This is a genomic window from Microbulbifer sp. HZ11 (assembly GCF_000708675.1).
In the GTDB taxonomy this organism is placed as follows: domain Bacteria; phylum Pseudomonadota; class Gammaproteobacteria; order Pseudomonadales; family Cellvibrionaceae; genus Microbulbifer.
In genome coordinates this window covers 979,259-1,094,601 of record NZ_JELR01000002.1, presented here as the reverse complement: position 1 = coordinate 1,094,601, position 115,343 = coordinate 979,259, and the positions used below count along the sequence as shown (strand labels likewise).

The window sequence follows — 115,343 nt, the reverse complement described above, 5'->3', positions numbered from 1 at the left end:
GGCGGCGCCGGCGCTGGCGGCTGGCTGTACGGTGGTGATCAAGCCGGCGTCGGAAACGCCACTGTCTGCGCTGGCCCTGTGTGCACTGGCGGAGGAGGCCGGGTTGCCGGCGGGCACCCTGAATGTGGTGGTTGGCACCGACTCTGCGGCTATTGGCAAGGTGCTGACCCAGGACCCGAGGGTAGCGAAGTTTACTTTCACCGGTTCTACCCCGGTGGGCAAGCTGCTGATGGCCCAGTGTGCGAGCACCATCAAGAAGATGTCCATGGAGCTGGGCGGCAATGCGCCGTTTATCGTGTTTGACGATGCGGATATCGATGTGGCGGTGACCGCCTGTATGGCGACGAAGATGCGCAATGCGGGCCAGACCTGTGTGTCTACCAATCGAATTTATGTACACGAGTCGGTGCACGATGAGTTTGTGGATAAGTTGCGTGGGCAGATGGAGAAGCTGCAGGTGGGCCACGGCCTGGATGCGGGTACGACGTTCGGGCCGCTGATTTTCCGCCGGGCGGTGGATCGGGTGCATGGTCTTGTTGAAGAAGCGGTGGCGAATGGGGCGCGCCTTTTGTTGGGCGGGGATTTTCTGCCAAACGGGGAGAACTATTATGCGCCTACGTTGTTGACGGAGGTGCACGATGAGATGCGAATTGCGCGCGAGGAGATTTTTGGGCCGCTGGCGGTGGTGCAGAAATTCCGTGATGAGGATGATGTGATTCAGCGCGCCAATGATACGCCGTTCGGGTTGGCGGCCTATGTGATGAGTGAAAACATTCACCGGGCGAACCGGGTGGTGGAGGCGCTGGAGTACGGGATGGTGGCCTGCAACGCGGGTGTTTTCTCGACCACGGTGGCGCCGTTTGGTGGCTGCAAGGAATCCGGTATTGGCCGCGAGGGTGGTGTCGAGGGTATGGCCGAATTCTACGAGACCAAGTACTGCTGCTACGGAGTGTGAACTCCGTTGTAGATATTGAAACTTTTAACTTGTTGTAGTGGCGGCAAAGCACCGGGTATCTGTTTTCAGAACCAAACTAGGCGTCCCCCTGTGAACCCATCCATGGGCGTTGCGGCGCAAACTTCCTGTTTGCGACGCTCCTGAAAACCTGTACCCGGCACTTTGCCTTCGCGTCGATATTTTTACTACGTTAGAGACACGTAAAAATTTTAATCGGAGAACATCATGTCCGAACTGAATACCAACGCATTCTGGATGCCGTTTACTCCCAACCGCACCTTCAAGGCGGCGCCGCGTATTGTGGAGCGCGCTGAGGGGATTTACCTGTTTGAGAAGTCTGGTCGCAAGATCATCGACGCCACTGCGGGCCTGTGGTGCTCCAATGCGGGTCACTGCCGCAGTGAGATTGCCGACGCGATTCATCAGCAGGCGATGAAGCTGGATTACAGCTCTATTTTCAATTTCGGCCACGAGCTGAGTTTTGAGTATGCGGAGCGCCTGGTGCAGTACACGCCGGAGCCGCTGAACCATGTGTTCTTCGGCAACTCCGGTTCCGAGGCGGTGGAGTCGGCGTTGAAGATTGCGCTACAGTATCAGCGCGCACGGGGCAAGGGTTCACGCACGATGTTTATCGGCCGTGAAAAGGGTTACCACGGGGTGAACTTTGGTGGCATTTCTGTGGGTGGTATTGCGCCGAACTATCAGAGCTTTGGTCAGCCGGTGAAGGCGAACCATATGCGCCACACGCTGGATATTGAACGCAATGCGTTCAGCAAGGGCCTGCCCGAGCACGGTGTGGAGCTGGCGGAGGATCTGGAGCGTCTGGTGGCATTCCACGGCGCGGACCAGATTGCGGCGGTGATTGTGGAGCCGTTCTCCGGTGCCGGTGGTGTGGTGTTGCCGCCGAAGGGGTATCTGCAGCGCTTGCGCGAGATCTGTGACAAGCACGATCTGCTACTGATTTTTGATGAGGTGATTTCCGGCTGGGGCCGTACCGGTTCTCCGTTTGCCTCGGAAGAGTTCGGCGTGACCCCGGATATGCTCACGTCCGCAAAGGGTATCACCAACGCCGCGGTACCACTGGGTGCGGTGTTTGTGAGTGACAAGATTTACAACACGGTGATGGATGCGGCGGCGGAAGGCATGGTGGAGCTGTTCCACGGCTACACCTATTCCGCGCACCCGGTGGCCTGTGCGGCGGGCATGGCGACACTGGATATTTACGAGCGCGAGGGCCTGTTGACCCGCGCGGGTGGCGATATCGGCAAGCACTGGGAAAATGCCCTGCACAGTCTGGCGGACCTGGAGAATGTAATCGATGTGCGCAACTACGGTCTTGTGGGCGCCATCGAGTTGCGCGCGCCGGATAACCTGAAAGGGAAGTTTGGGGCCAAGGCGTCGGCACTGGCCTGGGAGGCGGGTGTGATGGCGCGAGGAATTGGCGATGCGCTGTGCATGTCTCCGCCGCTGATTATCGAGGCCCATGAGATCGACGATATTGTCGGAAAACTGCGCGAAGTGATTTCCGGCCTGGCATAGCGCCCCCTTTCCCAAAAACTACCGATACGGGCGTGAACCATTAGCGCGGCTCTTCCGAGGAGCGCTAGTGGTTCACGCCCGTTTTTTGTCTGTGCGCTGCGCGCGCTCCAGGTGACCGGTACCCAGGTGACTATGGCGTTCTTCGCTACTTGATGGGGGTTATTCACCAGCGAAACTACACTGAATAAGTAGTCGGCCGAGCGGCAGGAATGGCGAAGCCGCTAGGTTTGTGCTCTCTGCCGCGATCGCCGGTCACCCAGGGAGAGCGGCGCCTCCGGCTACTATGCGTGCGCGATCTTCCGCCGCCAGCCTTTCACGGTGGCGGGAGGTCGCGTGCTGCTGTTTCAGGTCGCATCGGTTGTTTCAGAAAGCGGCGAGACGCGGTAGTTGCTCGCCGTTTTCGTTGGTTTGCGCGAGGTTGTTGCTGGTGAATGTCTTCACATCGATTGGTTCTGCCCAAATCACTGCCACGCGGCGTTCCCGCTCGCTGGCGCTGTTCCCGCTCCCTGTCGCGAGTCTGTTTGCGCTGAGTCTGCTTGTACTGAGTTTATTTGCGCCGGAGGACGCGCAGGCGCAGAGCGGGGGGCAGGTACCCCCCGCAGGTCAATCCAGTGGCGAGTCTGCCGAAGAGTATGCGCGGGACCCGAATCGCCAGAAGCAGCTGCCCGCGGATGCCGTCCGGCTCACCCTGAGCGGAAACATCTATTTCTATCAGGGTGGTTATTTTTACCGCCAGGAAGATGACGGCTACCTGCGGGTGGAGCCACCACTGGGTGCAGAACTGACCTTCCTGCCGTATGGCAGTCAGGGGTTCGAAATTGATGGCCGCCAGTTTTTTCTGAGTGGTACAGGGACCTTTTACCGGTATGAACCGCGCCGTCGCAGTTATGTGGTGACCACGCCTCCCTATGAGTGGAGAAGGTACTATAACGGTGATCTGGTCGGCGCTTATGAAGACCGCCTCTATGGCTATCCCGACGCCGACCTCGAAGACCTGCGCGACCGCTCTGGTATTCCGCGCGCCTATCCGCCGCGCACTGCCCGTCCCGATGGGCTCGGTGATGAAGGTATCCCCCTGTCTGAAGTGGAAGGTTACCGCGACCCGCGTCGCAGTGATTCCCGCCCTTACGCCAATGTGCGCCCGCCCTACGATGCCAATGGCGAGCGCTACGACAACCGCGCTCTGGCGGAGTCCCTGTGTCGCCAGGATGCCACCAGTGCCGCGCGCCGTGGCAGCAGCCTCGACAGCCAGCGACTGCGTATTTACCAGCGGGAATATCGAGACTGTATTCAGCGCTACGATCGTCAGCGCTAGCCGGCGCCAGTCCCGCGGCGCGGCTCATCTACACTGAAACAGATACGCGGTATACGGTGTCCTGCCGTGTGCCCGCGGTTGTGGTCTCAAGCGGTACAGGGAAGTTCCGGCATGGTCGCCAGTGACGCCCATAGCAAACAATCTTCACTGGCAGGATTCTGGCGGCTGCCGCTGCTGTGTCTGTGCTTTCTCGCGTTGCTGATTCCCCCGCCGGCCAGCGCCCAGCTCCCCTCCACCAAACCCAAAGAGTTCTCACCGGTTGTTCCCGACTTCAATGCGCTCGCCGCCGACTGGTGGACCCAGTGGCCGGAGGCGACACAGGAACAGAAGCAGCAGTGGTTAACGGATGTAGAAGGTGCCTGGAAGGAGTGGAGCAATAACCTGCCGGAAGAAGCGAAGCTGGATGAAAGGGTCAAACAGGTAAACCAGCGCTTTGCCGGTATCCGCAAAACCTGGGAAAAAAGTGAAAACCTGAAAACCGTGCAGATACTGCCGGATGTGCAGTTTCCCGCGGAGCCGACGGTGTTGCAGTGGGCGGAGTCGGATGCGGCGGTCGCGCGTGGCCAGCAGCGCTATCTCGGGTTGCAGCTGGAAAAAAATCAACTGGATGACGGCGTAGCGCTGTCTCTCAGTCGGCTGCGGGAGCGGGTGGTGGCGCTGCGGGATATTAACCGCAACGACCCCAAGTATCTGAGTGCCACCCTGAATGTATTCCTTGCCCAGATTACCCATCTCCAGGTTCTCGAAGAACAGCGACTGCTGAAGGAGCAGTTGGCAGCCTGGAATGAAGAGCTCACTTTCGCCCGCACCGAGCTGGAGCGCATGCTCAAGCAACTACAGTACAGTAGCGCAGTGGCGGAAAAACTGGCAGCCGCGCGCACAGAGGAGAAAACCAATCTACAGGAGCTGGCAAGAGAGCGCAGCGATTCCCAACACCTGATCTTTGAAAGCTCCGATGCCGCGGTGACCCTGGAGCAGCAGATCAAGATGCTGGTATTCAGTGTGGATGCACTGGAAAACCGTCTGCAGATTCGCAAGCAGGAGCTACTGCAGGCGATCAACAGTGTGCTGGCACCGGACGGTGAGGACGAGAAACTGTCCATCGACAAGGACCTGGTGGAGAATGCGGAGAAGGCGCAGGCCAACCTTTCGCGACAGCTCAATGTGCGCCAGCGCCAGATCGTCGCCTGGGTGGGTGAAGACGCCGAGGGTATGCAGAAATGGTGGCGCCAGTTCGAAAAAATCGACAGCGCGCTGGGGCGCACCAATGACCTGATTGATGATGTAAAACGTTACGAGAGCGCACAGCTGTATGTGTATCAACGCCAGCAGGGCTGGTGGAAAACGCTTGGCGAACGCTTCGTGCATCAACTGAAGGAAATACGCACGGGCTGGCGCAATCTCGCCAACTACAAGTTGTTCGCGATCAGTGAGCAGGCGATTACCCTGAAAGACATCGCGCAGATGGCCCTGGTGATCATCGGGGCCTGGGCCTGCTCGCGCCTGCTCAATATCATCTTGCGGCGTATGGTGCATAAGAGTCGTACCACCGAACAGTCTGCCTACACCCTGTGGCGGATTCTCAATTACTGCATCGTCCTGATCACCTTTATCATCATCCTCACCATGGTGGGGCTGGATACCTCGAAGCTCACGTTGATTGCCGGTGCCCTGTCGGTGGGCATCGGTTTCGGGATGCAGGCGATTTTCTCCAATTTTATCTCCGGAATTATCCTGCTGTTCGAGCAGCCGTTAAGAGTGGGTGACCTGGTGGAGCTGGAGTCCGGCGTGTTCGGGCGTATCCGCGATATCAATGTGCGCTCCACTCGCATCACCACCCGCGATAATGTGGATATTCTTGTTCCCAATTCCGAGTTCGTCACCGGTCGGGTAACTAACCACACGCTGGAAGATCCGGTGCGTCGAATACACGTGATATTCGGCGTCGCTTACGGCACTGATCCAGAGCTGGTACGGGAGGCCGCCATGGCGGCGGCGGAGCGGGTACCGGTGACCTTTACCAACTGGCAGCGTAAAACCGAGGTATGGCTCACCGGTTTCGGTGACAGCGCGCTGGACTTCAAGCTGGTGGTCTGGGTCAACAGCAATGCGGTTTCTTCCCTTGGCGACTTGACGGCGCTGTACAACATCGAGCTGCTGCGCGAGTTCAAAGATCGGGGCATCGAGATTCCCTTTCCGCAACGGGACCTGCATGTTCGCAGTTGGGGAGAGGGGGTGCCGTTGGTTCCGCCCGACGGAGGAGATGGGTTGTCGGAGGTGTCTGCACACACGCAGAAACCGATTGAGCGGCGAGGTTCCGCGGGATCTGAGGACTGGCCGGATATCTCTGACGATGGCCCGAACGACGGGGGTGATGACGGAGGCTCCCCGTCCGGTCATTGATTCCGCATGTGCCAGCGGCGTGAAATGCCGCATTGTGTCCAGTCGGGCAGAATCCGGGGCTGACCTTAGTTACCAGCCCCTGTATTCTGGTGCCTTCTGATAACAATGGCCCACTGCCCAACCCACACAGGCCCGCCCTTGCTGATTATCCCCATCCAGAACAAACCCGACTGGCGCCGGCCACCACTGGTGTGTTTTGCGCTGATCCTCGTCAATCTATTGGTGTTCGTGCTGTATCAGAGCGGCGACGAAGACCGCTGGCGGGTGGCGGAAGAGTTCTACTTCTCCAGCGAGCTGCCGGTGCTGGACGAGGGGCGCTTCTATGAATTTGTCGATTCGGAAAAACCCGAATGGCGTACCCAGGCGCAGGGTGCCGGCGAAGAGTTTATTTACCAGCAACTGCTGTGGAGCCGGGAGTTCCACAACTGGCTAGTGATCCGGCTTGAACAGGAGGGCGCACAAGAGTGGCTGGCACAGCGGCAGGAATTTGCCGCGCGGCGCGACAGCCTGTCCAGTTTTGCCTTTGGGTTGATACCCGCGGAGCCGACTCTCAAGGGGCTGATTGGCCACATGTTCCTGCACGGGGGCTGGGACCACCTGCTGGGGAATATGGTATTCCTGCTGTTGTTTGGCCTGTCGGTGGAGCTGGCGTTGGGTGCCGCCTGGTTTATCGGTCTCTATCTGCTGGGCGGCCTTGCCGCTGCCGGACTGCATATGGGGGTGGAAGCGGGCAGCATGATGCCGATGATCGGTGCCTCCGGCGCTGTCTCTGCGGTAATGGGGATGTTTGTGGCGGTCTATGGTATTCGCCGCCTGCGCTTCTTTTATACCCTCGGCTTTGCCTTTGGCGAATTTACCGCACCGGCGCTCATGGTATTGCCCCTCTGGTTGGGCAAGGAAGTGTTCGGGTATTTCTTCGGCAGTGAGAATATCGCCTATTGGGCACATTTCGGCGGTCTACTGGCGGGCTTCGCCTGCACCATGGCCCTGATCCGCGTGCGCCCCAGTCGCGAGATACATGTGGAAGAAGATCTGCCGCCGACACCAGAGCAGCTGGCGCTGGCGCGCATTGAATCCCTGCACAACAGCGGCAAACTACTGGAGGCGGGTCAGGCCGCCGCCAGCGCGGTGCGTCAGCACCCGCAGTCCCTGGCACTTATCCACAAATCCATTGAATTGACCGCGCTGGCGCCGGAGAGTGAAGCTCATCACCGCGCCTGGCTGGCGTTGTTTGCCCTGGCGAAAAATCCGGAGCAGGCATTTGCCCCTGTGGCGGAAGGGTTACAGCGCTACCTCGCCGATACCCGTGAGCCCCGTGCATTGAACTCTGGGGTTTGCCTGGTGCTGGCTCAGCGCGCAGCGGGGGATAAACAGTGGGAACTGGTGGAAGTACTGCTGCAGCGCCTGCAGCAAAAGCAGCAGCGCCACCCGCTGATGGCGCGCCTGGCCAATGGCCTGGTGGAGCATTACCGCCGTTGCGGCGATGAAGAGCGGGCGCGCAAGGCGCTGGATTTTGCGCGTACCTTACAGCCGGCGACGGTTTAGAGCTCTACCCTTTGATGCGAAGGCGCCGATGCCGGGTAAAGCCTCGCGAGACCTTCAAAAACAGGATGTTTTTGCAGAGCCCCCATGGATGGGTTCACGGCGTGTCTCGCGAGGCTTTACCCGGTAGCGGTGCCGCCACGAAGCCTCTTTTATGCTGGCTGCGCGCTCTCCGCGGCGAGAATCGCCTCCAGCTGTTTCACTTCCCCAAGCACCGCACTTTTTGGAAACTTGCCGCGCACAAACGCCAACAGCTTGCGGCTGTTGTCCGTGCGGTTGAATCCATCCATGTAGATCTTTGCCAGCAGCAGGTATGCGCTATCCAAGCGGGTGTAGTGGGGGTCTTCTTTGTGCAGGTTGTTAACCAGCGCCAGTGCCGGTTTGAAGTGACGCTGGCGGTAGAGTGCCTCGGCGATCTGGTGGCGCAACAGAGATTTATCAATGGCAGGAGCACCCTGGGATTGCAGCGTAGCCATATACAACTCGGCGGCCTTGTGGGGCTGGTTCAGGGTAACGAACCGCTCCAGCAGATGTGGCCCCAGCTCTCGCAATGCTTTCTTGTCATCGGTGGCCAGTAGCAGGCGATAGTAGCGTTCGTTCAGGGCAATATCATTGGGCTGCTGACGCAAAACCGTGACCAGAGTTTTGCGCGCTTCTTCATATCGCCCTTCGCGCAGGAAGATATTTGCATCTGCAAGTCCCTTGCGCCGGTCAAACTCCCGCTCCTCGAGATAGTCCTGGTCGTCCACCTGGGAGGTGACGCCCAGCTTCTTCTGCCGGGTGAGACAGATATACCCCATCATGGCACTGGTGACGATCGAGAAATAGCTGGTAGCAAATGCCAGCAGGGGCAGCAACATCCATACGGGCAGTGTGCCGGCAACAATTGGCAGCAGGAATCCTGGTGCGGCAGAGACCGCACTGGTAGAGAGCCATAGCAGCCAGTAGGGCCAGCCGATAATCAGGGTAAAGTGCAGCAGCTTGAGGGGATTTACCGCCGCCCGCAGACTGTGTTGCAGGGCCAGCACGATCATTGCCGCGGGGCCGAGCAGCGACAGCGCGATGGAGTACGCCTGTGTGGCGCCTGCACCGAAGGTGTTCATAACCAGTGCGCCTCCACCACCGGCAACCAGGATCATGCCGATTACCCGCGCAAACACTGCTGCACTACGCCCGTCCTGAGCGTCGCCGAATGTGGGGGCTTGCAAGTCGCCACTGGCCAGTTTTTCGATCACCAGCAGGTTGTAGCGGATCACCACCGCCAGCATGGCCACCAATACCAGTACAGAAAGCCAGCCAAGTCCACTGATGGCCAGCGCTGCCACGGCGCAAATAGCGGAAACCGTCAGCGGTCCGGAGGTGATGGCATAGCGGAAGTAGAAGGGCGCCATCTGCCAAAAGGGTTTGGCCTTGTTACTCGCGCCGACATTTTCCAGTCGGTTATTACACAGAACGCATTTGGGGGTGGACTGATAGTAGTTATCCACAGACCCGGGAATGCAGTCGCCGCAGTATTCCTTGCTGCAGCCCATGCAGTGCCAGACGGCATCGGCACTGGAGTGGTAGTGGCAGGCATCGGCCATAAGTCACATCCTTGTTGTTATTTTTTGCCTGTGAAGTTTATCGGCACTTTCCATGGCGGCGCAAACCGCCCTTGCAAGGCTGCTAGAATGACCCAATACAGTGTCACAGACACAGGCAGCCTTTAGGCTGCCCATCATTCTATTTCTCGAAATCAAGCAAGGTGTGAAGATGACAACGGCGATGCAGGTAAAGCTGGAAACAACTGCGGCGGCAGAGCACTGGGGGAAAAATGCACTGCTGAGCTTTGCGGAATCCGAAGCGCGTATTCATGCCACGGATGCAACCGGCGGTCTTCTGGTGGCAGTACAGCGCGCTGCGCGCCGTCTGGATGGTATGGGCATTACCGACATCACTCTTGCCGGTGACAGCTGGGACCTGGAGAGTCGCTGGGCATTCTGGGCGGGTTACTACAACCCTAACCGCAAGAGCACCCTGGATTGGGGGCTGGCAGAGGGCGAGGAGCGCAAGGAGTTGGACGCGCGCAAAGCGGCCGGCTTGTGGGTGCGTGAAATCACAAACGGATCTCCGGAAAATATCTTCCCCCGGGCACTGGCCGAAAGCGCTGCGGATATGTTGCAGAAACTTGCCCCGGACGCGGTGAGCTACCGCATCGTCGACGGTGACGCGCTGCTGGATGAAGGCTTTATGGGCATCTACAACGTGGGCCGTGGCAGTGTGCGTGGCGGCGCCATGCTGCAGCTTGACTACAACCCGACCGGCAATAGCGATGCAGAAGTGGATATCTGTCTGGTGGGCAAGGGCATTACCTTTGATTCCGGTGGCTACAGTATTAAGCCGTCCGCCGGTATGGCACACATGAAATCTGATATGGGCGGCGCTGCCATGGTGAGCGGCGGCCTGGCGCTGGCTATCGCCCGTGGATTACAAAAGCGCGTCAAGCTGTACCTGTGTTGTGCGGAGAACCTGATCTCCGGAACCGCTTTCAAACTGGGTGATGTGATCACCTACAGAAATGGTGTGACCGCGGAAATTCTGAATACCGATGCGGAAGGGCGCTTGGTGCTGGCGGACGGTCTGCTGGAAGCCAGTGACCAGAACCCGAAGTATATTCTCGACGCAGCAACCCTGACTGGTGCCGCGAAAATGGCAGTAGGGCGGGACTACAACTCGGTACTGAGCCTGGAAGATACCATGGCGGACAAGGTGCTGAGTGCAGCAAAAGCAGAAAATGAAAAAGCCTGGCGCCTGCCCCTGGAAAAATTTCATCTGGAGCAGATCCCTTCGGGGTTTGCAGAAATTGCCAACGTCGGGATGGATGGTACCCCGGGCGCATCCACTGCTGCTGCATTTCTCGCGAAATTCGTGCGTGATGAAGGGCGCGGCTGGGTGCATATGGATCTTTCCGGCTCCTACCTTCCCGGCGCCAACGATCAGTGGGCGCAAGGTGCCAAGGGGCACGGTTTCCGCACTATTGCCCGTTTCCTGCAGGACAGCTAACGCTGCCTGATTTTTTTACGGTTAAAGCCACCACGTTCAAGGAGTCCGCCGCATGGAAGAGTATCAGGTCATGATCCAGTCGCGAGAGTGGCTGGTTGGCTGGGGAACGCTGTCTCTGATTAATGCGGGGCTTGCCCAGGGAAAAAATCGCAGTGGGCTTTTCTGGTGGATAATCAGTTTGCTGTTCGGTCCACTGGCTACGTTGATTATTGTACTGCTGAGTAAAGCACCCGAACGTTCCTGACCCGCAATGGTGCCCGCAGGCATCCATTGCCGTCGCCACGGTGCATGGAAACCGAATAAAAATTCGATAGGTCGTTTTTACCGGTCATTCGTTCAATACCGTAAAAACCTGATAAAAAAGGCACGAGACTCGTGCCTTTTTTATTTCTACGACCAGGGGTTGATGCAAAATTGGCAGACTTAATGCAACAATTTAGTCGGACCTGGTTCTCACTGAAGGGAGATAATCTAAATCGCTTGCTGATTTCGGGATAATTTTTATTATTATCCTGTTGTCTCATCGTGTATTTAGCAAGCATGTGGGGACGTAAATAATAACAATCAATATACATGGAGGTATAAATGCGCGTACTGCTACTGTGCAGTGCTTTCAATGGTTTGAGTCAGCGCGTGCACCGCGAACTGTCTCGATCCGGGTGTGAACTGTTGGTGCAACTAGCTACCAGTGACACCGAGATGGAAGCAGCGGTCGAGCGCTTTCGCCCGAATTTGATCATCTGTCCGTTTTTAAAACATAAAATTCCCGATGCGATATGGCAGCAGCTGCCCTGTCTGGTGGTGCATCCCGGCATCGAAGGCGATCGCGGGCCTTCGTCGCTGGACTGGGCCATCCACCAGGAGCAGCCCCGCTGGGGTGTCACCCTGTTGCAGGCCAATGACACCATGGATGCCGGGGATATCTGGGGTACACAAAACTTTCCACTGCGTCCCGGCGCCTCTAAATCCAGCCTTTATCGCCGCGAAGTTACCACCACCGCTGTGGCATTGGTAAAGCAGGCGATCCAGTCTTTTATGGAAAATGATTTCGTGCCGCGCCCGCTGGATGAAGCCCGTGCGCCCGGTTGTCTGTTACCTACCATGACGCAGAAGGACCGCGCCATTGACTGGCAGCAGGACACCACCGCGGTAGTGCTGAAAAAACTGCGCGCCGCGGATAGCCTGCCCGGTATTCGGGAAGAAATCGGCGGGGTCACCGTTAACCTGTTCGGCGGCGTGGCCGCGCAGGAATTTACCGGCACACCGGGGGCGTATCTGGTCAGTGCCGGTGGCCGCATCTGTCGGGCAACGGTAGATGGTGCGGTGTGGCTTTCTCACGCCAAAGTCGCCGGTAGCTTCAAACTACCGGCGGCAGACGTGATTCCGCCATTGCTGGATTACCCGGTGGATGCGCTTCCGGAGGCACCGCCTGCGGTGCAGGATATCTGGGTCGAGTACACCGATAATGTGGCCTATCTATTCTGGTCCTTCCACGGCGGTGCCATGTCCACCGGGCAGTGCAAAGCATTGCTGACTCAATACCGCGAGCTGGCGGCTTCCGATGTGAAGGTGATTGTGCTTATGGGCGGGGATGAGTTCTGGAGCAATGGTATCCATCTCAATACCATTGAAGCGGCGGATGACCCGGCCGAGGAGTCCTGGGAAAACATTAACGCCATCGATGATTTTGTTGCAGAGGTGATCCATACCCAGGGCAAGATCACGGTTTCCGCGGTGCGCTCCAATGCCGGTGCTGGCGGGGCCATGATGGCGCTGGCGTCAGACCTGGTCATCGTGCGCGATGGGGTTGTGATCAACCCCCATTATCAGACCATGGGCCTATACGGTTCCGAGTACTGGACCTACCTGTTGCCGCGCCGGGTTGGTGGCGAGATGGCGAAGCGCTACACCACATCCTGTATGCCGGTGCTTGCCTCGGAGGCGCTGGAGGACGGTTATGCAGACCTGCTGTTTTCGGAAGATCCGCTGGCCTTTAACCGTAAGTTGCGAGATTACTGCACTGCTCTGGCCGCACCGGAAAGCGTCAGCCTGTTGTTGACGGAGAAACGGGAGCGTCGCGCCGAGGATGAGCGGATCAAGCCCCTGGCAGCCTATCGTCGTGAGGAGCTGGAGATTATGCGGCGCACTTTCTTTGATCCGCAGGCAGAATATCACCGCGCACGTAAAGCCTTTGTCTACAAGCAATGTCCCAAGTGCACGCCTGCCTATCTGCAGTCGGCGCTGGTGGATTTTCCACGGGAGCTGGAAACGGCCTGATTACTGCCGTTTGCCCATCGATGGCCACAAAAAAAACCGGCATCTGATGCCGGTTTTTTTGTGGCGGACTGGATGGCATCACACCACCGCGCCGATATGCCAGGGTGCAAATTCATTGTCGCCGTAGTCCAGCCTTTCACTGGCACTCTGCTCGCCGGAAGCGATTGCCAGAATATGTTGAAATATCATCTCGCCGCACTCGGCGACGGTGAACCGTTTATCCAGTATACCGCCGCAGTCGATATCCATATCTTCACGCATACGCTCAAACAGGTTCGAATTGCTCGCCAGTTTGATACTCGGCACCGGTTTGCCACCAAATGCCGAGCCGCGCCCGGTGGTGAAGCACACGATGTTCGCCCCACTCGCCACCTGCCCGGTGACGGATACCGGGTCGAACCCCGGGCTGTCCATAAACACCAGCCCTTTTTCGCGCACCTGCTCACCATACAGGTAAACGTCCTGTAGTGCGGTAGTGCCGCCTTTTGCCTGTGCGCCCAGTGATTTTTCGGCAATAGTCGTCAGGCCGCCCGCTTTATTGCCCGGGGATGGGTTATTGTTCAGTTCCACACCATTGATTGCGGTGTAATGCTCCCACCATTTAATCCGCTCCACCAGTTTTTGCGCGACGTGCGGAGAGCAGGCACGGCGAGTGAGCAAATGTTCCGCCCCATAAATCTCCGGGGTTTCTGAATAGATCACGGTGCCCCCCTGACGCACCAGAATATCTGCAGCAGCGCCGAGGCCGGCGTTGGCGGTAATTCCTGAGTAGGCATCACTGCCGCCACACTGAACCGCCAGGGTCAGTTCGGATGCCGGGATGACCTCGCGCTCGCAAGCATTGGCAGCCGGCAGCATTTCAGTCAGGCGCTCGATGCCAGACTCGATCGCCGCGCGAGTACCCCCCTGTTGCTGGATCGTCATCACCTGGAAGTTGTCGCCTTCCTGAAGACCGGTTTCCCGCATCAGGCTACCGATCTGCATGGCCTCGCAACCCAAGCCAACCAGTAGAACGCCGGCAAAATTCGGGTGTGCGATATAGCCGTGGAGGGTGCGCAATAAGGTCTGGTAGCCTTCGCCGGAAGTGGACATGCCGCAGCCACTGTCGTGGCCCAGAGCAACAATACCGTCCACATTGGGGAAATCACGCAGCTTGCTACTATCGCGAAAATGCGCGGCGATTGCCCGGGACACCGTCACCGAACAATTTACCGTGGAAACCACGGCGAGATAATTGCGGGTGCCGGCTTTGCCTGTGGGGCGCCGGTATCCCATAAATGTGGCGCGCAGCTCTGGCGCGACGTATTCCGTCGGCACATAGTCCCGGCAGAAGTCGTGCTCCACCTGATGGTCGCCCGCCTGCATATTGAATTCGTGCACATGGGTGCCGGGAGCAATGTCCTCCCGCGCAAAGCCGATAACTTGGCCGTACTTGATTACGGGCTGGCCCGCTGCAATCGGGCGCACGCAGACCTTGTGCATGGCGGGTACATCGGTCACCAGCGGCATCATACTGCCGTGCCAGTTGACCAGCGTGCCGGCGGGCAGAGGCGCCTTGCTGACGGCGACGTTATCGTCGGTATGTATATGAATGAGATCCATCTTGTCCTGACTCCGCTGAAAAGGACTTGCGGTCAGTTGTCGTTATGATTGGTTGCAATCTAACACTATATTGGTAAGGCCGCAATCGGAAGGGTAGACCAATTTGGTAAGACTGTGCTGGCTATTTCTGTATTGTGGTGGTTAAACCCCATCTGCTAGAATCCGTGCAATATTTCCGCAACTTATATATATGCACCGATTCGTTCGAAAGCCTTCGGTTCAAGGGGCTTGCGACCTGGTAAGGCGGGGCTGTTGGCGGGTCCGGATGGGTCAGGCAGGTTTGTCTGAATTCGGCTCAAACGGGATTACCATTTACGAGTAGCGGCTGGAGAGCGGCCGGTGGCACGCGACCGGAGAGCCACGGGCTGCGCCGGCGTTGCCCCGAGTTTTGTGCGCCCGGAACGCGAATCCAACAAGAACAGATGCAGCCAATAGTGCAGGAGAGAAGTTAGATGCAGGGTGCCAGACTTTATCAACAGGTGGCCGAAAAACTGGCCGCTGCCATTGCCGCCGGTGATTACCCGGCCGGTACCCGTCTGCCCGCGGAGCGCAAGCTGGCGGAGCGTTTTGAGGTCAGTCGCCCCACCGTCCGCGAGGCCATTATCGCCCTTGAGTTGGCGGGCTGCGTGGAGGTCAAAGGTGGATCCGGTGTGTATGTGACTGACACGGAAGCCAGTGCATTTTCTGCCGGAGAGAGCGATATCGGTGCGTTCGAGATCCTGCAGGCGCGGATGATGTTCGAAGGTGAGGCCGCGGGCTTGGCCGCACGCGAGATGACCGATGAGGAAGTGCAGCAGCTGGAGTCCATCCTGGAAGAAATGGTCGCGGAGAATGCGACTGAATCCAGTGCTGAAGTAGCGGATGAGAAGTTTCACCTGCACATTGCGCAGTGCACCCACAATGACGCTGTGGTTTCCGTGTGTGAGCATCTGTGGAAGTTGCGCAACAGTTCATCGGTTTCCGCCCGCATCCTGGAGAAAGTGCGTCAGGCTGGCTCCAAACCTCGTATTGAGGAGCACCGTCGAATTCTGGAAGCGATCAAGAGTCGCGACCCGGACGGCGCGCGCAATGCCATGCGCGATCACCTCCAGCGGGTTGTTCAGCAGTTGCTCGACGCCACCGAAGCTGAGGCACTGGAGCAGGCGCGCCGTGAAATGAGCGCGGCGCGACAGCGCTTTGCACTGCCTTAACGCTCTTCTCTCTCCGAAAAAGCCGGCTCAGTGCCGGCTTTTTTTTGCCTGAAGAATTGTCTTTGGCCCGGTTGCCCTGGGGTTCCCGCTGCTGAATACACGCGCATAGTGAACGCTGGCGTAACCAGCTGGTTGTTGCCCCGGAAAAATTGGTATGACAATATTGGGGCGATTTTCACACTGGTCTTGCCATTTTTGTGAGGCCCGACAGTGATGAACCCCGATTCTACATCTGCAAAACAATAACGCCCGGGAGGTATTTATGACCGGACTCAATCGTCGAGTCTTTCTGCAATCACTGGCCGCCGCCGCGGCGCTACCCGCCATACCCGGGCTTTTGCCTCAGGCGGTTGCCATGAGCCGGCCACCGCGAGCGGAGTATTCCGGTCCCTGGGCCCCAGTGCCGAAAATCCTGTCAGACATCAAATTGCCGGCAATCCCCGCGCGGGATTTCAATCTGCGGGAACTCGGTGCCAAGGGGGAGGGCGAGGATGCCAGCGAAATCTTTGCTGCCGCGGTGGAGGCGAGTCGTAAGGCGGGTGGTGGACGCATTGTGGTACCCGCGGGCAAATACCGCACCGGCCCCATCCACCTGGTTTCCAATACCGAACTGCACCTGCAGGAAGGGGCGGAAATCCATTTCATTCCCGAGCCCGAGCGCTATCTGCCTGCAGTAAAAACCCGCTGGGAGGGTATGGAGATGATGGGGTATTCCCCGCTGATCTACGCCCACAAGTGCCAAAACATTGCCCTGACCGGCAAGGGGCTGATCGACGGCGGTGCCGACTGCAACACCTGGTGGCCTTGGAAGGGCGAGAACACCAAGTGCGACAACAGCACCAACGAAGGCGATACCCAGCACGGTCCGCGGGATGCACTGATGAGAGATGTTGAGGCTGGCGTACCGGTGGCCGAGCGCATGTATGCCGAAGGTTCCTTCCTGCGTCCGCCTCTGGTGCAGTTCTACGAGTGCGACAGTGTGCTGATCGAGGGCGTCACCCTGGAGAACTCGCCTTTCTGGGTGATTCATCCGGTACTCTGCAACGGCCTTACCGTGCGCGGTGTAACCACGAGAAGCCATGGCCCCAACTCCGACGGCTGCGATCCGGAGTCCTGTCGCAATGTGCTGATCGAGGACTGTCTGTTTGATAACGGCGACGACTGTATCGCGATCAAGTCGGGTCGCAATGCGGATGGCCGTCGGGTCAATGTGCCGACCGAGAACGTGGTGGTGCGGAACTGTCAGATGCGCGATGGGCACGGCGGCCTGGTGCTGGGCAGCGAGATCTCCGGCGGTGTGCGCAATGTCTTCCTGGAGGACTGTGTGATGAGCAGCCCGCACCTGGAGCGCGGCCTGCGTATCAAGACCAACTCGGTGCGTGGCGGCGAGATCCATGACATCTACGTGCGCAACCTGACCATCGGAGAGGTCAAGGACGTTATCGTTATCAACTTCTATTACGAAGAGGGTGATAAAGGCGCCTTCGATCCCGCTGTCTACAACATTCAGGTGGAAAACCTGGTGTGCAAGGAAGCCAAGCGCGCCTTCCAGATTCGAGGCTTTAAGCGGGCGCCGATCCGCGATCTGCAAATTTCCAACAGCCGCATTGATCACGCCGATTCTCTTGGTGTGATCGAAGAGGTAACTGGCCTGACCGTGAACAATGTGGCGATTAATGGTCAGCCATTCCAGCCCGGCTAATTTGTCCCTCTGGCCCGTCCAGATCTTCCCTTATTAAGTCGTCCAGCGCGGCCCCTTCCGCGCTGGATCTGTCGAATATGGCGCGCTATTCTTCGTGTCGATTAAATATCGAGCGGAAACAAACATAAATTGGTCTGCCAAAAGTTGATAGTTGGTAATCCGTGTGAGACTATCGACCTGCATTGATAATAAGCGGTATTACCAAAAAAGGTTTTACCAAAATAACGACGATAAGCGGAGATGAGAGTCATGAAGACCTTCGAGCTGAAACCACTCACTCTTGCGATGGCCATGATCGCGGTACCGGCCTTTGCACAGGAAGCAAATACCTCTGGCGATGCAGCCCTGGAAGAGATCACGGTAACCGGTAGTTACCGTGCCAGCCTCGCGAAAGCCCTCGACCAGAAACGCGATGCCGTAGGCAGCAAAGACACCATTTTGGCGGAGGACATCGCCGATTTCCCTGACCTCAACCTGGCGGAATCCCTGCAACGTATTCCCGGCGTAGCCATTACCCGCGACGCGGGTGAAGGCCGTAACATCGCCGTTCGTGGTCTGGGTTCCCAGTTCACTCGTGTGCGCATCAACGGCTTGGAAGCGATTTCCACTACCGGCGGTGCCGATTCCTCCGGCGGCGCGAACCGCGATCGTACCTTTGACTTCAACACCTTTGCTTCCGAGCTGTTCTCCAATCTGACCGTTCACAAAACCATGGCGGCTGATCTCGACGAGGGTTCCCTGGGTGCAACCGTTGACCTGGGTACCGGCCGACCGCTGGACATGGCTGATGAATTTACTTTCGCGGCCAATATGCAGTACGGCTATAACAGCCAGTCACAGGAAGCGAATCCGCGTACCTCCTTCCTGGTAGGCGGCAAGAACGAAGCCGAGACGTTCGGCTGGATGGCTTCTTACTCCTATTCCGATCGCAATATTCTGGAGGAAGGTTTCTCCACAGTGCGCTGGACTGCCAGTGAAGAAATTGCCAATTGCTCTGCCTGTGCGGATGACAGTGAGCTGGCAGCACTGAACGAAGGTTTCTTCCCACGTATTCCGCGCTACGGCAAGTTTACCCACGAGCAGGAGCGCCAGGGCTTTACCGGTACTCTGCAGTTCCGTCCCACCGAAAGCACCGAAATTCTGGTTGATTATCTGACCTCTCGGTTCGACGCTACTCGTGAAGAAGAGTTTGTATCTGTTAGCTTGAAGGATGGCGGCAACTACCCGGAATACGATGTGACGGATTACACCATGGACAGTAATGGAACCATTACTTCCATGACGGTAGATAATTACGATCTACGTGTTGAGCATCGTTTCGATGAGTTGGAAACCAAATTCGACCAAGTATCAATCCGTGCATCTCACGAGTTTACCGATCGTCTGCGCGGTGATGTCCTTTGGGGTACATCCGAGTCCAACTACAGCAACCCGATGCAGACCACTGCCATCGTTGATGCAATCAATGTGCAGAACAGTTTTACCTACAACGCCACCACCTCCGGCGGTAGCATTGATTTTGCGGACTTTGATACTTCCGACCCGTCCAATTTTGACTTCGTTGAATTGCGTCATCGTCCAAACACTGTGGATAACAGCTTTGACACCGCGGCGTTCAATCTGGAGTTTGATCTGAACGACACCATGACGGTGAAAGGTGGCGTGTCTCAGAAAAGCTTTGAGTTCGATGTGGCTGAAATGCGCTCTGGTCCGAAGTTCAGCGGTATTTCCGCAACTGAACTCGCGGGTAGCACAACCAGTATGAAGGGTATCAGCTGGTTCTCCCCCGATGTGCATTCCACCCTGGCCACTTATGCTGACGAAGTTGCGACCGGTATGGCACCACGTGCGCAAGATATCCGCAACGTGAAAGAAGATAGCCTTGGCTACTTTGTGCAGCTGGATTGGAGCTCTGAAGTTGCGGGTCTGCCGCTGCGCGGAAATGTGGGTGTGCGTCAGGTAACTACTGAAGTGGAATCCGCAGGTCTCGCCGACATTGGTGGCAACCTGGTTGGCGTCACTGCCGAAAACGAGTATGACGATACCCTGCCATCTCTGAATCTGGCGCTGGACGTTCATGAAGACATGGTCGTGCGCTTCTCCGTGGCCGACGTCATGGCGCGACCGTCTCTGGGTACCCTGACTCCGGGCGGTAAGATTGACCAGTTTAACGGCAGCATCAGCTACGGTAACCCGAAACTGGATCCGTTCCGTGCCCGCGCTTATGACGTGTCTTACGAGTGGTACTTCTCTGATGAGGCGGTATTCGCAGCAGCCTATTTCTATAAGGATATCGATTCCTTCATTACCCGTCAGACCGACTCCGGTATTTCCTGGGCTGAAACTGGCCTGGACGCGTCTGCGCTTGCCGATGAAGGTAGTTATGACGAAACCAGTATCTGGGATGTTTCTCGTAACGTAAACGGTGAAGGTGGTGAGCTGAGCGGTATCGAGCTGCAGTATCAGCAAATGTTCTTCGACAACTACGGCCTTATCCTGAATTACACCTATGTAGATTCCGAGATGAATTACGGCACCAAAGAAGACCCGATGTACGACGTGTTGACCGGTATGTCCAAAAATACCTACAACGCCACTGTTTATTACGAAAACGAAGATTGGAGCGCACGTGTTTCCTACGCCAAGCGTAGCGACTACCTGACTCAATCTCCGGCGGCTGTGCGTAACGGTAACGACACCGAGTACACCGAAGGTACTGGCAACATCGACTTCGTAGCCAGCTACGACGTGAATGACAACTGGAAGCTGAGCTTCGAAGGTATCAACCTGACCAACGAAGCCAACCGTCAGATGATCGACAGCTCCGGTCGTATCGTGGTTGACCACACTACCGGTCGTCAGTACTACGTAGGTGCTCAGTACAAGTTCTAATCCGAACTTTTAATTAAAAAGTAACGATTAAGAGCTCGATGCAGTACTGAATAGAGCGGCCGGGTGCAGGGATTCTGCCGGTGGAAATACCGGTGTTTAGAATTCGAAGTCGCACCCGGCCGTTTTTCGATTTACCGCCGTTCTTTTTTCGAATGGCAAACAACAGAATAAAACCCGAATTTGTGGAGATGTCTGTGAAACTGTTTGATCCGTCCCAAAGCAAGCGGGGTCTGAATGCCCTTGCGTTCGCGCTCACCGCGGCGACCCTGACTGCCTGTGGCGAAAAGGCCGCGCAGTTCCCGGAAGAGGCTGCGGCTCCGGCTGCAGAAAAGCCCAGCGCTATCGCCAATCTGGAACTTTCCAACCCGTCAGATTTCCCGCGCCTGGACGAAGCGGTTTATCTCAGCTTCTACGAACTCGGACTTGAAGCCGGTTTTACCTCTCCGATTGCGGTGTGGAATCAGGCTGAACGGATTCCCGTGCAGACCATCGACAAAGATGCCGATGGCAGCAAAGACGGCATCCTCTTCACTGTAGATGTTGCCGTCGATGAAACTCTGAAACTGCGTATCGCCGAAGCCGATGCGCCGGCAGAAGGCGAGAAACGCACCCAGGCCGAAATTTCCCACAAGGTGGGTGGAGAGTGGGTTGAGCGTGAATATAAAGGCGGCAGCTTCCAGAACGTAAGCTCCCTCGATGTGCCTGAAGAGCACACCGACCATTCCTACTTTATCCGCTACGAAGGTCCCGGTATTGAATCCGACCTGGTGGGTTACCGCGTGTACCTCGACTGGCGCAATGGCTTTGATATTTTCGGCAAGAAAGTGCGGACCCCGGTACTGCAGGGCGTAGGCCAGGACGGTTTTGACTCCTACCATGAACCGGCCGACTGGGGCATGGACGTGCTGAAAGTGGGCAGCTCCGTGGGCGTCGGCGGCTACGGCTACTGGGACGGCGAAAAAGTGATTCGCGTGAGTGACGTACAGGACTGGCAAGTAGACATCGCCGAAAACGGCGAGCTCTACTCCTCGTTTAAAGTGCAGTACAAAGGCTGGAAACCCACCGCCGACCAGCAGACAGACCTGACCGCCGTACTGTCCATGCACGCCGGCAGTCGTCTGGTGGAAGTGAATGCAAAAACCAGTGAAGAACTGGACAACCTTGTGGCGGGTATCGTAAACCACGAAGGGACCGAATTGATTTTAGGTGATACCGATATTACCGGCCACGCCTACACCTATATCGGAACCTACGGCCCCCAGAGCCTCGACGGCGCCAACCTCGGTATGGCAGTGATCGCCAAGAACAAGTTGATCAAGGAAACCACCACCGACGCGCACAACCAGGTGGCGATTCTGAAACCGGCAGGCAATGAGGTGCAGTACTACTTCCTCGCCGCCTGGGCCAACGAAGCAGAAAGCAGGCACGGCCCCATCACCACCAAGGCCGAGTTTGAAACTTACCTGAAGCAGGAAGCGGAAAAACTCACCATGCCGCTGCGTCAGCGCCTGACCACTGCGGCGAGCGTTGCCGAAACCGACAAGCCCCTGACCGCCGAAGTGGCCCTGGAATGGAGCAAAAAGCTGGCGGACTCCGAACTTGAGCGCAAAACCCTGGACTACCGCTTCGGTGGCTTCGACCACATCCGCAAGCGCCCGTCCTACTTCGAGTACACCACCGGTATGGTGATGCAGGCCTATGATGAGTTGAACCAGGTCGCGCCGGAAGCCCGCTACGCGGACGCCGTGGAAACCGTGATGGGTTCCTTCGTCAACGAAGATGGCAGCATCAACGGCTACGTACAGGAAAAATACAATATCGACAGCATCCGCGCCGGCACCATGCTGCTGCGCATGTACGAGCGCAACCAGAATCCTGCCTACAAAAAAGCCGTCGATACCCTGTTTGAGCAACTGGAGCACCACCCACGCACCAGCGCCGGTGCCTTCTGGCACAAGAAAATCTACCCGCATCAGGTTTGGCTGGATGGCGTCTACATGGGCATTCCGTTCCTGGCCCAGTATGAGCAGCTGATGCACGAAGAGCCCAACGTGGAAGAGGTGCTGGCTGAGTTCAAACTGGTTAACGAAATCCTGAAAGACCCGGAAACCGGTCTGTTCTATCACGCGTGGGATGAAAAGCGTCAGCAGGTATGGGCTGATAAGGAAACCGGACTTTCAGGCTACCACTGGGCTCGGGGTATGGGCTGGCTGGCCATGGCGCTGGTGGACGTGCTGGACTTTATCCCTGAGGAGAACACCGAAGAGCGCCAGTACCTGCTGAATATGATTGCTGAGATTGCACCGGTGATCGAAAAATACCAGGACGAGGAAACCGGTACCTGGTGGCAGATCATCGACATGCCGGGCAAGCGTGGGAACTACCTGGAATCCACCGCCAGCACCATGTTCACCTACTTCTACGCCAAGGCGCTGAACCAGGGTTACTTGCCGAAAGACAAGTACCTGGCCACGGCGAAAAAAGCCTACCAGGGGCTGCTGGATGAGTTTGTACAGGTACACGCCGACGGCACCATCAGCATCACCGATATGTGCCAGGTGGCGGGCCTCGGTTTTGGTCGCGACGGCAGCTACGAATACTACATGAGCGAGCCGATTTACGACGACGACCCCAAAGGCACCGCGCCGTTTATCACCTCCGGCGTCGAGATGTACAAGCTGCTGAAGTCAGATTCTTAAGTCTTAAAAGTTACTATTTGAAACCAAACGTTGTTAAAAAGAGTTCCGGGAAAGTTTCATGACCACCGTATTTGATGAGCGCTACGCCAGTCACCCCAGTGACTATGTGAACTACGATACCGACCGCCTGCGTAAAGAGTTTCTGGTACCGAAACTTTTCGAGGCGGATACCGTGCGCCTTACCTACACCCATGTAGATCGCATGATCGTTGGCGGCATCATGCCGGTGGAGAAAACCGTACAACTGGAAACCGTCGAGGAGCTGCGCTCCGAGTATTTCCTCGAGCGCCGCGAGATCGGATTCATCAATATTGGTGGCGCCGGCACTGTGGAAGTCGATGGCACGGTACACGAGATCGGTCACAAGGAAGCTCTCTACGTGGGGCGTGGTTCCGTCGAAGTGAAACTGAATAGTGCGGACAAATCCAATCCGGCCAAGTTCTACCTGAACTCCGCGCCGGCACACCGTGCCTATCCAACGGTAAAAATAAGCAAAGCCGACGCGAACGTCATGGAGCGGGGCGCCAGTGAAACCTGCAACCAGCGGGTGATCAACCAGCTGCTGGTACACGGTGTCATCGAGACCTGCCAATTGCAGATGGGTATGACCGAGCTGGCGCCGGGCAGTGTCTGGAATACCATGCCGGCCCATACCCACAGTCGGCGCATGGAAGCCTACATGTATTTCAATGTTCCGGAAGGTCAGGCGGTATGTCATTTCATGGGCCCGCCCCAGCAGACCCGTACCATCTGGATGCACAACGAGCAGGCGGTGATCTCTCCCACCTGGTCACTGCACTCCGGCGTAGGTACCGCCAATTACACCTTTATCTGGGGTATGGCGGGTGAAAACCTGGATTACGACGATATGGATTTTGTGCAGCCCCACGAGTTGCGTTGATCCTTTTCCCACTTGGATCCCGGATCAAGTCCTGGATGACGAAGAATTATTTTCGGCGTCATACCGGCGAAGGCCGGTATCCAGAAGTCCGTAGGGTAGATAAGCGCAGCGCATCTACCAAAAGAATTGGAGTTAAAGAATGTCCAAGTCACTGTTTGACTTAACCGGAAAACTCGCCCTGGTAACCGGCGCTACCCACGGCCTCGGCATGGCCATGGCGGAAGGCCTCGGCAACGCCGGTGCCAAGCTGGTGATCACCGGTCACTCCTCCCAGGAGAAACTCGATGGCGCCGTCGCGCAACTGCGTGAAAAAGGCTACGACGCCCACGGCTACCTGTTCAACGTCACCAACGAAGACGAAGTGAACGAAATGGTGCCAGTGATCGAACAGGAGCAGGGCCCGATTCATGTGCTGGTCAACAACGCCGGTATTATCCGCCGCGTACCGCTGTTGGAAATGGAACTGTCCGAATGGAACAAGGTTCTGGAAACCAACCTGACCGGTGTGATGGTGATGAGCCGCCCGGTGGTGCGCCGTATGATCGAGCGCGGCGCGGGCAAGATCATCAATATTTGCTCCATGATGAGTGAACTGGGTCGCGATAGCGTTTCCGCTTACGCAGCCTCCAAGGGCGGCCTGAAAATGCTGACCCAGAATATGGCCACCGAGTGGGCACGCCACAATATCCAGGTGAACGGTATTGGCCCCGGCTACTTCGCCACCAGCCAGACCGCTCCGATCCGTGTCGACGGCCACCCGTTTAACGATTTTATTATCGGCCGTACCCCGGCCGGCCGCTGGGGCAACCCGGAAGACCTGCAGGGTGCGGCGGTGTTCCTGTCCAGTGACGCGAGCAATTTCGTCAACGGTCAGGTGGTTTACGTGGATGGGGGTATTCTGGCAACAATAGGTAAACCGTCGAACGAGTGATGGTTTTTTATTTCGGATGGCATAAAAAATCCCGCAGCCCAGGCTGCGGGATTAAAGGCGACAAACTTTTTGATTCCTGAAGGAAAGGCCGGCATGGCTTTAGTCGAATCGAAAACCGCCACCGGCAGATAGATCACAAAAACTTACAGTCTTACAGGCTCGCGAACGCTTCTTCCACACAGGCCAGTGTGCCCTGTGCATCCAGTTTGTTCAGCCAATTCACCACTGCCTCCTGCAGGGTTGCACTCTGTTTCAGATCGTCACCGAACACCGGGGTAAATGCGAGGAAGTTCGCGGCCAGTGCTTCATTTCCTTGCGGCTTGTACTGATCGCAGATTGCTTTCAGTTCCGCCGCCAGCGGGTCGGAAACCTCAATGGCATTGCCTTTCTCGTCCACCGCGGATACGTAACGGATCCAGTTGGCCAGCGCAAAGCTCAGCACCTCGATGGGGCCGTTGTTCGCCAGTTGGTGGCGCAGGGTGCCGAGCCAGCGCTGCGGAATCTTCTGCGAACCGTCCATGGCGATCTGCCAGGTGCGGTGACGAAGGGCGCGGTTCTCGAAGCGCTCGATCAGTTGTGCCTGGTAAGCGGCAATATCAAACTCGGCGGGTACGCCGATAGAGGTAGTGGCTTCGGACTGCATAAAGTGCAGCACCAGCTTGTTGAAGGCCGGCACCGCCATCACATCCGCTACCGTCTCGCAGCCCGCCAGATAGCCGCTGTAGGCCAGCAGGGAGTGACTGCCATTCAGCAGACGCAGCTTGATCAGCTCGTAGACTTCCACATCGTCCACAAAGGTCGCGCCGGCCTTGTCCCACGCCGGGCGGCCGCGCAGGAAATTGTCTTCCACCACCCACTGCGCAAAAGGCTCCGCCATCACCGCCGCCTCGTCGCGACAGCCGATCAGCGCTTCCAGCTCTGCGCGATCCACGTCGGTCGTGGCCGGCACGATGCGGTCCACCATGGTGGAGGGGGTGGTGGTGTTTTCCGCAATCCACACCGCCAGTTCGCTGTCGACTTTCTCCGCGAACTGTCCCAGCACATTGCCCAGCAGCTTGCCGTTGGACGGCAGGTTGTCGCAGGTCAGCACGGTAAAGCCCGGCAGACCGCGCTCCTTGCGCAGGGCTAGGGCACCGACGATGTAACCCAGCGCAGACTTGGGAGCCTGCGGGTTGGCCAGATCGTGAATCACGTCCGGGTGCTGCGGGTTCAGGTCGCCGCTCGCCGGATCGTGGCAGTAGCCTTTCTCGGTGATGGTCAGGGAAACGATGCGCACGCTTTTCTGGGCCAGTAATTCCATCAGTTGCTGCGGGCTTTCCGGGCCCACCAGCACATCGCTCACCGCGCCTACGATCTGCACCTTGGTGCCCGCGTTGGATTTTTCCACCACGGAATAAAGGCCGTTCTGCGGCACCAGCTGATCGCGTACACCGGCAGAGCGCAGGCTCGCGCCCACAATGCCCCAGTCCTTTTCACCGGCGGTAATGCGGTTTTCCGTAAACCACGCCTGGTGCGCGCGGTGGAAAGCACCGATGCCCAGGTGCACGATGCCGGTAGTGACTTCGTTGCGGTCGTAAGCCGGCTTGATCACCTCGGCGGGGAGGTTTTCCAGAATATTGTTGTTGAGTCTTTCTTGGCTCATTTCTTTCTACCTATCAAAGCTTGTACGCTTTCTTCGCCAGGTTGTAGGCGAGGTCTGCAGCCAGTTCGAAGGCTTCGTCTTCCTGCAGGCGGTGGTCGCTGACCAGTTGCGCCAGCCATACACAATCCATGCGGCGCGCCACATCGTGACGGGCAGGGATGGACAGGAACGCGCGGGTGTCATCGTTAAAGCCCACGGTATTGTAGAAACCGGCAGTCTCGGTCACCTGCTCGCGGAAGCGTCGCATACCTTCAGGGCTATCGTGGAACCACCAGCTCGGGCCCAGTTTCAGCGCCGGGTAGTGGCCCGCCAGCGGTGCCAGTTCGCGGCTGTAGCTGGTCTCGTCCAGGGTGAACAGAATAATGCTCAGCTCCGGCTCGTTGCCCACCGCTTCCAGCAGCGGCTGCAGCGCGTGCACGTAATCGGTCTGGGAAGGAATATCGCAGCCCTTGTCGCGACCGAAGCGCTCGAACACCACCTTGTTGTGGTTGCGGAAAGAGCCCGGGTGGATCTGCATGACCAGACCGTCCTCGATGCTCATGCGCGCCATCTCGGTCAGCATTTGGCCACGGAACAGTTCGGCATCCTCTGCGCTACAGTTACCCGCACTCACCTCTCTACAAACGCGCAGGAACAGCGCCTCGGCTTCCGCCGCAGACAGGTTCGCGGTGGTCGCGGTGGGGTGACCGTGGTCGGTGGAGGTCGCGCCCATCTGCTTGAAAAACTCGCGACGGTTGCGCAGTGCCGCCAAGTAACCGGACCAGGTGGAAGTGTCTTCACCGGTGATCTCGGCCAGCTGCGCCAGGTTATCGGTAAAGCCCTCGAAGTCCGGATCCAGCACCGGGTCCGGGCGGAAGGCGGTGATCACACGGCCTTTCCAGCTGCTGTCCAGAATCTTCCGGTGGTGACGCAGATCGTCCAGCGGGGATTCGGTGGTCGCAATCACTTCGATATTGAAACGCTCGAACAGCGCGCGCGGCAGGAACTCCGGCTTTTTCAGTTCGCTGTCGATACGCTCGTAGTACAGCTCGGCAGTCTCACTGTTCAGCTGAACGTCCAGCCCGAACACATCGTGGAAAACCGTATCCAGCCAGGTGCGCGATGGAGTGCCTCGGAACAGGTGGTAGTTGTCCGCCAGCAGTTGCCAGATCTTGCGTGGATCCTGTTCGACTGGGGTGCCGTCCTGGGTGCGGATGCCCAGGCTCTCCAGGGGGATGCCCTGGGAATAGAGCATGCGGAACACATAGTGATCCGGACGGATCAGCAGGTCCGCCGGGTTGCCGAAGGGCTGGTTCTCGGCGAACCAGGACGGATCGGTGTGACCGTGCGGGCTGATGATCGGCAGGTCTTTCACGCTCTGGTAAAGATTGCGCGCGATATCCCGGCTTACTTGGTCGGCCGGAAACAGACGGTCGGGGTGCAGAATCAGAGGGCGTGTCATGTGGATGCTTCCAGATTTCGGGTTTGCCATTGGGAACCGGCGGCTCGCACTTCGCGCATTGATGGCGGTCGTCGGAGGCCGAATCCATTTATTGTTGTGTGGTTGTACCAGCGCCGGGAATTCATTTGGGCCAGATAGGAACCTAAATAGAGCCACAAAAAGAAAAGAGCCCGGCTCACCGCCCAGCAAGGGGCTGCGGCGGGAGCGGGCGGCATGCGCAAAATAAAGGCCAAGGGGTCCAAACCAGCCCCCTCATGCCCGGTGCGCCAGGCGATGGAGAAAACCTCGATGCTCACTAGATCTCGATATTGCGAGTCTGGGCTGAGCAGCGATTGCTGCCATACTGGCAAAATTGGCTTTACCAGTCAATATGTTTGGTAAGGCATTGCAGTTGCAGACTGCCTGAGTATGGGAGCGACTTGCGCGTTACACGTTTACATTCTGTACTGAACACCGAAGAAGTAGCGGGTTCCGCTAAACTCCACGCGGCTGTAGCCACCTTCGGCAACGCGGTACTCGGTATAGGGTTCATTGGTGAGGTTGATGGCCTGGAGTTTCAGCTGCAGGTTCTCGTTCAGACGGTAAGACAGTGACAGGTCGAGCGAGCTGGTATCGTCCACAAACCGGTTTGTCTGACCGAAATCACTGCCGAAGGGTTTCAGGTAGTCTGAGCGGTACTTGTACGACAGTCGGCTGGCGATACCGTAGTTTTCCCAGAAGACTTCTGCGTTGTAGCTTTTTTTGGAGAAGCCCGGCAGATTCGCCGCAGCGATGGTGACGTCTTCGGTGATGTCTGAGCCGTTTTCGAAATAATCGAAGTCGGTGTCGGCAATGTTCAGGCCGGCCATCACACCCAGGCCGTCGAGGGGCTCGGGCAGATTGCTGAACGCGTGTTGCGCGGTGAGCTCCACGCCGGTAATGGTGGAGGACTCATCGCTGTTCTGGATCAGCCCGTCGATATTCATCGCCAGCATCTCGCCGTTGATGTCGAAGGACTCCTGAACTTCCTCAGCGTCGGCGACTTCCAGTCCGGCCTTGAAGGTCTTGTGATAGTACGCTGCGGATACCATGGACTCGTCCGCGGGATACCAGGCCAGAGAAATGTCGAAATTGCGTGACTCGATCGCTTCCAGATTGGGGTTGCCTAGTGCGGTAACCGATCCGCTTTCAATGGCGGACTCGACACTGTCAAACTCTTCTTCGCCATCCCCCAGGTCCAGATCGCGACCGGCACCCATCCACCACATGTCTGGCCGTGAAATCGCACTGTAGGCGGCAGCGCGCAGCTGCAGGGTTTCACTCAGCCCGAGGTTGACGTTTACGCTGGGCAGAATGTTCAGATAGCGATTGGTGTAGACCTCACGGGTCAGAGAGTCCGGAATTTCGGTAATTAAAATACTATCGTCAGAAAGGTCACCCGGTGTGCCGGCATCGTTGTTGTTAACCGCATAACTCTGGCGGTATCCGACCGATTCAATCTCTGTCTGTACCGCGCGCAGGCCGACATTACCGGACAGGTACAGGTTGCCAAGTTCGGTGTAGTAATTGAGTTTCACGAAGGCGGACTGCACCTGTTCGGTCAGGTTGACGTCCCCGGCACTGGGCGCCTCCGGTGACAGTGCCCAATCCTCATCGCCCATCATCAGGTCGAACGCGCACAGCGTATCGTAGGTGGCCCACTCGCCGAAGCTGCTGCCGGCATCACTGCCAAAATTCTGCTGGGGGTAATCGGTGGCGCACTCCTGGGCAATGGTGGAGATATCGGCATTCGCCGTATCGGTGAATTCAGTGCGGTCTTCACCGTAGTTGTTGTGGTCGTGGGAAGACAGACGCACCCCGGCCTCGACGGACTGAATCACATCACCTTCCAGCTCGAATACGCCGCTGAATGCCACCGCGGCGATCTCGTCCTTGAGTTCCATCTCACCATAGCGCGCGCGCTGGTTCGCGCTGTAAAAGCCGTAGTCGTTGAGTGTATCGGCCGTTAGCGCGGTTTCCACGGGATTGTCCGGGTCCTGATAAATATCCACGCTGGCCCAGCTGTCACCGCCGGTGCCACGGGTATCGAAGTCGTACCAGACGCGGTCGGAGCGGAAGCGGGTCTGCCAGGTTTCCTGATAGCGTGTAGTACCGGAGTAGGAGAGGTCCGCATTCAGTGTCAGGCGGTCACTGGCGGCCCACTCGAAATTGAGACCACCGCCGGCATAGTCCTCGTCGCGCTCGCGGAACTCGCCGTAGGTGCTGACCCGCGATTCGCCGGTATAAGACGTGAGCGCATGGGCATCGTTGGTGGTCCAGTTGCTGATGCGACGTCTGCCGTCATCAAAGTAGAGGTCGTGGCGGTCTTCGTAATAGAAACGATTGGACCACTGCGCATCGGCGGTGATGTTCCAGTCGTCATTCGGTTGCCACTGAAGCGTCGTCATGACCGCATCGCGTGTCTCTTCGGACTCCATCTGCCGGAAATAAAACGCGTTGGGAATGAAGTAATAGTCGCCATCCGCCGCGGCGCCACCGTTTGCCGCCGCATTGTCGTCACTCCAGGAGCAGTTGCTGCCACCGTCGACAGATTGGTCCGAGTTGCAGTTTCTTAGGGTGGAGCTGGTGTTGAAACTCTCTTCCGGGGTGGAAGAGTCGTGCCCGGCGTAACCGATGGCAAAACCTACGGTACCAATATCGGTGTCGAACACATCGGTATAGGAGATGGAGTTGCGGTAGCCCAGGCCGTTGTCACCGTTGAGCTTGGCATCGTAATCGTTGTAGTTGCCTTTTACTTCCGCCTGGAAGCGGCGTTTTCCGTAGTCAATCGGGCGAATACTCTGCAGGTCGATCAGCCCGGCGACGCCGCCTTCCAGCAGGTCGGCGGACTGGGATTTGTACACCATGGCGCCGTTGACCAGTTCCGAGGGGAACTGGGAGAAGGCGACTGAGCGGTTGCCACTGCCGGAAGAAATTTCACGGCCGTTATAGGTGGAGTAGCCAAGAAATGGTCCCAGGCCGCGCACGGAAATCTCACTGGCGTTGCCTTTGAAGCGGTCACCGGTCACACCCACGATACGCTCCAGGGTTTCCGCTACGGAGAGGTCGGGGAGGCTACCCATTTCTGCCGCGGAAATGACATCGACGATGGTCTCGGCATCTCGTTTGATATCAATGGAGTTGCGCAGTGTGTCGCGGATACTTCCGGTTACTACGATTTCCTCTAGCGCGCTCTGTTCGCTGTTTTCCTGTGCTTGTGCGGCGGAGGTCTGCAAGGCGACGGATGCGATGGTCAGTGCCAGCAGGCTCTTGGAAAACCCCGGGCGCGACTTGGGCTGTGTAGGCTGATTGCTCATCTTTGCTCCTGATTCTTATTTTCTCTCTCGACGCTTGATCCACGCTCTCACACTCCGGAGGTGCCGCTCTTGGGTGGTGGCGTGATATCTGGTGTCAGTATGAAGCAGATGAGGCTGATGGTAAAGTGGTATGACCATCATGCCGGTTGGTTTTATGCCGGTGCCGCGCAGGGCCTGATCGGAGGTTCCCTAGTTATCGTGCACGGTTTGTTGCACCCACTTCCTCAGATCCAGCGTCCAGTCTTTGTCGACCACCTTGCGGTCCAGTCCAAAGGTGTGGCCGCCGCGTTCCAGTTGAACGGTTGTGACTGGCACCCCGTGTTTCTCTATCTGAGATGCGTACAGCAAACTGTTCTGATACGGGACCGATGTGTCATCGGTCGCGTAAACAAGAAAGGTGGGCGGCGTTCTGGAAGTGACCTGATGCTCCAGGGAAAATAAATGCATCAGATCCTTGTCGCTGGCGCGATCGCCCAGAAGTCTGTGGTAGGAACCCTCGTGCCGGTACGGATCGGTAAACGTGATAACGGGAACCCGCAGTATCGAAAACGAATGCGCAAGTTCCTCTGGCAGTATGCCCGGGGCGAGTATTTCACCAGAAAGGTTGCTCAGGCTGGCAGCAAGGTGGCCACCGGCCGATGCACCCATCACGCCGATTTTTTCGCGGTCGATTTGCCACGAGGAAGCGTTCCTGTGCAGTGTCGCCAGCGCCTGCTGGGCGTCCAGTAGCGGGACTTTATGCTGATGCTCGACTATGCGTGTGTCGGGCAGGCGATATTTCAGTACCGCTACGGTTGTAAATCCCATACTGAAAAATAGATTTGCCCACTCTTTTCCGCGGTCCCGGCCGATTGAGACATTCGCATAGCCACCCCCGGGAATGTAGAGTAACGCTGGCCCGGGTTTGCGCACGTCACTTTTTCTGAATAGAAAAATACTGGGAACAGATATTTGACGGAATCGTTTCTGCTCCTCATCCAGGGTTTCGTCCAGTGTGATCACCGGCTTGTTGAGGGGGGCGGAATCCGGCCAGATCTCTATTTCGTCTACCGCGTAATTTTCACAATGCGCACGGACGCCGCCGAGGGTGACGAACAGCAGGAAGAGCAGTCGAGTGATGATCATCTTGTTGCCTATTTGACAGGTAACAGCCGTGGGTCGCGGTCTGGTGAGGGAGCTTGCGAGAGCGTCTGCCAGGCTCGCTGGAACAGGGGCTCATCGTAGTGGCGCTGGGCGGTGTACAGGGTGTTTCTGGCCACCTGGAGATCCAGCCCGTAAAGCTCTTTGTGGGGCCAGCTGTCGGGGTCCAGTACGGTTTCCGCGATCAGCGCATAGCCTTGTTTCAGGGCGTGCCCATCGACGCTGTAATTCCATACATCAACCCCCGCAATGTCGCCGAAGCGCCCCAACAGGTTGTAGGCTTCCAGATTGAAGTTGGCATAGTGCCAGGGGCGGGTGCGCTCAAACTCCGCGTGCTGGTTACCGTGGCGATCAAACTGGCTGCCGATACGCCGCATCTGGGTAATGCGCAGGCGCCGTTTGGCGGTGGCCATATCCCCGGTGAAGAGGGCAAAGGCCACCACCTGGGCATCAAACCAGGTGCCGTGGTTGTTGTGCCAGTTGTCTTCTTCAAAGCCGTTGTCACTGGTTTGCAGCCAGTGATTGAATTGCGCAAACCACTGGCGCAACTGATCCTGCTCTTCGGCGCGCAGTTGTGGGCCCAACAGGTGGATCGCATCGAGCAGGGGGATTAAAAAGCGCGCTTCGATAATCCCGATACCGCGCCCGTCGTTGCGGCCCGGGATAGCCTGGGCGTGCTGGAAGTTCGGGTTCATACGCGTGTCGGGATCGAGAAACCAGCTGTGCAGTTGCGCGCGGGCTTTTTCCGCGTAGCTGGTATCGCCGGTGAAGTGGTAGGCCAGTGCCAGTGTGCTGACATCCCGGCTCAATTTAACCAGGCGCAGGTTGTCGCCGGCCAGCTGATTGATCTGTGGATTGCGTTTGCCGTCGCGGCGGATATAGGGCAATCCGTTTTCGGTATTCGGGTTTGGCCACCAGTAGGGCCCCAGGCTGTAGTAGTCGTGGGGATCGCCGCTGGCAGGCACCGCCTCTTTGTGGGTGACGGAATACAGCGGGCTGGAAAGCGCTTGCCGTGCGCGCTCCTGCAGACCTGCCAGGGTTTCTGGCTCCTGTTTTACCGCATTCAGTGCCTCCCGGTCATACACAAGCAGCGATTCTGTAGCTGCAGAGGCGCAGACCTGAAGCGTGCTAGCGAGGAGGGCGAGCATTGCTGCTACCCGGGGCAATAAACGAAGCATGATGGATTACCGTAGTGCGTGTACATTGGGAAAAACGTTCGGGAAAAAAAGGGACCCTGATGGGTCCCTTTTGCATCCTGTGAACACAGTGCTGTTTACTTCTAGTGAATGACTTAGAAGAAGTTGTACTTCGCCTGCAGCACAAAGATGCGACCGTCGAAGTGCGTGGCGCGAGGCTGGAATTCCGTATCCTGGTATTCCTCGTACAGAGCTTCGGTGAGGTTGTAGCCCTTGAAGGACAGGGTGAAGTTGTCGGTTACGTTGTAGTAGGCCGACAGATCCAGACGGCCGGCAGCCTTCACGTTTTTATTTCCTTCACCGTTAAAGGTGCCAACACTTTCCAGCTCGTATTCACTGCGGTAGTTGTACGCGAGGCGCACACCGAAGGGGCCATCTTCCCAGTAGCCGATCACGTTGTAGGTGTCATCGGAAATACCGGGGATACGCGCTTCCAGCGGGGAATCCTGCGAGGTACTGGAATAGTTCACGATGCCGCCGAAGCCGCTCCAGGGATAGGGCAGGAAGCTCAGGTTCTGCTGTACGGAAACTTCGTAGCCGCGTACTTCGATCTGCTCATCCACGTTCTGGATCTTGGTGATGCTGACCTGATCGCCCGCCATGATGTAGTCGGCATCGATCACATCGTAAGCGTCCACGCCGTTGGTGATGCAGTTGTCACCGGCAACGGACAGGCTGCCCACATTCACGTTGTACTCAGACAGCAGGCCCGCGTCACAGCTGGCCACTGCGGTGAAGAAGTTGTCGATGTCTTTTTGGAAAGCGGCGATGGTGATGGCGCTGCCCTCGCGGTTGTACCACTCCAGGGAGATGTCGTAGGAGCGTGCGGAGAATGGCTCCACGTCGGCACCGGGCAGGTTGATGCTGACTTCACCGGGACGCGAGGAAATGGTGGTGGCGGGCGTGGCTGCGCGCACGTTGGGGCGGGAAATGGATTCACCGTAGCCGAGTCGCAGCATCAGGTCTTCACGCAGGTCCACCGCCAGGTTCACGCTCGGCAGCAGGAAATCGTAGTCACTATCCACCGCGCGCTGTTCCGGATTATTGATATCGGTAGCGCCGAAGGCGTAGTAGGGCGAAGACGCGGTCTGCTCGGAGCTGACGTAGCGCACACCCACATTACCGGATACCGGCAGGTCGGCAACCATAAACTCCAGGTCGGTCATCAGGTACAGAGCGGAAGTGTCCAGCTCGACATCGTAGATCAGGCCGGCGCTCTGCTGGCCGCCGCGGGCGATCAGACCTGTGGTCGGTACACGCACCGGAATTTCGCCGGTGACCGGGTCCGGTGCCACATCGCCGATGGAGGCCGCGGCCAGTGCGTTGAGGGCGTCCACATCCAGTGCAAACCAGCCGCCGCCAGCGCCGGCAAAGCCCGGGGCGTCGCCACCGAAGAAGCTGCCCTGGTCAACATAGGCCGGGTTGCCGATGGCCGCGTTGTTCAGAATACCGTTCAGGTCCACACCGGTGGGCGAGCTGCGCAGGCGGTCGGAGTCCTGGGTCTGATTGGAGAAGCGGTAACCGAAGGAAACCGCAGAAACCACCGGCAGTTCCAGCGCGCGCTTGGCATTGATCTCGAAGGAGTTGGCTTCGGTTTCCAGGGTTTCGTAGGTACCGGTAATCAGTGCCTGGATTTTGGGGTTGTCGACCAGGGTAGTGACACCGGAACTGCTCAGAGTGTCTTTTACCAGCCACTCCCCGTCGAGGTTGACGTTTTCCAGCCCGCTGAACTCGGTCACGAAGTTGCCAATATCGCCCTCGCCGGTGTACAGGCGGCCGGAGATACCGCTGGAACCCGCCTGGAAAATCGGTGTGTAGAAGAGTTCGTTCCAGTTGTTTTCGGCTGATGACAGGGACACAAGTCCGTCCACGGTCCAATCATCGTTGGCCCACTCCGCGTCCATCAGCACCGCCTGGGATTGCTCGTAGGTATCCCAGATACGCGAGGTGTTGCGGTAGTCCACTTGGTCAAACAGGATGTCGGAGACCACAAAAATCGGGTTGCCGTTGTCGTCCACCTTACCGGTGTTCCGCGGTGCACTGTTGGGGGTGATGATGGTGCCGCCGCTGCGGGTGCGCAGATCCAGTTCCTGCTGGCCGTTCTCATTCATATCGCGCTCGGTGTAGAGCACGTTCAGGCCGAGTTTGAGGTTGTCGTTGGCCTGGAATTCGATACCGCCAGAGAAGGAGGTACGGGAGCCTTCGTTTAGCTCGGAGCCCTGGCGCAGTTCGCCGGGCATTTTTACCACGGCGTTGTCCGGCAGGTTGTTGTCCGCGGCCCAGGTAGCGTAGTCCTCGCCATCGGCACCGACAAAATTGCCATTGCTGGGAATATTATCGTAGCGGTTGATCTTCACGGTATCGCGGCGGAAGGTCTGCTCGGATGTGGCCAGGGTGGCGGTTACCGCGAGGCGGTCGGTGATCAGGTGTTTGGAGCCGGACAGAACCATCTCGGTATCCAGTGCGTCCGCCAGCTGCTCGCTGCGGCCAGCCACAGATAGACTCAGTTTGCCGTCGTCTTTATCCAAAGCGCGCGGCAGTACCAGATCCACGGTACCGGCGATGCCGCCTTCCTGCATGGCCGCGGTCTGGGTCTTGATCACGTTGGTGCCGTTGAATACCGCCGGATCAAAAGCGCCGAACGGGTTGGGTGCGCCGAACGCCTTGGTGCTGCGCGCCGGGCTGGCAAAGGTCTGGCCGTTGGCGGTGGTCTGTACAAAACCGGAGGGCATACCGCGCAGGTTAATACTGGATTCGCGGCGCTCGCCTTCGCGGTTGAGCTGTACACCGGCGACGGCCTGCAGGGCTTCGCCCATATCCAGTGCCGGCAGGGTGCCGATATCGTCGGCGGAGATGCCGTCCACAATGGTGGAGGCGTTGCGCTTCACGTCCAGTGCGTTGTCCAGGTTGCGCTGGAACTGTGCGGTTACCACGACTTCTTCCAGGGTGTCACCTTCCTGCGCCAGGGCCGGTGCCGCGGCCAGGGCAATAACGGTGCTCAATAGGGTTTTGGTGAACGTGGGACGAATTCGATTGCTTGTCATGATCAGGCCCTCAGAGGTCTGTTTGTTATTTTCATATGTTGTCTGACGGTGCCGCTGTCAGAACCTACCATCGCTAAATCTTGGACAGGTTGTGTCATGGTCAAGCAAAAATGACAGATCGTCAAGTGGCCTTACCATCTATCCATTCGATGTTTGAGGTGACTGAATGCTCATTGTGACGAAATTTCCGCCAAAATGGCAGTTAACAGGGGTCGCTGGGGGACAACGAGGCTTGTGGGGGCGGTAGTGGAGGGCCTGGAGAGTGAGATTGAGGAGAGATGGCCGGTGGCTGACCGGTATCGGTCAAGGCCCCCGCACAGTGTGACTGCGCGGGGGCCTTGAGGGGGGCGCCTCTCGCTGGGGTGGGATTGGATGATCAGCGGTCTTCCGCCGCGGGAAGCTCGACATAGGCGCCCTTGGTGTTCTGGGTGCGGAATTCCACGATCGCCGGTCGATTTCCAGGTTTGAACCGTATGGTGGCAAGGCCATTGGCCATTTCGATGATGGATGAGCCGACGTAGGTGCCCTGGTTTTCCACCAGTTCCCCGCCGCCATTGAGTACCGAGAAATAGGCGCGCTCGCTGAAATCGATTGCGCGTCTGCCCTGTTTGTCCTGGGCTTCTGCGGTAACCAGGTAGTCGCCGCTGGCGTCGCGTGTTGCGCTAAGTACAACTTTCTCCGTCTTGCCCGGCTCTCCTATGTGGTATGTGAGACCGTATTCGTCCTCGGCGACCTTGTTGCCGGTGGTATTTGTGCCCACGGCGCGCAGCGTGTTTTCTCCTTCCATGAAGGGTACCTGCCATACCAGGCCATGGGCGGGAAACTGCCCTGGCTTGCGCTTTTTCCTGCCCAGGCTTTTTCCGTTCAGGAAGAGCTCGGCGGAATCGGTATTGCAGTACACCTTGACTGGCCGCCCGCTCTCCGGCCCAAAGCGCACGGTCCAGGTGTGGGATTCAATCCAGCAAAAAGGTGTATCGGCCCAGTAGCTCGCGAAAACGTAGTAGGCATCCTTGGGGTTGCCGGCGCGGTCTACCAGCCCCTTCTGGTTGATATAGGGCACGGGATTCTCCGGGCGCAGCGGGGTACCGAAATCCTTGAAAGCCCACTGTGCATTGCCGGCGAAATTTTCGGTGCCTTCGCTCACCGACAGGTGCCAGTCGAACAGGTCCACCATGTAGTTTTCGTTCCAGTCGCTGTCCTTGGCCACGCTTTTTACTACCGCCTGATTCATGGCTTCGGTGACGGATACCTGGGCATCGGGGATACCGTTTTTATCGATGGGCGTTTCCGTATGCCTGCCGCGGTGGCTGGAGCCACCGTATTCCATATGCAGGAAGGCGGGGTATTTACCCATCGCGTCTTCCAGCGCTGCTCCATACTGGCCGTAGGCACCGCCATACCATCCCGCCCAGATGGAGGGGGAGAAGGCATCCACCACTTCCGCACCCGGATAGTACTTGCGGATGGTGGTCATGCGCTGCGGATCCAGTTCCTTGGCGACCTTGTTCAAGTGCTTGAGATAGGGCAGCACTACCGCATCGTCGCCACCACCGGGGAAGTCCTCTTCCCAGTAAATCTCGTTGCCCAGGGACCAGAAGGCGATGCTCGGATGATTGAAGTTCTGCTCGATCTGCTGCCGCAGCAGCCGCTCGGTATTCTCTTTCCACATCTCGCCGCCCATACCGCCGCGACACCAGGGTAGTTCATCCCACAGGATCAGCCCGAGTTCGTCTGCAGCGCGGTAGATTTCCGGGTCCTGGGGGTAGTGCGCGAGGCGCACAAAATTGGCCCCCATCTGTTTGATCTGTTGCATATCCGCACGGTGCTGGTCATTGCTCATGGCGGCACCGATTCCTGCGTGCTCTTCATGGCGGTGGGTGCCGCGAATCAGCACCCGCTCCCCGTTGACGAAGAAGCCCTGGTTCGGGCGCATCTCAAACCAGCGGTAGCCGAAACGCTCGCGATGCTGGTGCAGGGTTTTACCGTTGGCGTTCTGCAGCTCGGTAACCAATGTGTACAGCGCCGGTGAACCCGAGGACCAGAGTTGCGGTCGTTGCAACAGTGGCAGCTCGGCCTCCGCCTGCTCGCCGTCAATCTCGGTTTCGCTGCTGCTTACGGGTTTTCCCGCAGGGTCCAACAGTGTCAACTGCAGGCGCGCTGCCTTGTCGTTGGTGCTGGCTGCGGACGATTTTTCCAGGGTGATCCGCACCTTTGTCTGCGCCGATTCATGACTGACATTGGGGGTGGTGATCGCTACAGACTGAATGTGTTCTGCAGGTAACTGCTGCAGCCATACATCGCGGGTCAGGCCGCCGTGAATAAAAAAGTCGGCCTTTTGTGAAGGAATCAGGTTGCGATCGTATTCATTGGATACGCGCACCTGCACCAGGTTGTCGGCATCGGGCTGCAGGTGTTCGGTAAGCTCGACGGTAAAGCCCAGGTAGCCGCCAATATGTTCGCCGATCATGCGCCCATTCAGGTAAACCCGCGCCTTCTGATTGGCGCCCTCAAAGTAGAGCTTGTGGCGTGTGCCGTTGGGCAGATTATCCGCGATACGAAATCGCTTGCTATACCAGCCCGCACCGCGTCGGTAACCGGGCTGTGCATCCACGGTATCGGTGGCGTTCCAGGTGTGAGGCAGTGTCACGTCCATTGCACCCGCCGCATTGAGCGGCGGTGGCGATAGCCGTTCGTCCTGCAGGTATTCCCAGTCGCTATTGAACAACTGCTGTTCCTGTAGCGCTGAAGCCCAGGCTGTGGAAAACAACAGGTAAAAAAAAGCACCGCAAAAAAACAGTGCGGTGCCTGAGGGTGAGGATGATTCCTCTACGCGTTGCATGGTTGGCTCCGTAAATTTTTATCGAAATAGTTTCTCGGATTTGCCTAAATCAATTTTCTAAAAGTATTGCGAATGCCGAGAAAATGTAGCGAGCGGGTGTCTGGTGGTGACCGCCTGCGCACAGACCGCGGAGCGTACACTAGTACGTGAGCAGCGACCGGGCTGGCGCACCAGCACAGTCGGGCGTCGTCAGACGTACGCGCAGTAATTTTCCCGGTATTCGCTAGCGGGCCATCCAGCCGCCGTCTACTAAGAGAATATGGCCATTCATATAGTTGGCGGCGGGAGAGGCCAAGAACACCGCGGCACCGGCCAGATCTTCCGGATTACCCCAGCGCCCCGCGGGAATACGCGCGCTGATCGCCGCATTGCGCTCGGCGTCCGCGCGCAGGTTGGCGGTGTTGTCGGTGGCGAAATAGCCCGGTGCAATGGCATTGACCTGAATATTGTTTACCGCCCACTCGTTGGCCAGTGCCTTGGTGAGCTGGGATACCGCGCCTTTACTGGCAGCGTAGGCGGGCACAGTAATACCGCCGGAGAAGCTGAGCAGCGAGGCAATATTGATAATCTTGCCGGAACCCTGCTTCAGCATCATCGCGCCGGCGGCGCGGCACATTCTGAATACGCCGTTGATGTTGGTGTCCATCACCGCGTTCCAGTCGTCATCGGAATAATCCACCGCGGGTGCGCGGCGGATTGTGCCCGCGTTGTTCACCAGAATGTCCAGGCGGCCAAAGCGGGATTCCACTTCGCGGAACAGCGCGTCGATTTGTGCCGGCTGAGACTGGTCGCAACCCAGTGCGATGGTGTCGATGCCTTCGGTGCTCAGTTCCTGTTGCGCATTCTCGGCGCTGGCGGGTGTAGAACCCACCACCACTACCCGTGCTCCGGCGCGGCCAAGGGCCATGGCCATCGCTTTGCCGAGGCCGCGGCTGGCACCGGTCACCATGGCGACTTTGCCCTCAAGGCCAAACTGCTGCTGCAGATAATCGCTCATTGTGCATCTCCCTTGTGTCCGTCCAGCTGAATCACTTCAGAGGCGGCCAGCAACAATGCGCCGGTGCCGTACAGTTGGGTATCTTCCGCGGTGGCGGAGCCCGGTGCAAAGGCGACCTGCTGAACCCAGCCCAGCTTGCCGTTCGGCTGTACGCTGTCAACCAGCGATGCCCAGCCTTTGTGTACCGCGTCTACGTATTTTTCTTCTTTCAGCAGGCCGCTGTTGACACCCCAGGCCAGCGCATACACCAGCAGGCCGGTGCCGCTGGATTCCGGTGGCGACTGCTCTTCAATTTCCAGCAGTGATGACGGCCAGCTGCCGTCTTTCTGTTGCAGGTCTACCAGGCGCTCACTCATTTCCACAAACAGGGTTTCATAGCGCTCTTTTTCTGCAAAGTGATCCGGTAGTGCCTTGAGCGTGCGCGCGATGCCGGCGAGTACCCAGCCGTTACCGCGGCCCCAGTAAATCAGGCGGCCCTTGCTGTCTTTGCGCTCAAAATAGCGGCTGTCGCGCAGGTAGAGTTTTTCGTCTTTGTTGTACAGGTAATCGGTGGTGACCCAGAATTCCTTGTCCATAAAGTCCAGGTATTTCTGCGAGCCGGTAATACGGGCCAGCTCGGCCCATACCGGCGGTGCCATAAAGATGGCGTCGGCCCAGCACCAGCGGATGGTGCAGGCAGGGTCGTCGAAATTGCGGTGGGCAAGGTCCTGATGAAACTTGTCATCGTCATCAAAATAGAGGCTGGTATCTGGTTGGTCTGCCAGCACCTTGTCGAACTGCTGTTTCAGATGGGCGATTTTCTCCTCGCCACCCATGCGCTTGTACAGATCCAGGTACACCGCGCCCATCGCATGGTCATCGGCGTGGTGTACGCGCGGACCGAGCCTCCACAAGTTCACCTCAGAATTATTGATCACCGCCTGCTCATAGGGGAGCTGCTTGCTGACCTTGGCCCATTCCAGCAGGCCAATCTGCCAGGTGGCGTACATCCAGCCCTGGGGAAGTCCACTGGCGCGGCCTTCCGGTCGCATCATGTTGCTGCGCAGGTCGTACTGGCTGAGCTGCCAGTCTGCCACGCGGTTGGCGGCGGCGGTAATGTCCGCCTGGGTGAGCGCGGGAGAGAGTTTGTCGGCGTAGGCCGGAACCTCGGCAGTCGGAGCCTGCCAGGCGATTGGTTCCGGCCAGTACTCTGCCTGGGCGGCACCGCTGGCGCTGGCGAAAGCGTTGGCTGAAGTGTGGATGCTGGTGCAGAGACTGCCGATCAGCAGTCCCAGCCCGAGTTGCAGGCTTCGGTTCAGGGTCATGATGCCACCTTTATTACTGTTATCCGTTGTACTGGTTGCGTCAACCAATTGGCACGATCGTATCAAATGCCAGGGTTCACTGTGGGCACGCATAGGCGGGTCGCTATTCCCCCGCCGCCACATTCATTTATTTGGTCATGTGGTAATACCAGTTGCAGTAGTGTATGTTGGCCTTACCATAAAGTCTAGGTGGGGAAACAATAATGTTGGATTTCACGCACAAAGCGGCGCTGGCCGCCACCATCACCCTAATTGCCGCCAGTGGCTGTGCCGATCATCGTGGTGGAGACGCCGCCGCAAAGTCCGAAACCGACCAGGTGGCGATGGCTGCGCCGAACCCCGAATCTGGTGACCCGGCGCCCGTGGAGCAATCCGCTGTGCGCGGCGCCTACGCAGAACTGGCGGTACGTCGCGGTGGCGTAGCGGGAGAGGACGGCAGGCTGCAGGGCGGTGAATACGTGCCTGTGGATTATATGCAGCTGCCGGATGACCACCAGATCGGCAACCGTCTGTTCAAGTATGAAGGCCCAGGCTGGGAATCGGAACAGGTGGCCTACCGGCTGTATTTCGATGAGCGCGCGGCCATCGATATTTTCGGCAAGACGCAGCCGCAACTGGTGCTGCCGCAAGTGGGCCAGGACGGCACCGACTATCACGCACTGGCCGACTGGGGTATGGACGTCCTGAAAGTCGGCCCGTCCCTCGGTCTTGGCGGTGTCGGTGTCTGGCACCAGGGCAAACTTGACGGTGTGCGGGATTTCGCTGGTGCATCCGTAAAAATATTTAACGAAACGGAAGTTTCCGGTGTGCGCGTGCGCTACGCCGGTTGGCAGTCCGCGGGGACCGAGCGCGACCTCGAGATGACACTGCGAATCGAGCCAGGCTCGCGGCTGACTCAGGTGCACGCCCGGGCCGACGCACCTGCGGAAACCTGGGCCACCGGCATCGTGCGCCACGGCCTGGAACCACTGCTTTCGGAACCGGGTAGTGGCGAGTGGGGCTATCTCGCCACCTGGGGCAAGCAGAGCCTGGCCGACGACAATCTCGGCATGGCGATTTTCTTCCGCAACGAAGATCTGCAGCAGATTACCGACGATGAATACAACCACCTGGTACTGCTAAACGGCGGCAGCGAAGCGCGCTATCAATTCGCGGCAGTGTGGCGGGATGACGATGTGCAGAACCGCGCGCAGTTTGTGGAGTACTTGAAGACGACCGCACAGGCGCTGGAAAGTGATCGTGCGGCAAGTGTCGAGAAAGAATAACCGTCGCCAAAAATGACGCTGCATCGCAATGGCCGGGCCTAGGTATTGCTTCTTCCTGGAGAGAGCAATACCGGGCAGGCTCTTGGTCAGACCTCAACAAAAGACCATTTTTCAAGGAGTTTTTCCATGCGCTGCATCCACTGCAGACATCGAAGCAAGTCCCGACTAAAACGGGGGTTGCTGCCCCTCTTTACCTTGGCAGGTCTGCTGTCTCCGGCGGTTTATGCGGATATTGAATTTGAAAGTCAATATAGGGTGGCTGATAACGGGCTCTACTTTAATGGGAAGAAAGTCGGTTACGAAACGCCGGACAACGGCAATAGCGAGGTATACGACTACAAATTTGGTCCGCGCATTTCCGCCCACGGAGATGCAATAAAAGTTTTCGACCAGTTCATCTTTACCACCTGGTACAAGGGTGGCAAGGATGCGCGCAACCTGATGCTGTCCCGCTACAACACCCAGACCGAAACGGTGAAAACCATTGAGTTTCCCCATCGGCATACCGGGCTACGGGGGGACTGGTGGATCGGGGAGTCACACAATACGGCGGCGATTGGCATCAGCCCCAAGGATGGCAAACTGCACATCCTTTACGACATGCACTCCTATTCGAGTAGTCAATTTCCTGATGACTATTTTCGTTATGCCTTCACAACTGTAGATGCCGCAACCGTTCCTGATGACGAGTTTACGCTCGATTTATTTGTGCAAGACCAGCCGGGTGACTACGGCCATGTGAGCCTGAATGGTGTGGCCGACCCCGCCCAGTTTCAGGACCTCACCTACCCGACTTTCTTTCTGAATGAGAACAATGACCTGATGTTCTTTATGCGCACAGGTGGAAACGACAACGGTGGCTACGTATTTACGAAATATGATGCAGCAACAGAGACCTGGGATAGCTTCACCCAGTTCAACCATCTGAATCAGGCCGCGAAAAGCCCGGACCTCGACCACAATTGGGGACTGTATGGCGATATGAAGTTTGTGAATGGAAAGCTGCGAACGGCGTTCCAGACACGAAGCGGTAACAAGAATGACAAGTTTCTGTATCAGAACGGCATCTTCTACGCCTATTCTGATGACCAGAACGGAAAAAATCAGTGGAAAACCCACCGGGGGGAAGAATTCGCGATCCCCCTGGTGGATCCGCAGCCATTAAAAGTCTATGAACCCGGTGATCTGGTTGAGGCGACCGGAAAAGACGAAGTGTATATCGTCAGCGGTTTTGATTTTACCGTAACGGATCGTGGTGATGTGCATATCATCAGCAAAGTCAAAGATCAGGTCGTCAATAAAACCGTCTATCTGCACTCCTATAAGCCCTCTGGAAGCAGTGAATTTATTCACTCTACGGAGTTTGCCGGTGCTGACAAGCTGTACACCTCCGGCGACAAGGTTTACATCATCGGACTGAAAAGTGGTCGCCCTTGGGTTCAGGCCACCGACGGCGGCACCAATGATTTTCAGACGGTATATGAAACCGGTAGTGGCTCGGCCTTTGGCCACGGAGTTCCGCATATTTATAACGGGAAACTCTACTACTACCTTCAGGAAAAGGGCGATAGCACCAGCCTGCCGTTGCACGTACAGGTGATCGATCTCGACTTGCCACAGGCGGACAGTGGACCGGAAGGGTTCACCTTCGCGGCCAGGGAGGGGGAAACCGTTACCGTTACGGGGGTGCAGGATGTCGCCTATGGTGCAAAAGGCAGCTTCTTCTATCTGTATAACCAGACGGCCGATGTACAGTGCGCGTCCGACGTTTTTGGTGATCCGCAGCCAGGGGCTGCCAAGAACTGCTACGTAAGGGCCTCCGGCGACGCCGCAGAAACTGATTCGGATGACGAATACTGTGCGGTGGCAGATCACACCTTTTCTGCCGCGCAGGAAAAGTTTGCCGATGCCTGTGCAGATTTTGCTTTCGAACGATGTGAAGCTATCACCGTAGATTCGATACAGTGGGTGATCTGCAGCAGCGTCACGAATACGCTGGATGTCCTGCAGGTGGTCAATGGAAGTCAGAAAACCCGGGTCGAAGCCGAAGACTACTCCAGAGCCAGCGATGCCTCCCCGGTTAACAAAGGTGGAGAGTATCGTTCCGGTGTTGTGGATATAGAAGCTACCACCGACAGCGACGGAGATTTTCATGTGGGCTGGATTTCCAGTGAGGATCTTCTGCACTACGACATTCTTATTACCCAGGCGGGCCCTTACCATATGCAGATGCGTGCAGCGATTCCGCTGGACGAGATCACCCTGGATGTTCGAGTCGACGATCAGCTGGTGGTAACCGAACAGGCGCTTGCGAGTACTGGAAGCGAAGGCAGCTTTACGACATTCGATATCGAACTGGGTCACCTCGAAACTGGCTCGCAGGTCCTCACTTTGCAGTTTAGCAATGATTTGAACCTGAACTGGTTCTCCCTCGAATATCAGGAAACGACCGACGCCGGGGACTCTGGAGATTCCGGAGATTCCGGAGATTCCGGAGATTCCGGAGATTCCGGGGATTCCGGGGATTCCGGGGGACCGGACGAGACAATTGATAATTCCGATGCTTCAAGTAATCAGAATGCCGGGGGAGCGGGTAGTAAGGGTGGCGCGATCGAGCCGCAATTTCTCATTCTGTTGGCCATGATCCTCTTTGTATATCGCCGTTCCCAGTGGCGGTACAGGTCTAACCCCCTGTGAAATTATTCGCTTTTTGTGAAAAGCACGAAAGCGTCAAGATAAATATCCACGTGTTAAGGAGTCACAATGCAATTTCTACATAGTGCGGACAGTGTGCGCTATCAGCGCATGACCAATGCAGAGTTACGCGAATCTTTTTGCATGGAGTCGCTGTTTGAGCGTGGCGCTCTGAATCTCACTTATACGGATGTGGACCGCGCCGTAGTGGGCGCGGCAGTACCTACCGTGCAGCAGCCACTTTCACTGCCCACTCACAAAGAGCTCGCCAGTGCGTATTTTTGCGAGCGACGCGAGTTGGGTGTAGTGAATATCGGCGGTACCGGTGTTGTCGTGGTGGACGGCAAAGAATACCCGATGGAAAAATTCGACAGCCTGTATGTGGCGCGCGGAAGCCAAACAGTAACCTTCACCAGCGCAGACGACAGTGCGCCGGCGGAATTCTATCTGGTTAGCTACCCGGCGCACCGCGCAACGGAAACCGTGCATATCCCGCTGGACAAAGCCAACCGTGTAGAGCTCGGCAGTATCGATGGCAGTAACGAGCGGGTGATCTGTCAATCTATCTGCCCCGGTGTGGTGGACAGTTGTCAGCTGGTGATGGGTATTACCCGGCTGGCCAGTGGCAGTGTGTGGAATACCAAGCCACCGCACACTCACCGTCGCCGCACCGAGGTGTATCTGTATTTTGATTTCCCCCAGGACGAGCGGGTATTCCATTTTATGGGGCAGCCCCATGAAACCCGCTCACTGCCGCTCGCGCCAAAGACCGCGATTGCCTCTCCGCACTGGTCCATCCACAGTGGTGCCGGCAGCTGCAATTACAGTTTTGTATGGGCTATGGGTGGCGAAAACCAGCAGTTCGACGATATGGATCACCTCAAACTTGGTGACCTCGGCTAGCAGATATCTTCCTCTCTCCGCCAACATTGCAGCCCCACCTCGAGTGGGGCTTTTTTTAGGGCAAAAAAAGCGGCGCCGGGCGCCGCTCCTCTGACAGCAGGCCGGATCAGTAGGCCCGTGTTTTTACATATACACAGCCGTTGCTCGGCTGGAACTTCAGAACAGTTCCGCTGAAGCCATTCGAAGATGCGTAGTTGCTGTTGACTGACAGTGAACCGCTGCCGTTGACAGAGGTAATACTGCCGCGGAAATTACAGCTGCCATTGGCATCGCTGTCCCAGACCTGCAGGCTCTCCCCGGCGAGATCGCGATCGAAACGTACACAGCTGCCACTACTGCTCAGGGTGATTTCTTCGCGGCTGTCCCACGGCAGGTCGATATAGCTGCTGCAGCTGCCGCTGCCACCACTGGAGCTGGAACTTCCCCCGGACGAGCTGCCGGAGCTACTGCTGCCGCCAGAGCTACTACTGGAAGAGCTGGAACTGCTCGACGAACTACTGGATGAGCTGCTCGATGAACTGGATCCACCGCTGGAACTACCACCGGTATACACCCCCGATAACGGCATCTGGGCGTGCACATCTTCCGCGTAGCTCTGGTTCCAGGTAGTCACCGGCGTGCCGCTCACATTCAGATGCATGAACTGGCTACCATCCCAGGCAAACGCATAGCTGACTCCCGGCGTGTCAAACAGACCCCAGGGTGCAATAGGTGCGCCGGCGCTGGTCGCCTTGGAGAAGTTGTTATTCAGGAATACATTGTTCGGCCCAGTGGGGCCCGACCAGTTACTGGCGTGATCTCCGGAGCCATACCAGATGGGTTGCCAGGTGCCGGAGTCGGGTGCGCCGTTGCTCCAGTTTCGGTGCTCGAAGGGTACCGCCACGGTATTGTTGCGGATCAGATTGTTGCGCTCCCAGCCACCGTGCAGGTTGATATCGCTGTCGAGGGTATTGTTCTCGACGATATTGCCGGTGGCAGACCACTGCAGGGTGAGATGGCGCAAACGCGACAGAGTGTTGCCCTGAATCAGGCTGTTATAGAGTTTGGAACCGCGGAAGTAGCCATTGCCACCGGCGCCCTTGTTCCAGGAGCCGTGGAAATAGTTGTCCTTGAACGTCATATGGCGGGCGAATTCGGTCACCAGTGGATGCGAACCCATCATTTCCATGCGCACATTCTCCACCCAACCGTCGGCCGCCCATTTGAAAACGATGCCGTGGATGGCATCTTCCGGGCACAAGTTCACATACTTGAGGCCGACACCTGCGGGGTTTGAAGCGGAGTAATCGTCGCCGTTATAGCCCGCGCAGTTGGTACCGGTGGTGGACATCTCCAGATAAAAGTCGCGGAAGCCCACGTCTTTAACCGCCGTCACCGGCATCACACGGCTCTTGTAGCCGCTGCTATTGTTGATGGGAATATCAAATTCCAGCGGAGCATCCAGAGTGACGGTATCGTTACTGGTATTGCGCGCGGTGACGGTGAAAATCTGCGTGCGCATATGCCCGGTTTTCAGGTGCGACTTTGAGCGCTTGCTGCTCGGTACCTGACCCAGGTCCAGGAACGCGGTATCGGTGGCGGCCCCCACATAGATCAGGTCGCCCACGGAAAATTTGCTCGCACCGTTGTTTTCCAGGTGCAGTACCGTATCGCCGAGAGAGGCGGTCTGGTCGAACTCGATACTGTGCTTCCAGTGGAAATTGATACTGCCTTCGTAGTTCTGCTCACCGGAATGCTTGATGCGGGTTTCCACGCGGAAGGCACCAAAACCCGGCCAGTACTTTTTGTCGAAATCCGGCGCCCCGCTGGAATCGGCCCCGTAGGGTTGCCAGCTGCGCACGGTGATCTTGGTACCGGTAGAGGGGTTGTTGCCCGCGCCGAGAATCACCACGCCGGAGCGGTCCACATGCACTTCATCATCCAGGTGAATCTCCCCGGCAGGCAACTGAATGGCCACGCGGTTGGATGGCGAATTGCCCAGGGGAATCATGCTGTCGATGATGTTCTGCAGCGCCGCGGCATCGTCCATGCCGTCGTTGGCAATAACACCGTAGTCGGCGGCATTGATGGTCTGGCTGAAGCTGGTAGGGAGGGGCTGGCCGCCCTTGTAGCCGGGCCCTGCCAGTGAGGGCGCGCTCAGTGTGGCGCTCAGTGCTGTGGTTGCGGTGACTATCATGGGGAGTAAGGACTTGCCATTTATCCTTCTCATTAATCGCTGTTGTTTATTCATTATTATCTCCGGAAAAAATTCCAGGTTTGGGTGGCTGGTACACGCGTTTAATACGCGGCATCAGAGTGTTTGGTGGGCCGGCAACCAAATAACCACCGCGGCGTACCGACCCCCGCTGGCGCGAACACAACCCCATCGGCCAGCAAGGAAAATGTAAGCAGCTTTATCTGGCCTTACAATCATGCCACTAGACTTTTTAACGGAAACGCAATAAATCACTCATAATTGGCGTGAAATCACCCGCTTCAGGGGCGCGGGGTGATCAAAAGGTGATCAATTGACCTTGGTGTTATGTAAAACCGGCGCTTTGCCGATACTGACTCTTGTTATTTGCGGTAAAACTGAGTTTAATTGGTCCGGTGGTCTTACCAGTTGTGTGTGTCATCACGCTGGGTCTGTCGCTAGAGCTGAAGCTCGCGCAGGCAAGGCCGCTGAAGTCGAACGAACAGGAATAGTCCGATGCAAGAGACATGGCGCTGGTTTGGACCAGACGACGGAATCACCCTGCGGCATATTGCCCAGGCGGGAGCAACGGGAATCGTAAGTGCATTGCACGAGATTCCAGCGGGCGAATTGTGGCCGGAAGAAGCGATCCAGCAGCGCAAGGCGATGATCGAGGCGGAAGGTCTCAGCTGGTCCGTCATCGAAAGCATCCCGGTCCACAATGATATCAAGGCGCGCACCGGCGACTTCGAGCGAATGATCGAAAACTACCGCCAGTCCGTCATCAATGCCGGCAAAGCCGGGGTAACCACCGTCTGCTACAACTTTATGCCGGTGGTGGACTGGACCCGCACTAACCTGAACTACACCCTGCCCAACGGCAGCCAGGCCCTGCGTTTTGAGATGGCAGACTTTGCCGCCTACGACATTCATGTATTAAAGCGCCCGGGTGCAGAGGGGGACTACCCACCGGAGGTTCTGGCTCGTGCACAGACCTACCTGCAAACGAAAACCAGCGATGAATTGGCACAGCTGGAGCGCAACATTATCGCCGGCTTGCCAGGCGGTGAAGGCTCGCACGACCGCGATAGTATCCGACGCTCCATCGAGCTGTTTAACGCACTGGGTACCGATCGCTATCGGGAAAACCTGTTCCTCTTTTTGCAGGAGATCATTCCCGTAGCAGAATCGGCGGGTGTGAAAATGTGTATTCACCCGGACGATCCGCCCTTTTCCCTGTTCGGCCTGCCGCGAGTGGTGTCGACGGCGGAAGATGCGCGGGCTTTGCTGGCGGCCTACCCTAGCCCATCCAATGGATTGACCATGTGTGCGGGTTCCTTTGGCGCGCGTGCGGATAACGACCTGGTTTCCATGACTCGGGAATTTGCCGAGCGCATTTACTTCGTGCATTTGCGCAATGTTATTCGGGAAGCGGATGGTTCTTTTTATGAGTCTGATCATCTCGCCGGTGACAATGACATGGTCGGGTTGATTCGTGCACTGCTGGAAGAAGAGGCGCGTCGCCGCAACTCAGGTGCGGGGTGCGATATTCCGATGCGGCCGGATCATGGCCACCTGATGGCCGACGAGTTACAGGAAGGATCGTCGAAACCTGGATACTCGTATATGGGCCGTCTCAAAGGGTTGGCGGAGCTGCGCGGTGTAATCCACACACTGAATGCCATTGGTTAGGGGGCGTAATGCCTGTCTTGTCGAAGCAAGCGTCCTTACCCGCTAAGCTGTACCTGCAGTTTCTCAAGTCGGTCTCTGAGAAACGGAATACCCTTGGCAGCGGTGTCGCCATGCCCGGTTACAATCCTGCCGATCACGGGTGTGGGATTGTGCATATAGGAATTGGCAATTTTCATCGCGCCCACCAGGCCGTATACGTGGATGACCTGCTGCGCAAGTGCGGTGGTAACTGGCGCATCACTGCGGTAAGCCTGCGCAATCCGGATGTGCGCGACCGCATGAAGTCCCAGAACTGTCTCTACACCCTGTGCGAGCGCGCTTCGGCTGCAGAAAGTTTACGAGTAGTGGGTTCGGTGGCAAAGGTGCTGGTGGCACCGGAGAGTCCCGCTGCGGTGATTGACGCCCTGGCTTCAGAGTCGACTCATGTGGTGACGGTGACAGTAACCGAGAAAGGGTATTGCCTGAAGCCTGGCGGTCGCGAGCTGAATCTTTCACACCCGGATATTGAGCACGATGTGCTGCACCCGCAGTCACCGAAAACCATGGTGGGATTTCTGCTGGCAGCCTGCCGGCTGCGGCACGAACGCGGCCTCGCGGGGTTCAACCTGCTGAGCTGCGACAACCTGCCAGACAATGGCGCCCTGTTGCGCGACTCTCTGCTGGCAGCGGCGCGGATACAGGACAGCGGCCTCGCCACCTGGATGGCCCGCGAAATTGGCTTTTGCAGCACCATGGTGGACTGCATGGTCCCCGCCACCAGCGATGGTATTGCCGAGAGTATTCAGAATGCCGCAGGCTACCGGGACACCGGCTGCCTGCTGAGTGAGAATTTTCGTCAGTGGGTGATTGAAGATAACTTTATTGCGCCGACGCCAGACTGGCGCTCGGTGGGTGTCAGCGTGGTGCGCGATGTCGCCCCCTACGAGCGGATGAAGCTGGGGCTGCTAAATGGCAGTCACTCGGCGCTGGCATTTCTCGGGGCGCTCAGTGGCTATTCCTATATTTACGAAGCCGCTGCCGACACACAAATCAGAAAGTTTGTGCAGGTGATGATGCAGCGGGAGCTGCGGCCTACCTTGCAGCCGTTGCCCGATGTTGACCTGGATGAGTACTGCGCAACGCTGCTTAACCGATTTTCCAACCCGTCCGTTCCCTATACCTGCCGTCAGGTCGCCTCCGACAGTAGTCAAAAATTACCCCAGCGTATTTTGGCGCCGATCGCGGAGCGGTTCGAGCGCGGTGAACCAAGCTCGTTTTTGATCAGCATTGTTGCGGCGTGGGTCGCCTATATTTTCCAGAGTACATCTTCCTCTCAGGGCTTCCCGCTTCAGGATCCCGCGGCCCAGCCATTGGTAGAAATGCTGAAAAGGCAAGAATCCCAGAGCAGTTTTCCTACGCGAGATCATGTCGTCGCTCTGCTGACCCATTCCGGCATAGTGCCGGTGGGGTTGCTACAGCGTGAAGACTTCGTGGTGAAATTGTGGGATCAGCTGGCAAGGATGATTGAAAGCGGTGTGCAGCCGATGCTGGCCGAGTCCCTGCCTGACATTCCCTAGCGCGCCCGCCGGTGGCGAAAGCGCGCTGCCGAATGTGTTTTCTTTTTACTGATATTGGATCAGGAGCGGGCCGATCAGGCAGGCTCCTGCTCAAAATAGGTCGCCGCGGCTGCGGTGGCATTGTCGATATGATTGCGCATGGCCGCGCGCGCCTTTTCCGGGTTACGCTGTTCCAGTGCCAGAATAATCTTGCGGTGATCTTCGATTGATGGATGAACACCCTCTGCACGCAGTCGCTCCATAAAGCCGGTACTGAGTTCCGACTGGTTGCGCAACTCCCACAGCCAGTTGACGATACCGATGATCGCGGTGTTCTGGGAAGCCTCGGCAATAATGCTGTGGAATTTCCAGTCCGCTTTCTCGGATGCGTCCGCGCGGGTCTCCTCCTCTTCCATTTCCTTGACCGCCTGCTTCAGTTCACGGATTTGTTCGCTGCTGATGCGGGCCGCGGCCAGTGCGCAGGCTTCCGACTCAATAATGAAACGGGTTTCCAGAATCTCGAACGGGCCCACGCCTTTATCGCCAATTTCCGGTTGTGACTGCTGATACTGTTTCTGTGTGGCGTAGATGCCGGAGCCGGTGCGGATTTCAATGACGCCGGAAATTTCCAGGGCAATCATTGCTTCGCGGATAGTGGGGCGACTGACCCCTAGCTTGTCCGCCAGTACCCGCTCCGAGGGCAGGCGTTCTCCGGGTTTGATCGAACCGCTGGTGATCAGTCCCGAAAGTTGCTCGGCAACTTTTAAATAGAGTCGTTCGGCTTTTACGGCTTGCAGTTCCACGATTATCGCGCCTCGATATTTGTATCAATTCTAAATTGGCCGGCATCGCGGCCTGTGGGCAGTCTGTGTGGTGGTTGGTGTGTGATGCCGTTGCAACTTGTCTGACCACCAGTCCCACTATCCTGGCGATTCTAGCGAATTCCTGTCAGCCATAGAAGTTATTCCACGTGTTTGTTTGCTGACGTATTGCAATCCAGTGAAAAACCTGAATAATCTGGTAAGGTGGCATTACCAGTTGGCGAGGCGTGAATACGGCGTTTCGTCTGCGGTGCTGCGGTTGCCTTGCGCATTAAAATTGGTTATACCTGTGCGCTGTTTTGGTAAGGCCTTGTTGCGCAGCTAGCGCGAACAGGGGCCGCCGAGAATAAATACAATTTAGGTGGACGAGAGGTGGACGCCGTGAAACTGGCAGCACTGGGAGAAGTTATGGTGGAACTGGCGCCGCAGGCGTCGGTTCAGGAGCAGTCCGGTGGCAGCAAGCCGCTGCTGGCGCAGTCGTATGCCGGTGATACCTACAACACCGCGGTGTATATCGCCCGCGGTGGAGTCAGTGTCAGCTACGTGACCCTCTTGGGAGATGACCCCTACAGTGAGGAAGTGCTCACCAGGTTGGCCGGCGAGTCCATTGACACCAGTGCTATCGCACGCCTGCCGGGCCGCTGCCCTGGCCTCTACATGATTCAGAACACCCCGGATGGCGAGCGCTACTTCACCTATTGGCGCGGCCAGGCACCTGCGCGGGAGCTGTTTGCGGATCCCGACCGCCGTGAGGCCCTGAAAGCCCATCTGCGCACCATGGACTGCCTGTATCTGTCCGGTATCACGCTCGCGATTATGAGTGCCGAGGCTCGCGCAGAGCTGTTGGCCTTTCTCGAGGAGTACCGCGCTGCGGGCGGCCGCCTGGCCTTCGACAGTAACTATCGTCCGCGCCTGTGGGATTCGGCCGCGGCGGCGAGACAAGTCGTCAGCGAGTTCCTGCAGCACACCGATATGGCCCTGTTGACCTTTGAGGACGAGCAGGCCCTGTGGGGCGACAAGCGTGCCGGTCAGTGCGTGAAACGCAACTGTGGCTTTGGCGTATCCGAGCTGGTGATCAAGCGCGGTGCGGAACCGGTTCTGCTGCAGTACGAAGGCGAGCTGACCGCCATTGACGTGCCCCCGGTCAGCAGCGTGGTGGACACCACCGGTGCCGGTGACTCTTTCAACGCCGGTTACCTGGCGGCGCGCCTGCAGGGCGCAAGTCCCGAGGCCTCCACTGCCGCGGGCAACCGCTGTGCGGCACGGGTGATTGGCCACCGGGGTGCAATCATTCCGACAGCGGAATATACGGACGAGTCGCAAATTCAGGATTGCATACCGAGTCCACAAGTTGCTACGATGGTATGACCAATCTGGTCTGCCGGATGGGTGTTTATTCCCCATTGGGTGACAAACCAGAAAACCTGTGCTCGATAAAAAATAAATAACAGGTCACAACGATGATAATGAGAAGATTCTGGCGGCAGCTGCGCGCTGCGGCCCTGGCTGGCGGCACATTATTCCTGGCCAGTTGCGGCTTTCAGGAAGACCAGGTGGCCCTCAAACTGGCCCACACCCTGGACCAGCAGCACTCCGTACACCGCGCCATGGTGTTTATGGACGAGCGCCTGCGGGCGCTGTCCGGCGATACCATGCGGATCGACATCTATTCCGGCGGCCAGCTGGGCAGCGAGCGCGAGCTGATCGAGCTGCTGCAGATCGGCAGCCTGGCCATGACCAAGGTCTCCGCCAGCCCCATGGAGGGCTTCGTGCCGGAGATGAAGGTCTTCAACCTTCCCTACGTATTCCGCGATTCCGAACATTTCTGGAGTGTGCTGCAGAGCCCCATCGGCAAAGATCTGCTGGTGGCCTGTGAGCGCGCGCGCCTGCGCGGCCTGGGTTACCTGGATGCGGGCAGCCGCTCCTTCTACATGAACGATATCGCCGTGCAGTCCCCGAAAGACCTGAACGGCCAGAAGATCCGCGTTCAGAACAGCCAGACCGCGATCAAGATGGTCAACACCCTGGGCGGTGCCGCTACCCCGGTGAGCTGGGGCGAGCTGTACACCGCGCTGCAGCAGGGCGTGGTCAACGGTGCCGAGAACAACCCGCCGAGCTTCTACCTCTCCAAACACTACGAAGTGTCCAAGTACTACACCCTGGACGAGCACACCTACGTGCCCGACCTGCTGCTGATCAGCACCGAGGTGTGGAATAAGCTGGAGCCGCAGCAGCAGGAATGGCTGAACAAGGCGGTCGATGAAGCCGTGGCCTACCAGCGCAAACTGTGGCAGGAATCCACCGAGGAATCCCTGGCTGCAGTGAAGGCCGCCGGTGTGGAAGTGATCTACCCGGACAAGCAGCCCTTCATCGACGCGGTGAAGCCGCTGCACGATAGCTACAAAGGCACCGACGTTGGCGATCTGCTGGATCAGATAAAAGCCGTTAATTAATTCCTGAAAAAAAGCCCACTAAAAAAATAAAAGTGGAAGGCAAAGATGATGCAGAAAATTGAAAAGGCCCTGGGCTTTGTGCTCGGTACGCTGCTGGCACTGATGGTGCTGGACGTGACCTGGCAGATCCTCACCCGCTTCCTGCCCATGCAGCCAAGCTCCTATACCGAAGAGGTGGCGCGCTACCTGCTGGTGTGGATTGGTCTGCTGGGTGGCGCCTACGCCTATCGTAAAAAATCCCACCTGGGTATCGACCTGCTGAGCAATGCGTTGCACGGTGCCAAGCGCCGCGCGCTGCAGATTTTTGTGGTGTTGGTGTGCTTTGCCTTCGCCGCGCTGGCGATGGTTTACGGCGGTGCCAAGCTGATGCTGCTCACCTTCGAGCTGGAGCAGACCTCCGCGGCGCTGAACCTGCCCATGGGTTACGTGTACAGCGTGCTGCCTTTGTCCGGCCTGCTGATCTGTCTCTTCTCCATCGATCATCTGACCGAGCTGGTCACTGCAAAAGAAGAGTTGCCCTGCGAGTTTGATTCCGAAGTGCATTCTTATATGGAAGGTACAGATGGCACCGACGACGCAAACGCTTCTGTAGCCGATGCAGAAACCAAACAAAAACAAAAGCAGCCCGAAGCTGCCGTCGAAGCTTAAGCGAGGAGAGTCATCGTGGAAGTCGCAGTTCTGGTATTGCTGGTCAGTTTTCTGATCCTTCTCGCGCTTAATGTTCCCATTTCCATCAGTATTGGCGCGGCCACTGTGCTCACCATGCTGTGCACCATCGATTTTGATCCGGCCATGATTACCATGGCCCAGCGTATGGCCAGCGGCATCGACAGTTTCGCGCTGCTCGCCATTCCGTTCTTTATTTTCTCCGGTATGTTGATGGGCAGCGGCGGTATCGCCCGGCGCATTATCGACTTCGCCAAGGTATTGGTGGGTATGCTGCCCGGCGGCCTAGCGTTCGTGAACATCATCAGCTGCACCCTGTTCGGTTCCATCTCCGGTTCTGCGGTGGCGGCCACTTCGGCCATCGGCGGTTTTATGATTCCGTCCATGACCAAGGCGGGTTACGACAAGAACTTCAATACAGCGGTGACCGTGGCTTCGTCCACCACCGGCCTGTTGATTCCGCCGAGTAATATTCTCATCGTCTTTTCCCTGGCCTCCGGTGGTGTGTCCATCGCCGCGCTGTTTATCGCCGGTTACCTGCCGGGTCTGTTACTGGCACTTGGCCTGATGATGGTGTGCGGGCTGTGGGCGAAAGCCAAAGGCTACCCGGTGGGTGAAAAACCTACCCTGAAAGAAGCGGTACAGAAAACCGTGGATGCGGTGCCCAGCCTGTTCCTGATCTTTATCGTGATCGGCGGCATTATCAGCGGCTTCTTCACTGCGACTGAGGCCAGTGCCATCGCGGTGCTTTACTCCCTGCTGCTGTCCTGTGTGGTGTACAAGGAAGTGAAGCTGGACCAGCTGCCCGCGTTGCTGACCAAGTCCGTTGAGACCACCGCGATTGTGATGTTCCTGATCGCTGCGTCTTCGGCCATGTCCTGGATCATGTCTTACCAGAATATTCCGCAGACCATCAGCCAGGCGCTGATCACCCTGAGTGACAACCCGCTGCTGATCCTGCTGACCATCAACCTGATTCTTCTCGCTGTGGGTGCCTTTATGGATATGACCCCGGCGGTACTGATCTTTACCCCCATCTTCCTGCCGGTAGTGATGGAACTGGGTATGTCCCCGCTGCAGTTCGGTATCGTGATGATCCTGAACCTGTGTATCGGCCTGTGCACCCCGCCGGTGGGCAGTGTGCTGTTTGTCGGGGCAAGTATTAGCAAAACATCGATCACAGCGTTGATACGCCCGCTGTTGCCCATGTACCTGATGATGTTCCTGGTACTGGCGCTGGTTACTCTGGTGCCGGCAATCAGCGAGTTCCTGCCGCGGGCGCTGGGATTGATCGAGTAACTTCAGTGGTGAGGTTCTCCTCACCTGTTACTCAATTTAAGTAGGCGGCATTTTGTTTCATTGATTTCCTCGCATCATCATCAGGATGGCATTGCCGGGCTTTTTAGCCCGGCTTTTTTTTGCCTGCCGGTACCCTGTGGCCTCGCCGACGACTTGCGATAGTGCACATTTTCGCGAATTGGTCTAACAGGTTTCTGGGTGGGCTTTACAGTATTAAATACTGTGGTAACCTCGGTGTTGATATTTGGTATTGCCAATTAATAAGAATATAGAGCTTTGGCTAAACAAGCCGATTTGGCCAAATATCGGGCGGCCCCCGCAGTTTCTGCCGCCCACAGCGATGATGATTGGTCCATCCCTCCCTGCTCGCAGTATCCCCGGGGCTCACTCTGTGACCGATCGTCTTGATCAACAGTAAAAATAACAATGGAAGGTCACATGCAAATCAAGCTGAAGAGAGCAGCAATGTTGAGTACATTGCTGGGCACCTTTGCGGCCGCGGATGTCTCCGCTCAGGCCACGGGGTATGCCACATTAAATGGCGGCACTACTGGCGGTGCCGGTGGCAATATAGTGTATGCCACTACCGGTACCCAGATTCACGAGGCCCTGTGTAACCGGGCATCCGACGACACCCCCGTCATCATTCACGTCGAAGGCACCATCAATCACGGCAACACCAGCAAGGTGTCCGGCGATAGCTGTAACACCGCCGACGACAAGATTGAAATCAAGGACGTCAGTAATATCTCCATCATCGGTGTTGGCAACGGCGCGCTGTTCGATGAGCTGGGAATTCACCTGCGCAACGCATCCAACATCATTCTGCAGAACCTCCATGTGCGGAATGTGAAAAAATCCGGTTCTCCCACCTCCAACGGTGGTGATGCCATTGGTATGGAAAGTGGCGTTTACAATGTTTGGGCGGATCACCTGACCCTCGAGGCGCAGGGTGGCGAGAGTGATGGTTACGATGCTCTGTTCGATATGAAAGCGGACACAAAATACGTGACCCTTTCTTACAGTATTCTGCGGAATTCTGGTCGCGGTGGTCTCGTTGGTTCCAGCGATGGCGATACCAATAATGGCCCGGTTACCTTCCACCACAATCTCTACCAGAACATTGATTCCCGTACCCCGTTGTTACGCGGCGCAACTGCGCATGCCTATAACAATCACTATGTGGGCATCAATAAATCCGGTATGAACCCTCGTATCGGCGGCAAAATAAAAGCAGAAAATAATTACTTCGAGGACTCGAAGGATCCGCTCGGTACTTTCTACACCAATGATATGGGTTACTGGGAAGTCAGTGGCAACATCTGGTCCAATATTACCTGGACGGAAGACGGCGATGACAACCACCCGGCCGGCCCGAATCCGACGTCCACCACCTCCATCAACATTCCATACAGTTATCAACTATGTAATGGCAACCTGGTGCCGCAAGTGGTTGCCTCTACTGCGGGCGCGAACAAAGGGAACCAGGTAGCGGACAGCAGCTGTTCGGTCAGCTCCTCCAGTTCCAGCAGCTCCAGCTCTTCCGGTGGCAGCGGCTCCGGCTCCAGTTCTGGTGGTAGCTCGTCATCATCTAGCAGTAGTTCCTCTTCGTCTGGCGGCAGCGGGTCCAGCTCCGGTGGCGGAGATCTGGGGCCAAACCTCGCATTCTCGGGCGACGCCGACGGGTCCAGTAAAGGCGGTGGCAGCAGCTACGGTAACGCCGTGGACGGCGATCTGGGCAGCTACTGGCAACCGAGCTCCACAAGTGGCGAGCGAATCTCGGTGAAAAACTTCGGCGGTGATTTCAATACGGTCGTGATCCGCGAAATCGGTAGCAATGTGCAGCGTTGGCGTCTGGTAAATAACGATACCGGTGCTGAGCTTGCGTCCGGAAATGGCATTGGTTCCGCGCTGCAGGTTTATGTTGGCGATGTCAGCATGGATAAAGTCAACTTAATGATTGATAGTGCCAGCAGTGCACCGCAGATTGCCGAGTTTGAAGTCTATAACGCGAGCGGCAGCGGCTCGTCCTCTGGTGGCGGCAGCTCGTCTTCCTCCTCTTCTTCATCAAGCTCTTCCGGGGGCGGCGGTATACCATCTACGTTAGTTCTGCAGGAATCTGAAGCGGGCTATTGTGCTGTGGACGGCGCGGTGGAATCCGAACACAGCGGCTATACCGGTAGCGGCTATGCCAACACCGACAACGAAAGCGGAATGGGTGTCGACTGGTCCGTGGTGGTGCCGGCAGCGGGTAACTACACCCTGCAGTGGCGTTACGCCAATGGCAGTAGTGACCGCCCGGGATCTGTGCTGGTGAATAACGGTGCGCAGACTAACGTCAGTCTGCCAGGCACCGGTGCCTGGGGTAACTACGCTGACAGCGGTTCCGTGACCGTGTGGCTGAATGCGGGCTACAACGAAATCCGCCTGCAAGCGACCGGTAGCAGTGGCCTCGCGAATATCGACAGCCTTTCCATTTCTGGTGCCGCCCCGAGTGCAGGCGACTGTAATGGTGGCGGCAGCTCCTCATCCGGTGGTGGCGGCTCCAGCAGTTCTTCTTCAAGCTCTTCTTCCGGTGGTAGCGGTTCCGGCTCTTCCGGCGGTAGCAGTTCCTCGTCTAGTAGCTCCAGTAGCAGCTCAGGCAGTGGTTCTGGTTCCGGATCCGGCGGGTCGTCCTCCGGTGGCATCAGCAACGCGTGCTATACGCTAGCGACCGACCCGAACGTAAACTGGCGCGATTCTTCCGTGCTGGATACCGATCAGAAGATTGTGCAGTGTCTGTATGAAACCCTTGGTCGTCCGGTGGGTTACGGTGAAAACGCGATGGGTGGTTACGATCCCAACGGCAACAGCAAGCTGACGGTAATCACCAAGAACAGCAGTGTTCCGGTTGAGCAGCAGATTCTCGACGCCATCACCGGCGACGAGCACAACTGGATCGTGTTCGACAAATTTGATTTTGCCAACGAAACCGAAATCTCCATGCATCGCAATTTCTGTGGCGACTCTTCCGTGCAGTCTGCGATCAACGGCAGCGAAGCCCAGTGTCGCGATTTCCGCAGCTGGTGTTCCAGCAATGGTCTATCCGGTGATTCCTGTCTGTCGGAGTTTTTCAACAACCGTCTGGACGACAAGGATCTGCCCATCCGCAATGCGAAGATCGGCTCCAATAAAACACTCGACGGACGTTTCAGTAACGGTTACTTCCGCTTCAACGGTTTTGCCATCGGTTCCGACAGCAGCGGTCAGCCGGTGGAAACCGAGCAGAGCGTGATCCTGACTCACCTGGATTTCCGCGGTGCCGGTCACGTTGAGGACCACGGCCTCGACCCGGACATGATCCGCAATACCGGTGCGTCCCACGACATCTGGATTCACAAGAACACCTTCGACACCACCGGTGACGCGGCGTTTGATGTGAAAGTGGGTGCCTACGACATCACCATTTCCTTCAACAAGCTGATCAACGTGAAGCGCGCTTCTCTGCACGGTTCCAGTGACTCTCGGACCATCAACGAGCAGATCACCACCACCATGCATCACAACGCGTTTATCACCACCGACGATCACTACAACAGCCTGGGTAACACCCTGCGTCGTATCCCGCTGATCCGTCGCGGCACCTCACACATGTTTGATAACTTCTTTATGAACTATCGCAAGGACATCCTGAGTGTGCGTGTGGGTGCGACGGTGCTGTGGGAAGACAACACCTTCATGATGAATCGCGACTTCCAGGAAAAGGATGACGTGGTACAGGCGTTGAATGAGCGCGGCGAGCAGCTGGCCCGCGATGTGGACGGTGGAAACTTCCGCAGCGAAGGCAGCAAGGTGTGGTTCTCCGATGCCGCGTGTAACCTGGATTCGTCTCTGGTGTACACCATCAGTGACAGCTCCGGTTCCGTATCGGATCTTTCGCAGAACTACTCACAGGCCTCTCGCAATGTGATCGCTGCACAAGGTCGCCCGGCGGGCCAGGCGCAGGCGGATTACATTATTGCCACCGCAGGTAAAGACGGACATATCCCGTTCAACTCTCCGCTGGCCAATGATCAGAATTATGTGATCGGTCTCGGTGGTGCAAGTTGCCAGTAAGGGCGCCGATGTAACTCCATCACACAGAACCAAAACCCATCCGCTCTTCAGGGCGGGTGGGTTTTTCTGTTTAGCGGTACAGAGAAAGTCAGCTTCAATCAACTAAAGAATGGCGAAATGGCTACCTTTTTGGACAAGCCAATTCTCAGGTTCCAGGTCGCCATTGCGTCTATTAACCACCCAATTTGCGGTAGGTGTGAAAACTCCTGTACCCGTTAACCCGTCAGATTTGCTCAAAAAACATTCGCTATTGCGCCAAATTCTTCCGGTCAGGCAGATGTGTCAATAACTGCAGCGCTTAGTTGGTACAAATGGTTGTATATGCCTAACCAATCTGGTTTCATTGTCTAACCAATAAGTATCTGGCTGGGTCTGGGTGGCTACCGCGCACAACAATTCTAACGGCGCGGCATCCGACTGAAGTATCCGGACTCATAAGAATAACGACGACAATGAGAGAGAAGGGGTGAGCATGAAACCTTTACCTTGGGCAAAGTCCGCACTCGCGCTGTGCATTATGGGGACACTGACCGCCTGTGGCGGCGGTGGTAGCAGTTCTGCAGGGGAGGGCGATATCGCCGACCTGCCTGAACCACCACCGGTGGTGGTTGTACCGCCGGAAGAGAGCGGAATCAGCAACACGCCGCTTCCGCTTGTGGAAAACTTTGGTGAATACACCGGGTTTGATCAGAGCGACACCATCGATTTCTTCAGTCCCAACTACAAGGCGCTGGCCACTGCTGATAGCAGTGAATACGAAGATGCGCGTCCCGCTCTCTACTATCCCACCTGCTGTTTCTTCGACCAGGACGATCCCAGCATGGAGATCACGGTCGATAGCAAAGAACGCCTGGGGATCGTCAGCGATGCTGGCGATGCCTCCCTGCTGATCAGCAACGCGCGTTTCAGTATTGGCCAGACTCTGTCTGATATGGCTGCAGATGGGAAAGATCCCAAGAAAGACTCCACTCCTGGTTCCGACGGCGGCTCAGGCTGGGGTGAACTGGACCTTTCCGAGCCCTACCGCATTTCTTTCTGTGTGGCATCTGCCAGCGGATCGGGCTCCAAAACCCAGATCTACGTAGATAACAACACCAGTTCCGAGGCTGACTCCATTCACGGTGGTGGCTCACTGGGCTCGCGTATTTTCGATGTAGAGACCGGCTCTCTTGTTCCTGGCGAGCGTGTGGTGATCAATATTCCTGGAGAAACTTACCTGCAGGCCGGTGGCGATGTTGTCGATATCAAGGACGCTGTGATCGGTACCCAGAATTCTTTCCTGCAGCTGCGTGTATCCAGTGGCGGTACCGCAATTATCGATGACCTTCTGATCGAGAAGCAGAGCGAAGATGGCCAGGCTGACCTGCCAGCCTGTACCGTATTTGAGCCCGCCGTGGCTCCAGATGCGCCGAAAGCGCCGACCACCTTTGCCACCGACGCCCAAATGGCGGTGAGCTGGGGCTCTGTGCTGGGAGCGGCAAGTTATGATCTCGCCTATGGCACTACTGACGATGTGTCTGCTGCGGAAGTAATGTCTGGCCTGACCGAGACCTCGACCACTCTGACCGAGCTGGAAAACGGTACCACCTACTACGTGTGGGTACGCGGTGTAAACAACGTTGGCCCGAGCGAATGGAGTGCCTCTGCGACCGGAACTCCGGAAGCTCCGGTTGGCGACAACTGTACTCCGACCACCTCTGTTGATCCTTCCGCAACCAACGCCATTATCTGGAGTGTTTACGACGGTTGTACTCACCCGGGTGACCTTGGAGCAGTTGTAATCAACGGCAGCGAGCAGACCAATTTCTCCTTCGCGGATGAAGAATTGAAATGGTTCGAAGTGAGCCCACAGGGGATCATGGAGCTGGATACCCTCGATGGCGACAGCGAAACCAAGCCAGTGGGTGACCTGGATGGCATCGTCGCCGATGGCGCCTATCCGAAGCACTTTACCTGGATTGCGCGCATCGATAATGCCAAGGCCGAAAGTCAGGGTGCGCGCGGTTTCGAAATCGAAACGCACATTGACGACCGTCGCATGAAGGCAATTCTGCGTCCGGACTCCGGAAAACTTCAGATCGAGAAATTCCTCCCCGATGAAGAAACCGCAGAGGTGAGTGATCTGGATTTCACCGATGGCTACCACACCTACCAGATCAACTTCACCGTGAATGATCCGGCAGCGGGCGCTGACAACATCAATGCCGTTGTTTATCGCGATGGTGTCGAAGTGGGTAACTTCACTGGCCCGGGTCGCTCTGGCGGCTCTGCAAGCCTGTTCCGTATTGGTGAAGGATCCGGTAGTGCCTTCCATGCCAACCTTGACTGGCTGGTTTGGAGTGACAATGGGGCGGCGGCAGTCGCGGCGGATCAGCTGGTCGGCGAACTGCCTGGCGGAATCGGTGAGCTGGATGTGTACGCCGGTGCCGATGCTTCCGCTGCATTCGAAGAAAACTTCAACGGTGTAGGTCTGGTTGAAGACTCCGATACCGAGGATACCAACTTCTTCGACGCGGCCTATCGTGCCCAGTCTGGCGACGCCAGCAAGCCGATGTTCAATGTAACCAGTGGCGGTTCTCGGATCACTGTTGCCGGCGGCACCCTCGCGCTGCACAACGCACGCTTCTCCATTGGTGATGCCCTGCACGGTACCGATACTGCGGAAACTGATACCGCAGGCCGTGGCGACCTGGACTTGAGCAAACCTTACGTAATCAGCTTCGACGTGGTGGAAAACCCCAACGTGTCACTGGATAGCGGTAAGTGCCAGGTGTATGTGGACAACAACACCTCCAGCTCTGGCAAGTCCGTGCATGGTGGTGACTCTAAAGTGTTTGAAGCATACGCCGCCGTGATGGCCGATGGCGACCAGCCTGAAGGCACTGTCACCATTGCCAGCGATCCGGATGCGCATATCGGTACAGCCAATTCCTTCCTGCAAATTCGCTGCGACAGCGGCACGGAAGACAAGGCTGTTGTCATCGATAACTTCAAGGTGAGCTACCAGTAATCCAACAGGGGAACTCGCGGGCCGCAGGTTTGATGCGGCCCGCGATAAAAAACATCGAACGGTCTGAGCGTAAAAACCAGCAGGCCGCATAAAACCGATGGGAGAGTCAAAATGACTTATAAAAAACAGATTCTCGCCGTGGCCATCGCCATGGCAGCTTCCACCAGCCTGATGGCTCAAGAAGCAAATCAGCAAGTGGAAGAAAGCAAGGCAGAAGTTCCTTCAGATTTTTCAATTGAAGAAGTCTATGTCGAAGGTGTTAAGAGCGCTGAGCTCAATGCCCGTCAGGCGGAGCGCAATAAAGACGTATTTAGTTCCGTCATTACCCAGGACGATTCCGGTAATTTCGCCGACCAGAATGTGGCGGAATCCTTGCAACGTCTGCCGGGTATTACCCTGCAGAGCTCCGAGGGTGAAGGTAAATTTATCAACCTGCGTGGTCTCGGCCCGGGCTTCGTATCCGTACAGATGAACGGTTCTGAAATGGCCAATAGCGGCGGTGGTGCCGCGGATAGTGAGAGCCGCGGCTTTTCCCTTGATGCCTTGCCCGCAGATGTACTGCAGTCCATCGAAGTGCTCAAGTCCCTCACTCCGGATATGGATCTGAACTCTATCGGTGGTAGTGTAAACGTCACCACGATTTCAGCCTTGGACCGTGGCGAAGACACCATTAAGCTGCGCGCTCAGGGTGCCTTCCAGGAGCAGAGCGGAGAGTCCTCCCCCAAGCTGACCCTGCAGGGCACTAATATATTTGCCGACGAAACCATTGGTTTCAGCTACTCCCTGTCCTACGAGAACCGCGTGACGGAAGGCTACGAATCGCGGGCACACGATACCAGCCTGCCGCGTTACATCACTTTGGATGGCGCTGATAGCCCGATGCTGATTCCGTTCGAATTACAGAATCGCCAGGAAAATGCCGAGCGCGAGCGTATCGCTGGTATATTCGATCTCGAGTACCGTCCAAACGATAACAGTAAGTACTACGCGCGCTTCAGTAATACCGTCTACACCGACGAAGATACCGCACTGCGCGAGTACTACCGTTGGGGTCAGGCGAGCGATGACGAAGTTGTTTATCTCGACCCGGATAACAATGTGTTTGGTACCGGTGGTATGGATCTGCAGCAACAGTTCTTTATTCAGGAATCCGAGAGCGATACCAAGGTATTCTCCCTCGGAGGCGAAAACCTGTTTGGGGATAACTGGACCGTGGACTATGAGTTGTCCCATTCCAACGCCACTCAGGATTCTCCCGATGGCCGCCGCGTACAGTTCCGCGCGCGTAAACTCAGTGCCCTCGGCACTACCGGCGAAGATTACCTGAACGGCCAGATCGTCCACCCGGATCAGTTGAGTGATCTCGCCGGTGGTGTGGAAGTGCCAGACGTAGGTGGTTTTGGTCCGTCCGGTTACCAGTATGGTGAAACTGTGCAGCCCTATATGCTGTACGACAACCTGTTTATGGAGGACAGCTTCCGCGAGGACACCATCGATCAGGCCATGGCCAACCTGCGTAAAGATTTTGATATGGGCCCGGTGAACTACATCAAGACCGGTTTCCGTATCAAAAACCGCGAACGCAACCGCGATAAAAACCGCGTAAGTATTGTGCCCAACGACAAGCGTGTGGCTGGTTGTGCCGGCGATGAAGTCTGCCTTGAAAACGCTGGTGCGCGTCTCGGTGACTTCGAAACCTTTATGTCGGATAACCCCCTGTTCGACCACGAGTTCATTACCGAAGCGGAAGCGGAGCGTCTGATCGCCGCCACTCGCCAGATTGCGGACAGTTACGACCCGGAGCAGCGCGAGCTGGAAAGCACCCGCAACGACTACGAGATCACTGAAGATACCGCAGCGGCCTACATCATGGGTGAGTTCCAGGTGACGGAAACTGGGGCGCTGATTGCCGGTGTGCGTTACGAAAAAACCGATTTCAACTCCACCGGTTACCTCTCTATCCGCAACGACCGCGAAGAGAGTGCCGATCAGCTGGAATCTTTCGATATCGCTGTACCGCTGGATGATACCTCCAACTCCTACGACGGCTTCTTCCCCAGCCTGCACTATCGTGACGAGCTACGTGAAGACCTGCTGCTGCGCGCTTCTATCTGGACCTCGTTCACTCGTCCGTCCTTCGATGAAGCACGTGCATACGCACAGGTTCGTGACCGCGTAATTTTCTGTAACTACGATGCGGCGGCCAACCTGGGTGACGACAACTGTTCCGACCGCCCGGCGGATCTGCAGGGTGAAATCGCCGATGCCGAATTCACCGATGCGTACAAATCCCAGAACATGACAATGTCTGCGGACAACGTACTGGAAATCGGTAACCCGAAGCTGGATGCGATGACCGCGACTAACTTCGACGTGTCATTGGGCTGGTACGCCAGTGAAAACCTGTTTATTCAGGGCGCAGCGTTCTACAAGCAGATTGATGACTTTATCGTTGAAGTTGCCGGTGCCAACCTGAACCTGGCAGACCTGCCGTACACCCTGCCGGTGGATCAGGTCACTATGTTTAACATCCCATCCGACCTGCAACTGACCAATGCCCAGACTTACTTGAATGGTGACAGAGCAGAGGTTTACGGCCTGGAAGTGACCTACAACCAGTACTTTGTTGAAGGTCTGCTGGCAAACTTCTTCATCCAGTCCAACTTCACTCTGCTGCACTCCGAGGCAGACGTGGGTGACTCCGTGCGTGCAGAAAGCATCCGCATGCCGGAGCAGGCGGACGTGACCGTCAACACCACGCTGGGTTGGGAGAACAACGACTTCTCCGTGCGTTTCATCACCAACTACCGCAGCGAAATCCTCAAGCGCATCGGTTCCTGTACCGCTGACGATATTGCTGCGGACGCGGCTCTGGGCTATTCCCAGAACTGCGCGGCCTGGTCTGATGTTTATCAGGATGCCGGTATTACCTACGACATCAAGGCGACCTACAACGTCAATGACAACGTAAAACTGTACCTCGACGCGGTGAATATCACCGATGAGAGCAACATTCAGTATTTTGAGGGCAACGAATATTCCAACGGAAACATGATGTTCCTGAGCGAGACGTATGGCCCCACTTACCAGCTGGGTGTAAACGTACAGTTCTAAAGATCCTCTCAATCAATTTGCCATTATTGCCCCGCTTACGGGGCTTTTTTTGCCGTGGGTACTGGGATTACCACTACCCGCTGGTTTTAAAGGTGAATCCATGCCAATGAAAATTTTCTTCCCTGCCGCGGCGATGGCCCTATCGCTTATGTTGAGCGCCTGCGGTGGCGGCAGCAGTGGTTCCGATGCGGATCCACCGGTGTTCAATTCCTCCAGTAGCTCGTCATCGAGCTCCGGTTCTTCTTCCAGTTCTTCTGGTGGCAACGCATCCAGTGGCTCCTCCTCTGGCGGCGAAGCACCGATGCTGCCGCAATCCGGCAACCCGATTTACGGTGAGTTGGACAATTACAAATCCTGGTTGGGGAGCAGTCTTTCAGCGGACGAGGCTCGGGCAGAGCATATTCTCACCTGGCAGATGGACCACGGCGGCTTTTACAAAAATGATGCGTCTACCTACGATGCACCCTGGAATGGCAGTAGCCCACGCTCTGGCTGGACCGGCGCCGGTGGTATTGAGTTGGGCACCATCGATAACGATGCCACGGTAACCGAGTTGATGTTCCTCGCTGATGTCTATCAGCGTAGTGGCGACAGTCAGTATCGCGATGGAGCGCGCAAGGCGCTGGAATTTCTGTTGACCATGCAGTACGAGAGCGGTGGCTGGCCGCAGGTATACCCCGCGCGTACCGGCACCACCTATTCCAACCACGTAACCTTCAACGACGGGGCTATGGCACGAGTTCTCATCCTGCTCGACCACGCTGTTCGTGAGGAAGCGCCACTGAACGGCGATCTGTTTACTGACGAGCAGCGTGTGCGTATGGAGGCGGCAATTGCAAAAGGAGTGGAGTTTATTCTGAGGGCGCAGATCGCCCAGGCGGATGCAAAAACCGTATGGTGTGCCCAGCACGACCCGGTGACCTTTGAGCCCCGCGGTGCGCGGGATTACGAACTGCCCTCCAAGAGCGGCAAGGAATCCATGCTGGTGACGGCCTTCCTGATGTCGCAGCCGCAGACCGAACAAGTGGAAGCCGCCGTGCGCGCCGCACTGGCCTGGTACCGCAGCCCGGTGGTACAGGTTGCGGATACCGCTTATGTCAAACGCCCCAGCGGTAGCGACGATGATAACTACAACCCTATTCAGAGTAGAAGCGGCAGCACCATGTGGTACCGGTTTTACGACCTGGGTCAGGATGTGGGTTTCTTCGCTGATCGCTCGGGTATCAAGCAATACGACATTATGGCGATCGACGCGGAGCGTCGGTACGGTTACGAGTGGGGTGGTAACTACGGTAGCGAACTGATCCGCTATGCCGACACAGTCGGCTATTTCTGAAACGGCAGTGGGGAATTTTCTGGGTACAGCAAACTACCTGACGGCTTCTACTCTTATCCTGTTTCTGGCAGTGGCGACACCGTGATGAGGGCGTTAAGGTATGGCAGTACCGATTGGTCATTCTAATCAGGACTATGGATCTGGTTGTATTTTAAAAATAGGAATCGTTCTCAATAATAGGCATATTGGTTGTTCTGGTTAAAAATTAATCAGCCTGAGTTGAGGATGGTTCCTATGAAAAAGACCTGTAGCTTCGCGATCGTGCATATGCTTGTTGCCTTCACCGTTGGTTTTGTACTTACTGGTGACTTCTGGGTCGGCAGTGCGCTGGCGCTGGTGGAACCTGCCTGTAATACCGTGGCCTACTATTTCCATGAGAAGTGGTGGAATCGCGGCGACCGCCGTGATGAGCAGCAGGTGCCGGTGACAGTCTGACTCCGAGACTCGCCTGCAACGGTCAATCACCGGTTTGAGCAGGAGCATGGATGGAACTCTTCAAGGACGTCGACTGGCTACTGGTACTGGACCACATCATCTATATGGCGGTGGCCTACCTGCTGGCTTTACCCATTGGCTGGGACAGGGAAAAGCATGAGCGCACCGCGGGCCTGCGAACTTTCCCTTTGGTGGCCGTCGCGGCTTGCGGTTACACCCTGGTGGGTTTTGATGTTTTGACCTCCACCGATGCCGAAGGCCGCGTAATTGAGGGGCTAATTACCGGCATGGGATTTATCGGCGGGGGTGCGATTCTTAAAAGTGTCTCCGATGGTGGGAAAGTCGGGCGGGTGCAAGGGACGGCCACGGCAGCGAGCCTGTGGGCCACCGGTGCTATCGGGCTTGCCGTGGCGACCGACCGTCTGGAGGTGGCGATTGTGATCAGCCTGCTCACTTTCTTTACCCTGCGGGTGATGCACTCCGCCAAGTCCCATTTGGATGGCATGGGAAAGGACGACGAAGGGTAGGTCGAGACCGAAATTTTAATTTGTTACGCGGATCCGGCGGGCCCACTGATCCAATGCCTGCACCAGGTTGCCAATAAACTTCCGCGTGTCCCCATCTGTCAGTGCGCCATTCTCATCAAATTTCTTGTGGGCAAAGCTGATCATCACTTCTGGTCTATTTACAAAGTGCGCATCCAGATAAATCAGGATTCGGCGCAGGTCATACTGTGCCCGCGCGCCGCCCAAGGCGCTCATGCTCGCACTCATCACCGCCACTGGTTTGTCGGCAAACGGCTGTGGGTCCACCCGCGACAGCCAGTCGATGGCGTTTTTCAGTACGCCGGACACCGAGTAATTGTATTCGGGGGTGGAAAAAAGAATGGCATCCGCTTCCAGTACCTGCTGCTGCAGAGTCTCTACGGCCTCCGGCACACCCAGGTCGCGTAGATCCTGATCGTAAAGGGGGATACCAGCGAGGTTGGCAAAGGTGAACTCGGCCCTTTCGCCGGCAATTTCGGCGGCGGTTTCCAGTGCGGCACTGTTGAACGAGCTTTTACGCAGGCTGCCGGAAATGGCGAGGATCTTCAGAGGGATTGCGGCCATGGCTGCTCCTTTCGGTCAGAGGGTGACCTTCAAGATAGCAGCCCATTCGGAGAGTCGCGGTGGCGATGTTGCCCCGGATCAGTTGTTGCCAAGCACAAAACTATGCTCCAGCTCTTTCGGGTACCGAAGGCTGAGGTTATCGATGCTTTTGCCGATCTTGGCCGGAGAGCTCTGCCGCGCAACTTCAGCCTTGTGCTGGGTAGTCAGCATGGCGGATTTACGGGAACTCTGGGGTTTTACCGGCAAGTGCGTATTCATGGTGGCGACCTCAATCTGCGTTATACGCTGCGTCTCTTCCCTGCTGCGTGATACAGGCCCCGGGCAGGGCCGGGGCGGGATAGTTACCATTTAACTGTAGTGTAAAACGCAGTAAATCCACCGTACTTAGTGCACTTTTCGCGATATTCCCAATCAGCATGGGACGCAGTGCCGGTTTTCTGTGTGAGAGCGCTCCGTTGGCGTGTCTCAAGTGTCTTTCATCTGGTCTGACCCTGGTCGGGGTCGATTTCCAGATTGGTTATGGGCGCTTTCCCCGTTCAGAGTCGTCCATAGCTATTTGCAATCAGGGTTAGAGATTTGTTTGCTTTGTGCTATACGTGGTCCTGGCGCTATTCTTCTCCCGTTCTCATTAAACAGTCCGGGAGAAATAGTATGAACGTCTTCTTAACCGCTTCCGTCGTGGAGTGCGAGTGCAATTACAGCGACAACTATTACGGTGATCAGGTATGTGTTTTGAAAAAGTCTTGACCTCCGTTGTCACCAGCGTCCTGCTCAGGGCGCTGGAAGTGCATGAACGGGAGGCTGAAGCCTGAGCCGGGAGCGTGCCCCCGGTGTCATCAAACCGTTACAAAACGTTCGCGAAAAATTCGCTTCGGATTGTCATTCTCTGGTCTACGCAACCTGCAAGAATGGCGAAAATGAACTTCTTAAATCCCTTCATAAAGAAATACACCTTTCGGCGCACTTTTTGTGGCGGTCTGATAGCGCTGCTGGCCGGCTGCAGTGATAACCACAGCGGTGCCACCTCGCCATTTTCCGAGGTGGACGGTGAAACAGTGCAGGTGGATCTGCGCCTGATGGAAACCACCGATATCCATGCCCATGTGATGGGGTACAACTACTACCGCGACGCCGAGGATCCCAAGGTGGGGTTGGTGCGCACGGCCAGCCTGATCCGCCGCGCCCGCGCAGAACTGGAATATCCACAGAACAGCGCGTTGGTGGACAACGGCGACCTGATTCAGGGCAGCCCCATGGGCGACTGGCGTCAGTCGGATGGCATCACCGAAGGCGAGGTGCACCCGGTTTTTAAAGTCATGAATGCCCTGCAGTACGACGTGGCCAATTACGGCAACCACGAGTTCAACTACGGATTGGAATTTCTCGCGGAAAGCGTCAACGATGCAAACTTCCCCTATATCAGCGCCAATATCTTTGTTGACGATGGAGATACGGACGACGGAAATGATCGCCTGTATTTCGAGCCCTACCGGCTGATCGAGAAAACCCTGCGGGACCGCAATGGCAAAGCGCGCCAGATCACCATCGGCTTTATTGGTTTTGTTCCGCCGCAGATTATGCAGTGGGATAAAAGCAAGCTGGAAGGGCGGGTGAAGACTCGGGATATCCGCGCCATGGCTGAACGCTTCGTGCCGGAAATGCGCGCGCAGGGTGCTGACATCGTGGTGGCTATTCCCCACTCCGGCATCAGCACCCGAGTGTATGACGCGCGCAATCTCGAGGCGAACAGCAGCTGGCACCTGGCGGAGGTGCCGGGGATTGATGCCATCCTGTTTGGCCACAGCCATCTGCTGTTCCCCTCGCAGCAGTTTGCCGGGGTACCCGGGGTTGATATTGAAGCGGGTACCATCAAAGGCGTGCCGGCAGTCATGCCCGGTTACTGGGGGAGTCACCTGGGGGTGGTTGATCTGGTGCTGGATTACGATATTGCTGCGGATACCTGGATGGTAGCGGGAAGTGCTGTATCCACACCCGCAATCTTTGTCGAAGGCGCGCCAGCGGTTGAGCCCGACGGAGATCTGCAGACATTGGTGTCACAGGATCACCGCGCCACCATCGACTACATGAACCAACCCATTGGTGAATCCACCGACGATATTTTCAGTTTTCTGGCCCTGGTCAAGGACGACCCGACAATTCAGATCGTGAATGACGCACAGCGCTGGTATGTGGAACAGCTGATTCGTGGCGACGTGAACCTGCAGCACCTGCCGGTGCTCTCCGCTGCAGCGCCATTCAAGGTGTGTGACCGCGATGGTATCTGTGCGGAGGAGGGCAGCTTTACGGTGGTGCCGAAAGGAACGGTAAAAGTAAAGAATGCCGCCGACCTCTACGTGTATCCAAATACGCTGGTGGCGGTCAAAGTATCGGGGGCGGAGCTTACGCAGTGGCTGGAGTGTGCGGCATCGCAATTCAATCAGATCGACACCGCTTCCAGCACGCGGCAGGAGCTGGTGAATTTTGCCGGGTTCCCCAGCTTCAACTTCGATGTCATTGACGGGGTAAGCTACCAGATCGACGTGACGCAGCCGGCGCGTTACAGCCGCAGCTGTGTTCAGGTGAGTGATGGTGAGCGCATCGTCAACCTGCAATACCAGGGACGGGATGTATCGGCTGACGATCAATTTCTGGTTGCCACCAATAATTATCGCGCGGGCGGTGGCATGTTTGCCGGTACCGGGGAGGAGCATATTGTGATCGAGTCTCCGGATACCAACCGCCAGGTGCTGGCCAACTATATCCGCGCGAACAGTCCGGTTACCCCGGCCGCGGATGGCAACTGGTCCTTCGTACCGGTAGCGGACAACGGGAATCTTGAGGTCGTCTTCCGCGCTCCGGATACCGAGCGCGTAGCGCAATTCATCGCGGCACAGTTGCCGAAGGCGCGACTGCTGGAAGTAAACCCGCGCGGGGAGGCGGTGTATCGGATGGATCTCAGCGTTGCTTCCGGGGAGGAGTAAACGGTCTCATTTGCCGGTCGCTGAGGGAATTGCCAAGTAATGGCTTTTCACCCATAGTGCGCCCAGACCTGTTACACCACGCAGGTAACGTCTGCGCACAAGGGAGAGACCTGAGATAGACCGAGCAACCCTGGCCGGCAGTATCGGCGGCCCTGTACTGATACTGATACTCTGCGCTCTGCTGCAGTATCTGCAGTCCCTGCATCCCGACTGGTTTATGTATGACCGCGCCCTGCTGGCTTCCGGCCAGTGGTGGCGTCTGCTGTCCGGGCATCTGGTGCATACGAACCTCGCGCACCTGATGCTCAATGGCGCCGCCGTGGTAGCGCTGTGGTTTGTGTTTGGGCAGAGCGCTTTGCTTGGGCGGCGCCCGGTCGCCGCGTACCTGGGTTTGACGGCACTGTTGGCCGTATTGATCAGCCTTGGGCTGTGGACTTGCTATCCGGGCGTGGAAATCTATTACGGTCTTTCCGGGGTTCTGCACGGACTCTTCTGTTTTGGCGCGCTGAGTGATCTGTATCAGCGCCGCTGGTCCGGGGCACTGCTACTGATCGGTTGCTGGGCGAAAGTGGCGTGGGAATTGACCGCGGGTCCCAGTGCTGCCACCGGGGAGATAATTGGTGCAGAAGTAGCGGTATCCAGCCATTTATTGGGAACCGTTTTCGGTTCATTGAGTGGTGCCATTGTCTGGCTTTGGAAAGCGCGCCAGTGAGGTGATCGCAGTCACCTGACCGGTTTATTGACCGGCGCATCTGTCTACCCGAGTTTCTGGAGCTTCGGCACCGCTTTCCTAAAATCCATGCGTGAAAAAGAAAACGCGAAACGGATTTTCGCTGCAGTGGCAGTCAGGTATCCAATGGATGGGTGCTGCTTTACTCGCCGCCGGTAGCACCACAGCCACTGCGGGCACTATTGCTCTGCAGCTGGAAAATGATTCTTTCGGACGCGTCAACGACGCCGACTATACCCAGGGACTCAGGCTTTCCTATACCGCCGATAACCCTCCCGGCTGGATGCAATCTCTGCTGCCCGGCCGCTATCAAAACCGCGAATTAAACGCGCAGTTTTTTATCGGCCAGGCGATTTTTACTCCCTTTGAGATTTTTGAAACCGAGCTACTGGAATACGATCGCCCTTACGCGGGTTGGTTGTATCTCGGTGGTGCCCTGCAAGCGGTGGACCTGATTCCCGGTGGTGCGTTAAACACCGCTGATCGCTTGGATTTTTCACTGGGTATTGTGGGGCCGTCGTCTGGAGCGGAGCAGGCACAGCGCTCTACCCATCAATTGCTTCGCACCTATGATATTCACGGCTGGAGCAACCAGCTGCACGACGAAGCCACACTGCAGTTGAGCTATGCGCGCAAATGGGCGCACGTTGAAACGGTGGCTGAGAATGGCCTGCAGTTTGAAATTTCGGGTACCCTCGGCGGTCATCTGGGCAACGTGAATACCTCCCTGATTTCCGCAGCTGGGGTGCGCCTGGGACGGGACCTCTATTCCAGTTTCGGAGTAAGTGCATTTGCCCCCTACATCAGCGGCCCGGAAAACAGCCTGCGTTCAGGCGGTGGCTGGTATCTGTATTCCGATGTGCAGTTGCGGCTGGTGCATCAGGATATATTTCTCGACGGCAATACATTCAAAGACAGCCACAGCGTAGAAAAAGAACCCCACGTGGTGGAGTGGCAGGCCGGATGGGTGCTGCCCATCGGCCGCTACCGCTGGAGCGCCTACTATGCGCGGCGCTCGCAGGAATTTATCGATCAGTATGCACAGGTCGACTTTTTTGGTATTGGCTTGAGTGCTTCTTTCTAGCATGCCTTTCCAGCACACCTTTCTAACACGCTTTCTATTGGTCTCCGGATAGCAGTGACAGCAGCGCCTCTTTGCTTGTCGGCAGGGCACTGCTGCCCGCGGCATCAAACAACGCATCCGCCAGTGCCTGCTTCTGTTGCTGCATCTGGTGAATGCGCTCCTCCACGGTATTTTCCGCCACCAGCTTGTACACAAATACCGGCTTCTCCTGACCGATGCGATGGGCGCGGTCGGTGGCCTGGTTTTCCACAGCGGGGTTCCACCAGGGGTCTACGTGGATCACCACATCGGCGGCGGTGAGGTTGAGGCCGGCACCGCCGGCCTTGAGGCTGATCAGAAATACCCGCACCTCGCCGTTCTGGAAACGGTCGATGGCCTGCTGACGCTTCCGGGTCTGGCCGGTGAGTTTGGTGTAATCAATCTTCTGTGTATTCAGCTGCTCTTCGATCAGCTTCAGTACCTGGGTGAACTGCGAGAAGATCAGGATGCTGCGGCCTTCTTCGAGTAATTGCGGCAGGTTTTCCTCTAGCCAGTTGAGCTTGGCACTTTCCTGGATGCCGGCGGCTTTCTCCAGTTTTACCAGGCGCGGGTCGATACAGGTCTGGCGCAGCTTCAGCAGGGCGTCGAGAAACTCGATATGGCTTTTGCCCATGCCTTGGCGCTCCACCAGGTCGCGAATGCGTTTCTCCATGCTGATACGCACGCTTTCGTAGAGTGCACGTTGTTTACTGCCCAGTTCTACATACTGGATGGATTCGGTTTTAGGCGGCAGCTCGGAAACCACTTCCGCTTTTGTCCTTCGCAGCATAAACGGGCGCACCTTGCGGGCCAGCTCCTGCTGCCGATCGTGATTGCCATGGGACTCGATAGGTGTACGATACGTTTGCTGAAAAGTTTTGCTTCCGCCCAGTAACCCCGGCAGGGCGAAGTCCATCAGTGACCACAACTCCCCCAGATGATTTTCCAGCGGTGTGCCAGACAGGCACAGCCGAGTCTCACTATTGATCAGGCGCACGCACTCGGCAATTTTGGTGGTGGGGTTCTTGATGGCCTGGGCCTCGTCCAGGGTGAGCAGACTGAATTTCCGGTTGCGATAGCGCGTCTGGTCTCTTGCCAGCAGAGGATAGGTGGTGATGACCAGGTCGCTGTGTTTGATCTGGTCAAATGCGCTATCCCGGTCTGGGCCGTGAATCAGAGTGGCTTTTAAGTGGGGTGTGAATTGCGCTGCTTCGTGCATCCAGTTGCCGGTAAGGCTGGTGGGCGCTACAACCAGAGCAGGCTTGTCCAGTGCGCCGGTCTCTTTCATATGCTGGATAAGCGCCAGGGTTTGCAGGGTTTTACCCAGGCCCATATCGTCTGCCAGAATACCACCAAAGCGATAGCGTTGAAGAAACCCCAGCCAGTTGAGGCCATCCTGTTGATAGGGCCGCAGGGTGGCATTGAGCTGTTTCGGTATGGGAACCGCTTGCAGACCAGAGAAATCCTGTAGGTCTTCCATCAGCTTCTGAGTGACGGGAGCGTGGCGGTGATTGAGGTCTTCGATATCTGAAAACTGTGCCGCCTGGAATGCCGGAAGACGTACGGGCTTGCCGAGTTTTTTCTCTTTTAACAGGTCCAGCAGCAGGCCGCGAATGCTCTGCAGTGGCGTGGTATCCACACTGATCCAGTCACCATCGGCAATAATACTGAGTTGCTCCGGCGCATCCTGTTCCAGCCACTGCTCAATTAGATCAACAATCGGCCACTGCTGTCCGTTGGGCAGTGTCAGATCCAGACCGAGCTCAAACCAGTTATTGGCCGTATCGGTTAGCTCTACAGATATTTCCGCGCGAGAAATATCAAATCGATAACTGGGGTCGGTGTCGATTACCCAACCCTGGGCCTGCCATTCAGGAATCTGATCGCGCAGCAGTGCACTCCAGTGCTCGAATATCTTTTCTGGCTTGGTGGCATCGAGTACCCAGACTTCTTCCTGCCCACCGAGTTGCTCGGGGATCAAATACAGTCCTTGATCATAGATCTGATCGCAACACTGATGTTCGTGTTCGCTGTCGCGGACGATATGGAAATAGTTTCCATCCTGCTCCCGGGTCATTTCCGGACCCTGATAGTCAATACTGTAGGGAGCGGCGAGAGCAAAGCCACCGTAGTCGAAGTGCAGTTTAAGCGCAGGAAGTTTGTAGTGATCAAAGTCACAGCCCACCAGTGTAATGTGCGGAGTAAAACTGTCGATACGGGTGAGCTTTGGCTCGACGGGAAGTGGAAGCTGTGGCTGTGGGATTCGCTGGCGGAGCTCCACAGACATCAGGCCAACGTCATCGGCGGAGACGGCCGGCATGTTTAGTAAGTGAATCAGCTGGCCGGTGGGCAATGGTGAGGCAATGTCCCCAAGTGCCGCATTTTCCGTGTCGAGATAGCAGGGGGGGCTGACCGGCAACAGTTGCCAGTTATTTGCGTCATCTGCACCGTCGAGTTGCGCCTGCAGCTGTTGGCGGCCATCGTCATTTTCGCGCCAGTGCCAGCGGAGTTCCCGTGCGGGGGCGCGGCGGATCAGTTCATCTTCAAAATAAAATCGGTTGCTGTCGAGCAGGTAGCTAAGCGCGCGTCGTCCCTCCTCACCCACTAATCCCAAGCGGCCACTGGCGTTGATGCGCGGCAACAGCTGCAGGATGGTGACATCTTCGTCCAGCAGATGGCTGGGGCGATTCCAGCCGAGGCGGGTACTCTCCTGATTAAAGGGCCGCAGTTGACTCCAGCTGCCATCTTTCTTCAGGTAGCCCTTCTTCGTGGAAAGCTGTAGTTGTCCCTGGGTATTTAACTCAAGTACGTAAAGCAAATAATGTTGCCCATGAAGTAGGGGCAGGACTTCGCTTCGCGGTGCCGGGGGTAACTGTTCAAGCCACTGTTGCCAGGCTGGAAGGGATGGCTGTTCGGGAATTTCGGGGGGCGCGGAAGCCGGAGCCGCGTCGTCTTCCAGTAACGCCAATGCCGTGGCGACCGCGTGTTTGCAGTTCAGGCCCACAGGACAGGAGCAGAGGCCCACAAGGCGACCGCGGTCAACATCCAACTCCACCCGGTAAACAAAGCGGGCCGATCCCTTGACCCGCCCATGAAACGTCTCGGTTTCCGGGTCGTAATAGGCCTCAAGTACCCGCCCACGTGCGAAGTAGTCTTCGCCGCGGGCAAAGCTGCCTCCGTCGGCCATTTGCTGGATGTTCTTGTGGGTAAAAGTGATCAAGCCAAAGCTCCGGAGTTGCTGTGTTTTGACTGGTCGCGCCAACCTAACCGCACACCTTAACATGATAAAGTCGCTTGCGAGAGAGGGCGTGGCTACTTATGCTCATTGCAGGCTTCCCTCATCACACCAGCACGGAGAATGTATGTTGTATGAATGTCTGCCGCTGAAAGCGCGCGCTCGCGGGACGTTGATTATGGCGCTTACCCTGGCACTCATCCTGGGTGGCTGCGAGCAGGGGAAAGAGCGGGACAAGTCTCGTGCGCCAGCCACACTGGCGTCCCAGGTGGAATCGCTGGAAATGTTTGAGCCCAATTGTGCGTCGCCAGATAAATGCGCGTCTGTGGCAATTCAGAGGGAAGTGTTTTCGGATCAGGCATCACTGAACGATGCGGTCTACCGTCAGCTGCTTACCCAGCTGCAGGGCTTTGGTGAATCGTCCGAGGCGCCGCTGGATTCCCTGGAAAAGGTGGCGCAAAAATTCCTCGACGATGCCGCCGCCGTCACCATTCCATCCGCAGCCCAATGGCAGCTGACCGGCAATGCGAAGAAACTTTCGCGTCGCGACGATGTGGTGACCATTGAGATTGACAGTTACCTCTATACCGGCGGCGCCCACGGCATGCCCGTCAGTCGCTGGCTGAACTGGGATCTCGCAAACGAGTCGCAACTGGCGCTGAATGATGTGCTGGTGCCTGGCCAGGAAGACGCTTTCTGGAAGTTGGCGGAAGCCGCACATGATGAATGGCTGAAATCACAGCAGGTAAATGAAGACTTCCGGCAGAATTGGCCATTTAGTCGTACGGAGGATTTTCGTCTGACCAACGATGGCCTGGTTTTGCGCTACGGAGTGTATACGCTGGCACCCTATTCCATGGGTGAGATTGAACTGACCATACCCCCGGCGAAATTGAAAGCGGTTTTGCGTGAGCGCTTCCAGTAACTACCGGTGATCGGCCCCATCCTTCGAGAGACTTATATTGAGAGCCCATGATGCAAACCGCGAGTTCGGCAACTGATGAAGCGGCTCCGCTCGCGAGCGCGCGGGTTCAACGCAGTAATACCTGGCGACTGGCCATTGCTCAGGCCCTCGCCGGAGCCAATTCGATTGTGCCCTACGCTGTCGGCGGAATTGTTGGCTACACCCTGGCGCCAGCTCCCATTCTTGCCACTCTACCGCTGACGCTGTTTGTTATCGGCATGACGCTGTGCACCCTGCCGGCCGGCGCAATTGCCGGGCGTTATGGGCGCCGCGCGGCATTTCTCACGGGCTCCGGTGCCGGGGTACTGGCTGGCCTGGTGGCGGTGGTTGCCGTTATGGCCGGTGGGGTCACTGGATTCTGGTTGTACTGCCTTTCCACTCTGCTGGGTGGTGCCTATGCCGCGGTGGTGCTCTCATTCCGGTTTGCCGCCGCTGACGGTGTGGCACCCGCGCGCAAGGCGCAGGCGCTTTCGCTGGTGATGGCCGGCGGCGTGGCTGCGGGGGTGGTTGGACCGCAGCTGGTCAACTGGACCATGCATCTGGTTCCTGAACCAATGTATATCGCTACTTTTTACGCGCAGGCCGGTGTCGCAGCCCTGTGCGCGATCATTCTTCTCGGTGTGCAACTGCCGCGACCAGATGACCGGGTGCGCCATGGTGGGCGACCGCTGTGGATTATTCTGAAGCAGCCGAAATTTATCGCGGCAATCGCCTGTGGTGCCATCTCTTACACCCTGATGAACTTCCTGATGACCGCGGCGCCTCTTGCGATGCATATGCATGGACACTCTACCGAATCGTCAAATCTTGGCCTGCAGTGGCATGTTATCGCTATGTTCGCGCCGAGCTTTTTTACCGGCAAAGTGATCGCGCGCTTTGGGGCCGAGCGGGTGATGCTGGTCGGGTTGGTGCTGATTGGAATTTCCGCGGCGGTGGGACTTGGCGGAATGAATGTATCCCATTTCTGGTGGACACTGATCTTGCTCGGACTTGGCTGGAATTTCGGTTTTCTGGGTGCCTCGGCACTGGTGCTGCAATGCCATACCGATGCGGAGAAAACACGTGTCCAGTCGGTGAATGATTTTATTGTATTCAGTCTGATGGCTCTGGGCTCATTCGCCTCGGGAGGAATCCTCAGTACCTATGGCTGGGATACCGTTCTGTGGACCTCCTTTCCTCCACTCGCGATTACCCTGATCGCGCTTGTGACACTCATGCAACGGGAGCGACCGGTAAATTAGTTTTATCTGCCGGGCATTAACATGATTTTTCGCTTCAATCTGTATGAAGTTGTCCAGATTGTTATTAAAAAAATTCATCTAACGGAAGCCAAACCTTCACCTTAATCGGATTCAATACGGCGCGATCTACTCGGAAGCCTGCGCTTCCCGAGATGCTAATAATTTGAAACAAAGTGGGGGTTAACGTGTTGAAATCAAAAATTGCCCTGCCGGCAATGGTGCTGGTGGTGCTCTTTACCAATCTGCTGTCCGGTTGCGACTCGGACAGTGGCAATTCTACCGCGCCGATTATTCCTGAAGAGGTCAATGAGCAACCGGAGAATGAGGCCGAGCCCGATGACGAGGAATCGGCAGAACAAGAGACTACGCCGGCACCGGTATTCCGCATAGGTCTATTGCCGGACACTCAGGGTGGAACCGATAGTGAAGGTCAGGCGCATGTGTCGATGCACCCGATGAGTGAAGTTTTGAAGCACCAGAAAGCGAATGGTGTGGATATGGTGCTCGCGCTCGGTGATCTCACAGACCACGGTTCTGAAATCGAATTTGCAGAGTGGCGCTCCATCGCCGACGAATATGCGGAGCAGGGCGTCGAGTTCCTGCCGGTAATGGGAAATCACGAAACCAGCTATGCCTATACCGTCGAATGGATCGAGAACATGCGCGATTTCATTCCGGCCGATGCGGTGCATATGCCCGGGTACGAATGGGTTAACTATTATGTAGTACGTGAGAATGTACTGGTCATTGGTCTCGCCTATTACAACCTGCCGATCGCGTTTGAGTGGATCAAACAGGTGGTCTATACGCAGCGGGAAAATGTAGATCACATTGTCGTTGCCAGCCACGATGGCCTGATTGGTGCCAAGTATGGGCAAACCCGCGAGCAGATTGTCGAGGGCACCAAAGACGATAACTGGGTCTATCAGGTGCAGCCTCAGATCCGCGAGTTTTTTGCCGATCACGATGTGATTTATGTGCAGGGGCACGAGCACCAATACCAGCGCTCGCTGATTTCTGCCAAGACTGCACTCAACACCCTGCCGTCCAGCTCGACCCCTGCCAGCGGTAATTACCGTATGGACGTATATACGCAGATCATGGCTGGTAACGCGTCGTACAAAGGCTATGAATTCCGCTATGGTGAGCGCGATCTGGTACAGATGATCGTGTCCCAGAAAAACGCGACCTATTCCAGTGGTTCCGAGGCTTACGATGTAAACTCTTCCATCCTCACTTTCCAGGGGCCGCGGGTAGATTACGTATCTTACTATGCGCCACATACTGCCAAGAGTAATGACGCGTCTTACGCCTTTGACGCAGACTGGAAACTGGGGGATCGGTTCTCTCGCAGCACCGATCGCTGTGAGACCGTCATCTATCCGGACGCGATTCCCGAGGGGACGCGATCTGCAATGGTGCTCCAGCCGGAGTACCGCACCAATGAGTGTCTGGCGCCGCAGGGTGGTTATGCGAAGTTGATGGGTGGCCGCAATCAGACCTTCAACCGCACCGACACCCGCACCCGGGATATGGGTTTTACGCCGGGACTGTCGCGTGCGGAATCTCTCAACGATCTGATGCGCCTTGCCTATCAGTGGCTGTACCAGTATCACGAAAACTGGACCCCCAATCTGAATAGCCCGCTGCGCGCCGCGCCGGACTACGAAAATGACGAGCTGATCATTGCGGAAACCACCATCGACCTGAAAGAACATGTCACTCTGAGCTGGCTGGTCGCCACGGACGAAACGGTTTCGGACATCCTGATCGTCAGCGGCACGCAGAATCAGACCGGGATCTACCAGGACGATTACGGGGTATTGAAAGATATCGAAGTGGACAGCGGACTGCCCATGAGCCGCCCGGATGGTGGTGAGAAGCCTCCGGTGGTACTGCCGGAAACCGCCAGCAAGTCCTGGGATCTCGGCACTGCCGTATCTGACCGCTATGTGCTGGCTTTCACCGGCCCGGAAACTGCCGATGAAAGCCTGATCCTGTCCATGCGCACTGGCACCGAATGGTTGCCCCTGGCCGAGCCCATGTGTGTAGTGGAGGCTTCCTGGCAGGACAGCTTCCTCGACAGCGCACCGGAGCGTGTCGCGGGTTGTGAAGAGCAGCCCCTGGTGGGCATCGACCCGGCGGCGCCGAACCAGTGGTGGGCCGTGCTGCAGCAGGATGCGGAACTGGCTCTGGTTGCACGCCCGCTGTAAACCGCTTGCTGTAGCAGTAAGCGGGTAACCTGAAAATCCTGTGCCGGCCTAGCGACGCAGGATTTTTTCCATCGCCTTGCCTTTGGCGAGCTCATCAATCAGCTTGTCCAGGTAGCGGATTTTCCGCATCAGTGGATCCTCTACCTCCTCCACACGAACGCCGCATACCACGCCCTTGATTAGCGCAATATTCGGATGCATTGCCGGCGCCTCGGCGAAGAAGGTTTTGAAATCATTTTCCTGATCGACCTGTTGCTGCAGACCAGCGGTGTCGTAACCGGTCAGCCAGCAGATAATCTCATCCACCTCCGCCTTGGTGCGCCCCTTGCGTTCGGCTTTCTGGACGTACATGGGGTAGACCTTGGCGAAGGGCATGGAAAAGATTTTATGCTCGGTCATTGGGCTGGCCCCGCTGTGTCTTTGAATACTTTCGAGAGATAGTAATCTCAATTTGCGTGAGCGAGATAGATGGTAAGCGCAGGATAGAAGGGGGAAAGTAAGAAAAATGGTGGGCCTTCCGGGACTTGAACCCAGGACCTGCCCGGTTTTCGGGTAGAGAGATGAGTCGGCATCTGACGGGTTCGAAGTAATGGACTTTGGGGGAAGATGGTGGGCCTTCCGGGACTTGAACCCAGGACCTGCCCGGTTTTCGGGGAGAGAGATGAGTCGGCATCCGACGGGTTCGAAGTGATGGGCTTTGGGGGAAGATGGTGGGCCTGCCGGGACTTGAACCCAGGACCTGCCCGGTTTTCGGGGAGAGAGATGAGTCGGCATCCGACGGGTTCGAAGTGATGGGCTTTGGGGGAAGATGGTGGGCCTTCCGGGACTTGAACCCAGGACCTGCCGATTATGAGTCGGATGCTCTAACCAACTGAGCTAAAGGCCCCCACAGACGCTCGCAGGGTCCTGCGAGCGGGATGGCAAAGTACTCGATTTTTTCCGTGAAATCAACGCTCTGTCGCGCCTGTAGCGGCGTGCCGCCTGCCTTACCAGGCCCAGTTGAAGCCCAGGTTGGCATTGGCGCCGGACCAGTCCAGGTTGTCCAGGGAGCGCTGGTAGCCAATGTTCAGGAAGGCGCTGCCATACTGGCTTTCCAGTAGCACAATGCCCCCACCGAGCTCTCCCCAGGTGGCCTGGCGATCCAGGTTGGTTTGCACGTTTAGATCAAACAGCAGCTCGTCATTACCGCCAAGTGTGTGCCAGAGGTTGCCGAACAGGTAAAAACGCAGATTGCCGTCCAGCCAGCGACTGTCCAGATTGTAGCCGCGGATACCGGCGCGGAAGTTCGCTTCCGGGGTCATATCCGGCTCCACTCTGGAGACGCCATCCTGATATGCGCTCAGGTTGCTGTAGTTCACTACGGCCTGTAGTTGCGGCTCAATATTGAAGGCCTCGGTGGCTTGCCAGGTAAACCCCTTTTCGATCGACAGGGTCACCTGGGGGCCGGTAATGGTGTCGCCGATACCCCGTGAGGATTCACTCTCAAGCTTCAGATAGGCGACCTTGGCAGTGAAATCAAAGTAGCCCATGTCCGGGCGGTAGTCATTGAAGTAATAGCCGATGTGGTGACTGGTCAGCTGGTTGTGGCCAGCGCTGTAATCGATAAATCCGCGAGCAAAACCGGTGACATCGCCACTCGCCCGTGTTGACCCTACAAACAGGCCCATTTCCCGCGCGCCGCCGGTGCAGGTGGGCGCGGACCAGAGGTTGGTTCCCAACTGAAAACCACTGATGTCGCCGTCGAAGCGGTTGTCGATGTCGCCGTGCCAGTCGTAGTCGGCGCGCATATGGTGCACGCGAATCCAGTCTTCGTTTATCCCGTCAAACCAGCTGCGCTGCTCGCCGCGCCTTTTGTGGTAGCTGCCGATTTCCTGCAGGGATGTCAGGCGTGCCAGAGATTTCGCCTGGGCGTAGAGGGGGATTTCCGGGCGGTAGATGCGAACCGGGGTATTGCCTGATTGGGCCGCCAGGGTGTTGATGGCACTGATCTCGGCGGGGGCGGCCGGGCTCTCGCTGCCGGTGGAAATACTGTCGGTGCCGGTAAAGGCCAGAACGTCGTAGGGCTCTTCGATCCCCTGAGATGGGGAGGGGGCATCACCGGGGAGTATGGTGGAGCGCAGGTACCAGTTGTCTGCGTCTTCCGGGGAGGTGGCGCCGCGGAACAGGAAGTATTCATAGGGGCCGGCGGATACCGAGCCGTTCATGGAAAATGCGTTATGGCTGGTGGTGGCGCCGTTCAGGGCTTCTACCACAAGGATACCGTCCTGGGTTTCCGCGCCGTGGCCGGCGAGACGATTGAATATCAGCCGGGTTTGGCCACCGGCATGGCCGCCATGCAGTACCAGTCTGTCGGCGAGGCTGTCATCGCCCTCCGCCACCATATCCATGTAAATGGTACCGCTACCCCAATAGTCTCCATGGATCGTCAATCGATTGGCGGTGCTGCCGCGCATGTCGATAACCCCCCGATTGGTAAGGGTTAACGGCTGTCCATTGTATGGTGTGAGTGCGCTACTGAAGTAGGGGAGTAACAGGGCGCTGGTGCTATCGAGATGCAGGTGGCCCGGGTGCCCGCCGGCGTCTCCGAGTACCAGTGGGGTATCCAGTGTCAGTTGCGCGCGGTTCCGCAGCCGTATTGACTCCCAGTGTTGCAGGCGCGAGGGATTGTCGAGGGAAATGTTGTGTAGGGTCAGGGTGTCGACCCCCGGCCCGCCGTCGATCAGTGCGCTACCGTGGCGACTGGCACTGTGCCTGTTGGTCAGGGTATACGTGTCGTTGTCGCTACCCAGCAGTACCTGGCTGTGGAGGCCGGGCGAGAATAGCGCGCTGGTGAGCGCCAGTGGGGTCATCAATGAGGGTTTGGCGCCGGCGAAAATGCCGCGAGCCAGTCGCAGAGTCGACATGCTTCCGTCCCTGAATCTTATGGCTGAGCGCAGATCCGTTGCACTCTTTTGGGGAAGTATCTAGTGGTACGTCGGTACCAATAGTTTAGGTCGGAGAAGGGCTGTCTGTCGGGGCTTGCGGCTATTGGTCGCGAATATTGACGGGCAAACCAGCGTCGTCACCCGCCTGTAACCAAGGCTGTGGCCGCAGGCGGTTTTTCGTGTTCCGTGGTATTCAGGTAAGCCAGTGGGGGAGCAGGATACAGGCCCAGGTAGTTATCCACAGCAGCAGGGAGATGGAGACCGCGGCGGAACCGGTATCCTTGGCGATTTTGGATAGCGGGTGTTTCTCCGGGCCTACGCGATCCACCACCGCTTCCACGGCACTGTTCAACAGTTCGACAATCATCACCAGCAGGGTGACGCCGATCAGCAGTGCGCGCTCAACGCCGGTTTCGCCGAGCCACAGTGCAGCGGGTATCAGGAAAATAGCGAGGGAAACCTCCTGGCGGAAGGCGGCCTCGTTGCGCCAGGTGGCGATCAGGCCCTGGCGGGAGTACTCGGTAGCATCGATCAGGCGGGAAATACCGGTTTTTCCGGGCTTATTCACAAACTGTTCTTCCATTGCTCTGCAAAAATCTCCATCGGTTTATGTGTGGTCACTGGACGTTGCCGGGCTTCATCGGTTTGCAATAATTCCGACATCCACAAAAAAGCCCGGCGAGCCGGGCTTTTTCATTATAGACCGAGTAACAAGGCTTACTCGTCGAGGAAGCTGCGCAGGTGCTCGGAACGCGAGGGGTGGCGCAGTTTGCGCAACGCCTTGGCTTCGATCTGACGGATACGTTCCCGGGTAACGTCGAACTGTTTGCCCACTTCCTCGAGGGTGTGGTCGGTGTTCATATCGATACCGAAACGCATGCGCAGTACCTTGGCTTCCCGCGCGGTCAGCCCGGACAGCACGGAGCGGGTGGCATCGTGCAGGCCGGTGGACGTTGCGGTGTCGATCGGGGAAGACTGGTTCTGGTCTTCGATAAAATCGCCCAGGTGGGAGTCTTCATCGTCGCCGATCGGCGTTTCCATGGAAATCGGCTCTTTGGCGATCTTCAGGACTTTGCGCACTTTGTCTTCCGGCATTTCCATGCGCTCGCCCAGTTCTTCCGGAGTAGGCTCACGGCCCATTTCCTGCAGCATCTGGCGGCTGATCCGATTGAGCTTGTTGATGGTCTCAATCATGTGCACCGGAATTCGGATGGTGCGCGCCTGGTCGGCGATCGAGCGAGTGATCGCCTGACGAATCCACCAGGTAGCGTAAGTGGAGAACTTGTAACCGCGACGGTATTCAAACTTGTCCACTGCTTTCATCAGGCCGATGTTGCCTTCCTGAATCAGATCCAGGAATTGCAGGCCACGGTTGGTGTATTTCTTCGCGATAGAAATTACCAGACGTAGGTTGGCCTCAACCATTTCTTTCTTGGCGCGGCGGGAGCGGGCTTCGCCGATGGACATGCGGCGGTTGATCTCTTTGATCTGACCGACATCCAGTTGGGCTTTGTCTTGCGCCTGCTGTAGTTTGCGCTGAGCGCGCTGAATCTCGTCGACGACCTGACGCAGTGCGTCGGAGTAATCGCGCTTTTTCTTGATGATCGCGGGGATCCAGTCAAGATTGGTTTCGTTGCCGGGGAACTCCTTGATGAAGGTCTTGCGCGGCATGCGGGCACGCTTGATGCACAGGTTCATGATCAGGCGTTCTTGCGCGCGCACGTCATCGAGGATGCTGCGTACGGCGTTGTACAGCGGGTCGAACTGGCGCGGTGCCAGTTTGAAGAAGCGGAACACTTCACCCACGGCTTCCATGGCCTCGCCGGCCTCTTTGGAATCGCGGCCGTGCTTCTTGACGGCAGCATCTGCTTTCTTCTGTGCGGCGATCAGCGCGTTCATGCGCTCAGCCAGTTCTTCCGGATCGATGCCGCCGACGTTTTCCTCTTCCTCGGTAGAGTCGTCATTGTCGTCATCGTCGCCGTCGGACTCGTTATCGTCGTCCTTGTCGTCGGGCTTGTTGGCTTCTGCGGCCTGGCCAGCCTGGGCACCCGGGGGGACTTCGTCGGCGGGGTCGAGCCAGCCGGCGATGACGTCGGGGATGCGGCGCTCTTCTTTCTCGATCAGCGCATATTCGTCGATGATCTGCTGTACCGCGCCTGGCCAGTAGGCGAGTGCAGCCATCAGCTCACGCAGGCCTTCTTCGATGCGCTTGGCAATGGCGATTTCGCCTTCCCGGGTAAGCAGCTCTACGGTACCCATTTCGCGCATGTACATGCGCACGGGGTCGGTGGTGCGGCCTACGTCGGATTCTACGGCGGCAAGTGCGGCGGCGGCTTCGGCGGCGGCGATTTCGTCAGCGGAGCTATCGCCTTCGGCCATCAACAGTTCTTCGGCATCCGGTGCTTGTTCAAACACCTTGATACCCATGTCGTTGATCATGCCGATGATGTCTTCCACCTGATCGGGATCGGAGATGTCCTCCGGCAGGTGGTCATTCACTTCCGCATAGGTGAGATAGCCCTGCTCTTTGCCGCGGGCAATCAGTTCGCGAATGCGGGAGGTGGTTTTTTGCTGCTGGGTTTTGTCGGTCATGCACAACCCTGAATTCTGGGGATTGATAGTCGGGACTTTTGTCTGGACAAAGACGCGGGATTATAGCGTATTTGCGATAGCAATAACCACTGTGACTGTCAAGGCAGAAGGCGTGGTTCAGGGTGTCCGGGCGCGCTTGTCTTTGGCTTCCCGCCGCTTTGGGCGGCGGGTCAGTCTATATGGTGATGGCGCCTTGAAATTCAAGGGGTAGATTTGAATTGCTTTTGTGGCGGTGCCGCTACCGGGTATGCCTTTGTGCGACACGCCGTGAACCCGTCCCTGGGGGCTCTGCACCGCCATCCATGGCGGTGAAGGTCTCACAAAGGCATACCCGGTATCAGCACCTTCGCTTCGGCTTTAGTCTTTCTTCGGGCGAAACTGCGCCAGTAGCGCCAGTTGCTCGGCGCTCAGCTGGTTGCCGTTGGTCTTGAGCTGGCCGAGCAGTTCCCGCTTGCGCTGGCGCTCCGCGGCGAGCTCCAGGGTGCGCAGGCAGTCACTGAACTCGGTGTGGGGGTCGTATTCCAGCACCTGGCCCTGGCCGCCGATGATCGGGTGGCTCATGGCGAGGCGGGGCAGCAGTTCGCGGGCTTCCTTGCTTTCCAGGTTCATCAGGCGACCGAACAGCTGGTTGCTGTTGAGCGCCGGGTTTTTGTGCAGTACCTGAAGAATTTCCCCAAACAGCTGCAAATCCGCGTCATCACTGTTCTGGAAGCGGCTGCTGTCGTCAATCAGCTCCGCCAGCTGGGGGTGGTGCAGCAGCAGGGCGATCAGCATGCGCTCGGCGGGCAGGCGGTACTGTCCGCTGCGCCGGCGGGGCGTGTTGCCCGGGCCGCGGTCGTCCGGGTAGTCCGGTGGCGGCGCGGTATATTCGTCTTCAATCGGGGGGCCGTCGTAGGCTTCCGCGGGGGGTATTTCTTCGCCGAAATGGGGGGCGGTGGGTTCGCCGGGCTGCGCCATCGCGGCGGGCCCGGGGGCCTGCTTCTGCGCCGGTTTTGGCGCGGGCTGGGCCTGGCGGGCGAGCTCCGCACTGCGGGCTTTTTCCGCAGCGATGATTTCTTCCAGCATGTCCTGTTCGAGGCCGGTACGCCGCGCCAGTTGCTGGAACATCAGTTGGCGGTAGACGCCTTTGGGCAGGAGGTCGAGCAGCGGCGCGGCGGCTTTCGACAGGCGTGCGCGGCCGTCCATGGTCTGGATATTGATGCCCTCACCCAGCAGGTCGAACAGGAAGTCCTCCAGGGGGCGGCCCTGTTCGTCGATCAGTTTGTCGAAGCGCTCGCCGCCAATCTGGCGCACCAGGGTGTCCGGGTCTTCCCCTTCCGGCAGTAACAGGAAGCGCAGGCTGCGGCCGTCCTGCATATGCGGTAGTGCAGCTTCTAAGGCGCGGCGGGCGGCGGTGCGGCCGGCCTTGTCGCCGTCGAAGCAGAACACCAGTTCCTGGGTATGACGGAAGGCCAGTTGGATATGGTCTTCGCCGCAGGCGGTGCCTAGGGTGGCCACAGCGCAGCGGATATCGAACTGGGCCAGGGCCACCACGTCCATATAGCCTTCCACCACGATCAGTCGCTTCAGCTCGCGGTTGGCCTGGCGCGCTTCCCACAGGCCGTAGAGCTCACGGCCCTTGTGGAAGATCGGGGTTTCCGGGGAGTTCAGGTATTTCGGCTTATCGTCCCCCAGCACCCGGCCGCCGAAGGCGATGGTGCGTCCCCGCTGGTCGCGGATGGGGAACATGATGCGGTTGCGGAAGCGGTCGTAGTGGTGGCGCTTGCCCGGTTCCGTCTTGCCATCACTGTCCTGGCGGCGGATAGCGAGGCCGGCCAGCTCCAGCTGCTCCGCTTTCTCCGAACTGGTGCCCAGCTGGTTGAGCAGATTGTCCCACCCGGGCGGGGCCAGGCCGATGCCGAATTCCTTGCACACAGCGCCGGAAAGACCGCGGTTTTTCAGGTAAGTGATGGCCGGGGTGGAGACCTTGTGGTCCCGGAGTTTTTCCCGGTAGAAGTCGGCGGCTTTCTCGGTGAGTTGATAGAGAGACTGGCTCTCCTGCTGGCGTTTGATCTGGCCTGCATCGAGTTTTTCCCGCGGGACTTCCAGGCCCAGGCTCGCCGCGAGTTTTTCGACCGCTTCCGGGAAGGGCAGGCGGTCGTACTCCATCAGGAAGCCGACCGCATTGCCGCTGGCACCGCAGCCGAAGCAGTAGTAGAACTGTTTGTCCGGGCTTACGGTGAAAGAAGGTGTTTTTTCGTCGTGAAACGGGCAGCAGGCGGAATAGTTTTTTCCGGTCTTGCGCAGTTTGACCCGGCTATCGACCACCGGAACTATGTCGGCGCGGGCCAACAGGTCGTCGATAAAGTACTGCGGGATCTTGCCTGCCATAAATAATTACTAGCCTATTTAAACCACTGAGAATCGCTGCAAAACGTAGCGAGCGGGTGGCTGGCGGTGGCCGCCGGAGCGCAGGAAGCGGAGTGTACAAGTAGTACATGAGCATTCCGAGCACCGCCGGACGCCGTCAGGCGCCCGCGCAGTAGTTTTGCTGTGATTCTCAAAAGGCGGCTTTGACGAGCTTACTCACCGCACCCATATCGGCGCGGCCCTGCACCTGGGGTTTAACCAGTGCCATCACCTTGCCCATATCCGCCATGCTGCTGGCACCGGTTTCCTGGACAGCGGCGGTGACGATTTGCTGGATTTCCGCTTCGGACAGCTGCTCCGGCAGGAAGTCCTGGATCACGTCGATTTCCTGCTGCTCCACTTCCGCGAGCTCCGGGCGGCCCGCTTTCTCGTACTGGGTGATGGAGTCGCGACGCTGCTTGGTCATCTTATCCAGCAGGGCCAGGATGCGCGCGTCGTCCAGCTCGATACGCTCGTCCACTTCTACCCGCTTGATCTCCGCATTGATCAGGCGCAGGGTCGCCAGGCGCGCTTTGTCGCGGTTCTTCATGGCGTCTTTGGTGGCGGTGGAGAGGGTTTCCTTGAGTGTGCTCATCGGGTGTCGTCCGTTCTGGTTGCGGAAGTAAGAATTCGGGTTCAGGCGGCTAAGCATAGCGCCTGTGGAGGTGCTGCTGAAGTGGCAGCGTTTTGGAGGGGGCTCCAGAAATAGAAAACGGCGCGCGAGGTAGCCTCGGGCGCCGTTTCAGATCGCGAACCGCGTTCGCGTCAGCGTGCTGTGAGCGAGAGACCGGACTCAAGTCCGGTAAAACTCAGTAGAGACGCTGGAACTTGCGGTTTTCGCGCTGCAGTTTTTTGGCGTGACGCTTAACAGCGGCAGCAGCCTTGCGCTTGCGAACGGAAGTGGGCTTCTCGTAAAACTCACGACGACGTACTTCGGAGAGTACACCGGCTTTCTCGCAGGAGCGCTTGAAGCGGCGCAGAGCGATGTCAAATGGCTCGTTGTCTTTGATGCGTACTGATGGCATTAGATTACCTGTAAAATTGTTTCTCTCGGCCAAAATCCATAGAGCATGGCTCGTGTGGATCTGGCGGGGCCTATCCGGCTAACGTTGATCTCGCAGATCAGGCCGGAGGCCGGTTCACAGCGAGGGCGCAAATTCTATACAGATGATTTGGCCTTCGCAAGCCTTGTGGACCTAAACCCGTCAATCAAGTGTGACCCGTTGAAACATGCCGGCCATAGGGCACCGGGGTCGGTGGAGGGTTGCTGGAAAGGCAGGTAAATATAGTCCTGATTTCCCCCGCCCGCCGGGCCGTACGGCGGATTTCTGGTCCATCTGAGAGTATGATAGCGCCCCCGCAACCGGGTCCGAATCGGCAAAATGTCCGTTTTTGTGGTCCGCTCGGTTAATTTTCAATTTTTGAGGAAATATCCGGCACCGTGCGAGTACTCGGCATAGAAACTTCCTGTGATGAAACCGGCGTCGCCCTGTACGACAGTGAGCAGGGTCTGCTCGGTCACACTCTTTATAGTCAGGTGAAACTGCACGCCGATTACGGCGGCGTTGTGCCGGAACTGGCCAGTCGTGACCATGTGCGCAAACTGCTGCCGCTGGTGCGCGAGGTGATGGCGCAAAGCAACACCAGGCCGGAACAGATCGACGGTGTCGCTTATACCGCCGGCCCCGGCCTGATCGGCGCGCTGATGGTGGGCGCCTGTGCCGGCCGCGCCATTGCCTACGGCTGGGATGTGCCGGCCATCGGTGTGCACCATATGGAAGGCCACCTGCTCGCGCCCATGCTGGAAGAGAATCCGCCGGAATTTCCATTCGTGGCGCTGCTGGTTTCCGGTGGCCATACCCAGCTGGTGGACGTACAGGGGTTGGGCCAGTACGAATTGCTGGGCGAATCTCTGGATGATGCGGCCGGCGAAGCCTTCGATAAGGCCGCGAAGATGCTGGACCTCGATTACCCCGGTGGCCCGCGCCTTGCCGCACTGGCGGAAAAGGGCGATCCGCTGCGTTTTACCTTTCCGCGCCCCATGACCGATCGCCCGGGGCTCGATTTCAGCTTTTCCGGTCTGAAAACCTACACGCTCACCACCGTGCAACAGCACGCACTGGAGGACGGGCTGCCGGATGAGCAGACCTGCGCGGATATCGCTGCGGCATTCCAGGAGGCGGTGGTGGACACTCTGGTCATCAAGTGTCGTCGTGCACTCAAGCAGTCAAAGCGCAAAACCCTGGTAATTGCCGGTGGCGTATCCGCGAATAAGTTACTGCGCCAGCGCCTGGAAGCGCGCCTCGCCGAAGATGGCTGCAGCGTGTACTACCCGCGTCAGGAATTCTGTACCGACAATGGTGCCATGATTGCCTACGCCGGCTGTTTGCGACTGCAGGCCGGGCAGCAAAGTGACCTTGCGATCGATGTGCGCCCCCGCTGGCCACTGACTGAATTGACCGGCGCCCTCGACGCAACCTCGAAACACAATAAATAGCAGCGGAATAAAAGGAGACAGCTTTTGGACATCGTTTATATCCGCGATCTCAAGGTCGACACCATTATTGGCATCTACGATTGGGAGCGGGAAGTTCGCCAGACCGTCAGCCTGGACCTGGAAATGGCCTTCGATATCCGTGAGGCCGCCCGCACCGACAATATCGAGCACACTCTCAACTACAAGGCCGTAGCCAAACGCCTGATTGCGTTTATCGAGGGAAGCGAATTTCTACTGGTGGAAACCATGGCCGAGCAGGCCGCGGACATTGTGCGTAAAGAATTCAAGGTAAGCTGGTTGCGCCTGCGTCTTTCCAAGCCCGGCGCCGTACGCGGCGCCCGCGATGTGGGTGTGGTAATAGAGCGCGGGGGATCCAGTGACCGTGGTAGCAAACAAAGTGCGGAGGCCTGAATCATGGCGACCGTCTACCTGAGTCTCGGCAGTAATATCGATCGTGAAAAACACCTGAGCGCCGGTCTCGACGCGCTGGTGGAAGCGTTTGGTGATCTGAAAATGTCGCAGGTGTACGAAAGTGAAGCGGTAGGCTTCGACGGCGACAACTTCTATAACCTGGTCGCCGCCATTGAAACCGAATTGTCGGTGGGCGGGCTGGCATCAAAGCTACGTGATATCGAGGATGCCAACGGCCGCCTGCGCAGTGGTCCGAAGTTCAGCGCGCGCACACTGGATATCGATATCCTGACTTTTGATGATCTCACCGGCGAAGTGGATGGTGTTAAGTTGCCGCGGGGCGAGATTCTCAAGAATGCGTTTGTGTTACTGCCTTTATCCGAACTGGCTCCGGATACCGAGCACCCGCTCGAAGGGAAAACCTATCAGCAATTGTGGGAAGCTTACGATCAGACTTCGCAAAATTTGTGGCCGGTGGAGTTTGACTGGCCAGTGCAATAAAGTGCCGATTATTATCGTGCTCTTATCGTGTGTTCGTAGGAGCCTGTTTGCAGGCGAGTAGTTCGAGGTGTTCGATCGTTCGCCTGCAGGGCAGGCTCCTACAGAATGCGTGGTAGAAAGTGCGCTGTAGTGTGGATAAGCGCAGCGCATCCACCACTCGGATTTGAACGACTCAGCTCAAGCTCGCCAGCGCCTCCTTGGTAAACGGCACAATCTCCTCTTCGCGCCCATCTTTCACCTTCTGCAGCCAGTTTGGATCCTGCAGCAGCGCGCGGCCTACGGCGATCATGTCGAACTCGCTGTTATCCATCCGGCGTACCAGCTCGTCCAGGCCGGTGGGGTTGGCGGTACCGCCCATGCCCTGGTTGTTGCCGCCGATAAAGTCGTCATCCAGGCCAACGCTGCCCACGGAGATGACCGGCTTGCCGGTGAGCTCCTTGGTCCAGCCCGCCAGGTTCATATCGGAACCTTCAAATTCCGGCACCCAGAAACGTCTTGTGGAGGCGTGGAAGATGTCCACACCGGCATTCACCAGCGGCTTCAGGAAGCGCTCCAGTTCCTGCGGGGTACGGGCGAGGCGCGCTTCGTAATCCTGCTGTTTCCACTGGGAGTAGCGCAGCACGATGGCGAAGTCCTCACCCACGGCATCGCGCACGGCTTCCACGATTTCCACCGCGAAACGGGTGCGGTTTTCCAGTGAGCCACCGTACTCGTCGTCGCGCACATTGGTGCCTTCCCAGAAAAACTGGTCTACCAGATAGCCGTGGGCGCCGTGAATCTCGACACCATCGAAGCCAGCCTGCTTGGCGGCAAGGGCGGAATCGGCGAAGGCTTTGATAGTGTCCTGGATATCCTGTTTGCCCATCGCCTGTCCGTTAGGCTTGCCCGGTTTGAACAGACCGGAAGGGGAATGGGCGGGGAAGGATTTATCCGGGCCTGTACCTTCCTTGCGTACCGCGCCCACATGCCACAGTTGCGGAATAATCTGGCCGCCCGCTGTGTGTACTTCATCCACGACTTTTTTCCAGCCGGCCATGGCTTCATCGCCGTAAATGGCCGGCACATTTTCGTAACCGTTGGCAGCGGGGTGGCCGACAAAAGTGCCTTCGGTAATGATCAGGCCCACCTCGCCCTCGGCGCGGCGGCGGTAGTAGCCGGCTACCTGGTCATTGGGTACATAGCCCGGCGAGGCGGTGCGGGTCATGGGGGCCATGGCGACGCGGTTGCGCAGCTTGAGAGATTTGTGCTCGAAGGGACGCAGCAGGCTATCGAGGGAATGGCTCATGATTGGCTCCGGTTGATGCAATACAGTCGGGGCACTGTAGCGCGTACCGCAGCGTCACGGGATTATCGTAAGCGTAAAGGGCGTTGATATTTCCGCTCTCGCGATAGTTTTTGATACCACTTGAGATAGAGGCCTGCTTTGCAGGCGAACGGCGCGGAGTGCTCGAAAGTTCGCCTGCAGGGCGCGAGTTTTGTAGGGTGGATAAGCGCAGCGCATCCACCAACAATCAACCGCCGTTCTTGAGTCTGCGCAGCAGCGCCTCGTGCTTGCGCAGCTCCGGCTTGTTTTCGAGGATTTCTTTCTCGCTCAAACCCTGCAGCTCGTGGGGGAACACCAGCCATTGATCGGTCTCGTGCAGGTAGTAGTGCGGCTCCATTTCTGTCTGGTTGCGGCTGGGTTTGAAGTAGGGGCAGGCGATGCGGATTTCCGGTGTGTTCTTTTTGCAGGCTTTCTGCATATCTTTGATCGCCTGCTGGATACTCAGCCCGGTATCGTACACGTCGTCCACGATCAGCATTTTCTCATGGGATTCGACCTGCTTGATCAGATAAGTGAGGCCGTGCACCTTCACGTCTTTCTGGCGTTGATCGACACCGTAGTAAGACGATGTGCGGATAGCGATATGGTCGGCGTGAAAACCGAGAAAGTCGAACATCTCCTGAACCGCAATACCAATGGGGGCGCCGCCGCGCCAGACGCCGACGATGTAGTCCGGCCGAAAGCCGCTTTCCACGACTTTCAGAGCCAGGGTATAGGAATCGTCCAGCAGGGACTGGGCAGAAATAAACTGTTTTTCGCTCACTGAAATACCTCGGGCGCTAAACGTGTAAACAACTCAAATATTCAGGCTGCGACCGCCATCGACGGCAATCACCTGACCAGTGATGTAGGGGGCGTCAGCGACCAGAAAGCGCACGGTTCGGGCGATGTCTGTCGGGTCACCGCTGCGCTGCATTGGGATGCGCGCCAGTATCTGTTCCTTGTTATAGCCTTCACCCTCCTGTTCTGGCCACAGAATTGCCCCGGGCGCCACCGCATTCACACGTACCCTCGGTGCCAGTTCTCGTGCCAGGCTCTTGGTCAACATCACTAGGCCGGCCTTGGCCGAGCTGTAAATTGGGTGGCTGGGCATGGGCTTGTCCGCGTGGATATCCGCAAGATTGACGATGCAGCCACTCTGTTCCGCCAGCGCGGGAGCCAGCGCCTGGCTGAGAAAGAACGGGGCCTTGAGGTTGCTGCCCATCAGCTCTTCCCACTGCTGTTCGGTGGCGTCGCCAATGGGGGTGGGATAGAACGCAGAGGCATTGTTGACCAGTGCGGTAATCTCGCCAAAGCAGGCCAGGGCGGAATCCGCCAGCTGCTGGCAGTCCTCTGCTCCGGCGAGACGGCTTTGAACCGCGGCGGCGGAACCGGCACGGCGCTGATTCAGTGTGTCTACCAGCGCCAGGGCGGCCCGGGCGGATTGCCGATAATGAATGATGACCTGGTGGTCCCGGTGCAGCTCTTCGGCAATGGCGCGGCCGAGGCGGGCGGCGGCGCCGGTGATCAGGACTGTGGCCATTGTGATGCTCCTTGGATGGATTGCCGGGGGCGGGGGTTAAACCTGAGGGGCGCCGTAGCTACCCTTTAGGTGCGCAAGTGCCTGCAGGCGCGCGCGGTCCAGTGCTTTACCCAGTTCGGCCCCGGCGAAGCCTTCGGCGATCAGGGCCTGAGGGTCCACGTTGGCGGCGGCTTTCCGGGCGGCACGCAGGTAGTCCACCTGGGGGTATTCGCGGTCTTCCAGTCCGAGCCGGCCGCGGGCATCTGCCTCACAGCTTTCCAGAAACTGCTCGAAGCGCTCGGGTTTGCGCAGGGCATCCAGTGCGCGCAGCAACTTGAGCAGGGTCTGCGGGCGCAATTCAAATGCCTTGTGGCAGTGAAGGTGGTACTCACATACACCGAGAGCGAGCGCGGTGATCGGGTTGGGCACGCGCAACCGCTGGCACACCGCTTTTACCAGCGGCAGGCCGGCGGCCTCGTGGCCGCGATGGCTTGGCAGGACCTCCTGGGGAGTAATGCCTTTGCCCAGGTCGTGTACCAGCACCGCAAATCGCACGGGCAGGGTCGCCGGCGCCTGGCGCAGTGCGCGCAATATATGGTCCCCGGTATCGATTTCCGGGTGGTGCAATGCCGGCTGCGGTACCCCGAACAGGCGATCGACCTCCGGTAGCAGTATCTCCAGGGCACCGCAGGCACGCAGTGTGCTGATAAAGATGTCGGGGCGCGGCTCGGTCAGGGCCCGGCTCACTTCCTTCCACACCCGCTCCGCTACCAGGTGCTCCACCTCCCCTGCATCCACCATGGTGCGCATTAGTGTCAGTGTTTCATCAGCGACGGTAAAACCCAGTGGTGCGTAGCGCGCGGCAAAGCGGGCTACACGGAGAATTCTCAGGGGATCTTCGCTGAACGCGTCGGAAACGTGGCGTAACTTACGGGCTGCCAGGTCGGCTTGTCCGCCGTAAGGGTCGACGATCACTCCGTCCTCGGTCTCTGCCATGGCGTTGACGGTGAGGTCGCGGCGTTGCAGATCCTGCTCGAGGGTCACCTCGGGGCTGGCGTAGACGGTAAAGCCGCCGTAGCCGTGGCCGCTCTTGCGTTCGGTGCGGGCCAGGGCGTACTCCTCATCGGTGTCCGGGTGCAGGAATACTGGGAAGTCCTTGCCTACCGGGCGAAAACCACGCTCGCGCATCTCGGTTTCGGTGGCGCCGACCACGACCCAGTCGCGCTCGTGAATAGGGCGCTCAAGGAGTTTGTCGCGGACCGCGCCGCCAACCAGGTAGATCTTCATCGGCGGAATCTCGGAGAACTGGGCGAAATGACCTCGGTGATCGAGGCAAATGGCCGGAAGCGAAGGGAAAAGGCGAAAAGTGCCATAAATGCCGCTAAACCTGAGATAAAACGCGCCAGAAACGGCGTCGACTCAGGTAAATACTAGGAAATTGGAGGGTCGGGAAGATAAAAAAAAGGCCCCGAAATTACAAGGGGGCCCAGGGTCTTAGGGTATTCGTGAAGAGAGAATCCCAACAAGCTCGTTTGCGCCAAAATAACCCGACTAAAAGGAGTAGCCCGAAATTCGTTACAAAAGGCTACAGGATCGAGGTAGATGGCGCCTGTTGTCGCTGGTTAAATGACCTGTAACAACATATGGTCCATTCTATTTAACCTGTCATAACTGTCAACCGTGGCTATCAAACTTTTATTGAGGGATATGTCTGTTGGTTCGTTAAATATATATAGGCATAGAATTAACGCCTGTTTATTTGGTTTAATTCAGCATAATTAATAACTAAATGCGCGATTCGTGGGGGATAGTAATAAAATGAGCGAAGTGCATGTTCTTACCACCGGGGAAGCGGCCCGGTACTGTGGGGTAAATTTCCGTACGGTTATCCGCTGGATTGAGCGTGGCCAGCTGAAGGCCTACAAGCTTCCGGGGCGCGGTGACCACCGCATCTGTGTGGAGGATTTTGTCGGTTTCCTGCGCGATAACGCTATGCCGGTGCCTGCGGAACTGGGTAGTGCCACACGCAAGGTTCTACTGGTGTCCGATTCGCCGGAAATGATTGCCGGTCGCCAGCAGCTGCAGCAGGCCGGGTGTGACGTGGATCTGGCCAGCGACTCCTTCAGCGCGGGTGCCATGCTTGCCTGCGGCAAGCCCGCAATGCTGGTGCTGGATTGCAATCTCGAAGGTGTAAATGGTTTTCAGATACTGGATATGCTGCGCTCGCGCAGCGAATTCTCTTCTTTGAGTGTTCTGCTGATTGCACCGGAAGGTGATACGAATCAGCAGCGCTGGCTGGATGCCGGTGCGGATGCTGTGGTTGCGGCCACTTGCGACCGCGGCGAGCTGGTGGGACGCATCAATCTGTTGCTCGACGCCTGATCACCGGCGGGGTTCCCCCCGCACCGCCTTTCAGGCGTTCAAAATAGTAGTCCACAAGCCGATCTCAGATCGGCTTGGGTACCAGCATGGATTCTTCCTCTTCCGAGCGGTCTCTTCCCATTTCCGGACAGTGGTAACTTGCGGTGATCTCATCACCGTTGAGGCTGTGCAGGTGCACGTCAAATCCCCATAGACGGTGCAGATGCTTGAGGACTTCGCTGGTATCTTTGCCCAGTGGCCGGCGCTGGTGTTGGGTGTGATGCAGGGTGATGGAGCGGTCACCGCGTGTATCCACGGAATACACCTGGATGTTCGGCTCGCGGTTGCCCAGATTGTACTGACCCGCCAGCTTTGCCCGCAGTTCACGATAGCCATCCTCATTGTGAATGGCACCGACCTCGATTTCCTTCTCCCGATCGTCATCGGAAATGCAGAACAATTTCATATCCCGCATTACTTTGGGTGACAGGAACTGCAGAATAAAGCTCTCGTCTTTGAAGTCGCGCATGGCGAACTGCAGGGTTTCCTTCCAGTTGGTGCCGGCGATATCCGGGAACCAGGCCCGGTCTTCATCGGTGGGGTTCTCGCAGATACGACGCAGGTCGGTAAAAATGTTGAAGCCCAACGCGTAGGGGTTGATACCGTTGTAGTAGGGGCTGTCGTAGGGTGGCTGATAGATGACGCTTGTGTGGCTGGTGAGGAACTCCATCATAAAGCCATCGGTCACTTTGCCACGGGCATGCAGCTCGTTCAGCAGAGTGTAGTGCCAGAAAGTGGCCCAGCCTTCGTTCATCACCTGGGTCTGGCGCTGTGGATAGAAGTACTGCGCCATTTTGCGCACAATACGTACCAGTTCCCGTTGCCAGTTTTCCAGTAGCGGCGCATTCTTTTCGATGAAATACAGGATGTTTTCCTGCGGCTCGTCGGGGAAGCGCCGTACCGGCGCCTCCTCGTCACCAGCACCCAGCTTGGGAATGGTGCGCCAGAGATCATTCAGCTGGCGCTGACGATATTCCTCGCGCTCTTTCTGGCGGCGCTCTTCCTCGTGGGCAGAAATCGGGTAGGGGCGTTTGTAGCGGTCTACACCGTAATTCATGAGCGCGTGACAGCTGTCCAGCAGGGATTCCACTTCATCCACACCGTAGCGCTCTTCGCAGCGGGCGATATAGTTTTTTGCAAACAGCAGGTAATCGATAATGCTGCTGGCATCGGTCCAGGTGCGGAACAGGTAGTTTCCTTTGAAGAAAGAGTTGTGACCGTAGCTGGCGTGGGCAATCACCAGCGCCTGCATGGTCATGGTGTTCTCTTCCATCAGGTAGGCAATACATGGATTGGAGTTGATCACAATCTCGTAGGCCAGCCCCATACGGCCGCGCTGGTAATTGTTTTCCACGCTAATGAACTGCTTACCGAAGGACCAGTGGTTGTAACCTACTGGCATACCTACGGAGGAGTAAGCGTCCATCATCTGTTCGGAACTGATGACTTCTATCTGATTGGGATAGGTGTCGAGGCCAAACTCCTTGGCCAGCAGCGCAATTTCCCGGTCGTACTCCTGAATGAGTTCGAAGGTCCACTCGGAAGTGGTGGAGATGGGCTGCTTGGTAGTGACTGCTGTATCGAGCATCAGGTGGCAACCTTCTGAGTAAATAATTGGCGGAATACCGGGTAGATGTCCCCGACATCGATAATCTGTTCCATGGCAAAGTGATCCGGGAACACATGGGCCACACTCTGGTATTCATCCCACAGAGCCTGGTGGTCTCGCGGAGTGATTTCCACGTAGGAGTAGTACTGCACGTGGGGCATGATGTCGTCGATCAAAATCTTGTGGCAGGTGCTGGAGTCGTCATTCCAGTTGTCGCCGTCGGATGCCTGGGCACCGTAGATGTTCCACTCGCTGGCGGGATAGCGCTCGCGCATAATGTCGCGCATCATTTTCAGGGCGCTGGATACGATGGTGCCGCCGGTTTCGCGGGAGTAGAAGAATTCCTGTTCGTCCACTTCCTTGGCGCTGGTGTGGTGGCGGATAAAAACCACCTCGGTGTATTCGTAACTGCGCTGTAGAAATAGATACAGCAGCAGGAAAAACCGCTTCGCCATATCCTTGGTGGCCTGGTTCATGGAGCCTGATACATCCATCAGGCAGAACATCACGGCCTTTGAGCTGGGGCGTGGTTGCTTCACCAGCAGGTTGTACTTCAGGTCAAAGTCGTCGAGGAAAGGAATGCGTTTTACCCGCGCTCTCAATTCTTCAATTTTCAGGCGCAGTCCATCCACCTTGCGCTGATCCCGCAGCGCCGGATCCTTGTTCTCTTCGACCTCAAGCTCTTGCTCCAGTAATTTGAGATTGCGGCGCTTGCCTCCGCTGAGTGCTATACGCCGCGCATTGGCTGCGCGCATGGAGCGCACCACGTTCAGACGGCCGGGTGTACCCTCGTTACTGATACCGGCGCGCACCACCTGGAAGGAATCATTCCCGGCGAGCTTTCGCTTGACCATATTGGGCAGCTCCAGGCCTTCGAACATAAATTCAAGGAACTCTTCCTGGGAAATCTGGAAGGCAAATTCATCCATGCCTTCACCGCTGTCACTGGCGCCACTGCCTCCGCTCCCCTGTCCCTGGCCTTGGCCGGGACGAGGGATGCGGTCGCCGGTAACAAATTCCTTATTACCCGGAAGTACCTGTTCCATATGGCCGCCACGGCCATTGGAAAAAATGGGCTCGTTGAGGTCGCGGGTGGGAATGCTGATCTTTTCACCGGCGCCCATATCGGTAATGGAGCGGCTGTTCATGGCTTCGCCGACGGCTTTCTTGATATGGGATTTATAGCGCCGCAAAAAGCGTTGGCGATTGACGGTGCTTTTCTTCTTGCCATTCAGGCGACGGTCGATGATGTAGCTCATAGTACTGCCTCGGACCCGGAATCTTCAGGCCTTGAGTGGCGGTGCTGCCACCGGCAGCAGCACCTTCACAATTAACTTCTGCGCACTGTCCTGTTTTCAATAAACAAAAATCAGCCTTGCAGAGTAGGGTGGGACGAAAATGGCACCTGCACCGCCACTAAATATCGCCGGAACCACCTGCTTCGGTTACTGAGACTTGCGTACCCGCAGATACCACTCGGAAAGCAGGCGAACCTGTTTCTCGGTGTAGCCGCGCTCAACCATGCGCGCCACAAAGTCTGCGTGTTTTTTCTGGTCGTCTGCAGAGGCCTTGGTGTTGAAAGAGATAACCGGCAGCAGATCTTCGGTGTTGGAAAACATCTTCTTCTCGATCACCGCTTTCAGCTTCTCGTAAGATCTCCAGTCCGGGTTTTTGCCCTGGTTACCCGCACGGGCGCGCAGCACAAAATTGACGATCTCGTTGCGGAAATCTTTCGGGTTGGAAATGCCTGCCGGCTTCTCGGTTTTTTCCAGCTCTTCATTCAGGGCCGCGCGATCGAGAATCTCGCCGGTTTCCGGATCGCGGTACTCCTGATCCTGAATCCAGAAATCTGCGTAGGTTACATAGCGGTCAAACAGGTTCTGGCCGTATTCCGCGTAGGATTCCAGATATGCGGTCTGGATTTCCTTGCCGATAAAGTCCACATAGCGCGGCGCCAGGTATTCCTTGATAAAGCCCAGGTAATTTTCCTGAATCTCCGGCGGGAACTGCTCCTGCTCGATCTGCTGCTCCAGTACATACAGAAGGTGTACCGGGTTGGCCGCTACCTCGGTAGCATCGAAGTTGAATACTTTGGACAGGATCTTGAATGCGAAACGGGTGGACAGTCCGTTCATACCCTCATCCACACCCGCGTTGTCGCGGTATTCCTGGATGGTTTTCGCTTTCGGGTCGGTGTCTTTCAGGTTTTCGCCATCGTAAACCCGCATCTTGGAAAAGACGCTGGAGTTTTCCGGGTTCTTGATGCGCGACAATACCGAGAACTGCGCCAGCATGCGCAGGGTATCCGGCGCGCAGGGCGCTTTTGATAGAGAACTGTGTTCCAGCAACTTGTCGTAGATCTTGATTTCTTCCTGAACCCGCAGGCAGTAGGGCACCTTGACGATATAGATGCGGTCAAGGAACGCCTCGTTATTGCGGTTGTTGCGGAAGGACTGCCACTCGGATTCGTTGGAGTGGGCAAGGATCACACCGTTGAATGGAATCGCGCCCAGGCCTTCGGTACTGTTGTAGTTGCCTTCCTGAGTGGCGGTCAGCAGCGGGTGCAGCACCTTGATCGGCGCCTTGAACATTTCCACAAATTCCATCATGCCCTGGTTGGCACGGCACAGGCTGCCGGAAAAGCTGTAGGCATCCGGATCGTTTTGCGGGAAATCTTCCAGTTTGCGGATATCCACCTTGCCCACCAGTGCGGAGATATCCTGGTTGTTTTCGTCACCAGGTTCCGTTTTCGCAATGGAGATCTGGTCGAGAATGGACGGGCGCAGTTTCACGACCTTGAATTTGCTGATATCCCCCTGGTACTCGTGCAGGCGTTTTACCGCCCACGGTGACATGATGGTATTCACGTAGCGGCGCGGGATACCGTAATCTTCCTCCAGGATCTGTCCGTCTTCGGACGGGGAGAAAAGTGCCAGCGGTGATTCAAATACCGGAGAGCCCTTGATGGCATAGATGGGGATCTGCTCCATCAGGGCCTTCAGGCGCTCTGCCAGAGAAGATTTACCACCGCCCACCGGGCCCAGCAGATACAGAATCTGCTTTTTCTCTTCCAGGCCCTGGGCCGCGTGGCGGAAGAAGGAAACGATCTGCTCGATGGCTTCCTCCATTCCATAGAATTCGCCGAACGCCTTATAGCGCTTGATCACTTTGTTGGAGAAGATGCGTGAGAGTCGCGGGTCGCGGGAGGTGTCCACCAGCTCGGCCTCGCCGATGGCCATCAGCATGCGCTCGGCGGGCGAGGCGTAGGCGCTGCGGTCGTTTTTACACAGCTCCAGGTATTCCTGGATGGTGAGTTCTTCTTCCTGAATCGCCTCATAGCGTTCCAGGTAGTGATTGAATATCGACATGGTTTACGACTCCCTGTAGCGTACCGCGTCAGTAAACGGTCTCCTGCCGTGGAGTACCTACTGCGCTGCAGCGTGTGATGACCGCGAAAACATCTCGCAACGAATGCTTAAGAGCGCTGACGCGCGAGAACGCTATCTTTATTACCTATTGATTGCGCGACGATGCAGCTGTCGCAACAGGGGGCCTGCTATCAGGTCCCGCACTTTCAGGATAGTCAGCGCTGTGGCCTTGAAAGGTGGATAGGGCCAAGATGGGTAGAATCTGGTGTCAGTTTTGCGAGGCGGGTTAAGCGCGTAAAATAGCGCTCACAAACACGGGTTAGTATTCTGGCCCACCGGGACCGGTCGCACCGAGTGTGGGATACCAGTCCGGAGAACCTGAAATAAGGAAGTCTATGAAGATTTTGGTAACCGGGGGCGCCGGCTACATCGGTAGTCACACATGTGTAGAACTGATTGAGGCGGGTTTTGAGCCCGTGGTGGTCGACAACCTGTGTAACAGCAGTGAAGAAGCGCTGCGCCGCGTAGAGGCGATTACCGGCCGCTCTGTGCCCTTCCACAATGTGGATATTACCGATGCCAATGCCCTGGGTGAGGTTTTCCGCGCGTACGAGGTGCAGGCGGTAATTCATTTTGCCGGCCTCAAGGCTGTCGGCGAATCAGTTTCCCAGCCTTTGCGCTATTACCAGAACAATGTTGCTGGCACCCTCACTCTTTGTGAGGTGATGGCGCAGGCTGGCGTGCATCAATTGATCTTCAGTTCCTCTGCCACCGTCTACGGCGATCCGGCAACGGTGCCCATTCGCGAGGATTTCCCTACTGGTGCCACCAATCCCTACGGTGCCAGTAAGCTGATGGTGGAAGATATTCTACGGGATCTGAGCAACGCGCCGGGCAGCCAGTGGAAGATCAGCCTGCTGCGCTACTTCAATCCCATTGGCGCCCACGAGAGCGGCACCATTGGTGAAGATCCGGCGGGTATTCCCAACAACCTGTTGCCCTATGTGGCCCAGGTGGCCGTTGGCCGCCTGCCGCATTTACAGGTTTTTGGCGACGACTACGCCACTCCGGACGGCACCGGCGTGCGCGACTATATCCACGTGGTCGACCTCGCCCGCGGCCACTTGGCGGCGTTGAACAAGCTGAACAAGGAAGACACCGATACCGGTTGTTACACCTATAACCTGGGCACCGGTCGCGGCAGCTCGGTACTGGAGATCGTGCGCGCATTTGCCGATGCCGCGGACAAGGAAATTCCCTACCAGATAGTGCCTCGCCGCCCCGGTGATATTGCCGAGTGCTATGCGGACCCGACCTATGCGGAAAAAGAGCTGGGCTGGAAAGCGGAGTTTGATCTGAAGCGCATGGTGGAAGATACCTGGCGCTGGCAGTCGCAGAACCCGCAGGGCTATTTGAAGTAATCGCGAACGAATCGGAATAAAAAACCCGGCAAATTGCCGGGTTTTTTATTCTTGAGAATGTGACTTTTGGTTTAGATCCGGCGACGACGCAACAGCGCAGCGGCGAGCAATGCCAGCAGCGCAAAACCGGTAGCGCCACCGCTGGAGTCATTGCCTGGATTTTCCGGCTGTTCGAATTCTTCCTCTTCCTCCTCCTCCGGAATAGAGCTGTCATCTGCCCGTGCCAGAGTGAACACTGCGGTGGTGCGCGCAGGTACGCTGAATACACCGGCCGCTACCGCCGCATCCATCAGTGCTGTATCCGCAGAATTCTGTTGTACCGGGTGCAGCGCGAACGGCAGTTCTGCCGCAGATTCCAGGGTGAATTCCTGAGCCTCTGAGCCACCGTTGAACAACACCAGAATCTGCGAGGTCTCTTCATCGAAGTCGCCCGCCGGGTCGTTCAGGTGCATGGCGATCAGGCCTGGGATCTGTTCCGGTCCGGTATTGGCGAAGGACACCACCGATTGCACCGCCTCTTTGGTGGGCAAACGGAACAGGCCGCTGCTGCGACGGATCTGCAACCACTCCTTGAATACCGCCAGCGCGAACTCGCGGTCGGATTGCTGCGGTGCGATATCCGGGTTGGCCAGCAGCGGTGCCATCAGCCCCCAGTTGTCCTCGTTCTTGTCCGCAATCGGCAGGCCGGCACCCCAGTTATCGGTGGCGAGAGAGAAGTCGATGGCATTGAACCAGTCACCGGAGTTGTAGCTGTCGCGGTCCATGGATTTCGAGCGCAGGATTTCCTGGCCGGCGTGGATAAACGGCACACCCTGGGCAAGCATCACCAGGGAGGTGCTGAAGTTCTGCAGGCGCACGCGGTCGGCAACACTGGTGGTGCTGTTGGCCTTGATCTGAATGCCGTCGAACAGGGTTTCGTTATCGTGAGCGGCAACGTAGTTGATCGACTCCTGCGGGTCGGCGGTGTAGCCGGTGGGTTGGCCGTTGTAGACCAGCTCGGCGCCGGTCATCTCGGTGCCGTCTGAAGTTTCCAGCACATAATCCGCCAGGTTGCCGGCGAGAGTGATGCGCACTTTATCGGCCAGTGTCAGCAGGGTTGCGCGCTCATCGTCGCCACCGAATTTGCCGTTGCTGTCGGTAAACAGGCCGGTGCCGAAGCCCTGTTCCTCGAAGCCACCAAACGGATTGCCGCCACGCACGGAGTCGCGGATGCGGTCGTTGAAGGTGCCGACCCCGGTGCCTGCCATATTGCCTTGGCGGGCCTGTACGAAGCGCGCATCGTCCACCACTTCACCGAAGTTCCAGCCCTCGCCGTAAAGGTAAATGGAAGACCCATCTACGCCGTCGGCTTCCGTGGTGAGTGCCTGCAGATCGCTGGCGATATTCTGGATATTTTCCTTGGTGTGATGGCCCATGAGGTCAAAGCGGAAGCTGTCGACCTTATAGGCGGTGGCCCAGGTCATCATGGAATCACGCATGAGCTTTTCCATCATGGTGTGCTCGCTGGCGGTGTTGGCGCAGCAGCTGCTCATTTCCACAAAGCCCTCGCCATTGCGGCGGTGGTAATAGCCGGGAACGATCTTGTCGAGAATGGAATTGTCGTACTGGGCAAAGGAGCTGGTGTGGTTGTACACCACGTCCATCACTACCCGCAGGCCCATTTCGCTCAGGGACTGCACCATCTCGCGGAATTCAATAATCCGCTGCACACCATTCGGGTTGGTGGAATAACTGCCCTCCGGCACGGTGAAATGCAGCGGGTCGTAACCCCAGTTGAAACCGTCTTCATCGCGGATGGCATTCACCGCCGCCTGCTGCTCGGTACTGTCGGGGGCGTAGACGCTGAGGTCTTCGGTGGTTTTCTGTGCGCTGCGATCCTCGTTCACGGTGGCGAAGTCGAACGCGGGCAGCAGGTGCACATGGGTAAGTCCGGCTGCGGCCAGCTCCGCCAGGTGCAGGCTGCCGCGACCGTCTTCGGCAAAGGCGGCAAAAGTACCGCGTGCCGCTTCGCTGACCATGTCATCTTTGATACTGAAGTCGCGCACGTGCAGCTCGTAAATGGAAATATCTTCCGGCGCCGTCAGCGCCGGTTTGATCAATGAGTCCCAGCCTTCCGGTTTCAGGTCGACGTCATTCAGGTTGACGATCTGGGACTTGTGGGAATTAGTGGACAGACTCAGGGAGTAGGGGTCGGTGACCCAGTTGGTTTCGATTTCGCGGGTTGCGTAGGAGTAGACCTCCACCTCGTACAGATAGAACTTGCGATTCCAGTCGATGCTGGTGGACGCCGTCCACACTCCGTTGCTTTCGCTCATCACAATATGGGCGCTGGGGTCGAACTGCCCTGCGGTATCGAACAGATGTACCTTCACCGATTTGGCCGTGGGTGCCCAGAGCGCAAATTCGATGGCTGTGTCTCCTACGGTGGCGCCGAGGGTGCCGTCGTAAGCAAAGGCCGCATCGAGAAGACCCGGAGTCTGAATACCGGTGGCATCGACGATGGCGCCATCCGCGTCAAAAATGGCAACCGCGAGCTGACCTTTGATCAGGTCGGCAATATCCACCGTAGCCGGTACCGTGAAAGCGGTGCTGTTACTCAAGTGCGGAAATTTGGCCGCAGTTGCTTCGGAGGCACCGTCGGTGTTCAGAGCCAGCGCAACTTCGCTATCACCGGCTACACCATCGGGGCCGAGCGTAAGCGCGGCGTCGGCACTACTCACCAGTTTGGCACTGCCGCCCTCCGGCAGGTTAACCGGCCACAGAATGGTGGTGGTATCGACCCAGTGTGCCTTGTCCGTACTCAGGTCGCCACGGGGTACGCCATCGGTGCTTACCACCACTTTCTTGGTATTACTATCGAAGGCGAAGTAAACCTCTTTGCCGTCTTCTACCGTGAAGGCGATGTTGCCGCCGTCCTGCCCGTAGCTCTCATCCCAGCCTTCGTGCAGGGCCGCTTTCATCTGGTAGTCCCCTGCGGGAATGGCATCGGTAATCAGGGTGTAAACACCGTCGCCATCTACATCCTGCATCAGGCTCTGCAAGCACTGGGGTTGCCAGTCGTCGGGGCACCCCAGTTCGCTCTGGAAATCGCCGGTGGCGGTCACGATAGTGTGGCGGACATTGTCGGCGATCCAGTTGCTCTCGTGATCGTAAATAAACTTTACTTCCCGCTCCTCGGTGATACCGAGCACGATATTACCGCCGCCCGCGTCGCCATTGGCTCCGTAGTTTTCATCCCAGCCGCCATTGAGTGCCACCTTGTACTCATAGCCTCCCGCGGGCAACGTAAAGGTGCCCTGCCAAAGGTCGTCTTCCGCATCGTAGGTCAGCTGGGATGCTTCACAGGAGGGATCCCAATCGCTAGCGCAACCTACTGCGCTCTGGAGGGTGCCCGGAATATTGACCGAGGAAACTTCTGAGTTGGGGGTCGCCTGTGCGGCACCGGCAATTGCCAGCGCCAGGAGCGAGATCATGTGTGGACGTTTGTGCGTACTGATTGAACAGGCGCGGCTGCGGCGCCCCTGTGACGGAGAGTTAGCTTGCATGCTCTAGAACCTTATTGTTTCTTTTATTGAATTTCTGTCAGCGGGTGCTGTGGAACCCACTGCTTCATCATCGCTGATGCATTCTCGATACATGCGTCCCCTCAAACCGACGGTGACTGAATGCATGTATAAAATCGCAAGCTCGATTAGAGGTCAGCCATCGGTAAACAGCATCCCACCCGCGGGGGGCGGAGGAAAAAGTAACCAGGGTTGATGGGGGCGGAGAGTAGCAACTCACCGCCGGGGTAAGCTACACGGAGGGTCTGCGAAAAAGCGGCCGGGGCTTGCCGCAAGACAAGCCTCACAGCAAGGCTCAGGGGTAGGAGTTGGGGGCGGAAGCGATTTGCGCCGTTGACGTAGCACCGCGATTCGTTCGGGAGGATCGCGTTTTGGTGAAGCGTTACCGGGAGCCGGCGGCAAGCGCCGGCTCATGTTCGCTCACCATCAAAAACGCATGGATGTCGCCTGACGTGATTGTCGGCCGCTGTTATCGGTAGTCGTCGATTTTTTTCGCGATATCGGGATTCATCGCTACGGCGCGGGCAATCGTGTTGTATTCCTGCCGTGTCAGCCCGGCTTCTTCTACCTGGGCCAGCATTTCTTTGTTTGCCTGTTCCCGCAACGCCATTGCCTCCTGAGGGTCCTGGGTATTCTGGAGTTTTGTGGTCATTTCCACGCGGGTTTCATCTACGTTTTCCTGTGCTCTGGCGAAAGCTTCAAGTTTTTCATCTGGAAGGTCTTCTGCATTGATCGATGACTGAGGCGTTGCCGAATAGGTGTGGGCTTCCTTCGCCTCCTGTTGTGTATCCTGGGACGCCCACGCGCTTCCCGAAATCAGTCCGAGCGCAAGCAGTGTACTGGTGGCCGTCGCAGAAAGAGTGATGGCAAGGCGATTTTTTTTCGGAGTTTGCATATTCATGGTTCGATTTTCCTCTTCGGTGAATGGAACACTGTTACAAACAGGTCAGCAGCGGGGAACTTCTTAGGGTGAAGTGTTCCTGTGCTGGCCGTTCGTGAAATAGAACAGCCGAGAAGATGGTGCTGTTGCCGGTAACTTGCGAAAACGTGATGGAATTCTCGATCACGGGGATCCGCGGCACTGCTTTGGAACTAAACCCGGTGCCGGCTTGTTCACTAGTAAAGGCCGACAAAGTCCGTTCATCTTGAAGGTGTTTGTATGCCAGTAAGATGGTGAGCGCGCGGCCGAGACCAGTGGAGAAAAGCAGCCTATGAAGTTCGAACAGAAGGTGTGTGAGCACATTCCCGGTTTGACCCGTTACGCGTTAGCACTGTGTGCTGAAAAGTCTCAGGCGGAAGATCTGGTACAGGACTGCATGGAGCGCGCATTGCGCAAAAGACACCTGTGGCGCCCTGCAAGCACCTTGAAACCTTGGCTTTTTCGAATGCTATATCGGATTTATCTGAACCAACGCAGCTCCGCGCGGGCGCGCAAAGAATCTCTGGTGGAGAACGCGGGAGAGGATGTGGCGATATCGTCGGGGCATGAAGCCGCACTGGATTGTCGGGATGCCATGTCAGCGATACAGCGACTGCCGGAAGAGCAGCGCTCAGCGTTGCTGCTGATTGTGCTTGAGAATCCCAGTTACCGGGAAGCTGCGGATATTCTGGGAGTAAATGCTGGGACTTTGCGTAGCCGTGTGTCCCGAGCCCGTGAATCTGTTCGCAAGGCCTGCGCGGAGAATGTTCCGGACACGGGTGGCTCGCTCACTTGCGAGCGGACAACCGCTAATGGAACCATTTTGCAGAGAGTGAAATAGTGTTGAAGTTTGCAGCAGCCTACTTGTGGAGTTCTGATCATGTCACTGCACCGTAATGATGATCGCTCGAACAGTGTGTCTATGGAAGAAATTTCCGCCTTTGCCGATGGCGCACTGCCAACTCAGCGTGCACGACAGGTGGCCCGTTATCTGCGGCTGAACCCTGAGGCGGCGAAAACGGTTTTTGACACTTGGCGTTTTGAAGGCGAGCTGCTGGGGGAGTTGAACGCAATAAGCAGCGATAAGTATAGAGGTGATACGACGAACGCCTCCGTTCGCCCTTTACCCTGGTTAAGTGGTGTCGCTACAGGTGCAGTTCTGGTTCTGGGGGTGTGGGCACTAAGCCTGGAGCTGCGCACCGAGCAGTCCTATGGGACCCTGACCGCAGGCGCGCGCGCTGCCCAGGTCCGCCCGCTATCCGATCAACCGGGAGGGGCTGCGCTCGTTCAGGTTTCAGCGGCGCCAGCAATGGCTGTTCCAGATCTGGAAATAACGGCGCAACAAGGTGCCAGCCAGGTGTCATCGGAGAAGGGGCCTGGCACTGACTTGAATGGCGGTGGCGTTGCCAAGGCTCCGTCAACTCAACAGCTGCTTCCGGAGAGTCCCGCTCTGGCAGGAGACAATTTTCGCCTGAATTTCCACGGTGTGGACGGTACCCTGCTGACACTGGAAAGTTACTCTCTACAGACCCCGCCACAAGCGACATTTCACGAAGGTGTGCCCGATACAAAAGGAAGCGAAGGCATACTGGACGGAGGTGGGATAAACGAAGAGGTAAACCAGGGGCGGGTGCACTGGGTAACCAGTGAAACACTGTATGTGCTGACGGGAAATCTCGATGCGGCAGAGCTTATGGCCCTGGCAATACGCTTGCATAAACAGCAGGATTTGCAGCGGGCTTTGGTGGCGCCTCGCGCTACGGAAGCTATTGGTGACCGGGGCGCTTCGGGCATACTAAATCCCGCATCCGATGAGGCCGCTCCCGGGTTTAGCAAAATGTAAACTCGCTATTTTCCGTATGGCGGGTTTAGAGTGTGCAGTCCGCGCAATAAAAGGATTCGTCTTCCAGCTTTAGTGCGGTGAGGTAACCACCCCACACACAGCCGGTATCCAGAGCGTATACATTTTTTGTATTCGCCTCTCCTTCCAATGCCGCCCAGTGGCCAAAAATAATTCGGTCGTTTTTAGTCTTGCGATTACTGAAACTGAACCAGGGGCGGTAGTCGTGATGCGCTGCCAGCGGCCCCTGTTTGGTGACCAGATCCAGAGTGCCGTCCTCCTTGCAGAAGCGCATGCGGGTAAAGTAGTTGGTGATGGAGCGCAATCGCTCCACACCGATCAGATGATCGCTCCACTTGTGCGGCTCGTTGCCATACATACCGAAGAAATAGGCCTCCGCCATGGCGGGATCCTGCAGTGCCTGATGTACTTCACCTGCCAGCTCCAGGGCTTTGCTCATACTCCATATGGGGGGGATGCCCGCGTGTACCATGGAGAAATATTTGCCCTTGACCTTTTTGTGCACCATAAGCGGCTGCTTTTGCAGCCACTCCAGAAGTTGGTCGGCATCTTTGGCTCGCAATACTTCGGCGAGATCGTGTTCTTTATCGGTCAGTCGTTTGGCGCCGTGAGCAATGGCCAGCAGGTGCAGGTCGTGGTTGCCAAGCACCGCGGTAATCTGGCTGCGGTGCTGGTAAAGAAAGCGCAGTGTGCCGAGGCTGTCGGGGCCGCGGTGCACCATGTCGCCCGCCAGCCACAGTTTGTCTTTGTCTGGGTTGAAACGGACTTTCTTTAGCAGTCTTTGCAGTGGTTCCAGGCAGCCCTGGATATCGCCGATTGCGTAAGTGGCCATAATTCTCTCCGGTTATTCTGGTGGATGCGCTTCGCTTATCCACCCTACGGGGAGGGGGCAATTAGGTTTGAGCAGAAATTTGCCAGGTCAACGTACTCTTTTACGCTGAGGGTTTCCGGGCGGCGGCTGGTGTCCACCGGCAGCTGTTCGGGATTCAGATCCGGAAACAGCGGCTTCAGGGCATTGCGTAACGTTTTACGACGCTGCTGGAAAGCGACGCTGACGATGCGTTCCAGCAGGGCTTCATCGTCTGCCGGGTGCGGCAGCGTCTGGTGTGGCACCAGACGCACGATGGCGGAATCCACTTTCGGCGCAGGGCGGAAGGATTGCGGCGGTACCGGGAAGAGTCCCTGCACGCGGCAGTAGTACTGGGTCATTACGCTCAAACGGCCGAAGGCTTTAACCCCTGGCACCGCACTCAGGCGATCCACCACCTCTTTCTGCAACATAAAGTGCATGTCCTGCACCTTGCCGCGAAAGCTCAGTAGGTGAAACAGCAGCGGAGTGGAGATGTTATAGGGCAGATTGCCGACGATACGCAGCTGCTCGCCTTCCTCGACCATGCTGCCGAAATCAAATTTCAGTGCGTCTTTTTCAATGATGGTGAAGTCGGGATAGCTGCGGAACTTGAATTCCAGCATTGGGATCAGATCCCGGTCCAGTTCTACTGCGGTCAACGAAGGGCACTTGTCCAGCAGCAGCGCGGTGATGGCGCCCTGGCCGGGGCCGATCTCCACCAGTTTATCGGTTTCTTTGGGGCCGATGGCGCGCACGATGCGCTCGATAATGTTCTCGTCGACGAGAAAGTTCTGGCCGAAACGCTTGCGCGCCTTGTGTTGGAAAAAATTGTCCATGAATGTGTTCGTTTGAATGAGGTTTGCGCGCGGGACGCAGGGTTAAATTTGGCGCAGCTGGACCAGTTCTATGGCCTGGTGCATGGCGGCGAGAAGGCTGCCGGTATCGGCAATACCCTGGCCGGCAATGTTGAGCGCGGTGCCGTGATCCACCGAAGTGCGGATATATGGCAACCCGAGGGTGATATTGATCGCGCGCCCGAATCCCTTGAATTTTAACACCGGCAGACCCTGGTCGTGGTACATGGCCAGTACAGCGTCGCAGCGGGCCAGTTGTGGCGGGGTAAACAGGGTGTCTGCGGGTAAGGGGCCGATCAGGTTCAGTCCGAGGGCGCGCAGGGTATCCAGCGCCGGCTCGATGGTGTCGATTTCCTCACGTCCCAGGTGCCCGCCTTCACCGGCGTGAGGGTTGAGGCCACACACGCCAATGCGCGGGCTTTCGATGCGGAACTGGTCGCGCAGACTGCGATGCAGAATGGTGAGTACCTGTTGCAGGGATTCGCCGCTGATCGCTGCACTGACATCTTTCAATGGCAGGTGGGTGGTGGCGAGTGCCACGCGCAGGTCGTCGGCGGCGAGCATCATCACCACCTTTTTCACGCCGGCGTTTTCCGCGAAGAACTCGGTGTGTCCGCTAAAAGGGACGCCCGCATCGTTGATCACGCCCTTGTGCACCGGGCCGGTCACCACCGCATCGAAGGTGCGGTCTTTGCAGCCCTCGGCGGCGATGCGGAGGGCTTCCAGTACATAGGCGCCGTTGGCGGGATTGAGCCGGCCCGGCTGCGTGGCTTGCGCCAGTGCGACTGCCTGTATGTGCAGGCTATTGGCCGGGGTTACTTCCGCCGGTTTATTCGCGTCAAATGGAATCAGTCGCAGGCTTTTGCCCTGGCGTGTGGCTTCCTGTCGCAGCAGGTCCGGGTCGGCGATGGCAACAATCTGGGCGAGGGAAATGGGGTTGGGGCGGTCGGAGCAGGCGAGTTTGACCGCCAGCTCCGGGCCAATCCCGGCGGGTTCGCCGGGAGTGAAGGCTATGCGTGGGGTCATTCCGTTACTGGCTTTCGCCCTCGCTGGTGTCGCCGGCAGCGGACTCTTCCGCGGGTTCTTTGGCTTCTGGCAGCTTGATTTCCACATAGGCCTGGTCGCGGATTTCCTGGCGCCAGTTCTGTAATTCTTCCTCGTAACGGCGGTTGCGCAGCAGGTTGGCGGCCTGGTTGCGGATGTACTGGTCCGTCATGTCCTGCTGACGGCGGCCTTCCACCTGCAGAATATGCCAGCCAAACTGGCTGCGGAAGGGCATGCTGATCTCGCCCACCGGGGTGTTGTCCATGGCCTGGGTGAATTCCGGTACAAACTGGCCGGGGTT

The 115,343-nt window shown here is 57.3% G+C and carries 78 protein-coding genes, 1 tRNA gene and 1 other RNA gene (2 of these 80 running past the window's edge); 42 read left to right on the top strand and 38 right to left on the bottom strand.

Features of this window, described 5'->3' with window-relative positions; all coding sequences use genetic code 11:
- From AU11_RS12255 to AU11_RS12235, 5 genes are all read left to right on the top strand, one after another.
- Positions 1-955, top strand: the 3' portion of a protein-coding gene (locus AU11_RS12255) for an NAD-dependent succinate-semialdehyde dehydrogenase (protein WP_043319640.1). The gene continues 491 nt to the left of window position 1, outside the view; 955 of the gene's 1,446 nt are visible here — the last part of the coding sequence; its start codon lies beyond the left edge, outside the window; the stop codon is at positions 953-955.
- Between the two features lie 225 nt (positions 956-1,180).
- Complete coding sequence (locus tag AU11_RS12250) at positions 1,181-2,494, top strand: aspartate aminotransferase family protein (RefSeq protein WP_043319639.1); 1,314 nt, start codon at positions 1,181-1,183, stop codon at positions 2,492-2,494.
- A 427-nt stretch (positions 2,495-2,921) separates the two neighbouring features.
- The gene (locus AU11_RS17795; protein WP_156035298.1) at positions 2,922-3,809 is read left to right on the top strand and encodes a DUF6515 family protein; all 888 of its coding nucleotides are present in this window, start codon (positions 2,922-2,924) and stop codon (positions 3,807-3,809) included.
- A gap of 111 nt (positions 3,810-3,920) precedes the next feature.
- Positions 3,921-6,212 (top strand): mechanosensitive ion channel domain-containing protein, encoded by a 2,292-nt coding sequence (locus tag AU11_RS17790; protein WP_051687226.1) that lies wholly within the window; start codon positions 3,921-3,923, stop codon positions 6,210-6,212.
- A 138-nt stretch (positions 6,213-6,350) separates the two neighbouring features.
- Positions 6,351-7,757, top strand: a complete 1,407-nt coding sequence (locus AU11_RS12235; RefSeq protein WP_043319638.1) for a rhomboid family intramembrane serine protease — start codon at positions 6,351-6,353, stop codon at positions 7,755-7,757.
- Positions 7,758-7,906: 149 nt separating this feature from the next.
- Here AU11_RS12235 and AU11_RS12230 read toward each other — a convergent pair whose 3' ends face one another.
- Positions 7,907-9,337, bottom strand: a complete 1,431-nt coding sequence (locus tag AU11_RS12230) for a lipopolysaccharide assembly protein LapB (protein ID WP_043319637.1) — start codon at positions 9,335-9,337, stop codon at positions 7,907-7,909.
- Between the two features lie 169 nt (positions 9,338-9,506).
- Between AU11_RS12230 and pepB the strand changes: the two genes are divergently transcribed.
- From pepB to AU11_RS12215, 3 genes are all read left to right on the top strand, one after another.
- Positions 9,507-10,796, top strand: coding sequence for an aminopeptidase PepB (gene pepB / locus AU11_RS12225; protein ID WP_043319636.1), 1,290 nt, complete (start codon positions 9,507-9,509; stop codon positions 10,794-10,796).
- A gap of 52 nt (positions 10,797-10,848) precedes the next feature.
- A complete protein-coding gene (locus AU11_RS12220; RefSeq protein WP_043319635.1) occupies positions 10,849-11,040 on the top strand; it encodes a hypothetical protein in 192 nt (63 codons plus the stop codon).
- Positions 11,041-11,381: 341 nt separating this feature from the next.
- Positions 11,382-13,073: an enoyl-CoA hydratase-related protein gene (locus AU11_RS12215; protein ID WP_043319633.1), complete on the top strand. Its 1,692-nt coding sequence runs from the start codon at positions 11,382-11,384 to the stop codon at positions 13,071-13,073.
- Between the two features lie 78 nt (positions 13,074-13,151).
- On the opposite strand, the gene AU11_RS12210 is transcribed toward AU11_RS12215, so the two are convergent.
- On the bottom strand, positions 13,152-14,675 hold the full coding sequence (locus AU11_RS12210; protein WP_043319632.1) for a UxaA family hydrolase: 1,524 nt from the start codon (positions 14,673-14,675) through the stop codon (positions 13,152-13,154).
- A gap of 452 nt (positions 14,676-15,127) precedes the next feature.
- On the opposite strand from AU11_RS12210, the gene AU11_RS12205 reads away from it, so the two are divergent.
- The 6 genes from AU11_RS12205 (at position 15,128) to AU11_RS12180 (ending at position 24,990) form a co-directional block, all read left to right on the top strand.
- Positions 15,128-15,865, top strand: a complete 738-nt coding sequence (locus AU11_RS12205) for a FadR/GntR family transcriptional regulator (RefSeq protein WP_043319631.1) — start codon at positions 15,128-15,130, stop codon at positions 15,863-15,865.
- Positions 15,866-16,127: 262 nt separating this feature from the next.
- Positions 16,128-17,567, top strand: coding sequence for a glycoside hydrolase family 28 protein (locus AU11_RS12200; RefSeq protein ID WP_043319630.1), 1,440 nt, complete (start codon positions 16,128-16,130; stop codon positions 17,565-17,567).
- Positions 17,568-17,816: 249 nt separating this feature from the next.
- A complete protein-coding gene (locus AU11_RS12195; protein WP_043319629.1) occupies positions 17,817-20,459 on the top strand; it encodes a TonB-dependent receptor in 2,643 nt (880 codons plus the stop codon).
- Positions 20,460-20,653: 194 nt separating this feature from the next.
- Complete coding sequence (locus AU11_RS12190; RefSeq protein ID WP_197023832.1) at positions 20,654-23,158, top strand: glycoside hydrolase family 88 protein; 2,505 nt, start codon at positions 20,654-20,656, stop codon at positions 23,156-23,158.
- Between the two features lie 58 nt (positions 23,159-23,216).
- The gene (gene kduI / locus AU11_RS12185) at positions 23,217-24,059 is read left to right on the top strand and encodes a 5-dehydro-4-deoxy-D-glucuronate isomerase (RefSeq protein WP_043319628.1); all 843 of its coding nucleotides are present in this window, start codon (positions 23,217-23,219) and stop codon (positions 24,057-24,059) included.
- Positions 24,060-24,198: 139 nt separating this feature from the next.
- Positions 24,199-24,990, top strand: coding sequence for a gluconate 5-dehydrogenase (locus tag AU11_RS12180; RefSeq protein WP_043319627.1), 792 nt, complete (start codon positions 24,199-24,201; stop codon positions 24,988-24,990).
- A 151-nt stretch (positions 24,991-25,141) separates the two neighbouring features.
- Here the strand turns inward: AU11_RS12180 and AU11_RS12175 are convergent, their stop codons facing one another.
- The 9 genes from AU11_RS12175 to AU11_RS12135 all read right to left on the bottom strand — a co-directional run bounded on the left by AU11_RS12175 (position 25,142) and on the right by AU11_RS12135 (position 41,928).
- Positions 25,142-26,632 carry a mannitol dehydrogenase family protein gene (locus AU11_RS12175; protein ID WP_051687225.1) on the bottom strand — a complete coding sequence of 497 codons (1,491 nt, stop codon included), beginning with the start codon at positions 26,630-26,632 and terminating at the stop codon, positions 25,142-25,144.
- A 13-nt stretch (positions 26,633-26,645) separates the two neighbouring features.
- Positions 26,646-28,073, bottom strand: a complete 1,428-nt coding sequence (gene uxaC, locus AU11_RS12170; protein WP_043319626.1) for a glucuronate isomerase — start codon at positions 28,071-28,073, stop codon at positions 26,646-26,648.
- A 434-nt stretch (positions 28,074-28,507) separates the two neighbouring features.
- Positions 28,508-31,408, bottom strand: a complete 2,901-nt coding sequence (locus AU11_RS12165; protein WP_043319625.1) for a TonB-dependent receptor — start codon at positions 31,406-31,408, stop codon at positions 28,508-28,510.
- Positions 31,409-31,597: 189 nt separating this feature from the next.
- Positions 31,598-32,533, bottom strand: coding sequence for an alpha/beta hydrolase (locus AU11_RS12160; protein WP_051687224.1), 936 nt, complete (start codon positions 32,531-32,533; stop codon positions 31,598-31,600).
- A gap of 8 nt (positions 32,534-32,541) precedes the next feature.
- A complete protein-coding gene (locus AU11_RS12155; RefSeq protein ID WP_043319624.1) occupies positions 32,542-33,726 on the bottom strand; it encodes an alginate lyase family protein in 1,185 nt (394 codons plus the stop codon).
- A gap of 113 nt (positions 33,727-33,839) precedes the next feature.
- Complete coding sequence (locus tag AU11_RS12150; protein WP_043319623.1) at positions 33,840-36,788, bottom strand: TonB-dependent receptor; 2,949 nt, start codon at positions 36,786-36,788, stop codon at positions 33,840-33,842.
- Positions 36,789-37,164: 376 nt separating this feature from the next.
- Positions 37,165-39,627 carry a glycoside hydrolase family 2 TIM barrel-domain containing protein gene (locus AU11_RS12145; RefSeq protein ID WP_043319622.1) on the bottom strand — a complete coding sequence of 821 codons (2,463 nt, stop codon included), beginning with the start codon at positions 39,625-39,627 and terminating at the stop codon, positions 37,165-37,167.
- A gap of 223 nt (positions 39,628-39,850) precedes the next feature.
- The gene (locus tag AU11_RS12140; RefSeq protein WP_043319621.1) at positions 39,851-40,624 is read right to left on the bottom strand and encodes a glucose 1-dehydrogenase; all 774 of its coding nucleotides are present in this window, start codon (positions 40,622-40,624) and stop codon (positions 39,851-39,853) included.
- Positions 40,621-41,928 carry a glycoside hydrolase family 105 protein gene (locus AU11_RS12135; RefSeq protein ID WP_043319620.1) on the bottom strand — a complete coding sequence of 436 codons (1,308 nt, stop codon included), beginning with the start codon at positions 41,926-41,928 and terminating at the stop codon, positions 40,621-40,623. Before AU11_RS12135 ends, AU11_RS12140 begins: the two co-directional genes overlap by 4 nt.
- Before the next feature lie 203 nt (positions 41,929-42,131).
- Between AU11_RS12135 and AU11_RS12130 the strand changes: the two genes are divergently transcribed.
- From AU11_RS12130 to kduI (AU11_RS12120), 3 genes are all read left to right on the top strand, one after another.
- Positions 42,132-43,193: a DUF4861 family protein gene (locus AU11_RS12130; protein ID WP_051687222.1), complete on the top strand. Its 1,062-nt coding sequence runs from the start codon at positions 42,132-42,134 to the stop codon at positions 43,191-43,193.
- Positions 43,194-43,319: 126 nt separating this feature from the next.
- Positions 43,320-45,890 (top strand): BNR-4 repeat-containing protein, encoded by a 2,571-nt coding sequence (locus tag AU11_RS17785; RefSeq protein ID WP_081848093.1) that lies wholly within the window; start codon positions 43,320-43,322, stop codon positions 45,888-45,890.
- Positions 45,891-45,956: 66 nt separating this feature from the next.
- Entirely contained in the window at positions 45,957-46,790 is an 834-nt protein-coding gene (gene kduI, locus AU11_RS12120) for a 5-dehydro-4-deoxy-D-glucuronate isomerase (RefSeq protein WP_043319619.1), read from the top strand.
- A 106-nt stretch (positions 46,791-46,896) separates the two neighbouring features.
- On the opposite strand, the gene AU11_RS12115 is transcribed toward kduI (AU11_RS12120), so the two are convergent.
- Positions 46,897-49,020 carry a glycoside hydrolase family 55 protein gene (locus AU11_RS12115; RefSeq protein WP_231491882.1) on the bottom strand — a complete coding sequence of 708 codons (2,124 nt, stop codon included), beginning with the start codon at positions 49,018-49,020 and terminating at the stop codon, positions 46,897-46,899.
- 459 nt (positions 49,021-49,479) lie between these two features.
- Between AU11_RS12115 and uxuA the strand changes: the two genes are divergently transcribed.
- Both uxuA and AU11_RS12105 read left to right on the top strand, forming a co-directional pair.
- The gene (gene uxuA, locus AU11_RS12110) at positions 49,480-50,655 is read left to right on the top strand and encodes a mannonate dehydratase (RefSeq protein WP_043319616.1); all 1,176 of its coding nucleotides are present in this window, start codon (positions 49,480-49,482) and stop codon (positions 50,653-50,655) included.
- Positions 50,656-50,663: 8 nt separating this feature from the next.
- The gene (locus AU11_RS12105) at positions 50,664-52,211 is read left to right on the top strand and encodes a mannitol dehydrogenase family protein (RefSeq protein WP_081848092.1); all 1,548 of its coding nucleotides are present in this window, start codon (positions 50,664-50,666) and stop codon (positions 52,209-52,211) included.
- A gap of 74 nt (positions 52,212-52,285) precedes the next feature.
- On the opposite strand, the gene AU11_RS12100 is transcribed toward AU11_RS12105, so the two are convergent.
- Positions 52,286-52,993, bottom strand: a complete 708-nt coding sequence (locus tag AU11_RS12100) for a FadR/GntR family transcriptional regulator (protein ID WP_043319614.1) — start codon at positions 52,991-52,993, stop codon at positions 52,286-52,288.
- Between the two features lie 399 nt (positions 52,994-53,392).
- Between AU11_RS12100 and AU11_RS12095 the strand changes: the two genes are divergently transcribed.
- The 10 genes from AU11_RS12095 (at position 53,393) to AU11_RS12045 (ending at position 69,946) form a co-directional block, all read left to right on the top strand.
- Entirely contained in the window at positions 53,393-54,379 is a 987-nt protein-coding gene (locus AU11_RS12095) for a sugar kinase (RefSeq protein ID WP_231491881.1), read from the top strand.
- Positions 54,380-54,477: 98 nt separating this feature from the next.
- Entirely contained in the window at positions 54,478-55,464 is a 987-nt protein-coding gene (locus AU11_RS12090; protein ID WP_231492021.1) for a TRAP transporter substrate-binding protein, read from the top strand.
- Between the two features lie 48 nt (positions 55,465-55,512).
- A complete protein-coding gene (locus tag AU11_RS12085) occupies positions 55,513-56,112 on the top strand; it encodes a TRAP transporter small permease (protein WP_081848182.1) in 600 nt (199 codons plus the stop codon).
- A gap of 15 nt (positions 56,113-56,127) precedes the next feature.
- The gene (locus tag AU11_RS12080; protein ID WP_043319610.1) at positions 56,128-57,429 is read left to right on the top strand and encodes a TRAP transporter large permease; all 1,302 of its coding nucleotides are present in this window, start codon (positions 56,128-56,130) and stop codon (positions 57,427-57,429) included.
- A 465-nt stretch (positions 57,430-57,894) separates the two neighbouring features.
- Positions 57,895-61,524, top strand: a complete 3,630-nt coding sequence (locus tag AU11_RS12075; RefSeq protein ID WP_231491880.1) for a CBM35 domain-containing protein — start codon at positions 57,895-57,897, stop codon at positions 61,522-61,524.
- Between the two features lie 472 nt (positions 61,525-61,996).
- The gene (locus AU11_RS12070) at positions 61,997-64,534 is read left to right on the top strand and encodes a fibronectin type III domain-containing protein (protein ID WP_043319609.1); all 2,538 of its coding nucleotides are present in this window, start codon (positions 61,997-61,999) and stop codon (positions 64,532-64,534) included.
- Between the two features lie 111 nt (positions 64,535-64,645).
- Positions 64,646-67,648, top strand: a complete 3,003-nt coding sequence (locus AU11_RS12065) for a TonB-dependent receptor (protein ID WP_043319608.1) — start codon at positions 64,646-64,648, stop codon at positions 67,646-67,648.
- A 100-nt stretch (positions 67,649-67,748) separates the two neighbouring features.
- Positions 67,749-68,984 carry a pectate lyase gene (gene pelA / locus AU11_RS12055; protein ID WP_081848090.1) on the top strand — a complete coding sequence of 412 codons (1,236 nt, stop codon included), beginning with the start codon at positions 67,749-67,751 and terminating at the stop codon, positions 68,982-68,984.
- 234 nt (positions 68,985-69,218) lie between these two features.
- The gene (locus tag AU11_RS12050) at positions 69,219-69,419 is read left to right on the top strand and encodes a DUF2061 domain-containing protein (protein WP_043319605.1); all 201 of its coding nucleotides are present in this window, start codon (positions 69,219-69,221) and stop codon (positions 69,417-69,419) included.
- A gap of 50 nt (positions 69,420-69,469) precedes the next feature.
- Positions 69,470-69,946, top strand: coding sequence for an MgtC/SapB family protein (locus tag AU11_RS12045; protein ID WP_043319604.1), 477 nt, complete (start codon positions 69,470-69,472; stop codon positions 69,944-69,946).
- A gap of 15 nt (positions 69,947-69,961) precedes the next feature.
- Here AU11_RS12045 and AU11_RS12040 read toward each other — a convergent pair whose 3' ends face one another.
- Entirely contained in the window at positions 69,962-70,528 is a 567-nt protein-coding gene (locus AU11_RS12040) for an NADPH-dependent FMN reductase (RefSeq protein ID WP_043319602.1), read from the bottom strand.
- A gap of 78 nt (positions 70,529-70,606) precedes the next feature.
- Positions 70,607-70,786, bottom strand: coding sequence for a hypothetical protein (locus AU11_RS12035; protein ID WP_043319601.1), 180 nt, complete (start codon positions 70,784-70,786; stop codon positions 70,607-70,609).
- A gap of 659 nt (positions 70,787-71,445) precedes the next feature.
- Here AU11_RS12035 and AU11_RS12030 point away from each other — a divergent pair.
- The 3 genes from AU11_RS12030 (at position 71,446) to AU11_RS12020 (ending at position 75,323) form a co-directional block, all read left to right on the top strand.
- A complete protein-coding gene (locus AU11_RS12030) occupies positions 71,446-73,509 on the top strand; it encodes a bifunctional 2',3'-cyclic-nucleotide 2'-phosphodiesterase/3'-nucleotidase (RefSeq protein WP_081848181.1) in 2,064 nt (687 codons plus the stop codon).
- 217 nt (positions 73,510-73,726) lie between these two features.
- Positions 73,727-74,221: a rhombosortase gene (rrtA, locus tag AU11_RS12025; RefSeq protein WP_051687218.1), complete on the top strand. Its 495-nt coding sequence runs from the start codon at positions 73,727-73,729 to the stop codon at positions 74,219-74,221.
- A 148-nt stretch (positions 74,222-74,369) separates the two neighbouring features.
- Positions 74,370-75,323, top strand: a complete 954-nt coding sequence (locus AU11_RS12020; RefSeq protein WP_043319600.1) for a lipid A deacylase LpxR family protein — start codon at positions 74,370-74,372, stop codon at positions 75,321-75,323.
- A gap of 34 nt (positions 75,324-75,357) precedes the next feature.
- Here AU11_RS12020 and AU11_RS12015 read toward each other — a convergent pair whose 3' ends face one another.
- Positions 75,358-78,561: a DEAD/DEAH box helicase gene (locus AU11_RS12015; protein WP_051687217.1), complete on the bottom strand. Its 3,204-nt coding sequence runs from the start codon at positions 78,559-78,561 to the stop codon at positions 75,358-75,360.
- 142 nt (positions 78,562-78,703) lie between these two features.
- Here AU11_RS12015 and AU11_RS12010 point away from each other — a divergent pair, with 142 nt between their 5' ends.
- The 3 genes from AU11_RS12010 (at position 78,704) to AU11_RS12000 (ending at position 82,994) form a co-directional block, all read left to right on the top strand.
- Entirely contained in the window at positions 78,704-79,501 is a 798-nt protein-coding gene (locus AU11_RS12010; RefSeq protein WP_051687216.1) for a DUF3298 and DUF4163 domain-containing protein, read from the top strand.
- A 47-nt stretch (positions 79,502-79,548) separates the two neighbouring features.
- On the top strand, positions 79,549-80,781 hold the full coding sequence (locus AU11_RS12005; RefSeq protein ID WP_043319599.1) for an MFS transporter: 1,233 nt from the start codon (positions 79,549-79,551) through the stop codon (positions 80,779-80,781).
- 185 nt (positions 80,782-80,966) lie between these two features.
- Positions 80,967-82,994, top strand: coding sequence for a metallophosphoesterase (locus AU11_RS12000; protein WP_231491879.1), 2,028 nt, complete (start codon positions 80,967-80,969; stop codon positions 82,992-82,994).
- Between the two features lie 48 nt (positions 82,995-83,042).
- Here AU11_RS12000 and AU11_RS18485 read toward each other — a convergent pair whose 3' ends face one another.
- The 9 genes from AU11_RS18485 to rpsU all read right to left on the bottom strand — a co-directional run bounded on the left by AU11_RS18485 (position 83,043) and on the right by rpsU (position 91,923).
- Entirely contained in the window at positions 83,043-83,393 is a 351-nt protein-coding gene (locus tag AU11_RS18485; protein ID WP_043319598.1) for a DUF2200 domain-containing protein, read from the bottom strand.
- A 410-nt stretch (positions 83,394-83,803) separates the two neighbouring features.
- Positions 83,804-83,880: transfer RNA gene (locus AU11_RS11990), tRNA-Ile, on the bottom strand.
- Positions 83,881-83,980: 100 nt separating this feature from the next.
- Positions 83,981-85,897 carry an autotransporter outer membrane beta-barrel domain-containing protein gene (locus tag AU11_RS11985; RefSeq protein ID WP_043319597.1) on the bottom strand — a complete coding sequence of 639 codons (1,917 nt, stop codon included), beginning with the start codon at positions 85,895-85,897 and terminating at the stop codon, positions 83,981-83,983.
- A 214-nt stretch (positions 85,898-86,111) separates the two neighbouring features.
- On the bottom strand, positions 86,112-86,501 hold the full coding sequence (locus AU11_RS11980; protein WP_043319596.1) for a diacylglycerol kinase: 390 nt from the start codon (positions 86,499-86,501) through the stop codon (positions 86,112-86,114).
- Positions 86,502-86,635: 134 nt separating this feature from the next.
- Positions 86,636-88,510, bottom strand: coding sequence for an RNA polymerase sigma factor RpoD (gene rpoD / locus AU11_RS11975; RefSeq protein WP_043319595.1), 1,875 nt, complete (start codon positions 88,508-88,510; stop codon positions 86,636-86,638).
- A gap of 357 nt (positions 88,511-88,867) precedes the next feature.
- Positions 88,868-90,880 carry a DNA primase gene (gene dnaG, locus AU11_RS11965; protein WP_043319592.1) on the bottom strand — a complete coding sequence of 671 codons (2,013 nt, stop codon included), beginning with the start codon at positions 90,878-90,880 and terminating at the stop codon, positions 88,868-88,870.
- Between the two features lie 34 nt (positions 90,881-90,914).
- Positions 90,915-90,989, bottom strand: a non-coding RNA gene (locus tag AU11_RS18125) — sX9 sRNA.
- A 60-nt stretch (positions 90,990-91,049) separates the two neighbouring features.
- Positions 91,050-91,493 (bottom strand): GatB/YqeY domain-containing protein, encoded by a 444-nt coding sequence (locus AU11_RS11960; protein ID WP_043320466.1) that lies wholly within the window; start codon positions 91,491-91,493, stop codon positions 91,050-91,052.
- A 214-nt stretch (positions 91,494-91,707) separates the two neighbouring features.
- Positions 91,708-91,923, bottom strand: coding sequence for a 30S ribosomal protein S21 (rpsU, locus tag AU11_RS11955; protein ID WP_043319591.1), 216 nt, complete (start codon positions 91,921-91,923; stop codon positions 91,708-91,710).
- A gap of 416 nt (positions 91,924-92,339) precedes the next feature.
- Here rpsU and tsaD point away from each other — a divergent pair, with 416 nt between their 5' ends.
- Genes tsaD through folK form a run of 3 tightly spaced genes read left to right on the top strand, consistent with a single transcriptional unit; the run spans position 92,340 to position 94,307 of the window.
- Positions 92,340-93,395 carry a tRNA (adenosine(37)-N6)-threonylcarbamoyltransferase complex transferase subunit TsaD gene (tsaD, locus tag AU11_RS11950; RefSeq protein ID WP_051687215.1) on the top strand — a complete coding sequence of 352 codons (1,056 nt, stop codon included), beginning with the start codon at positions 92,340-92,342 and terminating at the stop codon, positions 93,393-93,395.
- 24 nt (positions 93,396-93,419) lie between these two features.
- Positions 93,420-93,806 (top strand): dihydroneopterin aldolase, encoded by a 387-nt coding sequence (gene folB / locus AU11_RS11945; protein WP_043319590.1) that lies wholly within the window; start codon positions 93,420-93,422, stop codon positions 93,804-93,806.
- Between the two features lie 3 nt (positions 93,807-93,809).
- Positions 93,810-94,307 carry a 2-amino-4-hydroxy-6-hydroxymethyldihydropteridine diphosphokinase gene (gene folK / locus AU11_RS11940; RefSeq protein WP_043319589.1) on the top strand — a complete coding sequence of 166 codons (498 nt, stop codon included), beginning with the start codon at positions 93,810-93,812 and terminating at the stop codon, positions 94,305-94,307.
- A 172-nt stretch (positions 94,308-94,479) separates the two neighbouring features.
- Here folK and AU11_RS11935 read toward each other — a convergent pair whose 3' ends face one another.
- From AU11_RS11935 to AU11_RS11920, 4 genes are all read right to left on the bottom strand, one after another.
- Positions 94,480-95,592 carry an NADH:flavin oxidoreductase gene (locus tag AU11_RS11935; RefSeq protein WP_043319588.1) on the bottom strand — a complete coding sequence of 371 codons (1,113 nt, stop codon included), beginning with the start codon at positions 95,590-95,592 and terminating at the stop codon, positions 94,480-94,482.
- Positions 95,593-95,818: 226 nt separating this feature from the next.
- Positions 95,819-96,394, bottom strand: a complete 576-nt coding sequence (locus AU11_RS11930) for a phosphoribosyltransferase (RefSeq protein WP_043319587.1) — start codon at positions 96,392-96,394, stop codon at positions 95,819-95,821.
- Positions 96,395-96,427: 33 nt separating this feature from the next.
- Positions 96,428-97,153, bottom strand: coding sequence for a pteridine reductase (locus AU11_RS11925; protein ID WP_043319586.1), 726 nt, complete (start codon positions 97,151-97,153; stop codon positions 96,428-96,430).
- Positions 97,154-97,189: 36 nt separating this feature from the next.
- Positions 97,190-98,419 (bottom strand): multifunctional CCA addition/repair protein, encoded by a 1,230-nt coding sequence (locus tag AU11_RS11920; RefSeq protein ID WP_043319584.1) that lies wholly within the window; start codon positions 98,417-98,419, stop codon positions 97,190-97,192.
- Positions 98,420-98,950: 531 nt separating this feature from the next.
- On the opposite strand from AU11_RS11920, the gene AU11_RS11915 reads away from it, so the two are divergent.
- Entirely contained in the window at positions 98,951-99,514 is a 564-nt protein-coding gene (locus AU11_RS11915) for a response regulator (protein ID WP_043319583.1), read from the top strand.
- A 64-nt stretch (positions 99,515-99,578) separates the two neighbouring features.
- Here AU11_RS11915 and AU11_RS11910 read toward each other — a convergent pair whose 3' ends face one another.
- The 3 genes from AU11_RS11910 to AU11_RS11900 form a co-directional block, all read right to left on the bottom strand.
- Positions 99,579-101,141: a SpoVR family protein gene (locus tag AU11_RS11910; protein WP_043319582.1), complete on the bottom strand. Its 1,563-nt coding sequence runs from the start codon at positions 101,139-101,141 to the stop codon at positions 99,579-99,581.
- A complete protein-coding gene (locus AU11_RS11905) occupies positions 101,141-102,421 on the bottom strand; it encodes a YeaH/YhbH family protein (RefSeq protein WP_043319581.1) in 1,281 nt (426 codons plus the stop codon). Before AU11_RS11905 ends, AU11_RS11910 begins: the two co-directional genes overlap by 1 nt.
- A gap of 186 nt (positions 102,422-102,607) precedes the next feature.
- A complete protein-coding gene (locus AU11_RS11900; RefSeq protein ID WP_043319580.1) occupies positions 102,608-104,530 on the bottom strand; it encodes a PrkA family serine protein kinase in 1,923 nt (640 codons plus the stop codon).
- 395 nt (positions 104,531-104,925) lie between these two features.
- On the opposite strand from AU11_RS11900, the gene galE reads away from it, so the two are divergent.
- A complete protein-coding gene (gene galE, locus AU11_RS11895; protein ID WP_043319579.1) occupies positions 104,926-105,951 on the top strand; it encodes a UDP-glucose 4-epimerase GalE in 1,026 nt (341 codons plus the stop codon).
- A gap of 71 nt (positions 105,952-106,022) precedes the next feature.
- On the opposite strand, the gene pulA is transcribed toward galE, so the two are convergent.
- Both pulA and AU11_RS11885 read right to left on the bottom strand, forming a co-directional pair.
- Positions 106,023-109,496 (bottom strand): pullulanase-type alpha-1,6-glucosidase, encoded by a 3,474-nt coding sequence (pulA, locus tag AU11_RS11890; protein WP_231491878.1) that lies wholly within the window; start codon positions 109,494-109,496, stop codon positions 106,023-106,025.
- A gap of 487 nt (positions 109,497-109,983) precedes the next feature.
- On the bottom strand, positions 109,984-110,415 hold the full coding sequence (locus AU11_RS11885) for a DUF4168 domain-containing protein (protein ID WP_043319577.1): 432 nt from the start codon (positions 110,413-110,415) through the stop codon (positions 109,984-109,986).
- A gap of 310 nt (positions 110,416-110,725) precedes the next feature.
- Between AU11_RS11885 and AU11_RS11880 the strand changes: the two genes are divergently transcribed.
- The gene (locus AU11_RS11880; protein ID WP_051687214.1) at positions 110,726-111,274 is read left to right on the top strand and encodes an RNA polymerase sigma factor; all 549 of its coding nucleotides are present in this window, start codon (positions 110,726-110,728) and stop codon (positions 111,272-111,274) included.
- Between the two features lie 39 nt (positions 111,275-111,313).
- Positions 111,314-112,276 (top strand): hypothetical protein, encoded by a 963-nt coding sequence (locus tag AU11_RS11875; protein ID WP_043319575.1) that lies wholly within the window; start codon positions 111,314-111,316, stop codon positions 112,274-112,276.
- A gap of 25 nt (positions 112,277-112,301) precedes the next feature.
- On the opposite strand, the gene AU11_RS11870 is transcribed toward AU11_RS11875, so the two are convergent.
- The 4 genes in view from AU11_RS11870 to AU11_RS11855 are tightly spaced (at most 44 nt apart) and all read right to left on the bottom strand, a layout consistent with a single transcriptional unit that may run on beyond the window.
- Positions 112,302-113,126, bottom strand: coding sequence for a symmetrical bis(5'-nucleosyl)-tetraphosphatase (locus AU11_RS11870; RefSeq protein ID WP_043319574.1), 825 nt, complete (start codon positions 113,124-113,126; stop codon positions 112,302-112,304).
- Between the two features lie 44 nt (positions 113,127-113,170).
- Positions 113,171-113,980 (bottom strand): 16S rRNA (adenine(1518)-N(6)/adenine(1519)-N(6))-dimethyltransferase RsmA, encoded by an 810-nt coding sequence (gene rsmA, locus AU11_RS11865; RefSeq protein ID WP_043319573.1) that lies wholly within the window; start codon positions 113,978-113,980, stop codon positions 113,171-113,173.
- A gap of 42 nt (positions 113,981-114,022) precedes the next feature.
- On the bottom strand, positions 114,023-115,024 hold the full coding sequence (pdxA, locus tag AU11_RS11860) for a 4-hydroxythreonine-4-phosphate dehydrogenase PdxA (RefSeq protein WP_043319572.1): 1,002 nt from the start codon (positions 115,022-115,024) through the stop codon (positions 114,023-114,025).
- A 4-nt stretch (positions 115,025-115,028) separates the two neighbouring features.
- Positions 115,029-115,343: the final stretch of a peptidylprolyl isomerase gene (locus AU11_RS11855; protein WP_081848087.1), read on the bottom strand. It continues 1,056 nt past the right edge of the window; the window shows 315 of its 1,371 coding nt (coding positions 1,057-1,371); its start codon lies off the right edge, out of view; its stop codon occupies positions 115,029-115,031.

Bases quoted from the DNA above. Each gene is read 5' to 3' on its own strand.
- AU11_RS12035 (WP_043319601.1), bottom strand. From the start codon at position 70,786: ATGAATACGCACTTGCCGGTAAAACCCCAGAGTTCCCGTAAATCCGCC.
- AU11_RS12150 (WP_043319623.1), bottom strand. From the start codon at position 36,788: ATGACAAGCAATCGAATTCGTCCCACGTTCACCAAAACCCTATTGAGC.
- AU11_RS12210 (WP_043319632.1), bottom strand. From the start codon at position 14,675: ATGGATCTCATTCATATACATACCGACGATAACGTCGCCGTCAGCAAG.
- dnaG (WP_043319592.1), bottom strand. From the start codon at position 90,880: ATGGCAGGCAAGATCCCGCAGTACTTTATCGACGACCTGTTGGCCCGC.
- AU11_RS11900 (WP_043319580.1), bottom strand. From the start codon at position 104,530: ATGTCGATATTCAATCACTACCTGGAACGCTATGAGGCGATTCAGGAA.
- pelA (WP_081848090.1), top strand. From the start codon at position 67,749: ATGCCAATGAAAATTTTCTTCCCTGCCGCGGCGATGGCCCTATCGCTT.
- AU11_RS17785 (WP_081848093.1), top strand. From the start codon at position 43,320: ATGCGCTGCATCCACTGCAGACATCGAAGCAAGTCCCGACTAAAACGG.
- AU11_RS12030 (WP_081848181.1), top strand. From the start codon at position 71,446: ATGAACTTCTTAAATCCCTTCATAAAGAAATACACCTTTCGGCGCACT.
- AU11_RS12175 (WP_051687225.1), bottom strand. From the start codon at position 26,632: ATGAGCCAAGAAAGACTCAACAACAATATTCTGGAAAACCTCCCCGCC.
- AU11_RS11875 (WP_043319575.1), top strand. From the start codon at position 111,314: ATGTCACTGCACCGTAATGATGATCGCTCGAACAGTGTGTCTATGGAA.
- AU11_RS12085 (WP_081848182.1), top strand. From the start codon at position 55,513: ATGCAGAAAATTGAAAAGGCCCTGGGCTTTGTGCTCGGTACGCTGCTG.
- AU11_RS12195 (WP_043319629.1), top strand. From the start codon at position 17,817: ATGAAGACCTTCGAGCTGAAACCACTCACTCTTGCGATGGCCATGATC.
- AU11_RS11880 (WP_051687214.1), top strand. From the start codon at position 110,726: ATGAAGTTCGAACAGAAGGTGTGTGAGCACATTCCCGGTTTGACCCGT.
- kduI (WP_043319628.1), top strand. From the start codon at position 23,217: ATGACCACCGTATTTGATGAGCGCTACGCCAGTCACCCCAGTGACTAT.
- AU11_RS12200 (WP_043319630.1), top strand. From the start codon at position 16,128: ATGACCGGACTCAATCGTCGAGTCTTTCTGCAATCACTGGCCGCCGCC.
- rpsU (WP_043319591.1), bottom strand. From the start codon at position 91,923: ATGCCATCAGTACGCATCAAAGACAACGAGCCATTTGACATCGCTCTG.
- AU11_RS12145 (WP_043319622.1), bottom strand. From the start codon at position 39,627: ATGCAACGCGTAGAGGAATCATCCTCACCCTCAGGCACCGCACTGTTT.
- AU11_RS12090 (WP_231492021.1), top strand. From the start codon at position 54,478: ATGAGAAGATTCTGGCGGCAGCTGCGCGCTGCGGCCCTGGCTGGCGGC.
- pulA (WP_231491878.1), bottom strand. From the start codon at position 109,496: ATGCAAGCTAACTCTCCGTCACAGGGGCGCCGCAGCCGCGCCTGTTCA.
- AU11_RS12050 (WP_043319605.1), top strand. From the start codon at position 69,219: ATGAAAAAGACCTGTAGCTTCGCGATCGTGCATATGCTTGTTGCCTTC.
- AU11_RS12215 (WP_043319633.1), top strand. From the start codon at position 11,382: ATGCGCGTACTGCTACTGTGCAGTGCTTTCAATGGTTTGAGTCAGCGC.
- AU11_RS11910 (WP_043319582.1), bottom strand. From the start codon at position 101,141: ATGCTCGATACAGCAGTCACTACCAAGCAGCCCATCTCCACCACTTCC.
- rpoD (WP_043319595.1), bottom strand. From the start codon at position 88,510: ATGACCGACAAAACCCAGCAGCAAAAAACCACCTCCCGCATTCGCGAA.
- pepB (WP_043319636.1), top strand. From the start codon at position 9,507: ATGACAACGGCGATGCAGGTAAAGCTGGAAACAACTGCGGCGGCAGAG.
- galE (WP_043319579.1), top strand. From the start codon at position 104,926: ATGAAGATTTTGGTAACCGGGGGCGCCGGCTACATCGGTAGTCACACA.
- AU11_RS11915 (WP_043319583.1), top strand. From the start codon at position 98,951: ATGAGCGAAGTGCATGTTCTTACCACCGGGGAAGCGGCCCGGTACTGT.
- AU11_RS11985 (WP_043319597.1), bottom strand. From the start codon at position 85,897: ATGTCGACTCTGCGACTGGCTCGCGGCATTTTCGCCGGCGCCAAACCC.
- AU11_RS12205 (WP_043319631.1), top strand. From the start codon at position 15,128: ATGCAGGGTGCCAGACTTTATCAACAGGTGGCCGAAAAACTGGCCGCT.
- AU11_RS12250 (WP_043319639.1), top strand. From the start codon at position 1,181: ATGTCCGAACTGAATACCAACGCATTCTGGATGCCGTTTACTCCCAAC.
- AU11_RS12070 (WP_043319609.1), top strand. From the start codon at position 61,997: ATGAAACCTTTACCTTGGGCAAAGTCCGCACTCGCGCTGTGCATTATG.
- AU11_RS12115 (WP_231491882.1), bottom strand. From the start codon at position 49,020: ATGAATAAACAACAGCGATTAATGAGAAGGATAAATGGCAAGTCCTTA.
- AU11_RS12040 (WP_043319602.1), bottom strand. From the start codon at position 70,528: ATGGCCGCAATCCCTCTGAAGATCCTCGCCATTTCCGGCAGCCTGCGT.
- AU11_RS12155 (WP_043319624.1), bottom strand. From the start codon at position 33,726: ATGCTTCGTTTATTGCCCCGGGTAGCAGCAATGCTCGCCCTCCTCGCT.
- pdxA (WP_043319572.1), bottom strand. From the start codon at position 115,024: ATGACCCCACGCATAGCCTTCACTCCCGGCGAACCCGCCGGGATTGGC.
- AU11_RS11980 (WP_043319596.1), bottom strand. From the start codon at position 86,501: ATGGAAGAACAGTTTGTGAATAAGCCCGGAAAAACCGGTATTTCCCGC.
- AU11_RS12220 (WP_043319635.1), top strand. From the start codon at position 10,849: ATGGAAGAGTATCAGGTCATGATCCAGTCGCGAGAGTGGCTGGTTGGC.
- AU11_RS12105 (WP_081848092.1), top strand. From the start codon at position 50,664: ATGCCTGTCTTGTCGAAGCAAGCGTCCTTACCCGCTAAGCTGTACCTG.
- AU11_RS11925 (WP_043319586.1), bottom strand. From the start codon at position 97,153: ATGGCCACAGTCCTGATCACCGGCGCCGCCGCCCGCCTCGGCCGCGCC.
- AU11_RS11960 (WP_043320466.1), bottom strand. From the start codon at position 91,493: ATGAGCACACTCAAGGAAACCCTCTCCACCGCCACCAAAGACGCCATG.
- AU11_RS12005 (WP_043319599.1), top strand. From the start codon at position 79,549: ATGATGCAAACCGCGAGTTCGGCAACTGATGAAGCGGCTCCGCTCGCG.
- rsmA (WP_043319573.1), bottom strand. From the start codon at position 113,980: ATGGACAATTTTTTCCAACACAAGGCGCGCAAGCGTTTCGGCCAGAAC.
- kduI (WP_043319619.1), top strand. From the start codon at position 45,957: ATGCAATTTCTACATAGTGCGGACAGTGTGCGCTATCAGCGCATGACC.
- AU11_RS12065 (WP_043319608.1), top strand. From the start codon at position 64,646: ATGACTTATAAAAAACAGATTCTCGCCGTGGCCATCGCCATGGCAGCT.
- AU11_RS17790 (WP_051687226.1), top strand. From the start codon at position 3,921: ATGGTCGCCAGTGACGCCCATAGCAAACAATCTTCACTGGCAGGATTC.
- AU11_RS18485 (WP_043319598.1), bottom strand. From the start codon at position 83,393: ATGACCGAGCATAAAATCTTTTCCATGCCCTTCGCCAAGGTCTACCCC.
- AU11_RS12160 (WP_051687224.1), bottom strand. From the start codon at position 32,533: ATGATCATCACTCGACTGCTCTTCCTGCTGTTCGTCACCCTCGGCGGC.
- AU11_RS12045 (WP_043319604.1), top strand. From the start codon at position 69,470: ATGGAACTCTTCAAGGACGTCGACTGGCTACTGGTACTGGACCACATC.
- AU11_RS12140 (WP_043319621.1), bottom strand. From the start codon at position 40,624: ATGAGCGATTATCTGCAGCAGCAGTTTGGCCTTGAGGGCAAAGTCGCC.
- AU11_RS12075 (WP_231491880.1), top strand. From the start codon at position 57,895: ATGTTGAGTACATTGCTGGGCACCTTTGCGGCCGCGGATGTCTCCGCT.
- AU11_RS11905 (WP_043319581.1), bottom strand. From the start codon at position 102,421: ATGAGCTACATCATCGACCGTCGCCTGAATGGCAAGAAGAAAAGCACC.
- AU11_RS12130 (WP_051687222.1), top strand. From the start codon at position 42,132: ATGTTGGATTTCACGCACAAAGCGGCGCTGGCCGCCACCATCACCCTA.
- AU11_RS11920 (WP_043319584.1), bottom strand. From the start codon at position 98,419: ATGAAGATCTACCTGGTTGGCGGCGCGGTCCGCGACAAACTCCTTGAG.
- AU11_RS11870 (WP_043319574.1), bottom strand. From the start codon at position 113,126: ATGGCCACTTACGCAATCGGCGATATCCAGGGCTGCCTGGAACCACTG.
- AU11_RS12010 (WP_051687216.1), top strand. From the start codon at position 78,704: ATGTTGTATGAATGTCTGCCGCTGAAAGCGCGCGCTCGCGGGACGTTG.
- folK (WP_043319589.1), top strand. From the start codon at position 93,810: ATGGCGACCGTCTACCTGAGTCTCGGCAGTAATATCGATCGTGAAAAA.
- AU11_RS11935 (WP_043319588.1), bottom strand. From the start codon at position 95,592: ATGAGCCATTCCCTCGATAGCCTGCTGCGTCCCTTCGAGCACAAATCT.
- rrtA (WP_051687218.1), top strand. From the start codon at position 73,727: ATGTATGACCGCGCCCTGCTGGCTTCCGGCCAGTGGTGGCGTCTGCTG.
- AU11_RS12230 (WP_043319637.1), bottom strand. From the start codon at position 9,337: ATGGCCGATGCCTGCCACTACCACTCCAGTGCCGATGCCGTCTGGCAC.
- AU11_RS12180 (WP_043319627.1), top strand. From the start codon at position 24,199: ATGTCCAAGTCACTGTTTGACTTAACCGGAAAACTCGCCCTGGTAACC.
- AU11_RS12020 (WP_043319600.1), top strand. From the start codon at position 74,370: ATGGGTGCTGCTTTACTCGCCGCCGGTAGCACCACAGCCACTGCGGGC.
- AU11_RS12165 (WP_043319625.1), bottom strand. From the start codon at position 31,408: ATGAGCAATCAGCCTACACAGCCCAAGTCGCGCCCGGGGTTTTCCAAG.
- AU11_RS12135 (WP_043319620.1), bottom strand. From the start codon at position 41,928: ATGACCCTGAACCGAAGCCTGCAACTCGGGCTGGGACTGCTGATCGGC.
- uxaC (WP_043319626.1), bottom strand. From the start codon at position 28,073: ATGACACGCCCTCTGATTCTGCACCCCGACCGTCTGTTTCCGGCCGAC.
- uxuA (WP_043319616.1), top strand. From the start codon at position 49,480: ATGCAAGAGACATGGCGCTGGTTTGGACCAGACGACGGAATCACCCTG.
- AU11_RS11885 (WP_043319577.1), bottom strand. From the start codon at position 110,415: ATGAATATGCAAACTCCGAAAAAAAATCGCCTTGCCATCACTCTTTCT.